This window comes from Streptomyces rubrogriseus (genome assembly GCF_027947575.1).
GTDB classification, from domain to species: Bacteria; Actinomycetota; Actinomycetes; order Streptomycetales; family Streptomycetaceae; genus Streptomyces; species Streptomyces rubrogriseus.
Map to the genome: position 1 here is coordinate 6,660,511 of NZ_CP116256.1, position 113,262 is coordinate 6,773,772.

The window sequence follows — 113,262 nt, forward strand, 5'->3', positions numbered from 1 at the left end:
GATCTTCAGTCCGCGGGCGACGATGGCGGCGACGGGGTAGGCGAAGAACAGCGCGAAGAACGCGACGGGCACGGCCATGAGGCCGAGCCGAGCCGCGCTCCCGCGGGCGGTCCGGGCCGGCCGCACCGCCTGCTTCACCGGCTGTGTCCCTTCGTGGCTCACTTCAGTACGAGCGAGGTCCACGACTTGACCCACTGGTCGCGGTTGTCGGCGATCTTCGCCGGGTCGAGGGTCTGCGGGTCCTTCGCCTGCGGCCCGAACTTCGAGAACACCTCGGGGACCTGCGCGCCCTTCAGGACCGGGTAGACGAACATGTTCAGCGGCATGTCCTCCTGGAAGGACTTGCTCAGCATGAAGTCGAGGAGCGCCTTGCCGCCCTCGGGGTTCTTCGCGTTGCTGAGCAGACCCGCGTACTCGACCTGCCGGAAGCAGGTGCCGTCGGCGACGCCCGTGGGGGCGCTGTCCGGCTGCGGGTCGGCGTAGACGACCTCGACGGGCGGAGAGGAGGCGTAGGACACGACGAGCGGACGGTCGCCCTTGGCCTTCTTGCCGCCGGCCGAGCCGGAGAACTCCTCGTTGTACGCCTGCTCCCAGCTGTCGACGACCTTGACGCCGTTCGACTTGAGCTTCTTCCAGTAGCCCTCCCAGCCCCCGTCGCCGTACTTGGCGGCGGTGCCGAGCAGGAAGCCGAGGCCGGGCGAGGAACTGCCCGCGTTCTCGGTGACGAGCAGGTCCTTGTACTCGGGCTTGACCAGGTCGTCGAGGGTCTTGGGCGGGGTCAGCCCGTGCTCGCCGAAGTACGCCTTGTCGTAGTTGACGCAGATGTCGCCGGTGTCGACGGGCGTGACCCGGTGCTTGTCCCGGTCGGCCCGGTACTCGGGCAGGACGAGATCGGAGCCCTTGGCCTCGTACGGCTGGAACAGGCCGTTGTCGAGGGCGCGGGAGAGCAGGGTGTTGTCGACGCCGAAGAAGACGTCGCCCTGCGGGTTGTCCTTGGTGAGGATGGCCTTGTTGACGGCCTGTCCGGCGTCGCCGTCCTCCAGGACCTTGACCTTGTAGCCGGAGTTCTTCTCGAAGGCGGCGATCACGTCCTTCGACACGGCCCACGAGTCGTGGCTGACCAGCGTCACGGTCTTGGAGCCGCCGGAGCCGCTGCCGTCGCCGTCGTCGGACGAGGACCCGCAGGCGGCCAGCGTGCCGACCATGCCGAGCCCGACGGCCAGGACACTGACCTTCCTGGTGATGCCCTTCTTGGTGATGCTCACTGAATTCCTCCTGGGTGACCAGGAGAAGACGCGGCCCCGCCCGGAACCCCTGGCGAGGGTCCCGGGCAGGGCGCAACAGCTCGAGTGGTGACCGATCTCCCTACCCAGAATGACCTGGGCCAGGTTCGGAGGGTCTGCGGCCGGTGCCGCACTCTCAGCGCTGTGGCGCTCCCCTGTCGGAATATGAAGATGTGACGACTATGACGACGTACTGGACGTACTGGATGTACTACTGATGCTTCCGCCGGTCAGGTTACCGCTCGCTCGCGGCGAGCTGACCACACGCCCCGTCGATCTCCTGCCCCCGGGTGTCCCGGATCGTCACCGGCACACCGTGCGCCGCGATCGCCTCCACGAACGCCTTCTCGTCCTCGGGCCGGGACGCGGTCCACTTGGAGCCGGGCGTCGGGTTGAGCGGGATCAGGTTGACGTGCACGGGCCTGCCCTTGAGCAGCCGCCCGAGCCGGTCGCCGCGCCAGGCCTGGTCGTTGATGTCGCGGATCAGGGCGTACTCGATGGACAGCCGGCGCCCGGACTTGGCCGCGTACTCGAACCCGGCGTCCAGCACCTCGCGCACCTTCCACCGCGTGTTGACGGGGACGAGGGTGTCGCGCAGCTCGTCGTCGGGGGCGTGCAGCGAGATGGCGAGGCGGCACTTGAAGCCCTCGCCGGTGAAGCGGTGGATCGCGGGGACGAGACCGACCGTGGAGACGGTGATGCCGCGCTGGGAGAGCCCCAGCCCGTCGGGCTCGGGGTCGGTGAGCCGGCGGATGGCGCCCACGACCCGGTTGTAGTTGGCGAGGGGCTCGCCCATGCCCATGAACACGATGTTGCTGAGCCGCGCGGGGCCTCCCGGGACCTCGCCGTCCCTGAGCGCCCGCATGCCGTCCACGATCTGGTGCACGATCTCGGCGGTCGACAGGTTGCGGTCCAGGCCGGCCTGGCCGGTGGCGCAGAACGGGCAGTTCATCCCGCAGCCCGCCTGGGAGCTGATGCACATGGTCACCCGGTCCGGGTAGCGCATGAGCACCGACTCGACGAGCGTCCCGTCGAACAGCTTCCACAGCGTCTTGCGCGTGGTCCCCTGGTCGGTCGACAGGTGCCGCACGACCGTCATCAGCTCGGGCAGCAACGCTTCCCGCAGCCCCTCGCGCGAACCGGCGGGGATGTCGGTCCACTGCTCGGGGGCGTGCGCGTACCGCGCGAAGTAGTGCTGCGAGAGCTGCTTCGCACGGAACGGCTTCTCACCGATCGCGGCGACAGCCTCCTTGCGCTCGGCAGGCGTGAGGTCGGCAAGGTGCCGCGGCGGCTTCTTGACTCCGCGCGGCGCGACGAATGTGAGTTCTCCGGGCTTAGGCATGGCCTTCCCAGTGTCGCAGATCCACGGGGGTGCCCCTGCGGGGCGCCGGTTTCCGCTCCGGGCGGCGATTTCGCCCTTTCTCTACCCGCCCCAGGTCATACGCGGAATCATGGTCCCGCATGGCACCTAGGGGACGGGGGCAAGGGTGACCGATCACGCCCAGCAGTTCTTCATCAGCTACGCGGGCACCGACCGGGCCTGGGCCGAGTGGGTCGGCTGGCACCTGGAGCAGGCCGGCCACCGGGTCATCCTGGACGTCTGGGACTGGCGCACGGGGGACAACCTGGTCCAGCGCATGGACGAGGCGCTCGAAGGCGCCGACGCGGTGATCGCCCTGTTCTCCACGTCCTACTTCGAGGACGAACGCTGGACCACCGAGGAGTGGACCGCCGCCGTCGCCCACCGCGACCGCCTCATCCCCCTCGCTCTGGAACCCCTCACCACGAGTGACCTTCCCCGCGTTCTGGCCGCCAAGCTGCGCAAGAACCTGCACGGTCTGGAGGAAGCCGCGGCCCTGACCGCCCTGCGCGAGGCCGTCAACAGCGGCAGCCGTCCCTCCGCTCCCCCGCCCTTTCCCGGCAGCGTCCCGTCAGCGGGCGCCCTCCCGACGGCGGGCACCGTCCCGACAGCGGGCACCGTCCCGACAGCGGGCACCGTCCCGGCCGCGGCTCCCGTCCCCGCAGCGGGCCGGAGCAAGCCACGCCTGCCCGGGAGCGCCGAGGAGCCCCGGGTGTGGGGCGTGCGACGGCGCAACCCCGACTTCGCCGGCCGCGAGACGGAGATCGCCCGCCTGCGGGAAAGCCTGCTGAAGGAGAGCAAGGCCGTACCGCAAGCCCTGCACGGTATGGGTGGGGTCGGCAAGACCCAGCTCGCCCTGGAATACGCCCACCGCTTCGCCGACCAGTACGACGTGGTGTGGTGGATCGACGCCGAACAGCCCGACGAGATCCCCGTCCACTACACGGAACTCGCCAACCGCCTGGGGCTCGCCAAGCCCGACGCCGGCGCCGAGGCCAACGCCCGCGCCCTGCTCTCCCACCTCGGCACCCGCGAGCGCTGGCTGCTCATCCTGGACAACGCCGAGGATCCCGCCCAGGTCGAGCCCTGGCTTGCCCAAGGCCCCGGCCACACCCTGATCACCTCACGCAACCCGAACTGGGCCGGCACCGCCCGCGCCACACCCCTGAACGTCTTCACCCGCACCGACTCCCTCACTTACCTCCAGGGTCGGGCCGGCAGCATGGACGACGAGCAGGCCGACACCCTCGCCGCGGACCTCGGCGACCTCCCGCTCGCCCTCGCCCAGGCCGCCGGCGTCATCGCCAACGGCGGCGTGAGCCTGGACCTCTACCACCAGCTCCTCGTCACCAACACGACCCAGATCCTGGAGAAGGGCGACGCTCCCGGATACCCCGCACCGGTGGCGGCCACCGTCACCATCGCCGTCGACCGGCTCACCGACCGGCACCCCGACTCGGTCGCGCTGCTCCGCCTCGTTGCCCTCCTCGGCCCCGAGCCCATCCGGAACACCTGGCTGGAGAGCGTTCGCCCCCGGCTGACCACGATCCCGGGCGCCCCGGACGACCCGATGTGGCTCCACGAGGCGCTGAGCCCCCTCAGCCGTTACGGCCTCGCCCGCACCGAGCCCCAGAGCTTCCAGATCCACCGCCTCACCCAGGCCGTCCTGCGCGACCAGTTCCTCCCGGACCAATCCGCGGCCATGCGCAAGGACGCCACCGCCCTCCTGTCCGCCGCCAACCCCGGCGACCCGCAAAGCCCGGACAACTGGCCCGGCTGGGCGGCTCTCACTCCGCACCTCACGGCGCACCACCTCGCCCCCACCGAGCAACCCGAACTGCGGCCGACTCTCCTCGACGCCGCCCACTACCTGATCAGAAGCGGCCAGACGCGCACCGCCCGCGACCTCGCCGCCACGGCCCACACCGCGTGGGCCACCACCATGGGAGAGGACCACCCCGACACCCTCACCAGCGCCCAGTTCCTCGGCCACGCCACGGCCGACCTCGGCGAGCACGCGGAAGCCCGTCGCATCATCGAGGACACCCTCACCCGCCGACGCCGCACCCTCGGCGACGACCACCCGGACACCCTCCAGTCCGCCAACGACCTCGCCAGCGCCCTGCACAACCTGAGCGAGCACGCCGAATCTCGCCGCATGGACGAGGACACCCTCGCCCGCCGACGCCGCACCCTCGGCGACAACCACCCCAACACCCTCCAATCCGCCCACAACCTCGCCGCCACCCTGCAAAGCCTCGGCGAGCACACCGAAGCCCGCCGCATGGACGAGGACACCCTCGCCCGCCGACGCCGCACCCTCGGCGACAACCACCCCCACACCCTCGCCTCCGCCCACAACCTCGCCGCCGTCCTGCACACCCTCGGCGAGCACACCGAAGCCCGCCGCATCAAGGGGGATACTCTCGCCCGAATGCGTCGCACCCTTGGCGACGACCACCCCCATACCCTCCGATCCGCCCACAGCCTCGCCGTCACCCTGCACGACTTGGGCGAGCACGCGGAATCCCGCCGCATCATCGAAGAGACCCTCATCCGTCGCCGCCGCACCCTCGGCCACGACCACCCCGACACCCTTCAATCCGCCAACGACCTCGGCAGCGCCCTGCACGACTTGGGCGAGCACGCGGAATCCCGCCGCATCATCGAAGAGACCCTCATCCGTCGCCGCCGCACCCTCGGCCACGACCACCCCGACACCCTCCGATCCGCCCACAACTACGCCATCACTCTGTGCAACCTGCGCCAGTACAGAGCAGCAGCAGAACTTCTCGAAGACGTGCGCAACCGCCAGCGCCGCACCCTCGGCGACAATCACCCCGACACGGCCAACGCCACCCAAAGCCTCGCCAACGCACTGACCGCACTGGGAAGGCCGTTCGAAGCCCAGCGATTGCTGGGCTCCCAGAAACACCAGAAGAAGTCGCGCTTCCGACGCAAGCGCAGGTGACCCGTTGCGGGAGCGTCGCGCAGACCTCGGAGCACATGCGAAGAGGGACCCGCCGCCCGGTGGGCAACGGGTCCCTCTTCGAAGAACGAGCAGGTCAGACCGACCCCGCGAGGATCGCCGACCGGATCACCCCGACCCCACGAAGATCACCAGCAGCAGCCACACCACCGGTGCCGTCGGGAGGAGGGAGTCGAGGCGGTCCATGATGCCGCCGTGGCCCGGCAGGAGGGTGCCCATGTCCTTGATGCCGAGGTCTCGCTTGATCATGGACTCGCCGAGGTCGCCCAGGGTGGCGCTGACGGCGACCACGAGGCCGAGCAGCAGGCCCTGCCACCAGGTGCCGTCGTCGATCAGGAACTGCATGCACAGTGCACCCGCCACCATCGCGAACGCGATCGCTCCCAGCAGGCCCTCGCGGGTCTTGCCGGGGCTGATGCGGGGGGCGAGCTTCTTCCTGCCGAAGCGCCAGCCGACGGCGTAGGCCCCGGTGTCGCTGACGACCGTCAGTATCAGGAAGACCAGGACGCGCCAGGCACCGTCGTCCGCCGCCAGCATCATGGCGACGAAGGTGGCCAGGAACGGCACGTAGAACGCGGCGAAGAGGCCTGCCGTGACGTCCTTGAGGTAACCCTCCGGCGGCTCCGTCATCCGCCAGACCAGGACCGCGAGCGCGGTGAGGGCCATGGCGACCCACGCACCCTCGGCGCCGCGCGCGTATCCGGCGACCACCATCGCGCCGCCGCCGATCGCGAGCGGTACGAGGGGCGCCTTGATGCCCTTGCGCTCCTGAAGCCGCGAGGTCAGCTCCCACAGGCCCACCACGACGGCGACCGCGATCACACCGACGAAGACGGCCTTGACGACGAACAACGACGCGATGATCACCACGCCGAGTCCGACGCCGACCCCTATCGCCGCACCCAGGTCACGCCCCGCGCTCTTCTTCTGCGGCGGCGGCTGGGACTGCGCCGGCTGCGGGGCGTCGGGCATGGGCTCCGGATTCTGCGGCACCGCCGCATACGGCTGCGCCGACGGGTTCTGATCGCGGTACGGCTCGTCGCGAAGGGGCTGGTCGTGGAACGGCTCGTCCCGGAACAAGGGACCGCTCAGCCGAGCGGTCCCCTGGTCGTCGTCCTGGTCTCCGCCGTGTTCGGGTACGTCGGGCACGATGGGCATGGGGCGAGTCTGCTGCGCGTAGTGCGCATCGTACGCGGGACCCGCCGGGCCGGCGCCCTGGACGGGTCCCTGGTCGGACGGCCCCCAGTACCCGGCTTGTGGCGGCGCTCCCCAGGAAGAGTCGTTCATCAGACCTCGAGCAGCTCCGCTTCCTTGTGCTTCAGGAGCTCGTCCACCTGTGCGACGTACTTGGCGGTGGTGTCGTCGAGCTCCTTCTCCGCACGGCGGCCCTCGTCCTCGCCGACCTCGCCGTCCTTGACCATCTTGTCGATGGCGTCCTTGGCCTTGCGGCGCACGGAGCGGATCGAGACCTTGGCGTCCTCGCCCTTGCTCTTGGCGACCTTGATGTACTCGCGGCGGCGCTCCTCGGTCAGCTCGGGGAACACCACCCGGATGATGTTGCCGTCGTTGCTCGGGTTGACGCCCAGGTCGGAGTCGCGGATCGCCTGCTCGATGTTGCGCAGGGCCGTCTTGTCGAAGGGGGTCACCACGGCCATGCGCGGCTCGGGCACGGAGAACGAGGCCAGCTGGTTGATCGGCGTCGGCGCGCCGTAGTAGTCGGCCACGATCTTGTTGAACATCGCCGGGTGCGCACGGCCGGTGCGGATCGCGGCGAAGTCCTCCTTGGCGACCACGACGGCCTTCTCCATCTTCTCCTCGGCCTCGAGGAGGGTCTCTTCGATCACCACTTGCTCCTGCGTGTCTTGAGTAGGCCCGGCTGCGGTTCCCTGCGGGCGGCGGCCGGCTGCGTCGCGTTCTTCCTGCACGGTTCCCGACCGGCGGAACATTGTCCATCCCCCGGTCCGGCCCCGTCCCGTCCGTCCCCCGGACAGGTGGCGTCCGCGGACGGGGGGTGTTCTCCGGTCAGTCCCGGCTGCCCTGGTCACCCACAAGCGTGCCGATCTTCTCACCCTTGACGGCGCGGGCGATATTGCCCTCCTTCAACAGCTCGAAGACCACGATCGGGAGGCTGTTGTCGCGGCAGAGCGTGACGGCCGTGGCATCGGCGACCTTCAGGTCGCGGGTGATGACATCGCCGTAGCCGAGCGCGTCGAACTTCACGGCGTCCGGGTTGGTCTTGGGGTCGGAGTCGTAGACCCCGTCCACGCCGTTCTTGCCCATGAGCAGCGCCTCGGCGTCGATCTCGAGGGCGCGCTGGGCGGCGGTGGTGTCGGTGGAGAAGTAGGGCATGCCCATACCGGCGCCGAAGATGACCACACGGCCCTTCTCCAGGTGGCGCACGGCGCGCAGCGGGATGTAGGGCTCGGCGACCTGGCCCATGGTGATGGCGGTCTGCACGCGGCAGTCGACGCCCTCCTTCTCCAGGAAGTCCTGGAGGGCCAGGCAGTTCATCACGGTGCCGAGCATGCCCATGTAGTCGGAGCGGGCCCGGTCCATGCCGCGCACCTGCAGCTCGGCGCCGCGGAAGAAGTTGCCGCCGCCGATGACGATCGCGATCTGCGCGCCGTCCCGGACGACGGCCGCGATCTCGCGGGCGATGGCGTGCACCACGTCGGGGTCGACGCCCAGGCCCCCACCGCCGGAGAACGCCTCTCCGGACAGCTTCAGCATGAAGCGGCCGCTTACTTTGCCGTCGTCACTCTTCTCGGCCTTGGTGCTGCTCATGGAGTCTCGCCTCTTCTACGTGGGTCACACACACGAAGAAGGCCACTGCCGGTGGGGGCGTGTTTCGCATCCCGTACGCGGCAATGGCCTCCTCGTCAGATCTGCTGTCGTCCGCCGCCGCGCGCGCGTGCGCCACGGCATGCGCGTACGGCGCCGACGACTTGCGTCGACCCTACCGGGGTCGCGCGTCCGTCGCGGTACGGACTCAGATGCCGACCTTGATGCGCGAGAAGCGCTTCAGGCTGACACCGGCCTCTTCCAGCACCTTCTGGACGGACTTCTTGTTGTCCAGGGCGTAGGGCTGGCCGAGCAGGGTGGCGTCCTTGAAGAAGCCGTTGAGGCGACCCTCGACGATCTTCGGCAGGGCGGCCTCGGGCTTGCCCTCGGCGCGGGTGGTCTCCTCGGCGACGCGGCGCTCGGACTCGACGACCTCGGCCGGGACGTCCTCCTTGGAGAGGTACTTCGGCGCGAAGGCGGCGATGTGCTGGGCGACGCCCTTGGCGATCTCGGCGTTGGGCTTGTCCAGCTCGACGAGGACACCGATCTGCGGGGGCAGGTCGGGCATCGTGCGGTGCATGTACGCGGTCACGAAGCCGCCGGAGAACTGCGCGAAGCGGTCCAGGACGATCTTCTCGCCGAGGTTGGCGTTGGCCTCGTCCACGTACGCCTGGACGGTCTTGCCGGGCTCGATCTCGGAGGCCAGCAGGGCCTCGAGGTCGGCCGGGGCGGCCTTGGCGACGTGCTCGGCGATGGCCGTGGCGACGTTCTGGAACTTCTCGCCCTTGGCGACGAAGTCCGTCTCGCACTTCAGCTCGACGAGGACACCCGAGGTGTTGTCGTCGGCGATGATCGAGACGACGGCGCCGTTCTCGGCAGAGCGGCCCTCGCGCTTGGCGACGCCCTTCTGACCCTTGATGCGGAGCGCCTCGACGGCCTTCTCGACGTTGCCCTCGGCCTCGTCCAGCGCCTTCTTGCAGTCCATCATGCCGGCGCCGGTGAGCTCGCGGAGCTTCTTGACGTCGGCGGCGGTGTAGTTCGCCATGATTCCGGAATCTCTCTCGAAGTCTGAAGATCTACGGGCCGGACGGCGGGGGCTGTGCGGCCCCCGCCGTCCGGCACCCGAAGGTGGTGAGGGGTCAGGCCTGCTCGGCGTCCGCGGCCGGGGCGTCGGCTGCCGGAGCCTCGGCGGCGGGGGCCTCGGCAGCGGGGGCCTCGTCGGCGGGGGCGGCCTCGGCAGCCGGAGCCTCGGCGGGCTTCTCGGCCTCGGCGTCGTCCGCCTTCTCGGCCTTCTCGCCCTCGAGCAGGTCGCGCTCCCACTCGGCGAGCGGCTCGCCTGCGGCCTTCTCGCCCTTGGCGCCACCGGCGGCACCGGAGCGGGCGATGAGGCCCTCGGCGACGGCGTCGGCGATCACGCGGGTGAGCAGGGTGACGGAGCGGATCGCGTCGTCGTTGCCCGGGATCTTGTAGTCGACCTCGTCGGGGTCGCAGTTGGTGTCGAGGATGGCGACGACCGGGATGTTGAGCTTCCGGGCCTCGCCGACCGCGATGTGCTCCTTCTTGGTGTCCACGATCCAGACGGCGCTGGGCACCTTGGACATCTCGCGGATACCGCCGAGGGTCTTCTCCAGCTTGGCCTTCTCGCGGGAGAGGACCAGCAGCTCCTTCTTGGTGAGGCCGGAGGCGGCCACGTCCTCGAAGTCGATCTGCTCGAGCTCCTTCAGGCGCTGCAGGCGCTTGTAGACGGTCGAGAAGTTGGTGAGCATGCCGCCCAGCCAGCGCTGGTTGACGTAGGGCATGCCGACGCGGGTGGCCTGCTCGGCGATGGCCTCCTGCGCCTGCTTCTTCGTGCCGACGAACATGACCGTGCCGCCGTGGGCGACGGTCTCCTTGACGAACTCGTAGGCGCGGTCGATGTACGACAGCGACTGGAGCAGGTCGATGATGTAGATGCCGTTGCGCTCGGTGAAGATGAAGCGCTTCATCTTCGGGTTCCAACGGCGGGTCTGGTGACCGAAGTGGACGCCGCTTTCCAGCAGCTCCCGCATCGTGACGACGGCCATGGCCGTATCTCCTTGGTTTTCTCGGTTGTGCCGCGCGAGCCGGACGGCTCCCGCGCCTGACGCCCGGATGCGCCTGCCCACTAGGGACCGAGGGGCGCTGACACGAACCTGGTGGAGCCTCGTGTCGGGGCGTGCGAAGTCGACCCGGTGACCCGGATCGCCACCAGAAGTGTACGGGACCCGCGGGGTACCGGGTGACGCGGCTGTCCACAACCGGGGCACGGTCCACAGGGCCGGGCGGCGGCCGCCCCTGGTGCGGGACGGTGCCCGTATGCGAACGAGGCGATGGGTGAGGGCGCGTGCCCGAGTGGTGGTGCTGCCGGCCGTCCTGGCCGTCCTGGCGGTTCTGGCTGTCCTGGCGGTTCTGGCTGTCCCGACCGCGCAGGCCGGCCAGGCCGCGGGGCCGCCGCGCCCGGCGGCGGTGAGGTGGGCCCTGCCGGACGCGGTGGACCCGGCGGTGCCGCCCGTGGCGCGGTACTGGCCGGTCGGCACACGGCCGGCGGTCCTGCGGGGCTGGGACCCCCCGGTGAACCCGTACGGACCGGGGCACCGGGGCGTGGACCTCGCCGCGGGCAGCGGGGCGCCGGTACGCGCGGTGGCCGCGGGGCGGGTGTCCTTCGCGGGGCCGGTCGGGGGCCGGGGCGTGGTCTCGGTGGAACTGACGGGAACGGGCGAACCACCCTTGCGGACGACGTTCGCCCCCGTAGAGGCGGCCGTGCGCAAGGGGGACGAGGTCGCGGCCGGGGAGCCGCTCGGCACGGTGCGGCCGGCCGGCTCGCACTGCACGGCCTGTCTGCACTGGGGCCTGCTGCGGGGCGAGGTCTATCTGAACCCGCTGTCCCTGCTGCCGCCGTGGCTGCTGGACGCGGGTCCGTCGCGGCTGCTGCCGGTGGCGGGGGTGCCGGTGCCCGGCCGCGGGGAGATCAGCCCCGAACGCCGCGCAACGCCATGGAGACCGCCGCCTCCGTGATCGCCCCGGGCTCCTCCGCCGCGCCCAGTTCGATCCGCCGTACGGCCGCGTCCACGACGCCCTGGAGGAGCATCGCCGCCAGCCGCGGCTGATCGTGCCCCATCTCGCCCAGTGCCTCGACGATCATCGCGACCAGCCCGCCGTGCGCCGCCCTGATCTTCTCGCGCGCACCGGCGTCCAGTTCGCTCGCGGAGATGGCCACGACGGCCCGGTGCCGCCGGTCCCCGACCAGGTCGAGCTGGGTGCGCACATACGCCTCGACCTTGGCGTCGGGGGCCGTCTCGCGCTCCATCGCGGCCTCGACCTCGGCGGCCCAGACGGGGAAGTCGACGGCGCACAGCTCCTCGACCACCGCCGCGCGCGACCGGAAGTACTCGTAGACGGACGAGCGGGCGAGACCCGTCCGTTCGGCGAGGGCGGGGAAGGTCAGCGCCTCCGTTCCGCCGTCGGACAGCAGGGCGCGTGCCGCGTCCAGCAGGGCGGCACGCTGCATCGACCGGTGCTCGGCCACAGAGGCCGCTCGAATCCTTGGCACGTCACCACTTTACGGACGCGGCACCCCGGACGGGAGTCACTCGGTCGGCCACCCGTGCGCCGACCGGGCCGGGAGCGGGGCAGGACTCTTGCCGTTGGCCCAGGTCAGCGGCCGAAACTCGCCAGCTTGGCGCGCAGTTGCAACACCGACTTGGTGTGGATCTGGCTGACCCTGCTCTCGGTCACACCCAGCACGTTCCCGATCTCGGCGAGCGTGAGGCCCTCGTAGTAGTACAGCGTGACGACGGTCTTCTCGCGCTCCGGCAGCGTGTTGATCGCCCGGGCCAGGAGCCGCCGCAGCTCACGGTCCTCGGCGACCTCCACCGGGTTGTCGGCGGCGGTGTCCTCCAGGGTGTCCATCAGGCTCAGCCGGTCACCGCCCTCGCTGCCCGCGTGCAGCAGTTCCTCCAGGGCCACCACGTTGGCCAGCGACAGCTGGCTGAAGACCGCATGGAGGTCCTCCACCGCGATCCCCATCTCCACGGCGACCTCGCTCTCCGAGGGGGTGCGGCGCAGGCGTGCCTCCAGCGTCGCGTACGCGCGCTCCACGTTGCGCGCCTTCTGCCGCACCGACCGCGGGATCCAGTCCAGCGCCCGCAGTTCGTCGATCATGGCGCCCCGGATCCGGGTGATCGCGTACGTCTCGAACTTGATCTCCCGGTCGACGTCGAACTTCTCGATGGCGTCGATCAGGCCGAACACCCCGGAGGAGACGAAGTCGGCCTGCTCGACATTGGGCGGCAGCCCCACGCTGACCCGGCCCGCCACGTACTTCACGAGGGGCGAGTAGTGCAGGATCAGCTGTTCCCGCAGCCGCTCGTCGCCGGTCGTCTTGTACGACCGCCACAGCTCGTCGAGCGTCGAGGGGGCGGACGGTCGCACGCTGCCACCGTCGCGGGCGGCTGGGGGGATCGCCGCCCGGTCGGACCCGGAGGTGTGCTGGGGCATTCGTCGCCTAGTGCCGTTCTGCCGTGATGTGGATCTGCCTGAGGCCGCCGGTCTGCTTTCTGGTTGTCGCCTGCTGTCGGCCGTCTGCGTGGGGGTCATCGTGAGCGTAGCGTGACTGGGCCGTCGCGGTGTGCGAAGGAGCGGGCGGGCACCCTACGCAGATACGTTCCGCCGAACGCTCTACAGGGGGGACGATGATCGCTCTGGGTGATCACTCGAATACCTCAACTGCCAGAAACCCAACGGGCGTCGGGGTTCCCCCGGACGGCCGAACACGGTGCGTCAGCACGGGCTGCGACCACCGCGAACCGAGATCATCGCCTGGCGTGTCAACTTCCAGCCGTCGCCGTGTCGTTCGACGTAACCGAGTGCTCGAAGCTCGTACAGCCTCGCGACCGCGTCGTCCTGGGTGGTCTGGGCGCGCAACGCCACCTCCCCCGCCGTCGCCCTTCCCCGCCCGGGGAGCCCGGCCAGCACCTGGCGGGTCCGGGACTCCAGCAGATCGGTGGGGAGGACGGGCCCGCGCCGCTCCGGCGGCAGCTCTCCCATGGCGCCGACCAGCTCGACCACCTCGGCGGCGTCGCCGACCAGCACCGCGTCGCCGCGCAGCATCTCGTGCACCCCCGCGGAGAGGGCACTGGTCGCCGGCCCCGGGACGCCCATCACGTGCCGGCCCAGCCGCCGGGCCGCCCGGGCCGTGACCAGCGAACCGCTGCGGTGGGCGGCCTCGACGACCACGGTGCCCCTGGTGAGCGCGGCGATGACCCGGTTGCGCAGGATGAATCTGCTGGGCGTCGGGTGGTCGCCCGGTGGCAGCTCGCCGACGACCAGGCCCTGTTCGGCGATCCTGGTGATCAGCGCGGTGTGCCCGGGTGGGTAGGGGCGGTCGACCCCGCAGGCGAGGACGGCCGCGGTGGCGCCGCCGGCGCCGAGGGCACCGCGGTGGGCGGCGCCGTCGATCCCGTAGGCGCCGCCCGAGACCACGACCCAGCCGCGCTCGGCCAGGCCGGCGGCGAGGGTGGCGGCCATGTGGGCGCCGTACTCGGTGCAGGCGCGGGCGCCGACGACGGCGACCGACCTGAGCGCCCACATGCGCAGACTGGGCCCGCCCCGGACCCACAGTCCGAGCGGCCGGGCGTCACCGAGGTCGTCGAGCTGCCCCGGCCACTCCGCGGTCCCGGGGACCACGAACCGCGCCCCCGCGGACCGGGCGACGGCCAGGTCGCGCCGGGGTCGGCCTGGCCCGCCCGGGCGCACAGCCCGGCCCACCGCTTCTCGCTCACCCCCGGCAGCGCCCGCCCGCCCTCGCGCAGGCGCCGCACCACCTCCGCGGCACCGCGTTCCCGCACCCACCGCCCGCCCGCCTCGTCGCCGGGCTCGAGCACCCGGGCGAGGAAGACCCTCCCGAGCAGCTCTCGGTCCTCCGGTCCCCCGTCCCGCGCGCCGCTCCCGTCGACGCCCGGTCCCCCGTCCCGCGCGCCGCTCCCGTCGATGCACGGGCCCGCGTCACCGGGCCCGGCGGCGGAACGGCCTCGCGCGGCGACGCCGTCCCCGGTCACGGCATCGCCCCCGCCCCCGCGGTCCGGGCCAGCCCGCCTCGCTGCTCCGCCGCCCGTGCCGCCCCCGCCGCCGGGAGGCGTCGCCGCCCCGCCCTCGGCCGGGCTTCCGCCGCCGAAGGACACGGCGGCGTCGGGGAAGAGGGTCCCGCTCGCCTTCGGCCCGGTGCCGCCGCTCGGGGCGGCGTCCTCCGGCGGCCTGGTGTCCCCGCTCATGCCAGTGCTCCCAGGGCCATCGGGACGCCCCGCGGCACCCCGGTGCGCAGTTGCAGTGCCAGGGTGACGTCCCGTGCGTCGGGGCGGTCGTGGCCGACGAGGTCCGCGACGGTCCAGGCGACGCGCAGGACCCGGTCGAGTCCGCGCGCGGTGAGCACGCCACGTTCCAGACTGCGCTCCGCCTCGTCCAGCGCACCGGCTGCGGCGCGCCAGCGGCTGCGCAGCTCCCGGCCGGGCACCTCGCTGTTCGACCGCCACGGGGTCCCCGCGAGGCGTGCGGCCGCCCGGTCCCGGGCCGCCCGCACCCGGTCGGCGACGGCCCGGGTGGAGTCGCCCCGTGGGCCGTCGCCAGCCAGCTGGCTGCGGGTGACCCGCTCCACCTCGACCCGCAGGTCGACCCGGTCGAGCAGCGGTCCGGACAGCCTGGCCTGGTAGCGGCGGATCGCCGAGGACGGGCATTCGCACAGCTCGTCGGTTCGCGAGAACCGCCCGCAGGGGCAGGGATTGGCGGCGAGCACCATCAGGAACCGCGCGGGGAAGCGCACCACGCCCGCACTGCGCGCGATGACGACGTGCCCGGCCTCCAGCGGTTGGCGCAGCGCGTCGAGCGCGTGGCTGCTGAACTCCGGGGTCTCGTCCAGGAACAGGACGCCCCGGTGCGCCAGCGACACCGCTCCGGGCCGCGCGATGCCGGGGCCGCCGCCTACGAGGGCCTGCATCGTGGCGGAGTGGTGGGGAGCGCAGTAGGGGGCCACGTCGATCAGGGGTTTGCCCGGTGGCAGCAGCCCCGCCACCGAGTGCACGGCGGTGACTTCGAGGGACTCCGCCCGGCAGAGCCGGGGCAGGATGGCGGGCAGCCGTTCGGCGAGCATGGTCTTGCCGGCGCCGGGCGGGCCTTCCAGGAACAGGTGGTGGCGACCGGCCGCGGCCACCTCCACCGCCGTGCGCGCCGACTCCTGGCCGACGACGTCGGCCAGGTCGTGCCCGTGGTCGTGCTGTGCCGCTCCCATGCTGTGCATTCCGGTGGCCGCGCCGGTTCCGGGCATGCGCAGACCGGCCATGAGCGGGTCGGGGCGGCCCTGGAGGTCCTGTTCCTCCTCCGGCACGGGTTCGTCGGCGAGGACGGCGATCAGCTGGCGCAGGCTGCGCACTCCGAGCACCGACACTCCCGGGACGAGGGACGCCTCGGCCGCGGCGCACTCCGGCACGACCACCTGTTCGTACCCGGCCTCGGCCGCGGCCAGGACCGCCGGCAGGATGCCGCGCACCGGCCGCACCCGGCCGTCGAGACCCAGCTCTCCGATCATCACGATGTCGGCCAGGACGCGCGGGTCGATCCGCTCCGCCGCGCCCAGGACGCTCGCGGCGACGGCCAGGTCGAAGCCGCTGCCGCTCTTGGGTACCGAGGCCGGGCTGAGACCGACCGTCAGCTTCTTCTGGGGCCACTCCGCACCCGAGTTCACCACGGCCGCCCGTACCCGGTCCCGGCTCTCCGTGAGGCTCTTGTCGGGCAGTCCCACCAGCGTGAAGGCGGCCACGCCCGGCTCCAGGTCGGCCTGGACCTCGACCACCACGCCCTCGACGCCGACGAGCGCCACCGAGCACGTACGTGCGAACCCCATCACGCCACCCCCCTGGCGTGCTCGACCACCGGTGCGCCGCGCTGCGGGAGGAGCACGCCGACCAGGTCGATCCGGACGCCGCCGGGCGGCGCTCCCCCGTGGGTCTGGATCCAGCGCTCCGCCAGCCGCCGCAGCCGCTGCGCCTTGTCCGGGGTCACGGCGGCCATCGGGTGCTCGAAGGAGCCGCCCCTGCGCGTCTTGACCTCGCAGACGACCAGGACGTCCCCGTCCCGGGCCACGATGTCGATCTCGCCGGTCCTGCCACAGCGCCAGTTGCGCTCCAGGACGGTCATGCCGGCTCCGGTCAGCCGGCGGGCGGCGAGTGTCTCGCCGTACCTGCCCATCGCACCTCGTGCGTTCATGTCGGCACCACCTCCGGCGCCAACGATCACGCAAACGGGCAGATCCCGTGACTCACGGTGAACTACTCACCGGTTGTGGAAAACTCCGTCACCCGCCGGGGAGCTCCAGGTCGCTCTTGTTCAGCTCCTCGATGTTCACGTCCTTGAACGTCAACACCCGCACCTGCTTGACGAACCGGGCCGGCCGGTACATGTCCCACACCCAGGCGTCAGCCATGGAGACCTCGAAGAACACCTCACCCTGGACCGAGTGCACCTGCATCTCGTAGTCGTTGGTGAGGTAGAAGCGCCGCTCGGTCTCGATCACGTATTTGAACAGACCGACGACATCGCGGTACTCCCGGTAGAGCTTGAGCTCCATCTCGGTCTCGTACTTCTCGAGGTCCTCGGCGCTCATGGCATGTTCCCCTTCAGCCGTGCGGTCCCACCATTGTGCGCCAGTCCCGTGCGGCCCTAGACGATTTCGGTGTCCAGGGTCACCGGCCCGGCCGGGGGACCTTCGTCGAGCAGCGTGGTCAGCAGCTCGGCGAGTCTGGTCGGATACACCGTCTCACGTGCCCGGGTCAGTTCCTCACACGTCCACCAGCGCGCTCCGGCGACGCTGCGCCGCTCCAGTTCGGTGAGGCCGGGGCCGACCGCCTCGGTGGCGGTCCGGGCGGTACGGGCCAGGTAGTACCACTCGTCCTGGTCCCAGCGGCGGCCCGCGAACGGGAAGGAGCACCTGCGCCGCCACAGCACCGGGCCGAGTTCGACGTCCGTGATGCCGGTCTCCTCCAGCAGTTCGCGCCGGGCGGCCTCCGCACGGGTCTCGTCGCCCTCCACACCGCCGCCGGGGGTGAACCACCAGTCGTCGGCCGGATCGTCCGGTTCGTGGCCGTGCAGCAGCAGGATGCGGTCCTCGGGGTCGAGCAGCACGACCCGGGCGACCCGGCGCAGCCCGCCCTCGTAGGTGTCCTGTCCCGCGGGCGTCACCTCAGCGCCCACCGGCCGGCTCCGCACCCTTTCGGGCCCGGGAGGCCGCGGCCCGTTTGGCGAGGGGGCCGTAGGCCGCGCCGCCCAGGATCAGCACGGCCCCGGCGATCACCAGGACGACCACGGTCCGCAGCGGACCCGGCGAGGAGAGGTCGCCCAGCGTCCGGAAGCCGGTGGGCCGCTCCAGCATGCCGTTCATGGGCCAGGCCACGGCGTCCACCCGGGCGTCCACGGCGCCGCGCGACACGGTGCCGGCGGCCGCGTCGGTCAGGTGGGCGGTGGAGTCCACGGAGTTGTGCCGCTCGTCGCCGAGCAGGAACAGGCGGCCCTCCGGGACGGTCACGGTCTGGAAGTCACTGATCTCGGCCGGGGTGCCGGCGGGCAGGTACGGCTCGTCGATCACCTTGCCGTTGACCTTCAGCTTGCCCTTCTGGCAGCAGGAGACGGTGTCCCCGCCGACGGCGACGACCCGCTTGACCATGGGGGCGTTGGCCCAGGTCGCGTCCTTGAACACGACGACGTCGCCACGGCGGACGTCGGCGCCGTCGATGCGCTGCGCCAGGACCCGGTCACCGGCGTCGATGGTCGGCGTCATCGAGCTGGTCGGCACGGTGTAGGGACGGTAGACCACCGCTCCCCAGGCGAAGCCGCCGAGGAACAGCACCAGGCCCAGCGCCACCGCGATGCCGGACAGCCGCTGTCCGGTCCGGCTGCCCACCGGGCCCTTGTTCGCTCCGCCGCCGCGCGGGGCCGTACGTGTCGTGCTCTCGCCACCCATGGAGCGGCACCTTACCCGGCGGTACGCCAACGGGGCAGCCCCCTCCCGGAGGCCGGAAGGGGGCTTGTCGGACCGCGGGGGACACGCGGCGGGATGCGCGGTGGCTCAGCGGGTCTCGGCCGGGGCGGTGCGACGACGGCGCCACCACACGAACGGGACAGCACCGGCGACGGCCAGCCCCTGGGGCGCGACCGACAGCGCGGCGGCGGCCGAGGACCGGGCCTGCAGGCCGTCCTGGTCGAAGGTGTCGGGGACCGGCAGGGTGCCCCAGCGGTTCATCGGCCAGGCGACCACGATGGCGCGGCCTACGACCTCGTCCACCGGGACCATGCCGCCGTTCTTGTCGGACTGGTTGTAGCGGGAGTCCCGGGAGTTCTGCCGGTGGTCGCCCATGACCCAGATTTTGCCCTCGGGCACCGTGACCTTGAACCGCCCGCCCTGGTCGTCGTCCGAGCACGGCGTGTTGCCGGGGTAGACGTAGGGCTCGTTCAGCGCCTTGCCGTTGACCTTGAGCGGGCCGGTCTTGTTGCACTCGACCGTGTCACCGGCGACTCCGATGACCCGCTTGATCAGGTCCTTCTCTTCCGCGGACGGCATCAGGCCGATCCAGCTGAGGACCGTCTGCAGCGCGTTCGGGTCGGGTGTCGGCTCGCCCGCCAGCCAGTCGGCCGGGTCGTGGAAGACCACGACCTCGCCGCGCTCGGGCTCCGAGCCGAACCAGGGGGTCAGCTTGTCGACCAGGACCCGGTCACCGATCTGAAGGGTGTTCTCCATCGAGGAGGACGGGATCGAGAACGCCTGCACCAGGAACGTCTTGATCAGCAGGGCGAGCACCAGCGCGATGCCGATCAGGATCGGCAGTTCCTTCCAGAAGGAGCGCTGCTTCTTGGCCGCGGGCGGGGTCGCGGGCGGCGTCCCGCCGACTCCCTCGTCCTCCGTCCCGCCGTTGTGTCCGTCCTGGCCGCGCTGTCCGTTCGTCACCCTGCCGTCCTCGGTTCCGGAGCCGTATCCGGAGTCGGGGGCGCCGACCGCGGCCGGACCGGACCTCTCCTCGGGGCGTCCGCGGTTCTCCTCGCCGTCGTGACCGGACCGTGCGCCAACCGCCACATCCCCCACGCCAACTCCTCACTCTCTGCCGCCGCCTGCCCCGGATACGGCGCAGGCCCACCACTCCCATAACGAGCGGGAGTTCCGCAGGGGTCGGGAGTTCCATCATCGCGTTCGGATCGTAGGGGGCAACCCTATGCGACAGCTCGGGAGCGGCGGTCGAACCGGAGGCCGCGTCGGACACGGACGCGTACGTTTTCGGCTCGTCCAGGGTGGTCCAGTGACCGAACGGCCAGGCGATGACCATGGCCCGCCCCACCACCTCGTCCTGGGACACGGTGCCGAAGTCGGTCTCCTGGTGGGCGCGGGAGTCGGCGGAGTTGGACCGGTGGTCGCCCATCACCCACAGCCGCCCCTCGGGGACGGTGACGTCGAACGGCGTCCGGGACGGGCTGTCCCCGGGGTACAGGTAGTCCTCGTTCAGGGGAACGCCGTTGACGGTGACGCGGCCCTGCTTGTCGCAGCACTTGACGTGGTCGCCGCCCACGCCGACGACCCGCTTGATGAGGTCCTTCTCGTCGTCGGACGGCAGCAGCCCGATGAAGGCGAGGCCCTCCTTGACCTGTTTGACGACGACGGGATCGTCCTTCTTGGTGGTCTGCTCGCCCTGGAGCCACCCGCCGGGGTCCCGGAAGACGACGACGTCCCCGCGCTGCGGCTCGGACCCGAACCAGGGGGTCAGCTTGTCCACCAGGACCCGGTCGCCGATCCGGATGGTCTGCTCCATGGAGCCCGACGGGATCACGAAGGCCTGGACGAGGAAGGTCTTCAGCACCAGCGCTATGAGGACCGCGACGCCGACGAGGAGCGGGATCTCCTTGACGGCGCCGCGTCTGCGCCGCCGTTTGACCTTGCGCTGGAGTTTGCGGCGCTCGGCGCGCGAGCGGCCGCCGGACGGCGCGGCGGTGCGCCTGGACCCGGTGGGCAGCAGGTTCTCCGCGGGGCTGCTGGGCGCTCCCCGCGGCTTGCCCCGGCTACCCATCGGCGTCCTCGCCGGGCGCCGCTCCGGGGTCGGGCGCCGCTCCGGCGCCGGACGCGGCCCCGGCGCCGGCCTCCGTGTCCGGCACGCGCGCGTAGGCGTCGGGGCGGTCGAGGCGGGTGGCATGGCCGAAGGGCCAGACAATCCAGTCGGCGCGGCCTATCACGTCGTCCAGCGGAACCATCCCGCCCCCCGGGGAGCCCAGGTGGTCGCGGGAGTCGCTGGAGTCGGCCCGGTGGTCGCCGAGGACGAAGAGGGTGCCGTCGGGGACGACGACGTCGAAGGGCACCGTGGACGGGCGGTCGCCGGGGTACAGGAACGCCGACTCGTCGACCGACTGACCGTTCACCCGGATCCACCCCTCCTCGTCGCAGCACACCACGTGGTCCCCGCCCACACCGACAACGCGTTTGATGTAGTCGCCGTGCCCGAAGCCCCCGGTGCCGTCGAAGACGACGACGTCTCCCCTGCGCGGCCGACCGTCGAAACGGTACGCCAACTTATTTACGAGAACCCGGTCGCCGATCCTCAATCCACGCTCCATCGATCCGCTGGGGATCTGGAACGGCTGCAGGACGAAGGTGCTGACCAGCAGCAGGAACAGCAGGAGGATCAGCAGGGTCACGGTGATCCGGCCGCCCGGCAGCCAGTCCCCGATCCGCCCCGCGAACGCGGAACGCGACCGTTCCTCCGGGCCCTCCGGATCCGAGGGCTGCTCGGAGTCGGAAGGGCGGGAGGAGCGGTCGCGCTCCGTGTGCTGTGTTTCGGTGTCCATCGGGGCCAGATGCTATCCGGCCCCGGCGCGGACCCCGGAGGGCGCTCAGCTCTCGCGCTTCTCCTTGATCTTCGCGGCCTTGCCGCGGAGCTCGCGCAGGTAGTACAGCTTGGCGCGGCGGACGTCACCGCGGGTGACGAGCTCGATCTTCTCCACGATCGGGGTGTGCACCGGGAAGGTGCGCTCGACGCCGACGGAGAAGGAGACCTTGCGGACCGTGAAGGTCTCGCGCACGCCGGCGCCCTGACGGCGGATGACGACGCCCTTGAACTGCTGCACACGGGAGCGGTTGCCCTCGATGACGCGCACGTGGACGTTGACGGTGTCGCCGGGGCGGAAGGCCGGGACGTCGCTGCGCAGCGACGCGGCGTCGACGGAGTCGAGCAGGTGAGACATTTCGTCTGCTTTCCTCGCCGATGCCACAGGTCATCGGCGGAAACTAGGTGTTTCGGAATCAGGGTCGTGCGGGTCGGGACGGGCGTCGTCTCCCCCTGTGGCAGGGGCGCGCTCCGGACGGACGCACAACAGCCGCCTATTCTTCCATGCCGGGGGTCCTGCGCCAAAATCGGCCGTACGGTTCCCCGTCCGGGTCGGGCTGCCAGCCCAGGATGGAGAGCATTTCGCGGTCCTTCTTGTCGAAGGCGGCGGGATCGCACCGTTCGATCAGGTCGGGCCGGTTGGCCGTGGTGCGGCGCAGGGCCTCGTCGCGCCGCCAGCGGGCGATCTTCCCGTGGTGGCCGCTGAGCAGCACGTCCGGGATGCCGCGCCCGCGCCACTGCGGCGGCTTGGTGTGGACGGGGCCCTCCAGCAGGTTGGCCATGGCGCCGGGGGCGAAGGAGTCGTCCTGGTGGGACTCGGCGTTGCCCAGCACCCCGGGCAGCAGCCGGGCCACGGCCTCGGTGACGACGAGTACGGCGGCCTCGCCGCCGGCCAGGACGTAGTCGCCGATGGACACCTCGTACACGGGCATCCGGGTCGCGTACTCGTCCACGACCCGGCGGTCGATGCCCTCGTAGCGGGCGGGGGTGAAGATCAGCCAGGGCCGCTCGGAGAGGTGGACGGCGAGTTCCTGGGTGAACGGGCGGCCGCTGGGCGTGGGCACGATGAGGGCGGGCTCGCCGGACCCCGTCTCGTAGCCGTCGGCCAGGACGGAGTCCAGGGCGTCACCCCACGGCTCGGTCTTCATGACCATGCCGGGGCCGCCGCCGTAGGGGGTGTCGTCGACCGTGTTGTGGCGGTCGTACGTCCAGTCGCGCAGGTCGTGCACGTGGACGCCGAGCTGTCCGCGCGCGCGTGCCTTGCCGACGAGGGAGACGTTCAGCGGTTCCAGGTACTCGGGGAAGATCGTGACGACGTCGAGCCGCATTACGCCTCGTCCCCGGCGGTGTCCTTGCCGGCCGCGTCCTCGGCGTCCCGCGCGGAGGCGATCTCGGCCCGGTCGTCGATCAGTCCGGGCGGCGGGTCGATGACCGCGCGCTGCGCGTCGAGGTCGATCGCGGTGACGATCTCGGAGACGAACGGCACGTAGACCTCGCTGCCGTCGGGGCGCTCCACCACGAAGAGGTCCTGGGTGGGCAGGTGGGAGATCTCGGTGATGCGGCCGACCTCGGTGCCGTCCTCGGTGACCACGTCGAGGTCGATCAGCTGGTGGTCGTAGTACTCGTCCTCGTCCTCGGGCCGCTCGGCGGGGTCGACGTCGGCGATCAGGAGGGTGTTGCGCAGCGCCTCGGCGCCGGTGCGGTCGTGGACGCCGGCGAAGCGCAGCAGGAGCCGGCCGCTGTGCACCCGGCCGGACTCGATGGTGAGCGGCCCGGTGGAGGCGGGGTCGGTGGCCAGTACGGCACCGGGCCCGAGCCTCAGCTCCGGCTCGTCCGTGCGGACCTCGACGGTCACCTCGCCCTTGATTCCGTGGGCGCGGCCGATGCGCGCGACTACCAGCTGCACTGTGCTTGCTCTCCTGTCGGTACTGCGAGGAGCCGGTCGGGCTCATACGACTGCGGGCCGGGGACGGCCCAGTGGCCTTCCCCGGCCCGAGCCGGTGCTGCAATTGGCGTCAGCGGACGTGGTCCACGTCGACGAGGTCGACACGGACACCGCGGCCGCCGATGGCGCCCACGACAGTGCGCAGCGCGCGTGCGGTGCGGCCGTTGCGGCCGATCACCTTGCCGAGGTCGTCGGGGTGGACCCGGACCTCGAGCACTCGCCCGCGGCGCAGGTTGCGCGAGGCGACCTGCACATCGTCGGGGTTGTCGACGATGCCCTTCACGAGGTGCTCGAGAGCCTCCTCGAGCATGCTCAGGCCTCGGACGCGGAGGACTCGGCGGCGGCCTCGTCCTTCTTGTCGGCCTTCTTCTTCTGGGTGATCGCCTCACCCTTGCCCTCGTCCTCGCCACCGATCGCCTCGAAGGACGGGCGGGCCGCCTTCTCGGCCGGCTGCAGCAGCGGAGCCGGGGCGGGCTCGCCCTTGAACTTCTGCCAGTCGCCGGTCTTCTTCAGGATGGCGAGCACGGGCTCGGTCGGCTGGGCGCCGACACCGAGCCAGTACGCGACACGCTCGGCGTCGACCTCCATCACCGACGGGTTGTACGTCGGGTGGTACTTGCCGATCTCCTCGATGGCCCGGCCGTCACGGCGGGTACGGGAGTCGGCGACGACGATGCGGTAGTGAGGCGAACGGATCTTGCCCAGACGCTTCAGCTTGATCTTGACTGCCACGGGAGTGGGTTCTCCTGGTTTTGACGTGGTTGGGCACGGCGAGAGAGCCGCGTGGGGTTGCGGTACCCGAGTGCCCGATGGACGCGTCAGCCGGAGGAGAGAGGGGTCCTGTGCGACTGTCGAGTACAGCTAGCCATTGTGCCACACGCGGGCAGGCCCGTCGGACGGCGGGCTCCGGGCCCGCCGTCGGGCGGACCACTCGCCCCCGGGCGACGGCACCCGGCACCGGTCGGGCTGCCACGAGCAGCCGGACCGTCAGCTCATTCCCGCGCCGACCACCTCCGGGATCCGGAACGGCTTGCCGCAGCCGCCGCACATGATCGGCGCCTGGGCCAGCACCGACGGGACGACGCGGACGTTGCGCCCGCAGTCGCAGACCGCCTTCACGCGCACCCCTCCCCCGGAGGAGCCGTGCCGGGCGGCCGGACCGCGGAAGCTGCGGGCCGTGTCGGTCGCGGTGGCGACGGTGTGGGCCTTCAGCGCGCGCTGGAGGCGTTCGATCGTCGGGCGGTACCGGCGCTTCGCCTCGGGGGTGAGCGTGACCAGCGAGAAGCCGCTGCTGGGATGCGGCTCCTCGGGGTGGTCCAGGCCCAGCTCCTCGGCGATCGCGAGGAATCGGCGGTTGTGGTAGCGCCCCGCGCGGGAGGTGTCGCGTACTCCGCGCGCTGCGGCGATGCCGTGGACTGCCTCGTGAAGCAGTCGCTCGAAGGAGAGCTCGTGCCCGCAGGCGGACGACGACTCTCCGATCAGGGACTCGGGCGCGGCAAGATCGGGCAGCTCGGTGTGGTGCCGCTGAATGTCGGCCCACGCCTGCGCCAGCTCTGCGGCGAGAACAGGTGGTGTCGTGCTCACGTAATGACAACGAGCCGGGGTGCCGCTGTGTTCCTATTCCGGGGCATCCCAAATAATTTGCACGTACCAGTCAGTTGCCGCTGATGCGTCCCGACGAGGGCGGGTGCGCTGATCTGCGGAGAAGCCTCACAGCTCGTACCAAGCTGGTGCGTAGTCCGACGTACGCACCGGCGCGTAACCGCCGTCCACACGCCGGAGTGCGAGGGGCCCGCGCGTGCGCAAGGGGCGTTTCGGCCGCTGTCGCCCCGGAGGGATGCCGTCCGAGCGGACGCGCCGACGGACGTGACGTTACCGGGTGCGCCACCGGCGTGCGGCACCGCCCCGCCTCCCGGCGCGTCCGGGCACCGCGCGGTGCCGGTCGGCCCGGCCGACCTTGGCCGGAACCGTGCCGTCGGTGCGGCGGCCACCCACGGTCATCGACCGGCGACACGATCCGGCCATCCGGGCCGGCGCACGGGACGGGGATGTCCCGGGTACCACGCGGCCAGGCCCGTGTTGCCGGGAAGTGAAATCTCGCCACGGTGCCGGGGATCGGGCAAACCGGGCCCCGCCACCACTGGACGCCACGGCGAGCCCGGAGTTACCTGGCATACGGGGGGAGTGCGAGCGCACTGCACGGGGGCCACGGAATCGGGCACGGCGGCAACACTCGGCGATTGGGGCACTTTCCTATGACACCTACGCTCGTGCGGCAGCACTCGTCCCACGCGGAGGCGGCGCCTCACGTGGACCCGCGTGCACGCGCGCGTGACTGGTCCGAGATACAGGAGCGGATGCTCGTACCGCTCTACGAGGCCGTCTACGAGCGACTGGACGTGGGCGGCGACACCCGGATGCTGGGTCTGGGCTGCGGTTCCGGACTCGCGCTGCTGATGGCCGCCTCGCGCGGTGCGGCGGTGACCGGGGTCGACTCCCGCTCCCCGGAACTCCTGGACCTGGCCCGTCGGCGCCTGCTGCCCGGGACCTCCGAGGAGTCCGGGGCGGACAGCACGGTGAGCACGCGCACGCGTGGCGGCGCACCACGGATCGTCCAGGGCACGCCCGGGGACGCGGCGGATCCCACGGCGCCCGCGTTCACGCTGGTGACCGCCTTCGAACCCAGCGGTTGCCGCGCCGGCGACTCCGAGCCGCTCGGTGACCTGCTCGCCCGGGCGGTGCCGCTCGCGGCGCGCGGCGCGGCCGTGGTGCTGGCCGGCTGGGGCCCGCCAGAGCGGTGCGCCACGACGTCGGTGCTGCGGGTGGCGGCCAAGCTCACCGACCCGACGCACGGCACGGGCGGCTGGCGCCCCGCCCTGCGCGACGACCTGGAGGAGGTGGCCCAGCGGGCCGGGCTCAGGCCGGACGGCTCGGGGCGGGTGGCGTGCCCGTTCGGCTACGCGGACACGGGCAGCGCGGTGCGCGGGCTGCTGTCGACCGGCATGTTCGACGCGGCGGTCGCGGCGACCGACCGGGAGCAGGTCGACAAGGAGCTGACGGAGGCGTTGCATCCGCACCGGCGGCCGGACGGGACCGTGTGGATGCCGAACGTCTTCCGTTATCTGATCGCCCGGGTCCCCTGACGACCGGTTCGGACTGGCTTCTTTCGATGCAGGTGTGAATGGTGTGAAGAAGGCGGTCGAGGGTTCCCGCCGTTTCCCCCGGTGGATCATGGACCCCTACGCTGATCCACCGTTCGGGGGAACAGACACATCTGCATACAGGAGCCTGTAGTGCCGCACCGCAAGACCGCACTGCGCCTCGCCGCGCCCGTCGCCGTCCTCGCCCTGGCCCTCACCGCGTGCGGGGGCGGGGACGACGACTCCGGCGCCGACGCGAAGGGCGGGGCGACCGCCGAGGCGACCACCCAGGCCTCGCCGTCGCCCTCCCGGCCCGCCTCGGGCGGCGACATGGCGCAGGGCGAGAGCGCCAGCGGGAAGGTGGCGGAGGACCCCGGCGAGGTCACCTACGACGTCCTGGCGCAGAAGGTCGAGGTGGGCACCGAGGCGGAGGCCGCGAAGGCGGTGGCGGACGCCGCGGACGCCAAGGGCAAGGTGCTGGCCACCGCGCACATCAAGTACACGCACAAGGGCGGACCCGCCCTGACCGAGGGCTCCGACGTGCACGACGGCACCACGGTCTTCGCGGACGGGCAGCGCGGCGGCGTCCTCATCGGCGCCGCCGAGGACGCGCCGGGCTGCGAGGACCCGTACGACGTCGAGAGCTGGAAGCAGGGCGAGAGCCATGTCTTCTGCGAGACCTACGTGATCCCCGCGGGCGCCACCAGCGTCGAGGTCCACTGGTCGGAGGAGGACGGCGAGCCCTACGTCTGGAAGTTCCCGCAGAAGTAGACAGCCCCGCCAGGGGTGCTCACGCCTCCGGGTCGTCCTTCGTCAGCCGGGTGATCCCGGCGATGCGGTACGCCTCCGCCTCGTCCAGCGTCTCGCTCGCCAGCAGCGACTCGGCGAGCGCGTCCAGCTGTCCCCGGTGGTCGCGCAGCTTGCGCACGGCCTCCTCGTAGCAGGAGTCCACGACCCGCCGCATCTCCCCGTCGATCGCGTCCAGCGTCTGGGGTGCGGCGGCGAGGCCGTACGCCTGCTGGGCGTCGCCGGGCAGGGCGGAGAGCCTGCCGACCCGCTCGCTCATGCCCCACCGCGCGACCATCCCGCGGGCGATGTTGGTGACCTGTTCGAGGTCGCTCTCCGAACCGGTCGTGATCACCCCGTACACGACGTGCTCGGCCGCCATGCCGCCGAGCGCCCCGATGATCCGCCCGCGCAGGTACTCCTCCGTGTACGCGTACTTGTCCGCGTCCGGCGTCGACAGCGTCACCCCGAGCGCCCGGCCGCGCGGCACGATCGTGATCTTGCGGACGGGGTCGGCGCCCGGCTGCAACATGCCCAGCAGGGCGTGACCGCTTTCGTGGTAGGCGGTGCGCCGGCGCTCCTCCTCGGGCATCACCAGCGGGCGCTCGGCCCCCAGCTGGACCTTCTCCAGCGCCTCGGAGAGGTTCGCCTGCGTCACCCGCTCCTGCTTCCGCTTCACCGCGAGCAACGCCGCCTCGTTGGCGAGGTTGGCGAGCTCGGCGCCGGTCATGCCCGGCGTCGTACGGGCCACCTGGGCGAGGTCGACGTCCGGGGCGAGCGGGATCTCACGGGTGTGGATCTCCAGGATCGCCTCCCGGCCACCGCGGTCCGGCGGCGAGACGCTGACCACCCGGTCGAAGCGGCCGGGCCGGGTCAGGGCCGCGTCCAGGATGTCCGCGCGGTTGGTGGCCGCGATGACGATCACGCCCTCCGAACCGGAGAAGCCGTCCATCTCGGTGAGGATCTGGTTCAGGGTCTGCTCGCGCTCGTCGTGGCCGCCCATGCCGGAGCCGCCGCCGCGGGCGCGGCCGATGGTGTCGATCTCGTCGATGAAGATGATCGACGGCGCCACCTTGCGCGCCTCCGCGAACAGCTCCCGCACCCGGGAGGCGCCCACGCCCACGATCATCTCGATGAACTCGGACGCCGACGCGGAGAAGAACGGCACCCCCGCCTCGCCGGCCACCGCGCGCGCGAGGAGCGTCTTTCCGGTACCGGGCGGGCCGGTCAGCAGCACGCCCCGGGGCATCTTGGCGCCCATGCGGCGATAGGCGTCCGGGTTCTTCAGGAAGTCGACGACGTCACTCAGCTCGCCCTCCACCTCGTCGATCCCCGCGACGTCGGCGAAGGTGGTGCGCGGCTTCCCGGCCTCCAGCTCGACCGGCTTCGGCGGCGCCTTGCGGCCCAGCATCCCGCCCGCCCCGCCGCCCAGGGCACCCCGCATGCGCCGGGCGATGAAGATCCACAGCACCACCAGGATCAGCATCGGGGCCAGCGCGATCAGCAGGTTGGCCAGGAAGCTGCGGTGCTGCACGACGGGCTCGGCGGTGACCGTGACCTTGTTCTTCGTCAGCTCGGCCCAGAGCTGGTCGTCCGCGAAGGTCGGCCGCTCGGTCGTGAACTTGGTGTACGTCCCGTCGCCCTCGGGATTGTCCCGGGCCTTCCTCAGCTGCCCCTGGATCGCGTCGCCCTTGGCGTAGATCTTGCTGACGTTGCCCTCGTCGACCTGCTTGCTGAACTCCGTGTAGGAGATGGTCGGCTCGTCGCCCTCGTTGAAGAAGGAGAGCACGAGGTTGGCGATGAGGTACACGATCAGCGCGGCCAGGATCAGGTTCCACCAGCCGCCGCGCATCCGCCGGCCACCGGGCGGCGGCTTGGGCGGCTCGTCGGGCGTGCCCTCGGTCCGCCAGGGCGGCTCCGGTGCCTTGCGCGGCGGGGACGGATTGGTCATATCCGGACGCTACGACAGGAAAGCCGCGCGGGCATGTGGGTGTACCGGATGTACGACGCCGGGGCACCCCCTGCGAAAGGAGACGCCCCGGCGACGCACTACGCCCGGACGGGCGGCGGTCAGCCCATGAACTTCTTGAACTCGTCCGGCAGCTCGAAGTCCTGCCCGCCCTGCTGCGGCAGCCCCAGCGCGCCCCCGCTCTGCGCGGCGGCGGCGCGACGGGCGGCCTCCTCCTGCTCCTGCTGCTTGCGCTTCATCGGGTTGCCCGAGCGCTGCTTGCCCTTGGCCTTCTTCTGCTGCTTCTTCTGCCGGCCGGGGCCGCCACCCATGCCGGGCATCCCCGGCATCCCGGGCATGCCGCCGCCCTGGGCCATGCGGGACATCATCTTGCGGGCCTCGAAGAACCGCTCGACCAGGTTCTTCACGGCGCTGACCTCGACGCCGGAGCCCTTGGCGATACGGGCCCGGCGCGAGCCGTTGATGATCGTCGGTTCCTGGCGCTCGGCCGGGGTCATCGACTTGATGATGGCGGCCGTGCGGTCGACGTCGCGCTCGTCGAGGTTGTTGATCTGGTCCTTCATCTGGCCCATGCCGGGCAGCATGCCGAGCAGCTTGCTGATGCTGCCCATCTTCCGGACCTGCTCCATCTGGGCCAGGAAGTCGTCCAGGGTGAAGTCCTGGCCCTTCTTGGACGCCAGCTTGGAGGCCATCTTCTCGGCCTCTTCCTGGCTGAACGTCTTCTCCGCCTGCTCGATCAGGGTGAGCAGGTCACCCATGTCGAGGATGCGGGAGGCCATCCGGTCCGGGTGGAAGGCGTCGAAGTCGTCGAGCTTCTCGCCGTTCGAGGCGAACATGATCGGCTTGCCGGTCACCGAGGCGATCGACAGGGCCGCACCACCGCGGGCGTCGCCGTCGAGCTTGGAGAGCACCACGCCGTCGAAGCCGACGCCGTCGCGGAAGGCCTCGGCGGTGTTGACCGCGTCCTGACCGATCATCGCGTCGACGACGAAGAGGATCTCGTCCGGCGAGACCGCGTCCCGGATGTCCGCGGCCTGCTGCATCAGCTCCTGGTCGATGCCCAGGCGGCCGGCGGTGTCGACGATGACCAGGTCGTGGACCTTGGCCTTGGCGAACTCGATGGAGTCCTTTGCGACCTTGACCGGGTCGCCCACGCCGTTGCCCGGCTCGGGGGCGTAGACCGCGACACCGGCGCGCTCGGCGACGACGCTCAGCTGGTTGACGGCGTTGGGGCGCTGGAGGTCGCAGGCCACGAGCAGCGGGGAGTGGCCCTGCTCCTTGAGCCAGTGGCCGAGCTTGCCCGCGAGGGTGGTCTTACCGGCACCCTGGAGACCGGCCAGCATGATCACGGTCGGCGGCTGCTTGGCGAAGCGCAGGCGGCGGGTCTCGCCGCCCAGGATGCCCACCAGCTCCTCATTGACGATCTTGAGGACCTGCTGGGCGGGATTGAGCGCCTTGGAGACCTCGGCGCCCAGGGAGCGCTCCTTGACCTTCTTGATGAAGGCGCGCACGACGGGCAGCGCCACGTCGGCCTCGAGGAGCGCGATGCGGATCTCGCGGGCCGTGGCGTCGATGTCCGCCTCGGTCAGCCTGCCTTTGCCCCGGAGGGATTTAAAGGTGGCTGACAGGCGGTCGGAGAGAGTATCGAACACGGCGGCGTAGGTCCTCGCGTCGGCGTTGGTGTGGGTCGCCCTCAAGGGTATCCGGCCCGGCAGGCAAAGTGTCCCTGCCCGCCGCAGAGAGCGGACGGTCACCCCCGCAGCGACTCCTCCAGCTCCCGGGCCAGCGACGCCGCCTCGTCCCCGGGCAACGGCACCCCCTCGCCCCGCGTCACATAGAACGCGTCCACCGCGTTCGCCCCCAGCGTCGACACGTGCGCGCTCCGTACCCGCACCCCCGCCGCCTCGAGTGCCCGCCCGAGCCGGAACAGCAGCCCCGGCGCGTCCTGGGCGCGGACCTCGATCACCGTGGCCAGCCGGGACGCGGCCGGGGCGACGGTGACGCGGGGCGGGGGCGGCTCCACGCCCCGGCGCCGGGGGTGGGCGGCGTCCCGTTCGGCGAGCCGTGCGGCGATGTCCAGGGTGCCGTCCAGGGCCCTGACCAGGTCGGCGCGGAGCCGGGCGGCCTGGGGCAGGGAGCCGTACTGGGCGGCGACCCGCCAGTCGAGGAGCAGGACGGAGCCCTCGACGCCGTCCGGCAGCGGCACGGACCGCAGCTCGGCGGTGCGGACGGTCAGCCGGTGCATGGCCAGGACGCCCGCCACGGCGGGGAGCACGCCCGCCTGGTCGGGCACGGCGATCAGCAGCTCCACGCCGAGGGGCTCGGGACCGTCGGCCGAGGAGGAAGGGGAGGGAGCCGGGGCGGACTCGGCGGGCGGCTCCGTCTGGGCCCGCAGCGCCAGTACCGGACCGCCGGTACGGAAGGCCTCGACCGCGAGCCGCTCCTGTTCGGCGGTGGGCGCGGCGGTCTCGGCCTCGGGCTGCGGCTCCCCGGCCAGCACTCCGGAGACCCGTTTCACCAGGTCGGCGACGAGGGAGCCGCGCCAGGACGACCAGGCGGCCGGCCCGGTGGCCAGCGCGTCCGCCTCGGTCAGCGCGTGCAGCAGCTCCAGCGTGTGCTCGGTGCCGACCGCCTGCGCGACCGCGCGCACGGTGGCCGGGTCGTCCAGGTCGCGCCGGGTGGCGGTCTCCACGAGCAGCAGGTGATGGCGTACGAGGGTGGCCAGGACGGCCGTGTCCGCGCCGTCGAAGCCGATGCGGGCGGCGACGTCCCGGGCGATGGTCTCGCCGGCCACGGAGTGGTCGCCGGGCCAGCCCTTGCCGATGTCGTGCAGCAGCGCGGCGACCAGGAGCAGGTCGGGGCGGTGCACCCGGCGGGTGAACCCGGCGGCGCGGACGGCGGTCTCGATCAGGTGCCGGTCCACGGTCCACAGGTGCACGGCATTGCGCTGCGGGCGGCAGCGGACCCGCTCCCAGTCGGGCAGCAGCCGGGTGACCAGTCCCTCGGCCTCCAGCGCCTCCCAGACCTGCACCGTGGGGCGGCCCGAGCCCAGCAGGGTCACCAACTGCTCACGCGCCTCAGCGGGCCAGGGCGTGGGCAGGGGGCGCGCGGTGGCCGCCAGGCGCCGTACGGCGTGCCGGGAGAGCGGGAGTCCGGCCTGCGCGGCGGCGGCCGCGGCACGCAGCGGGAGTACGGGGTCGCGTTCGGGGCGCGCGGTGCGGGCGAGCACCGCCTCGCCGTCCTGCTCCACGACACCCTCGGCGAGCGGGGAGCGCTCGCCGACCGGTTTCCCGCCGTTCCTTCCGTTCATCATGGCGCGCAGCCGTGGCCGTACGGACCGCGAGCGGAGCACGCGGCCCACCTCGCGCCAGGTGACGTCGCCCGCGTAGGAGATGACGCGGGCCGCCTCGTACACCTGTCGCAGCAGCGCGTCGGCGTCCAGCAGGCCCAGCTCGGCCGCCACCTGGTCCTGTTCCTGCAGGGCCAGCCGGTCGGTCGCCCGGCCCGTCGCCAGGTGGAGGGCGTCGCGCACGTCGAGCAGGCGCCGCCCGGCCTCGGCGAGTCCCTCGCGCGGGGCGTCGGCGAGCCAGGAGGCGGCGACGGCACGCAGCGCGGTGGCGTCGCGCAGGCCGCCCCGGGCCTCCTTGAGGTCGGGTTCGAGCAGGAACTGCAGCTCGCCCTGGCGTTCGGCGCGCTCGGCGCACAGGTCGCGGAGTTCGGGGAGGCGCTTGGGGGCCTGGTTGCGCCAGTCGGCGAGGACGGCGGTGCGCAGCGAGGCGGTCAGGCCGAGGTCTCCGGCCAGGTGGCGGGCGTCCAGGAGACCGAGGTGGACCTTGAGGTCCTCGCCCGCCGTCTTCCGGGCCTGTTGCGGGGTGCGTACGGAGTGGTCGAGGTCGATGCCGAGGTCCCACACCGGGTACCAGAGGCGGTCGGCTAGTGCGGCGACGGCCTTGTCGTCCCGGCCGTCGTGCAGCAGGAGCAGGTCCAGGTCGCTGCGCGGGGACAGCTCGCCGCGCCCGTAGCCGCCGACCGCGACGAGCGAGACCCCGGTGTGTCCCTCGGTGGCCGCGCCGAAGAGGCCCGCCAGCCAGTCGTCCGTCAGTTCGGCGAGCGCCCTGCGGCGCGGCGGCCCGGACCGCGCCCCCTCGGTGAGGAGGCGCAGCCGGGCCGCCGCGTAGCCGCCGGGTCCCGAGTCCTCTGCTTCGTCCGTCACGCCCGTACTCGTCACCCGGCGACTCCCGTTCCGTTGTCGTGCCTCGGAGCTGGCCCAGAGCTGCTCAGAGCGCGTCGGGTCCGCGCTCGCCGGTCCTGACCCGTACGGCCGTGTCGACCGGGACCGCCCAGACCTTGCCGTCGCCGATCTTGCCGGTGCGGGCCGCCTTGACGACGACGTCGATCAGCTGCTCGGCGTCGTCGTCCTCGACCAGGACCTCGATGCGGATCTTGGGCACCAGGTCGACGGTGTACTCGGCACCCCGGTAGACCTCGGTGTGTCCGCGCTGGCGGCCGTAGCCGCTGGCCTCGGTGACGGTCAGGCCGTGGACCCCGAAGGCCTGGAGGGCCTCCTTGATCTCGTCGAGCCGGTGCGGCTTGACGACGGCGGTGATGAGCTTCATGCGTCCACCTTCTTGCTCGGGGCCGACCCGGCCGTGGAGGCGGCCGGCGTGGCGGCCGTCCGGGCGGCACCGCCGCCGGCGCCGCTGAAGTCGTATGCGGTCTCGGCGTGCTCGGCCTGGTCGATGCCGGCCACCTCGACGTCCTCCGATACCCGCATGCCGATCGTCTTGTCCAGCAGGAAGGCGAGGACCGCGGAGACGACCAGGGAGTAGGCGAGGACGCCGAAGACGCCCGCGCACTGCTTCCAGAACTGGTCGAGGCCGCCGCCGTAGAAGAGGCCCTCGACGTCGGACTGGCCCTTGCCGCTGGCGAAGAAGCCGATGAGCAGCGAGCCGAGGATGCCGCCGACGAGGTGGACGCCGACCACGTCGAGGGAGTCGTCGTAGCCGAGCTTGTACTTCAGGCCGACGGCCATGGCGCAGACCACGCCGGCGATGAGCCCGACGGCGATCGCGCCGAGCGGGGAGACCGCGCCGCCCGCCGGGGTGATGGCGACCAGGCCGGAGACGGCGCCGGAGGCCGCGCCCAGGGTGGTGAAGGCGCCGTGCCGGATCTTCTCGTAGGCGAGCCAGCCGAGGACGGCGGCGCCGGTGGCGACCTGGGTGTTGACGAACATCAGCGCGCCGACGCCGTCGTCGTTGCCGAGCCACGACCCGGCGTTGAAGCCGAACCAGCCGAACCAGAGCAGACCGGCGCCGAGCATGACCAGCGGGAGGCTGTGCGGGCGCATCGGGTCCTTCTTGAAGCCGACCCGCTTGCCGATGACGAGGATCACGCCGAGGGCGGCGGCACCGGCGTTGATGTGCACGGCCGTGCCGCCGGCGAAGTCGATGACGCCCAGTTCGAAGGCCCAGCCGCCGGCGCCCCAGACCCAGTGGGCGACCGGGAAGTAGACGATCGTGGCCCACAGGGCGATGAAGAGTGCCCAGGCCGTGAACTTCACCCGGTCCGCGAGGGCGCCGCTGATCAGGGCGGGGGTGAGGACGGCGAACATGAGCTGGAAGACCAGGAAGACGAAGACGGGGATGGTGTAGCCGTCCCACAGCTCGGTCAGGCCGATGTTGCTGAGTCCGACCCAGTCCGAGTTCCAGCCGACGACGCTGCCGGAGTCGGTACCGAACGCCATGGAGAAGCCGTAGAGCACCCACAGGACGGTGACGATGCCGAGGCTGATGAAGCTCATCATCAGCATGTTCAGGGTGCTCTTGACGCGGACCATGCCTCCGTAGAAGAAGGCCAGGGCCGGGGTCATGAGCATCACCAGGGCGGAGCAGATGAGCATGAAGCCCGTGTTGGCGGCAGAGAGCTCCGTCTCTGCGGCGAGCGTGATGGCTGGAGCCATCGGCGTCTCCTCGTCGTTGGTGCGGCCCCGTGGGGGCGAAGCCTGGCGGTCGGGCGGTGAGGGGTGGGCCGGTTATGCGCCACGACATTGACGCAGCGCGGTTTCGGTGGAAGCCCCTCGTTGTTTCGCCGCCGTGACGAAGGCACGGTGCGTGTTACGCGTGGGTGAACGGCCGGGTGCGGGCCGGTGCGGTCGTGGTCGTGACCGAGCCGTCCGGCCCGGAACGCAGACCGGCCGCGGCGGCCTCCGAATGACCTGGCATGGGGGAGCCGAGTCGGGCAGTTCGGGAGGGCCGGCCGCGGCCGGGGCTGGTGGGGGTTCAGACCGCTTCCGCGGTCTCCGGCAGCTCGACGGCGAGCCGTTCGGTGAGGTCGACGACCTCACCGAGGTCGCCGAAATCGCGTACGGCCGTGTCGACGGTCTTGCGGATGCGGGTGTTGACGCGTTCGGAGCGGACCTTCTTGGCGATGCCCATGGCCTCCATGGCCAGGACGGTGCTCTCCTCGGGTTCGCGGCGCAGCAGGTGCACGGTGGCCATGCCGATCAGGTTCAGCGCGTAGGAGCGCTGGTGCTCCTCGTCCTTGGCGAACAGCTCCACGGCCCGGCGCATCAGGGGGTCGGCGAGGGAGGCGTAGGCGGGGCTGCGGCCGGCCACGTAGGCGAGGTCGCGGAAGGAGTGGCTGTTCTCCCCGTACAGCTCGGCCTCGGAGAAGAAGCGGATCCAGTCGGGGTCCGGCTCGTCCCACTCGTCGGCCTCGGCGAAGATGTCCTCCGCCATGCGCACCGCGCGCTTGGTGCGGCCGGGCTGGCCCATGTTGGCGTAGGCGCGGGCCTCCATCGCGTACAGCATCGACTGGGTGCGGGGGCTGGCGCAGTCCCGGCTGCCGTACTGGGCGAGGTGGATCAGCTCCAGGGCGTCGTCGGGCCGGCCGAGGTGGATCATCTGGCGGCTCATGCTGGAGAGGATGTACGAGCCGAGCGGCCGGTCCCCGGCCTCCTTGGCGGCGTGCAGGGCGAGCACGAAGTACTTCTGCGCGGTGGGCTGGAGCCCCACGTCGTACGACATCCAGCCGGCCAGCTCGGCCAGCTCGGCGGCGACCTTGAAGAGCTTGGCGCGGGTGGTCTCGGTCTGCGGTTCCTGGAGCAGGTCGGTGACCTCGTGCAGCTGGCCGACCACGGCCTTGCGGCGCAGGCCGCCGCCGCACTGGGCGTCCCAGCGGCGGAACATCACGGCCGTGGACTCCAGCAGGTCGAGCTCCGGCCTGGACAGGCGGCCGCGCGCGCGGGAGGCGGGCGCGGCGGACTCGCGGTCGGCCGACGGGCCGGCGGAGGGTGTGGGGACGAGCCAGCGCTGCATGGGTTCGATGAGGGACGGGCCCGCGGAGAGGGCCAGCGAGCTCCCGAGGAAGCCGCGCCGCGCCAGCATGAGGTCGCTGCGCGAGAACTCGCTGAGCAGGGCCACGGTCTGCGGGCCCGTCCAGGGGAGGTCGACGCCGGTCGCGGAGGGCGTGGGGCGGGTGGATCGCAGGCCCAGGTCCTCGACGGAGACGACGACGCCGAACCGCTCGGAGAACAGCTCGGACAGGATCCGCGGGATCGGCTCGCGCGGGTTCTCCCCGTCGAGCCAGCGGCGCACGCGTGAGGTGTCGGTGGAGATGTGGTTGGCGCCCAACTGGCGGGCCCGGCGGTTGACCTGGCGGGCCAGCTCGCCCTTGGACCAGCCGCTGCGGGCGAACCAGGAGGTGAGCAGCTCGTTCGGGCGCTTGTCGGCGTGCGACGCGCTCCCCGCGCTCGTACCGCTTCCGCCGTTGCCACTCACTGGAACGCCCCCATCCCTGAGACCACCTGTCGCCGAGTGCGCCAAGCCCTATCAGAATGCCGGTGGCCCGGGCCCTCCGTCCGGTGGTTGGCACCCTTCGAACGGAAAGCCGGGTTGCCTCCGGCATACCCACAAGTGCATGTGCCCCAAGGCTCCATGCACACAAAGTAGTCCTACGATCACTCGTCCAGCCATGGCGATTGCGGAATCGCCACCATTCGCCACCCCTTCGAATGAACTCGCGGTGGCCGGGACGCGATTCACTTGACATAGGCCAACCGGGAGTCGGTGCAACGGTGCACACCGGGGCGTGCGCCGTGGGACGCACCACCCCGGAGTGCCTCCGGACGCTGTCTGAACCGCGTCGGACTGGGGATTTGGAAGCAGAGAGTCACGTTTCACGTCCGCTGCGTAACCGCCGCTGCGTCGGACCCGTTGGAGGGGGCATGGGCTTCACGATCGGCATCGGCAGCAGTCGGGGCTTGCGCGAGATCCGACCCGGCGCGCGTCGCCGCGGCCGCCCCTCGGAGTGCACCGTCGTGGCCGAGTTCACCGGGCTGTGGGGCTGGGACGTGGTGCCGGGCGCCCGGACCGCCCAGGGCGCCTGCTCGTGCGGCCTGCCCGACTGCCCGGCGCCGGGCGCACACCCCCTGGACTTCGCGCCCCGGGTGCCCGCCGGGGCGACCCTGGACGAGGCGAGCGAGGCCTGGTCCCGGTTCCCCGGGGCTGCGGTGATGCTGGCGGTCGGGCGGACCTTCGACGTGATCGAGGTGGCCGAGCCCGCCGGGCTGCGGGCGCTGGCCCGGCTGGAGCGCATGGGCGTCCCGCTCGGGCCGGTCGCGGCGACCCCGCAGGGCCGCGCCCAGTTCTTCGTCGCTCCGGGCGCCGCGGCCGAGCTGCCCCGGCTGCTGTACCGGATGGGCTGGGACGACCCGTCCGCCCTCGACCTGCGTGGCCTCGGCCCCGGCACGTACCTCACGGCCCCGCCCTCCGACCGCGGCGGCCGGGGCCCGGTGCGCTGGCTGCGCCCTCCGGCCCTCGACTCGGCCACGAAGCCCCCGGCGGCCCGGCTGCTCCTGGGCACGCTGGCCTACGTGGCCCACCGGTCCCGGGCGTAGGCCTCCGCCAACGGCGAAGCGCCCGTCTCCCGGTCCGGGAGGCGGGCGCTTCTCGCCCGGTGCGGGCGCGGTGCGCCGGCAGTCGGCGTCACTCGCCGATGAGGGCGTCCACGAAGGCCGCGGGCTCGAACGGCGCCAGGTCGTCCGCGCCCTCTCCGAGTCCGATCAGCTTGACCGGCACGCCCAGCTCGCGCTGGACGGCGACCACGATGCCGCCCTTGGCCGTGCCGTCCAGCTTGGTGAGCACGATGCCGGTGATGTTGACGACCTCGGCGAAGACGCGGGCCTGGATCAGACCGTTCTGGCCGGTGGTGGCGTCGAGCACCAGCAGCACCTCGTCCAGCGGCGCGTGCTTCTCCACGACGCGCTTGACCTTGCCCAGCTCGTCCATCAGGCCGGTCTTGGTGTGCAGGCGGCCGGCGGTGTCGATGAGCACGACGTCCGACCCCATCTCCTTGCCCTCCTTGACCGCGTCGAAGGCGACGGAGGCGGGGTCGCCGCCCTCGGGTCCGCGCACGGTGTGGGCGCCGACCCGCTCGCCCCAGGTCTGGAGCTGGTCCGCGGCGGCGGCACGGAAGGTGTCGGCGGCGCCGAGCACGACGCTGCGGCCGTCGGCCACCAGGACGCGGGCGAGCTTGCCCGTGGTGGTGGTCTTGCCGGTGCCGTTCACACCGACGACCATCACGATGCCGGGCTTGCTCGTGGCCGGTTCGGTCTTGACCTCGCGGTCCATGTCGGGGCCGACCAGGGTGATCAGCTCCTCGCGCAGCAGGGTGCGCAGCTCCTCCGGCGTGCGGGTGCCGAGGACCTTCACCCGTTCGCGGAGCCGCTCGACCAGTTCCTGGGTGGGCTGCACGCCGACGTCGGCGGTGAGGAGCGTGTCCTCGATCTCCTCCCAGGTGTCGTCGTCGAGGTGCTCCCGGGACAGCAGGGTCAGCAGGCCCTTGCCGAGGGCGTTCTGCGAGCGGGAGAGGCGGGCACGGAGCCGGACCAGTCGGCCGGCGGTGGGCTCGGGAACCTCGATCTGCGGGATCTCGAGCTCTTCGACGACGGGCGGCTCCTCGACGGTGGCGGTGCCGCCGTCCGGGAGGTCGACCTCCTCTATCGTCCGGCGCGTTTCGTCGCGCGGCGTCTCGGCCTCGTCGCCGACGTGCGGCTCGGCCGGAGGGGCGGTGATGTCGGGCGCGGCGGAGGGCGGCTCGGGCAGCTGCTTCTTGCGGCGGCTGCCGACGACCAGCCCGCCGAGCGCGCCGATCACGACCACGGCGATGACTACAGCAAGGATGACGATTTCCATAACGGGACCAGTATGCGTGACCCCCGGCACGGCCCCCCGCTATCGGTCGCTTGTGGTTTCCACCAAAGGACAAAGGCCCCTGGAAGGAGCGAGTCGGAGCAAAGTACGATGGAGAAGGCCGCGTCAACGCGCGTAGAGTCCCGACCGGCCCCTCTTCCCCACGATCGAGGCACGGACCCCCCACATGAGCAAGACCGCCGAGAACGAAGGCGCCCTGGAGACCCGCGGCATCGAGCAGGTGCCTGACCACGAGCGCACCGCCCGGACCCGCGAGCTGTTCCCGACCTGGGTCGGCGCCAACATCAGCGTGCTGCTGCTCACGATGGGCGCCAGCCTCGTCGTGGCGTACCGGCTCAACTTCTGGCAGGCCCTGGTCGTCGCGGGGGCCGCGCCGGTCGTGTCGTACGGCCTGGTCGGGCTGATCGGCATCGCCGGCAAGCGGGGCGGCGCTCCCGGGATGGCGCTGTCCCGTGCCGTGTTCGGGCAGCGGGGCAATCTGCTGCCCGGTTCGCTGATCTGGGTCGCCCGCTGGGGCTGGGAGACGATCAACGCGGTGACCGGTGCCTACGCGCTGCTCACCGTGCTGGACATCGTCTTCGGCATACGCGCCAACAGCGTGCTGGACATGGTGACGCTGCTCGCCTTCGTGGTGGCGACGTTCGCGATCTCGGGGCTGGGCATCAACGCCGTGCAGAAGTGCAACAAGTACGCGGCGTACCTCTTCGGCGCCTTCTCGGTGCTGGTCCTCGGTTACCTGGTGGTCGACACCGACTGGTCCGCGGTGTTCGACCGGTCCGCCGGTTCGGTGGCCGCGATGATCACGGGTGTGGGTCTGATCGCGGCGGGCGGCGTCAGCTGGATCCCGTCCGCTCCGGACTTCACCCGGTACCTGCCGCGCACGGCGTCCTCGAAGGGGATCGTCGGGGTTACGGTCGGCGGCGCGGGCATCGTCGTCCTGCCGATGGTGCTGATGGGCGCGGTCATGGCGGTCTCCACGCCGGATCTGGCCTCGGCCGCCGACCCGGTCTCCTTCCTGGGCGAGATCCTGCCGACCTGGATCGCGGTGCCGTACCTGCTGATCGCGCTGATCGGCATGCTGCTGATCAACTCGATGTCGATGTACTCGGCCGGGTTCACCGCGCAGACCCTGGGCTTCAAGGTCCCGCGGCACTGGGCGGTCTCGGTCAACGCCGTGATCTCGCTGGTCTTCGGCGGCGTGCTGATGCTGGTGGCGACCAGCTTCATGGGGTCCTTCATCGCGTTCCTGTCGCTGCTCGCGGTCGCCTTCTCCGCCTGGGTCGGCGTGTTCGGCGCGGACATGCTGCGCGGCCGGGAGTACGACGGCGAGGCCCTGGCCGACACCGGCCGCACCAGCGCCTACTGGTACCGCGGCGGCTTCTCCCCCGCGGCGGTCGTCGCCTGGGCGGTGGGCCTGGCCGCCGGTCTGCTGTTCACCACGTCCGACTGGTTCACCGGGCCGCTCGCCGCGAACAACTTCGTCGGCGAGTACGGGCTGGGCTGGGTCGCCACGGTCGTGATCTCCGCCCTGCTGTACGCGGTGCTGCCGAAGCCGGCGCTGATCGTCCCGGGAGTTCGCCCGGACCGGGCCGAGCAGCCCGAGGCCGAGACCGTGGCCGTCTGACGTTCGCCGGGCCGCGGCACACCGCCGCCCCGCCCGGAAGTGACCGGGCGGGGCGGCGGACGGTACGGGGAGGGGGCGGCGGGGACTTGGCCCTCCTCCCCGGGCTCGGGGTGGGGTGGGGGTCAGCCCATTTCCTCCAGGGCCTTGCCCTTGGTCTCCTTCACGAACTTGAGCACGAAGGGGATGGAGAGGGCGGCGAAGATCGTGTAGATCACGTAGGTGCCGGAGAGGTTCCAGTCGGCCAGTGACGGGAAGCTCGCGGTGATGGCCCAGTTGGCGATCCACTGCGCGGAGGCGGCCACGCCCAGGGCGGCGGCACGGATCCGGTTGGGGAACATCTCGCCGAGGAAGACCCACACGACCACACCCCACGACAGGGCGAAGAAGAGGACGAAGAGGTGGGCGGCGATCAGCGCGACCCAGCCCTGGGTGGCCGGGAGCTTGCCGTCGACCAGGTCGAAGGAGAAGGCCCAGGCCTCCAGCGCCAGCCCGACCACCATGCCGACGGAGCCGATCAGGGCGAGCGGCTTGCGGCCGACACGGTCCACGAAGATCATCGCGATCACGGTGCCGATGATGTTGATGATCGACGTCGTGAACGAGTAGAAGAACGAGTCGGCGGGGTTGACGCCGACCGACTGCCACAGCGTCGAGGAGTAGTAGAACGCGACGTTGATGCCGACGAACTGCTGGAAGACCGACAGGCCGATACCGATCCAGACGATCGGTTTGAAGAAGAAGCTGCCGCCCAGCAGGTCCTTGAAGGAGGACTTCTCCTCGCGGTGCATGGCGTGCTCGATCTCGGTGACGCGGGCGTCGAAGTCCACGTCCTTGCCCTCGACCTCTTCGAGGATCTTCTTGGCGCGCTCGCGCTTGCCCACCGAGATCAGGAAGCGGGGGGACTCGGGGATGGCGAAGGACAGCAGGCCGTACAGGACGGCCGGGATCACCATGACGCCGAGCATGACCTGCCAGGCCTCCAGGCCCATCAGCTCGCCGCGCTGGTCGCCGCCGGCGGCGTTCAGCAGACCCCAGTTGACCAGCTGGGAGACGGCGATGCCGATGACGATCGCGGCCTGCTGGAAGGAGCCGAGCCGGCCGCGGTAGGCGGGCGGGGACACCTCGGCGATGTAGGCGGGACCGATCACCGAGGCCATGCCGATGGCGAAGCCGCCGATGACACGCCACATGGCGAGGTCCCACAGCGCGAAGGGCAGCGCGGAGCCCACGGCACTGACAGTGAACAGGACCGCCGCGATCTGCATGCACCGGATACGGCCGATGCGGTCGGCGATGCGGCCCGCGGTCGCGGCACCGATGGCGCAGCCGATCAGAGCCACGGCGATGACCTGGGCCAGCACCGCGGAACCGACGTCGTAACGGTCCCGGATGGCCTCGACCGCACCGTTGATCACGGAACTGTCGTAACCGAACAGGAAACCGCCCATCGCGGCCGCCGCCGCGATGAAGATGACGTGCCCGAGATGATCGGGATGAGCCGTCCCGGCTCCTGAACTACCTGCCTGTGTGCGGGACACGTGTACTCCTCGGGCTACCGGCAACGCTGCCGGGGCGGTTCACCCTTCGAGGCACCGACGAAGGAACCTGAAGGTAAAAGCAACGTTGCAGAGACTATGCCTTCAAGTATCGAAGTCAATAGGACGAGAGCTGTGAGTTTCAGGGAAGCCGAAGCGATTATGTGTTCAAGTCTTGAAGAATCGGTCCTCAGGACTGGCGCAGCCGCTGACTGATGACCTTCGACACACCGTCGCCCTGCATGGACACGCCGTAGAGCGCGTCGGCGACCTCCATCGTGCGCTTCTGGTGCGTGATGACGATCAGCTGCGAGGCCTCCTGGAGCTCCTGCATGATCCGGATCAGCCGTTGCAGGTTGGTGTCGTCCAGCGCCGCCTCGACCTCGTCCATCACGTAGAACGGACTCGGCCGGGCCTTGAAGATCGACACCAGCATCGCCACCGCGGTCAGCGAGCGCTCCCCGCCGGAGAGCAGCGACAGCCGCTTGACCTTCTTGCCCGGGGGCCGGGCCTCGACGTCCACGCCCGTGGTGAGCATGTTGTCAGGGTCGGTCAGGATCAGCCGCCCCTCACCGCCCGGGAACAGCCTGCTGAAGACGCCCTCGAACTCCCGGGCGGTGTCCCGGAAGGCCTCGGTGAAGACCTGCTCGACGCGCTCGTCGACCTCCTTGACGACCTGGAGCAGGTCGGCGCGGGTCTTCTTCAGGTCCTCCAGCTGCTCGCTGAGGAACTGGTGCCGCTCCTCCAGCGCCGCGAACTCCTCCAGCGCCAGCGGGTTGACCTTGCCGAGCTGCTGGTAGGCGCGCTCGGCGGCCTTCAGCCGTTTCTCCTGCTCGGCGCGGACGAAGGGGCGCGGGCGGTTACGCGGATGCTCCGGGTCTTCCGGGAGCTCCTCGCCGTCGGCGGGGGGCGAGGGCGGCACCTCTTGATGGGGGCCGTACTCGGCCGCGAGCCCCGCCGGTTCCACACCGAGTTCCTCCAGCGCCTTGGTCTCCAGCTGCTCGATGCGCAGCCGCTTCTCGGCGCCGAGTACCTCGCCCCGGTGAACTGAATCCGTCAACTTGTCCAGCTCCGCCTTGAGGTCGCGCCCGGCGGTGCGCGCGGTGGTCAGCTCCTGCTCACGCCGGGCCTTGGCCGCCTCGGCGAGGGTGCGCTCCTCGTCGGCGCGGGTGAGTGAGACCTCGACGTGGGCGAGCAGCTGCCGGGCGCCGGCGCCGACCGCCTCGGCGACGGCCGCCTCGTGCCGCAGCCTGGCCCGCCGCTGCTCGGCACGCGCGCGTGCCTCGCGTTCGGCGCGGGCGGCCCGGTCCAGGGAGTCGGCGCGTCCGGCCAGCCCTTTGACCCGCTCCTCGTGGGTACGGACCTGGAGGCGCGCCTCCATCTCGGTCTGGCGGGCGTTGGCACCGTCGGCGGCGAGCCGGTCGCGGGCGGCGGTGTCGGGCTCCTCGTCGACAGGCATCTCCTCGGCGACGGCGAGCCGTTCCGCCAGTTCCTCGACCTCCATGAGCGCCTTGTCCAGCGCCTGCTGCGCCCGGGCGGCCGCCGCGGCGGACCGTTCCGCCTCCCCGGCGGCGCCCCGCGCCTGGCCCGCGAGCCGGCCCAGCTGCTGGGCGACGGACGACTTCTCCCGGTCGGCCGCCCGGCGCCGCTCCCCCAGCTCCTCGACGAGCGCGGCGCACTCCCGCCGTCGCCCGACGGCTGCTTCCTGCTCCCCCGCCAGCTCCTCGCACCGCACGCCCAGCTCCGCCAGCTCGGCGGCGGCCTGGTCCACGGACGCCTGCACCTCCAGGAGGCTGGGCGCCCCGGCGGAACCGCCCTGCGCGAAGTGGGCGCCCAGCAGGTCGCCCTCGGCGGTGACGGCGGTCAGCGCGGGGCGGGCGTAGACCAGGTCCTCGGCGTCCTCCAGGGTGGCGACCACGACGATCCCGCGCAGCAGCCGCCGTACGGCGGGCATCAGGTCGGCGGGGCCGTGCACCAGGTCGGCGGCGTGCGGCGGTCCGTCGCCGCGCGTCTCGTGCGCTACGTCGTCGGGGGCGCCGGCGAGCAGCAGGGCGGCCCGGCCCGCGTCCTGCTTGCGCAGCAGGCGGATCGCGTCGGCGGCGGCCGCCGGGGAGGTCACCGCGAGGGCGTCGGCGGCGGCACCGAAGGCGGTGGCCAGGGCGGCCTCGTGGCCCGGCGTCACGGTGAGGAGTCCGGCGGCGGGGCCGAGCAGTCCGGTGAGGCGGTCCTTGGCGGCGAGCAGCGCTCCGGTGCCGTCCTTGCGACGCAGGCCCAGGGCAAGTGCCTCGTGCCGGGCCTGCGTGGCGGCGCGCCGGCGTTCCGCCGCGGTGGCCGCCTCACGCGCGGTGTTCAGCGCGGCCTCCGCCTCGGTCAGTGCCCGCCTGGCGGCCTCGTGCCGCTCGGCGAGTTCCTGGTCGCCGGCGTCGAGCCCGTCGACCTCGGCCTGGAGCGCCTCGTACTCCTCCTGCGCCGCGGCCGCGCGTTGTCCGGACTCGTCCCGCGCCTGGGCCAGCCGCTCGATCTCGGCCTGGGCGGCGGTGGCACGGGAGCGGGCGGCGCCGACCTGGCCGCCGAGCCGGGCGAGGTTCTCGCGGCGGTCGGCGATGGCGCGGGCGGCGTCCTTGAGGCGGCGTTCCTCCATGGCCAGTTCGCGTTCGAGATCGGCGCGGTGGGCGGCCGTGTCCTCCAGGGCGTGTTCGGCCGCCTCCAGGGCCGCTTCGAGTTCGGCCTCCTGCTCGCGGACGCGGGCGGCCTCGCGCTCCAGTTCCTCCGGGTCGCGGCCGCGGCGTTCCTCGGGCGGCGCGGAGGTGGCGCTCTTCACCCGCGCGTCGGCGAGCGAGATGGTGCCGCGCACCCGTTCGGCGAGCTGGGACAGCTCGTACCAGGTCTGCTGGGCGCGCTGGAGGCGCGGGGTGAGCCGGCGCACCTCGTCCTCCAGGTCCGCCTCGCGGCGCAGCGCCTTGCCCAGCTCCCGTTCGGCGGCCTCCTTGCGTTCCTTGAGCGCGGCCTCGTCGGCGACCTCGGCCTGGAGTGCCTCGCGCATCCGTACGAGGTCGTCGGCGAGGAGCCGGAGCCGGGCGTCCCGGAGGTCGGCCTGGATGACGGCGGCCCTGCGGGCGACGGCGGCCTGCCGGCCGAGGGGCTTGAGCTGGCGCCGCAGCTCGTCGGTGAGGTCCTGCACGCGCGCGAGGTTGGCCTGCATCGCGTCCAGTTTCCGGAGCGCCTTCTCCTTGCGCTTGCGGTGCTTGAGGACGCCGGCGGCCTCCTCGATGAAGGCGCGGCGGCCCATCGGGTCGGCGTGCAGGACGGAGTCGAGCTGGCCCTGGCCGACGATGACGTGCATCTCGCGGCCGATGCCGGAGTCGGAGAGGAGTTCCTGGATGTCGAGGAGGCGGCAGGTGTCGCCGTTGATCTGGTACTCGCTGCCGCCGTTGCGGAACATGATCCGCGTGATGGTGACCTCGGCGTACTCGATGGGCAGGGCCCCGTCGGAGTTGTCGATGGTCAGCGACACCTCGGCCCGGCCGAGGGGCGGGCGGCCGGTGGTGCCGGCGAAGATGACGTCCTCCATCTTGCCGCCGCGCAGCGACTTGGCACCCTGTTCGCCCATGACCCAGCTGAGCGCGTCGACGACGTTGGACTTGCCCGAGCCGTTCGGGCCGACGACACAGGTGATGCCGGGCTCGAACCGGAGCGTGGTCGCCGAGGCGAACGACTTGAACCCGCGGAGGGTCAGGGCCTTCAGGTGCACGCCGTCGGACTCTACCTTTCGGGTCTGTCTCACTCCACGAACCGGTGAACCGACGCGGTTTCACCGGTGAACGTGCAGGGCACATCAGACGTTGAAGAGGGTGAAAGGTTGCGCGGGGCAGGGACGGGGCGGGCCGAGGGCACGGACCGGACGGGGGCGGGCACCGAGACCGTACGAAACGGCTGGACCGGCGAGACGGCGCGAGACGGGGGGCTGGAAAGAAAGAAGGGACGCCGAAGCGTCCCTTGCGGACTCTGGCACCTGAGCGGTGGTACGGGCGGGCCCGACCACTGCCGTGCCGTGGTGGAGCGATGCAGTGATCAGGTGAGCGCAGGCTCCGCCTGGTGTGCGTCAACGCTCTCCATGCTCTCCATGATCCTGTCGTGAGAAGCGGCAGCCGCCAGCGCGTCGTTCTCCGCCTGGATTCGTCCGAGCTCGGATTCCAGGTCCTGGACGCGCTGCTGGAGCCGTCGCATCTCGGCGAGGAGTCGAGGGTCGGAGCCGCCGACGTAACCGAGAAGCGCCTTTGCCATGATGGATGGTCCTCCACAATGAGTGACCGACCGAAGCGGTGTGGGTCGTGAGGGAATCGCACCCGCGGTGCTTGGCACTTTGGAGTTTTTACTGCCGTTCAACCATGCCAAACAGCTAAGGTGCGCGGGGCTTTCAGCGTCTCACCAAAAAGTTTGACGGTCAACACGATCACGCCCCGTATTGGCGGGCGCCCGGGGGCATGCGGCCGGCGAACGGCGACGCTGCGACTCCTGCGGGCCCCTCGGGGCGTGGCGATCATTTCGCGTGCGGAGCCTCCCACGAGCGGCCGCCCTTGGCAACCACCTGCCCGTTTTCGCCCCGGCCACCCCTGCGGGGAGGGTCGCTCCCGGCGCCTGCGGCCCCTCGCGCGAAGGGTCGTCAGCGGATGGCGAAGCCCTCGTACCCCCCGCGGGGTGTGTCCCAGATCTCGGTGACTCCGTCCACGCGTCCGGGCGTGTCGTCACCGCGCAGCCACTCGAGCAGTCCCTCGCAGCGCTCGCGCGGGCCCTCCGCGACGACCTGCACGCGGCCGTCGCCCAAATTGAGAGCAAAACCACTCATCCCGCCGAGTTCCAGCGCCCTGGCCCGCGTGAACCAGCGGAATCCCACGCCCTGGACCTGTCCGCGCACCCACGCGACCAGCCGTACATCCTCGCTCATGACTGCAACCTAACCAGTCAATGTCTCGCGGGACACTTCACCCCCTGGCGCCATGCGGTACCGTCCCGACCCAATGAATCTCACTTGAAACTCACTCGATCGTGTGAGTTCCGTGTTGATCGTGAGCACAGTCCACCGCGAGGGCACGCCCAGGCGAGGACGAGTACGAGGAAGGCCAGGACATGGGACGCCACCGACGCTCCGCCGCCGGCCGCGCCGCGGAGGGCCACCAGCCGGACGGTACGGCGGGACGGCGCCGCGATCCGCTCGCTCCGGACGCGGGCGAGGCGCCCACGATGGGCATCGCTCCCTATCTGAACCCCGAGGCGTACGCCGAGGTCCGCGCCAAGAGCGACGCCTACCTCTTCGCCGACGCCCCGGACGGCGAGGGCCCGCAGGCCGGCCGCACCGTCGCCTTCCCCCGGGACGGATACACGCCCGCCGGCGGCTCGCAGCCCGGCGGAGGACGCCGTCGCCGCCGCAGGAAGGCCGCCACCCCGGTCCGCACGGGCCTGCTCGGCGTCTCCGCCGCGGTGGCCATCGGCACGGTGGCGGTGGCCACAGGCGTGGTGCCCGGCCTCGACAACTACCGGATCGGCGGCAACAGCAGCGGGGGCGACCGGGTGCAGGCCCACGACACCCCGACTAACAGCCCGTCCCAGCAGGGCGGCACCTCGGGCAGCGCCGACACCGGCCGGGGCGGCGACGCGGCCACGAGCCGCGGCACCGACCGCTCCCCCACGTCCGCCCCGTCCGCCCCCTCCGCCCAGTCACCGTCGAAGGACGAGTCCGCCGCGGACTCCCCGTCCTCCTCGCCGTCCTCGGCCTCCCCCTCCACCTCGGCACCGGCCTCGAAGCCCGCCGCCCCGGCACCGTCGAAGACCAAGAAGCCGAACACGCCTCCCAGCGCCGAGCCGAAGCCGACCACTCCCTCGCGCCCGGCCACCAAGGAGCCCGCGAGGCCCAGCGCGCCCGCCGCGGTCTCCGAGGAGGCCGTCGCCCAGGCACAGGTGCTCAAGCTGGTAAACGACGAACGGGCCAAGGTCGGCTGCAGCCCTGTGGCCGCGAACAGCGCGCTGCGCGAACTGGCCGAGGACTTCAGCCGGGCCATGGCGACCCAGGGCTTCTTCGACCACACCGACCCCAGCGGCGCCACCCCCTGGGACCGGGCGTCGGCAGCGGGCATATCGGGCCTCGGCGGCGAGAACATAGCCCGCGGCCAGGCCGACGCCCAGGCCGTGATGGACGCCTGGATGAACAGCCCCGACCACCGGGCCAACATCCTGAACTGCGACTTCCAGACCCTGGGCGTCGGCGTCCACTTCGGCTCCGGCGGGCCCTGGTGGACGCAGGACTTCGGCTACTGAGGGGACCGATGGCCGGCGAAGCGCGCACTGCGGGGCAGCGCTGTGCTCGCGTACGCTGGAGGTATGTCGACCACGCAGGAGCGCACGGCGGAGCAGGATCTGCCGTTTGACGTGTTCTCCCGGGCCTGTCCCTCGCGCGGCACCCTGGAGCACGTCACCGGGCGCTGGGGCGCGCTGACGCTCGGCGCGTTGTACGAGGGGTCCTTCCGGTTCAACGAGCTGCGGCGCCGGGTGGACGGTGTCAGCGAGAAGATGCTGGCCCAGACCCTGCACGCGCTGGAGCGCGACGGACTGGTGCACCGCGAGGCCCAGCCGACCAATCCGCCCCGGGTGGACTACGAGCTGACGCCGTTGGGCCACGAGGTGGCCGGGCGGCTGCTCGCGCTCATCGAGTGCGTCGAGGGACGGATGGACGAGGTGCTGGCCTCGCGCGAGCGGTACGACGAGCGCCGGATGCCTACGGCGTGACCCGTGGCGGGCGCTGGCACTTCGGGCAGAAGTAGCTGGAGCGGTTCATCCACGGCCGGCGGCGCATCGGTGTGGCACAGCGGTTGCAGGGCAGGCCCTCGCGGCCGTACGCGTCGAGCGAGCGGTCGAAGTAGCCGGAATCGCCGTTGACGTTGACGTAGAGGCTGTCGAAGCTGGTGCCGCCGACGGCGAGGGCGGCGTTCATCACGTCCCGGACGTGGCCGAGCAGTTCGGCGGTGCGGGGGCGGGTGAGGGTCGCGGTGGGGCGCTCGTAGTGGAGGCGGGCGCGCCAGAGGGCCTCGTCCGCGTAGATGTTGCCGACGCCGCTGATCAGGGACTGGTCGAGCAGGGCCCGTTTGATCGTGGTGCGCTTGCGGCGCAGGGCGTGGTGGAACGCCTCGTCGTCGAAGAGGGGGTCCAGCGGATCGCGGGCGATGTGTGCGATGACGTCGGGCAGTCCGTCGGCGGACGTGTCGTGCAGGGAGAGGCCGCCGAAGGTGCGCTGGTCGACGAAGCGGAGTTCGGTACCGAGGGCGTCGGCGAAGCGGACCCGGATGCGCAGGTGTTTCTCGGCGGGTGCCTCGTGCGGCTGGACCAGGAGCTGGCCGCTCATGCCGAGGTGGGCGAGGACCGCCTGGTCGGTGTCCTCAAGGGGCAGCCACAGGTACTTGCCGCGGCGGCTGGGCGTGCCGATGCGGTGGTCCTTCAGGCGGTGGGCGAAGTCGTCGGGGCCCGCGACGTGGCGGCGCACCGCGCGCGGGTGCAGAACCTCGGCGTCGGCGACCGTCCGGTGGGCGACCCAGCGCTCCAGGCCGCGCCGTACGACCTCTACCTCGGGCAACTCGGGCATGGCTTCCCCTCGGGCGGGCCGGCCCGGCGGTCTGGGCCGGTGGATGGGCGACGGTGCGAACGCCCGCCCCGGCAAAGGGGCGGGCGTTCGCACCGTGCGGTGGACGGGTCAGGCGGAGGCGGACGCCTCGTCGGGGTCCGCGTCGACGGCGTCGGCCGTCGCCTTGGCGCGCTCGTCCGCCGCGGCCCGGATGGACCGCCATGCGGATTCCGCGGCCTGCTGCTCCGCCTCCTTCTTGCTGCGGCCGGTGCCGGTGCCGTACGAGACGCCTCCGACGCGGGCGGCAGCAGTGAAGGTCTTCTCGTGGTCCGGGCCGGTCTCCGTGACCAGGTACTCGGGGACGCCGAGCCCTTCGGTCGCGGTGAGTTCCTGGAGGCTGGTCTTCCAGTCCAGGCCGGCACCGAGGTTGGAGGACTTCTCGATCAGCGGGTCGAACAGGCGGTGCACCAGTTCGGAGGCCGCGTCGAGGCCCTGGTCGAGATAGACCGCGCCGATCACCGCTTCGAGGGTGTCGGCGAGGATGGACGCCTTGTCCCGGCCGCCCGTGCCCTCTTCACCGCGGCCGAGCCGGATGAAGGAGCCGAGTTCGAGCCCGCGGCCCACCTCCGCCAGCGCACGCGAGTTGACCACCGCGGCCCGCAACTTGGCCAGCTGGCCTTCGGGCAGGTCGGGGTGGGTGCGGTACAGCGTGTCCGTGACGACGAGGCCGAGCACGGAGTCCCCGAGGAACTCCAGCCGCTCGTTCGTCGGCAGACCGCCGTTCTCGTACGCGTAGGAACGGTGGGTCAGCGCACGCACCAGAAGGGCGGACTCGAGCTGATAGCCGAGCCGCCCTTCCAGAAGCGTGTGGGACGAGGCCTGGGTGTCCGCCTTCTTCTTGGCGGGTGGGTCCGCCTTGGCGTCTTCCGCCTTCTTGGGGACTGACACAGTGCCTCTCACCAGCCGCTCAGACCTCGAGGACCTGGCGCTTGTTGTAAGTGCCGCAAGCCGGGCACGCGATGTGCTGCAGCTTGGGCTCGTGGCAGCGCTCGCACGCAACCAGGGTGGGGACCGCAGCCTTCCACTGCGACCGGCGGTGGCGCGTGTTGCTGCGCGACATCTTCCGCTTCGGAACAGCCACGGCTACTTCTCCTGCTTCTCGGCGGCGTCCGCGGAATCCGACCCGTCGCCGCTCATCTCGTCCTTCTCGCCGTCTCCGAGTGAACCGGCGAGTCCCTGCAATGCCGCCCAACGAATGTCGACGGCGTCATGGTGGTGGTCCGGGTCGTCCGACAGGCGCACTCCGCATTCGGAGCACAGACCCTGGCAGTCTTCCTGGCACACCGGCTGCATCGGCAGTGCGAGCACCACCGCGTCGCGCAGCACGGGTTCGAGGCCGATCAGGCCGTCCTCGACGAAGAACCTGTCCTCGTCGTCCTCGGCGTCGTCGCCCGGTTCCGCCACGGGGCGGCCACGGTCGTCGGCGTCAGGGTACGAGAACAGCTCCTGGAAGTCCGCTTCGAGCTGCTGCTCCAGCGGCTCCAGACACCTTACGCACTCCCCCTCGGCCCTGGCACGGGCGGTGCCTGTGACGAGCACCCCTTCCATGACCGACTCGAGCCGGAGATCGAGCTCCACCGGGGCGCCTTCCGGCACTCCGATGACTCCCTGGAGACCGAAGTCCTTGGGAGCGTCGACCGTGCGGGTCAGGCGCTGGAGCGCACCGGGCCGCCGTCCCAGCTCGTGCGTGTCGAACACGAGGGGGTCGCGGTGGTCGAGGCGCGCGTTCAGAACCATTCCTGCTTTCGGTCTTCGTGGGTTGGGGGTGCCGCCCTTCGGTGTTCCCGGGCAGCGGCGATCGCGGGCGTACACGCGACCGAAGAGCCAGGATACTGGACCATTCGCTCTCGGCCCAATCCGGCCCGGACGGCCCCCTCGCTCCTAGAGTCCGCGGCCCTGTTCGTACGCCCGCAGCTGTTCGGCGCTGATCATGCTGGTGTCGAAGAGGCTGGTCTCGTCGAGCGCCTGCGGATGGGCCTGCGGGGCGTGCGGGGGCTGCTGCGGCTGCGGGGGCTGGGCGTAGCCCTGCTGTGCGTCGTACGCCTGCTGGCCGCCGTCGTACTGGTAGGCGTACGGGTCGGCGCCCTGCTGCTGGTAGCCGTACGGGTCCGGTCCGCCGTCGTAGGGCTGCTGGTAGGCCGCGTAGGGATCGGGCTGCTGCTGGGGGGCGTAGCCGTACGCCGGCTCCTGGGACGGCATCTCGGGCACGGCCTGCGCCGGCATCCGGGCCGCCACGGGCTGCTGCTCGCCGTACTGGGGCTGCCCCTGCTGCTCGGCGGGGGCGGCGGCCGGGGCGTCGGCGAGGCCCGCGAGGTCGGCGAGGTAGTCGGCGTCGCTGGAGTGCTGGACGGTGGTCATGTCGTCCGCGAGGGCGCCGAGGTCGTCGGTGGCGATCCGGCCGTGCAGCTTCTGGCGGCCCCGGCCGACCGCGTCCAGGGTCTTGGCCAGCACGGCCTCGAAGGCACCGAGCTTGGTGTCGACGTAGGCGTCGGCGTCGCGGCGCAGGGTCTCCGGGTCGTGGCTGCGCTCGGGGGCGTCCTCGTCCTCGTAGCCGTTCTCGTCGAGGCCGGGTCCGGTGCCGAGGAGCTTCTCGCGGCCCCGGCCGACGGAGCCGAGGGTCTTGGTGAGCACGACCTCGAAGTTGGCGAGCTTGGAGTCGACGTAGTCGTCGGCCTCGGCGCGGACCTCCTCGGCCTCCTGACGGGCCTCGGCGAGGATCCGGTCGGCCTCGGCCTGGGAGCGGCGGGCGACCTCGGTGTCGGCGATCAGGGAGCCGCGCTCGGCGTGCGCGCCCTCGATGATCCGGTCGGCCTCCTGGCGGGCCTGCGCGACCATCTGCTCGCGGTCGCCGATCAGCTCCTGCGCCTGGGCGAGGGAACCGGGCAGCTCCGCGCGCAGCTCTTCCAGCATCGAGAGCAGTTCGGCGCGGTTGACCACGCACGAGGCCGACATGGGCATGGCGCGGGCGCCGGAGACCATCGCGGTGATCTCGTCGAGCTTGTTCTGCACGTCCACCGTGTGCTCGCCACTCTCTACAGCTGTGTTGGAGACGGACGGGACGACTGTACGACCCCGGGGTGTCCCGGGGACACCGGGTGACGGGTTGTCAGTCCCCGTGGGCTGCGGCGGTGGGCGGGCGACCGGGCGGTCAGCGGTTCCGCAGGCGCTCCGTGAGGGCTTCGAGGACCAGCGGCGGCACCAGGTGGGCGACGTCGCCGCCCCAGGTCGCGACCTCTTTGACCAGGGAGGAGGACAGGAAGCTGTAGGTGGGGTTGGTGGGGATGAAGAGGGTCTCCACACCGGAGAGGCCGTTGTTCATCTGGGCCATCTGCAACTCGTAGTCGAAGTCGCTGACCGCGCGCAGGCCCTTGACGATGGCCGGGATCTCGCGCTGCTTGCAGAAGTCGACGAGCAGGCCGTGGAAGGACTCCACGCGGACGTTCCCGTACTCGGCGGTGACCCGGCGGATGAGGTCGATCCGCTCCTCGATCTCGAACAGGCCCTTCTTCGCCTGGTTGATCATCACGGCGACGTAGACCTCGTCGTACAGGCTGGAGGCCCGGGCGATGATGTCGAGGTGTCCGTTGGTGATCGGGTCGAACGACCCGGGACAGACGGCACGGCGCACTTGAGTTCCCTCGCTCTCCGGTCCGGTCATCGTGCGTCTTCGCACGTAGAGGCGGCGCGACCGTACCAAAACGTTCCCTCGCCGTAGCGACGGGCCCGGATGGCTTCGAAGCCGTGCGGCCAGTGGAATTCGCCGCCCCTGGTGCTGCGCTCCACGGTGACGAGCGCTTCCGTCCCGAGCCACCCCTCCGTACGGAGTGTGAGCAGGATCTCGCGAAGATCGTCGTCCGAGACGGCGTACGGCGGGTCCAGGAAGACGACGTCGTACGGCTCGGCGGGGGCCGGGGTGCGGATGATCTGTTCCGCTCTGCCCGCCCGGACCTCGGCGCCGGGCAGACCGAGGGAGTCGACGTTCGCCCGGACCGTGCGGGCGGCGCGGGCGTCGGCCTCCACGAGCAGGACGTGCCCGGCGCCGCGGGAGAGCGCCTCCAGGCCGACGGCGCCGGAACCCGCGTACAGGTCGAGGACCCGCTCGCCGTCCAGCGGGCCCCCGAGCAGGGACTGCCAGGTGGAGAACAGGCCCTCGCGCGCACGGTCGGAGGTGGGGCGGGTGCCGGTTCCCGGCGGGACGGCCAGTCGACGTCCGCCGGCCTTGCCGGCGATCACGCGGGTCATTTCTGGGTCCTTGTCGGTGTGCTCGGGTGGACGGACGGTGTCCGTTGCCAGTCTCTCAGCCCTTCTCCAGGTACTGCTCCCGCTCCTCGTCCAGCAGCGCCTCGAGGGCCGTGCGCAACCCGGGCAGGCCGGTCAGCTCCGGGTCGGCGGCGACGACGGCCGCCGCCTCCTGCCTCGCCTCCGCGATGATCTCCTCGTCCTCGATGACGGCGAGGACGCGCAGGGAGGTGCGGGCGCCGGACTGCGCCTGGCCGAGGACGTCGCCCTCGCGGCGCTGTTCGAGGTCGATCCGGGAGAGCTCGAAGCCGTCGCGGGTGCTCGCGACCGCGTTCAGCCGCTGGCGGGCCGCGCTCGCCTCGGGCATCTCGCTGACCAGCAGGCACAGGCCGGGGGCGGAGCCGCGCCCGACCCGGCCGCGCAGCTGGTGCAGCTGGGAGACGCCGAAGCGGTCGGCGTCCATGATCACCATCGCGGTGGCGTTGGGCACGTTGACGCCGACCTCGATGACGGTGGTGGCGACCAGGACGTCGGTCTCCCCGGCGGCGAAGCGGCGCATGACCGCGTCCTTGTCGTCGGGCTGCATCCTGCCGTGCAGGACCTCCACCCCGAGCCCCTGGAGCGGGCCCCTGGCGAGCTGCTCGGCGACGTCGAGGACGGCGAGCGGGGGGCGCTTGTCGGCGTCGCCCTCCGGGGGCTGCTTGGACTGCTTGGCACCCTTCTTGGGGTCGTCGTCCTCGTCGCCGATGCGGGGACAGACGACGTAGGCCTGGTGGCCGTTCGAGACCTCCTCGCGGACCCGCTCCCAGGCCCGGGCGAGGAAGTGGGGTTTGTCCGCGGCCGGGACGACATGGCTGGCGATCGGGGACCGCCCGGCCGGGAGCTGGTCGAGGACGGAGGTCTCCAGGTCGCCGAAGACGGTCATGGCCACCGTGCGCGGGATGGGCGTGGCGGTCATGACGAGCAGGTGCGGGGGCTGCTTGCCCTTGCCGCGCAGGGCGTCGCGCTGCTCCACGCCGAAGCGGTGCTGCTCGTCCACGACGACCAGGCCGAGGTCGTGGAACTGCACCTTGTCCTCGATCAGCGCGTGGGTGCCGATGACGATGCCCGCCTCGCCGGTGGCCAGGTCGAGCAGGGCGTGGCGGCGGGCGGCGGCGCCCATGGAGCCGGTGAGCAGCACCACTTTGGTGGCGTGGTCGGCGCCGCCGAGCATCCCGCCCTCGGCCAGCTCGCCCATCATCTCGACGACCGACCGGTGGTGCTGCTGGGCGAGCACCTCGGTGGGCGCCAGCATCACGGCCTGCCCGCCCGAGTCGACGACGGCGAGCATGGCGCGCAGGGCGACCAGGGTCTTGCCGCTGCCCACCTCGCCCTGGAGCAGCCGGTGCATCGGGTGGTCGGTGGCGAGGTCGTCGAAGATCTCCCGGGAGACCTGCTGCTGGCCGTCGGTGAGGGTGAAGGGGAGACGGTCGTCGAAGGCGGTGAGCAGCCCGTCGGCGCCGGGCTTCCTGGGGACGGCGGGGAGCTGGGACTCGGCGTGCCGGCGGCGGGCGAGGGCGACCTGGAGGACGAAGGCCTCGTCCCACTTCAGGCGGGCGCGGGCGTCCTCGATGTCGGCCTTGGTGTGCGGGCGGTGGATCTTGAGGAGGGCCTCGGGCAGGGAGACCAGGCCCCGGCCCTCGCGCAGGGAGCCGGGGAGCGGGTCGACGGCCTCCTGGGCGCTGGGCAGTACCGTCTGGATCGCCTTGGCGAGCTTCCAGGACTCCAGCTTGGCGGTGGCCGGGTAGAGGGGGATGAGGGCGCCCGCCCACGACTCGACGCTCTCGGCCGCGTCGCCATCGTCGTCACCGCCGCGCAGCAACTCGTACGCCGGGTGGGCCAGTTGCAGTCGGCGGTTGAAGACGGAGACCTTGCCCGCGAACATCGCGCGGGTGCCCGGCAGGAGTTCCTTGTGGGGCTTGTGGACGCCGTTGCCGAAGAAGACCAGTTGGAGGCGGCCGCTGCCGTCCGTGATGGTCACCTCGAGCCGCTGCCCCTTGCCGCGCGGGGCCTTCGAGGAGGCGAAGGTGTGCAGGCGGGCGTCGGCGACCTGGGCGACCACGGTGACGTGCTCGTCCATGGGCAGGTCGGCGAGGTGGGTGAGCTGACCGCGCTCCTCGTATCTCCTCGGGTAGTGGTGGAGGAGGTCGCCGACGGTGTGCAGGCCGAGGTGCTCGGCCATCACCTTCGCGGTGGCGGGGCCGAGCACCTTCTTCAGGGGTTCTTGCAGTGCGGGCACGAGATCCATTGCACACCACGCCACTGACAACGGCCCAGGGGAGCGCCGTAACGGCCCCGTACTCGCCCGGCTACTCCACGCCGACCAGCAGCAGGGCGCCCTGCCGGCCGCCCCGGTAGACCACCGTGTCGACGGCGAGGTAGGCCTCCCGGACGCGGGCCTCCAGCCGGTCGGCGACGGCCTGCGGCGCCGCGTCGCCGAGGACCAGGGTGACCAGCTCGCCGCCGGCCGACAGCATGCGGTCCAGGACCGTCGCGGCGACCTGGGCGACGTCCGCGCCGATCACGGCCACGTCGCCGTCGATGAGGCCGAGCACGTCACCGGCCTGGCAGATGCCGGCCGTGGTCCAGGACTGGCGTTCGGCGACGGTGACCTCGGCGTGGCGGGTGGCGCCGGCCGCCGAGGTCATCGCCACCACGTCCTCGTCGAAGCGCCGCTCGGGCTCGTGCACGGCGAGCGCGGCGATGCCCTGCACCGCGGAACGGGTCGGGATGAGGGCGACACGGATGCCCTCGGTGCGGGCCTGCTCGGCCGCCGCGGCGGCGGTGTGGCGCAGTTCGGCGTCGTTGGGCAGCAGCACCACTTCGCGCGCGTGTGCCCGCCGGACGGCCTGGACCAGCTCGCCGCTCGCGGGCGGCTCCCCGGGGCGCGCGAGCAGGGTGGTCGCGCCGCCCTCGGTGTACAGCGCCGCCAGGCCCTCCCCCGGTACGACGGCCACCACGGCGCGCTGGGCCCGTTCCCGGGGCGGGCGCTCGGTCCCCGCGGTGTGCGCGTCTCCGTGCCCGAAGTGGGTGATGCGGATCCGGTACGGCCGGCCGGCCTCGACGCCGGCCTCCACGGCGGCGCCCGCGTCGTCGACGTGCACGTGGACGTTCCACAGCCCGTCGCCGCCGACCACGACGAGCGAGTCCCCGAGGGCGTCGAGCCGCTGCCGCAGCCGGGCCACGGCCGCGTCCTCGGCCTCCAGGAGGTAGATCACCTCGAAGGCGGGACCGTTCTCCTCGTCCGCCGTCTCCGTGGCGCACTCCCCGGCGGGGGTGCGCGCGTCCGCGAGCCCCTCTCCGTCACGCTCCACGCGCGCGTGCGGCACGGCGACCGGGCCGGGCACCCGGCCCGTGAACGTCTCCACCAGGGCCGCGAGGACCGTCACCAGGCCGTGGCCGCCCGCGTCGACCACTCCGGCGCGCTCCAGGGCGGGCAGCTGGCCCGGGGTGGCGGCGAGCGCCGCGCGGGCACCCTCGTAGGCGGCGCGGGCCACTTCGGCGCAGTCGTCCTCGGCCCCGTCGGCCGCGTCGGCGGCGGCCGAGGCGACGGTCAGGACGGTGCCCTCGACCGGGTGGGCGACGGCCTGCCGGGCGGACGCGGCGGCGTGCCGCAGGGCCCGTCGCAGACCGGAGCCCCCGGCGCGCTCGGAATCGCTCCCCGCGGTGAGCACCTGGGCCATGCCGCGCAGCAGCTGCGCGAGGATCGTGCCGGAGTTGCCCCGCGCGCCGATCAGCGCGCCGTGCGCCATGGCACCGACGGCGTCGGCCAGCGAGGGGCCTTCGCTCGCCTCGGGCGGCGTCTGGCTCGCCGCCCCCGGTGCCTCGCTCGCGCCCCTCGGCGACTCGCTCGCGCGCCGCGCACCCGCGTCCAGCTCGTGTGCCGCGAAGACGGCCTCCACGGCAGCGGCCGCCGACTCGACGGTCAGGTAGAGGTTCGTGCCGGTGTCCCCGTCGGCGACGGGATAGACGTTGATCGCGTCGATCTCCTCGCGCGCCCGGCCCAGCGCGCGCAGCGACAGACCGCACCAGGTACGCACCGCCAGAGCGTCGAAGAACCTCTGCGGCACCTGCGCCACCTGCGCCTCCCTGAGCTGCGGACGTGGCAGGCAGCGTAGACCTTGGCGGGCCGCCCACCGGAAGAGGGCCGGGACGGGGCCCTGAGCTGCCGTGGTAGTTTCGTTGTACGGGAGCAGCCGTTGTATGCTGCTCCGGTTGCCCGATCCCGATCGGGCCAATCCCCCTGGCACCGCCACTCAGATCCCGGACCGTTCGCGACTCCGAGAGCTTGATCCCGGCATGCCGGGATCAACCGTAAGTGCATCTGAAGTCTTTGGAGTGACCCGTGGCTGCCAACTGCGACGTCTGTGGCAAGGGGCCGGGCTTCGGCAACAACATCTCGCACTCGCACCGCCGTACGTCCCGTCGCTGGAACCCGAACATCCAGCGTGTGCGTACCGTGGTGGGCGGGACGCCGAAGCGCGTGAACGCTTGCACCTCGTGCATCAAGGCCGGCAAGGTCTCGCGCTGACGCGTCTCAGCTGAGCGCGCGGCCACTGCCTGGTCCGCTGTAGGGAGCCGGTCCACCTCGTGTGGACCGGCTTTTTGCCGTGTCCTCACTCCCCCAGCGCCCAGCGGTGGTCCACGGGTCCGATGCCGCCGCCGAGCGGGAACCCGGCGGTGATCGCCCCGGTGACGTACTCCTTGGCCGCCCTCACCGCCGCCGGCACCGACTGTCCCTTCGCCAGCCCGCAGGCCACGGCGGAGGCGAGGGTGCAGCCCGTGCCGTGCGTGTGCCGGTTGTCGAGGCGGGGGGCGCGCAGCCAGTGCTCCTCGGAGCCGTCGGTGAGCAGGTCGACGGCGTCACCGGCCAGATGACCGCCCTTGATCAGCACCCAGCGCGGTCCGAACGCGAGGACGGCCGCCGCGGCCCGGCGCAGATCCGCTTCGGCCTCGACGCGTACGCCGGTGAGCTGTGCGACCTCGTCGAGGTTGGGCGTGGCGACGGTGGCGACCGGCAGGAGCCTGGTGCGGACCGACTCCAGGGCCGAGGAGGCGAGCAGCGCGTCCCCGTGCTTGGAGACGCCGACCGGGTCCACGACGGCGGGCGCGTCGGTGCCGGCCAGCAATTCGGCGACCGTCTCGACGAGTTCGGCGGAGGAGAGCATCCCGGTCTTGACCGCCTGCACGCCGATGTCGTCCACGACGCTGCGGTACTGGGCGCGCACCGCCTCCACGGGCAGTTCCCAGGCGCCCTGCACGCCGCGGGAGTTCTGCGCGGTGACCGCGGTGAGGACGCTCATGCCGTGGGTGCCGAGGGCGAGCATCGTCTTCAGGTCGGCCTGGATCCCGGCGCCGCCGCCGGAGTCGGAGCCCGCCACGGTGAGCACCAGGGGCGGGGTCCCGGGTGGGGTCGGCGCGGTCACGACTCCACGTCCCCGCCGAAGTGGTCCCAGCCGCCCTTGCTGGTCCAGGGGGCACCGTCGACCGTCACCTGGGGCAGTGCGGAGGGGTTGAGGACCTCGCCGATGACCTTCCAGCGGGCGGGGAGCTTCACGTCCGGCGGGAAGGTCGCCACGATCGCGTGGTCCTCGCCCCCGGTGAGCACCCACTGCATGGGGTCGACGCCGACGGCCTGCCCGATGTCGTTCATCTGGGACGGGATGTCGATCTGCCCGGAGCGCACGTCGATCCGGACCTTGCTGGCCTCGGCGATGTGCCCCAGGTCGGCGATCAGTCCGTCGCTCACGTCGCACATGGCGGTGGCGCCCAGGCCCGCGGCGGCCGGGCCCGCGTGGTAGGGCGGTTCGGGGCGGCGGTGGGCCTCGACGAAGGCGCGCGGCGAGCGGAAGCCGCGGGACAGGACGGCGAACCCGGCGGCGGACCAGCCCAGCCAGCCGGTCACCGCGACGAGGTCGCCGGGCTGGGCGCCGGCCCGGGTGACGGGTTCCTGGTTGCGCAGGTCGCCGAGGGCGGTGATGGAGACGGTGATGGTGTCGCCGCGCACCACGTCGCCGCCGACCACGGAGGCGCCCGCGACCTGGCACTCGTCGCGCAGCCCGTCCATCAGCTCGGTCGGCCAGGTCACCGGCAGTTCGGCGGGCACGACCAGGCCGAGCAGCAGGGCGGTCGGCACGGCACCCATGGCCGCGATGTCGGCCAGGTTCTGCGCCGCCGCCTTGCGGCCCACGTCGTACGCGGTGGACCAGTCCCGGCGGAAGTGCCGCCCCTCGACGAGGATGTCGGTGCTGGCCACCACCCTGCGGTCGGGCGCGGCCACCACCGCGGCGTCGTCGCCCGGACCCACCCGTACCGCCGGGGTGGTGGTGAGACGGGAGGTGAGCTCCCTGATGAGCCCGAACTCCCCCAGCTCACCAACAGTGCCCTTCATCGCCTTGGCTCCCCTTCCGTCCCTGTCCGTGTCCGTGCCCGGTCGCGCGTCATCTGTGTCCTCGTTACGGTCGAAATGACCGTCGCCACGGTCGGCGTGATCGTCAACTCGTGTCCTACCGGCACCCCGACGCGCGAGGCCCGCGGCCCGCGGGTCTCCCCTCGGAGAGCGGCTACGCGATACCGTGGCGTTCCTTTTCCCCACATGATCCTCGTGGCCGCTCTGGAGGTTCCGTGGTACAGGCGTACATTCTGATCCAGACCGAGGTCGGCAAGGCGTCGACCGTCGCCGAGACGATCAGCAAGCTTCCCGGCGTGATCCAGGCCGAGGACGTGACAGGACCTTACGACGTCATCGTCCGCGCCCAGTCGGACACCGTCGACGAACTGGGTCGCATGGTGGTCGCCAAGGTCCAGCAAGTGGACGGCATCACCCGCACCCTGACCTGTCCGGTCGTCCATCTCTAGCTCCCGCCCCCTCACCGCCGCTCGGTCCCGTCCCGTTGATCGCCGCCGCGTGCTGTTCCTCGGCAGACGACGGCAAGTGGACGACGGTTCCCGGATCGGACAGGAAACCCGCTGATCATACTGCGAGAAGGCGACCCCCGAGGGAGTCGCCTTCTCTGTGGTCACGACGCGAAAAGCGTCAGCGCAGTCCCGTGGACCGCCGCAGCGCCGCCTGGACCAGCAGGTCCACCAGCTCCGGGTAGCTCACCCCGCTCGCCTGCCACATCTGCGGATACATGGAGATCGGCGTGAAGCCGGGCATGGTGTTGATCTCGTTGATCACGAACTCGTCGTCCTCGGTGAGGAAGAAGTCCGCGCGCACCAGCCCCTCGCAGGAGGCCGCGTCGAACGCCGCGACGGCCAGGCGCTGGACCTCGGCGGTCTCCTCGGCCGTGAGCGGGGCCGGCACGATGCCGGGAGTGGAGTCGATGTACTTGGCCTCGAAGTCGTAGTACGCGTGCTCCGAGGGCGGCGGGATCTCGGCCGGGACGGAGGCGCGCGGGCCGTCCTCGAACTCCAGCACCCCGCACTCGATCTCCCGGCCCCGCAGCGCCGCCTCGACCAGGATCTTCGGGTCGTGGCGGCGGGCCTCCTCGATCGCCTCGTCGAGGCCGGCGAGGTCGTCGACCTTGGTGATGCCGATCGAGGAGCCCGCGCGCGCGGGCTTCACGAACAGCGGCCAGCCGTGCTCGCCGGCGAAGTCGACGATCTTCTTGCGGGCGCCGGAGCGGTCCTGCTCCCACTCGCGGGGGCGGATCACCGCGTACGGGCCGACCTTCAGCCCGTAGGAGGAGAAGACCGCCTTCATGTACTCCTTGTCCTGGCCGACGGCGGAGGCGAGCACGCCCGCGCCGACGTAGGGCACACCGGACAGCTCCAGCAGGCCCTGGAGGGTGCCGTCCTCGCCGTACGGGCCGTGCAGCACGGGGAAGACGACGTCGACCTCGCCCAGCGCCTTGGGCACCGAGCCCGGTTCGCTGTAGACGACCTCGCGGTTGGCGGGGTCGACCGGCAGCAGCACTCCGCCCTCGGTCGACTCGGCCAGTTCCTCGACGTCGGGCGTACGGCGTTCGGTGATCGCCATGCGTTCCGGTTCGTCGGCGGTGAGGGCCCAGCGGCCGTCCCTGGTGATGCCGATCGGCAGGACGTCGTACCGCGTCCGGTCGATGGCCGCGAGGACGGCGCCGGCGGTGACCACGGAGATCCCGTGTTCGGAGCTGCGCCCCCCGAACACGACGGCCACACGCGGCTTGCGGGGCGGCCGCTGGGGGCTCTGCTCAGGGTTCTGGGGGAGGTTCTCGGTGCTCATATCGCGTTGAGAGTACCCGTCCGCAGGGCGGTGAGACAGCGTCGGCGGGGCCGCGTGGCGCGCGGGTTCCGGCGGGTTCCGCGGGGTGTCGCTCAGCGTCGTTCGGGCTTCGCGCTGCGCGACATCAGTTCCTTCACGGCGACCACCGGGGACTTGCCCTCGTGCACGATGGCGACGACCGTCTCGGTGATCGGCATGTCGACGCCGTGCCTGCGGGCCAGGTCCAGCACCGACTCGCAGGACTTGACGCCTTCGGCGGTCTGCCTGGTGACCGCGATGGTCTCCTCCAGGGTCATGCCCTTGCCGAGGTTGGTGCCGAAGGTGTGGTTGCGGGACAGCGGCGAGGAGCAGGTCGCCACCAGGTCGCCGAGTCCGGCCAGGCCGGAGAAGGTCAGCGGGTCGGCCCCGAGGGCGACTCCGAGGCGGGTGGTCTCGGCGAGGCCGCGGGTGATGAGGGAGCCCTTGGCGTTGTCGCCGAGGCCCATGCCGTCCGCGATGCCGACGGCGAGCCCGATCACGTTCTTCACGGCGCCGCCCAGTTCGCAGCCGACGACGTCGGTGTTGGTGTAGGGGCGGAAGTACGGCGTGTGGCAGGCGGCCTGGAGACGCTGGGCGACGGACTCGTCGGGGCAGGCTACGACGGCGGCGGCCGGCATGCGGGCGGCGATCTCGCGGGCCAGGTTGGGTCCGGTGACCACGGCGATGCGCTCGGCGCCGACCTTGGCGACGTCCCCGATCACCTCGCTCATCCGCATCGCGGAGCCGAGTTCGACGCCCTTCATCAGCGACACCAGGACGGTGCCGGGCGCCAGCAGGGGCGTCCAGTCGGCGAGTCCGGCGCGCAGTGTCTGGGACGGGACGGCGAGGACGGTGAAGTCGGCGTCCCGCGCGGCCTCGGCGGCGTCGGTGGTGGCCCGCAGGTTCTCGGGGAGTTCCACGCCGGGCAGGTAGTCCGGGTTGGTGCGGGTGGAGTTGACGGCGTCGGCGAGTGCGGCGCGGCGCCCCCAGAGGGTGACCTCGCAGCCCGCGTCGGCGAGGACCGTGCCGAAGGCGGTGCCCCAGGATCCGGTGCCGAAGACGGCCGCCTTGACCGGCTTGCTCACGTGCTCTGCCCTTCTGCCTGTGGTCCGTGGGTACGCGAGGGCGCCGCCTGCGACTTCGCCTGCTGGGTGCGGCGCCGCTGCTCGATCCGCTCGCGGCGCGGGTCGTAGGGGGTCTCGGGTGCCTTCTCGCCGCGGATCTCCTCCAGCTGGCGGGTGACGGCGGCCATGATGACCTCGGTGGCCTCCTTCAGCACCTCCGTGGTCATCTCCTTGTCGTAGAACCGCGACAGGTCGACCGGCGGGCCGGCCAGCACCTGGTGGGTCTTGCGCGGCAGGAGGCTGGGCTTCTTGGCGTACGGCGGCAGCAGTTCGTTGCAGCCCCACTGGGCGACCGGGATCACCGGGCACTTGGTCTGCAGGGCGACGCGCGCGGCACCGGTCTTGGCGGTCATCGGCCAGCCGTCCGGGTCGCGGGTGAGGGTGCCCTCGGGGTAGAACGCGACGCACTCGCCGCGCTCCACGGCGTCGATCGCGGCCCGGAAGGCGCTCAGCGCGTCCGTGCTCTCGCGGTAGACGGGAATCTGTCCGGTCCCCCGCATCGCGGCGCCGACGAAGCCCTTCTTGAAAAGGCCGCTCTTCGCCAGGAATCGCGGGACGCGTCCGGTGTTGTACTGGTAGTGCGCGTACGCGAAGGGGTCCACGTGCGAATTGTGGTTCACGGCGGTGATAAATCCACCCTCGGCCGGAATGTTCTCCATTCCCCGCCAGTCCCGCTTGATCAGAACCACCAGCGGCGGTTTGCAGATCACCGCGGCCAAGCGGTACCAGAAGCCGATTCTGCGGCGGGGCACGCTGACACCTTTCCTCCAGGGCCTGGGGCCGGACAAGTGTCGCCCCGGGCCGCCCGTCTGTCGAGAACACCGTACGCCCCGAAGAGTGAACCGCCAGGTCTCGCAGGTGACAATGACGGCGACGAGAGAAGGACGGAACGCTCGTGCAGTGGACCTTGGTCGTACCCGTGAAGGCCCTTGCCCGGGCCAAGAGCAGGCTGTCGGACACCGCGGACGACGGGCTGCGGCCGGGGCTCGCGCTGGCGTTCGCACAGGACACCGTGGCAGCCGCGCTGGCCTGCCCGGCGGTCGCGGATGTGGCAGTCGTCACGGACGACGCGCGGGCCGGACGGGAGCTGGCGGCGCTCGGCGCGGGTGTCGTCGCGGACGAGCCCGGCGGCGGCCTGAACGCCGCGCTGACGCACGGGGCGGCCATGGTACGGGCGGCCCGGCCGGAAAGCCCGGTGGCCGCGCTCAACGCCGATCTTCCCGCGCTGCGGCCGGCCGAATTGGCGCGGGTACTGGCCGCGGCCGCGCAATTCCCCCGCGCCTTTCTCCCGGACGCGGCCGGAATCGGCACCACCTTGCTGGCGGCGGCGCCGGGCCGGGAATTGGCGCCGGCATTCGGTGCGGATTCACGGGCCCGCCACCGGGCGTCCGGCGCGGTGGAACTGCGTCTCGACGCGGTGGATTCCGTACGGCAGGACGTCGACACCGGTGGTGATCTCCGCCTGGCGCTGGCGCTCGGGCTGGGTCCCCGTACGGCCGCGGTGGCGGCGCGGTTGCTGATCGCCGGGCAGTAGGCTGCCGGCATGCAGGCGACCGCGTACACGTACGACCCCGAAAGCCGCAGCGGGCAGGTGCTGCTCGACGACGGGACGCCCGTGCCCTTCGACGCGGCGGCGTTCGACGCGGGGGGCCTCAGGCTGCTGCGGCCCGGGCAGCGGGTGCGCATCGAGACCGAGGAGACGGGCGCGGAGTCGGGCTCGGGTGCGGGCGGGGACTCGGGCGCGGGGCGCCGGATCACGCTGGTGACCCTGCACACGTTCTGACCGGCGGGGCCCGTCCGACGGGTCCCGGACACGCCGCGGGCCGGACTCCGAGAGGGAGTCCGGCCCGGCGCGTGAGTGCCCTGTGCCCGTTCGCCCGCTGCCGCGGGGTGCCGCCTGCTACTTCTTGCGGGCGGTGGCCTTCTTGGCGGTGGTCTTGCGAGCCGTCGACTTCTTGGCCGGGGCCTTCTTGGCGGTCGCCTTCTTCGCGGGGGCCTTCTTGGCGGCGGTCTTCTTCGCCGCCGCCGTGGTGGTCTTGGCCGCGGACTTCTTGCCGGTGGTCTTCTTCGCCGTCGTCTTCGCCGCTCCGGTGGTCTTCTTCGCGGTGGTCTTCTTCGCCGCCGCCGACGTCTTCTTGGCCGCGCCCGTGGCCTTCTTCGCGGCGCCCGTGGCCTTCTTGGCGGCGGCCTTCTTGCCCGCGGCCTTGGAGATGGTGGGCGGCGGGCCGGACAGGCTGCCCTTGGGGGCCTTCTTGACCGCGATGTCGTTCTTCGGAAGCTTCTTCGAGCCGCTCACCAGGTCCTTGAAGCCCTGGCCCGCGCGGAAGCGCGGCACGGAGGTCTTCTTGACCCGAACCCGCTCGCCCGTCTGCGGGTTGCGGGCGTAGCGGGCCGGGCGGTCGACCTTCTCGAAGGAACCGAAGCCGGTGACCGAGACCCGGTCGCCCGCGACGACCGCACGGACGAGGGCGTCCAGGACCGCGTCGACAGCGTCGGCGGCCTGCTGCCGGCCGCCGAGCTTGTCGGCAATCGCTTCTACGAGCTGCGCCTTGTTCACGTCTTCCCCTTCGGAGACATCGCCAGAACGAATGTGTTCAAGCTTTTTCGCACGTTAGGCAGATATATACCGCAAATCAAACACGAAACGGGCTAATCACCCTTGTGCCGCAACGGACTCGGGCTGTCCCGGCCGGTTCAGCCTTCCTCTTCGGGGAATCGACCCGCGTCGAGGTCGGCGGTGAACCGATCCAGGCGCCTTGCCGCACCGGCGAGATCGTGTTTGGCCGCGGCCGTAATGACCAGCAGCTTCCGGGTCAGCGCCATCCGTACGCCCTCCGGGACTTGCAGTGCGCGCACTCTTGTGTGCGCTTCCTTGAGCCGGGACGCGACCGCCGTATAGAGCTCGAGTTGGCCGTCGTGTTCCATGCACAGATTGTGCCATCTGGGGCGAGTTGTCGCCTGCGCAGGGGGCAACTGCCGCCTCGAACGGCCTTCCTGGCACCATCGGGAGCCGGTCCTCAGGACCTTGCGTACCCCGGCAACCACGCCTCTAACGTGGGAAGTTGTGCGTCACGCCCGTCACGGACGGCCGCGGACGGATCCGGAAACGGCCGTACCCCCGATCGGGCCGATCGGGGGTACGGCGGGTGTGTTGGGTGGCCGAAACTCGACCTTGTGGAGCCCCCGGGGGGCTCGTGGGGGCTCCGGGTGCTCAGACCTGGACGGTCTGCGGCTTGAACGACGGGCGCTTCGCCTCGTACGCGGCGATGTCCGCCTCGTTCTGGAGGGTGATCGAGATGTCGTCCAGCCCGTTCAGCAGGCGCCAGCGGGAGTTCTCGTCCAGCTCGAAGGAGGCGGTGACGCCCTCGGCGCGGACCTCGCGGGCCTCCAGGTCGACGGTGATCTCGGCCTGCGGGTCCCGTTCCACCAGCTCCCACAGCGCGTCCACGGTCTTCTGGTCGAGGACCACCGTGAGCAGGCCGTTCTTCAGCGAGTTGCCGCGGAAGATGTCGGCGAAGCGGGAGGAGATAACGGTCTTGAAGCCGTAGTTCTGCAGGGCCCAGACGGCGTGCTCGCGGGAGGAGCCGGTGCCGAAGTCGGGACCCGCGACCAGGACGGTGGCGCCCTCGCGCTCGGGCCGGTTGAGCACGAACTCGGGGTCCTTGCGCCAGGCCTCGAAGAGCCCGTCCTCGAACCCGTCCCGCGTCACCTTCTTGAGCCAGTGGGCGGGGATGATCTGGTCGGTGTCGACGTTGCTGCGGCGCAGCGGGACGGCCCGGCCGGTGTGCTTGGTGAACGCTTCCATGACTCTCAGACTCCAGCGGGCGTGGGGACGTCGGCGGCGGACAGGTCCGCCGGGGAGGCGAGGTGGCCCAGGACCGCCGTCGCGGCCGCGACCTGCGGCGACACCAGGTGGGTGCGGCCGCCCTTGCCCTGGCGGCCCTCGAAGTTGCGGTTGGACGTGGACGCGGAGCGCTCACCGGGGGCGAGCTGGTCCGGGTTCATGCCCAGGCACATCGAGCAGCCCGCGTGCCGCCATTCGGCGCCGGCCTCCTTGAAGACCACGTCCAGGCCCTCGGAGACGGCCTGGAGGCCGACCCGCGCGGAGCCGGGGACGACCAGCATGCGTACGCCGTCGGCGACTTTGCGGTCCCGGACGATCTCGGCGGCGGCGCGCAGGTCCTCGATGCGGCCGTTGGTGCAGGAGCCCACGAAGACGGTGTCCACCTGGATGGAGCGCAGCGGCTGCCCGGCCTCCAAGCCCATGTACTCCAGGGCCTTTTCGGCGGCGAAGCGCTCCGAGGCGTCCTCGTACGAAGCGGGGTCGGGGACGGCCGCGGAAAGCGGTGCGCCCTGGCCGGGGTTGGTGCCCCAGGTGACGAACGGCGCCAGCTCGGCGGCCTCGATGACCACCTCGGCGTCGAACTCGGCGTCGTCGTCCGTACGCAGCGTCTTCCAGTACTCCACCGCCGCGTCCCAGTCGGCGCCCTCGGGGGCGTGCGGGCGGCCCTGGAGGTAGTCGAAGGTGGTCTCGTCGGGGGCGATCATGCCCGCGCGGGCGCCGGCCTCGATCGACATGTTGCAGATGGTCATGCGGGCCTCCATCGAGAGCTTCTCGATGGCCTCGCCGCGGTACTCCAGGATGTAGCCCTGGCCGCCGCCGGTGCCGATCTTCGCGATGATCGCCAGGATCAGGTCCTTGGCGGTGACGCTGTCGGGCAGCTCGCCGTTGACCGTGATCGCCATGGTCTTCGGGCGGGCCATGGGCAGCGTCTGGGTGGCCAGCACGTGCTCGACCTGGGAGGTGCCGATGCCGAACGCCAGCGCGCCGAAGGCGCCGTGCGTCGAGGTGTGCGAGTCGCCGCAGACCACGGTGGTGCCGGGCTGGGTCAGACCGAGCTGCGGGCCGACGACGTGCACGACGCCCTGCTCGACGTCGCCCAGCGGGTGCAGCCGGACGCCGAACTCCGCGCAGTTCTTGCGCAGCGTCTCCAGCTGGGCCCGGGAGACCGGGTCCGCGATGGGCTTGTCGATGTCGAGCGTGGGGGTGTTGTGGTCCTCGGTGGCGATGGTCAGGTCGAGCCGCCGCACCGGGCGGCCGCTCTTGCGGAGGCCGTCGAAGGCCTGCGGGCTGGTCACCTCGTGCAGCAGGTGCAGATCGATGAAGAGGAGGTCGGGCTCGCCCTCGGCGCGCCGGACGACGTGGTCGTCCCAGACCTTCTCCGCGAGTGTCCTACCCATCGCTTTCCCTTCGGTCGGCGACGAAGCGCCGACCCAACTAGAGATCTTGGGGAAGCGGTGCCCGCACCCCTGTGTTTCCGGGCAGCCGCCACCAGGCCCCTTCGTCACGGGCCGTTGTGACTTCCTGCCGTCCAGGGTGGCGCGTTCCATGGAAAATTGAACTTGCGTTTCACAGAGTGAGACGGGAGTATCGTGTCATGGACAACAGTAGCGGCGTCGGCGTTCTGGACAAGGCGGCCCTCGTCCTGAGCGCTCTGGAGTCCGGCCCGGCCACCCTCGCGGGGTTGGTCGGTGCGACCGGACTGGCACGACCCACGGCCCACCGCCTGGCCGTGGCGCTGGAGCACCACCGTATGGTGGCGCGCGACATGCAGGGCCGTTTCATCCTCGGCCCGCGCCTGGCCGAACTGGCCGCGGCGGCCGGTGAGGACCGCCTGCTCGCCACGGCGGGCCCGGTCCTCACCCACCTGCGCGACGTCACGGGCGAGAGCGCGCAGCTCTACCGCCGCCAGGGCGACATGCGCATCTGCGTGGCCGCGGCCGAGCGTCTGTCGGGCCTCAGGGACACGGTCCCGGTCGGCTCCACGCTCACCATGAAGGCCGGCTCCTCTGCCCAGATCCTGATGGCCTGGGAGGAGCCGGAGCGCCTCCACCGCGGCCTCCAGGGCGCCCGCTTCACGGCGACGGCGCTGTCCGGTGTGCGCCGCCGCGGCTGGGCGCAGTCCATCGGCGAGCGGGAGCCCGGCGTCGCGTCCGTCTCCGCGCCGGTGCGCGGCCCGTCCAACCGCGTGGTGGCCGCCGTGTCCGTCTCCGGGCCCATCGAGCGCCTCACCCGCCACCCCGGCCGCATGCACGCGCAGGCCATCATCGACGCCGCCGGCCGCCTCTCCGAGGCGCTGCGCCGCAACGGTTGACCGCCGTCCCCCGACACTTTCGACCGGTCACGGGCCCGCCTCAACGCCGCGGCGGGCCCGGCGCCGTTCTCAGACCCCGTCGGGGGCCTTCCCCGGGGCGGCGACCCGCTTCTCCGCCCGTTCCCCGGCGGCCTTGTCCGACCGGTACGCGAAGCGGTCCCGCGCGCGCTTGCCGCGCCGCTCCAGAGGCACCTGTCCGTGTGCCGCCGCGAGCCCGAACACGGGCATGTCGGCGTAGATCGACTCGTACGACCCCTCGGGCACGACGTACGCCTCGTGCCACAGCCCCACGTGCCCGCGCACCCGCCCCTTGCGCTCCTTGCGGTTGATGATCGCCCAGGCCCGGTGGTGGAACATGTCGGGCGAGTGCGCGTACTTGTAGAGCTTCTCCTCGGACTCCCAGTACTGGACGACGTAGTACGTCCGCGGCGAGGCCGTCAGCAGGACGTGGTTCAGGAGTCCGCGCTCCGGGTCCTTCGCCAGCTCGCGGAGCATGCGCGGCATGGCGAGGAAGACCGGCAGCCAGTGGTGCACGGCCCAGAAGTGGTTGATCCGCATGCCGATGAGCAGGACGGTCACGTCCCCCTCGGCGGCGGCGGTGGTGCGGGTCGCGGTCGCGTTCCTGCCCGGCATGACGCCTCCCCCTGTTGGCGAGCTGCACTGTCCAAGTGTTGCTGCTTAGATAGTGGCGCTATCCGAGAAAGGGCGCAAGGGATGCGACTGGCCGACCTGAGCAAGCGCAGCGGGGTGTCCACCGCGACGATCAAGTACTACCTGCGGGAAGGGCTGTTGCCCCCGGGCCGGCAGGTCAACGCGACCACGGCCGAGTACGACGACGGTCATCTGCGCCGACTGCGGCTGGTACGGGCGCTGATCCAGGTCGGCAAGGTGCCGGTGGCCACGGCCCGGGAGGTACTGGGGCACGTCGACGACGACTCGCTGGGCCGCACCGTCCGGCTGGGGGCGGCCCTGTGGGCGCTGCCGCAGGAGGCCGAGCCGGACGGGGCGGACCCGGCGGTGGCCGCCGCGCGCGTGGAGGTGGACCGGCTGCTGGAACTGCTGGGCTGGGAGACCTCCCGGGAGTTGGCCCCGCTCTCCCCCGTGCACCGCTCCCTGGTGGTGGCGGTGGCCGCCCTGCGCCGCCTCGACTATCCCTGGGACGCGGAACTGATGGCGCCCTACGGCGAGTTGATGATGGAGGTGGCCCGGCGGGACCTCGACTTCATGGAGACCCACGCCTCGGAGGCGGAGAAGGTCGAGATGGCGGTCGCGGCGGCGGTGCTCTTCCAGCCGGTGCTGCGGGCCCTGCACCGGCTGGCGCAGGAGGAGGAGTCGGCGCGGCGGTACGGCATCGAGTGAGCGCCGGAGGAACGCCGAAGGGGGCTCCCGCCTCGGCGGAAGCCCCCTTCGGACCTTCGAGTACCCCCGACCGGATTCGAACCGGCGCTACCGCCTTGAGAGGGCGGCGTGCTAGGCCGCTACACAACGGGGGCGTGGATCTTGCAGGCGTTCAATACCGCGTCGCCGCAGATCCGAGCTGGTCTACCAGGACTCGAACCTAGACTAACTGAACCAGAATCAGTCGTGCTGCCAATTACACCATAGACCAATGTGGTTTAGACCAGTTCGTACCCCCGACCGGATTCGAACCGGCGCTACCGCCTTGAGAGGGCGGCGTGCTAGGCCGCTACACAACGGGGGCCCTAGCGATCCTGCATCGAGAGCAGCGGGAGCGACCCGAGCTGTCCTCGCGGGAAGGATCTGTACCCCCGACCGGATTCGAACCGGCGCTACCGCCTTGAGAGGGCGGCGTGCTAGGCCGCTACACAACGGGGGCCTTGCGGATGTGCTCCGCGGCGCAGATAAGCTCTGCGAGCTGGCCTACCAGGACTCGAACCTAGACTAACTGAACCAGAATCAGTCGTGCTGCCAATTACACCATAGGCCACTGGAACGCAAGCCCCGTAGGGGTTCTTGTTCTAGCGTTGCGCTTCCGGTTCCCGGCCCTTCGGCCCGCTCTCCGGCGGCGCAGGAAGAACATTACCCGAAGGTCGACGGGGCTCCAAAACGGGTATCGGCGCCGAGGAGCGCGGGAAGTTCGGAGAGCGAGGCGATCCGGCGCGGACCGGCCGGCGGGTCGACGGTCGCGTAGACGCCGCCGCGGTCGATCCACACGGAGAGCAGCCCGGCGTCGGCGGCGCCGCGTCCGTCGATCTCCGGGTGGTCGCCGACGTAGGCGACCTCGGCCGGACCGAGGGCGAGGGCGTCGCAGGCCGCGAGGAAGGCCCCGGCCTCCGGCTTGGAGACGCCCAGCTCGGCGGCGCACAGGATGGCCTCGAAGCGGTCGTGCACGCCGAGGACGCGCAGTTTGCGGTCCTGGACGGTGAGGCTGGAGTTGGAGAGCACGGCGTGCCGGTGACTGCCGGCGAGCGCGTCCAGGACGGGCATCACGTCGGGGAAGAGGGACCAGGCGGCCTCGTAGTGCGTGACGTACCGCTGGAACCAGTCGTCGGCCTCGGCGTCCGTCAGCTCCGGCCGGCCCAGGAAGACCCGGGTCCGGTCGCGGCGCTGTGTGACGAAGTCCACCTCGCCCGCCGAGAAGCGCGCCCACTGCTGGTCGGTGATCTCCCGCCAGCGAACGAGAGCCTGCTCGGCCGACCCGTACCCGGCGAGCAGTCCCTCGGCGACCAGATGGGCACGCATGCCCTCGCGGTCGGCGGTGGTGTAGTCGAAGAGGGTGTCGTCGACGTCCCAGACCACGGCTTTGATCGGCATGCGGCCCAGCCTAGGCCGCGTCGGCGTCGCGCGGGAGCGGACGGCCGGGAGAGCCCCCGGGGGTCTGTGCCTACTGCGCGGCCAGGCCCTCGATCTCGACCAGCATCCGCGGGTCGGACAGGGCCCGGACCTCGGCCAGCAGGCTGGCGGGGCGGCAGTCGGCGGCGGCCAGTTCGTCCAGTACGGCGTCGTAGTGGGCCGTGACCGCTTCGATGTCGACGGTGAAGATCCGGATCTGGACGAGGTCGCGCAGGGCGAACCCGGCCTTGTCCAGGGTCTCCGCCAGGCGCCGGAAGGTCAGCCGGAGCTGACCGCGGACGTCGCCCACGGCGGCGATGCCGCCCTCGTCGTCCCGGGCCTCGTGACCGGCGACCACGAGCCAGCGCCGGGGCTGTTCGACCAGTACGGCCCGGTTGTAGGCCGGCCGGTCCCCGAAGAAACGTGGGTCGATGTCCTCGCGGCGCATGCGGTCAGTCTGCGGGGGCCGGGGCGGCGGCGCCGCTCGGAGAGGACCGGGCGGGGTACGGGAAGGGCGGCGCCCGTGCGGACGCCGCCCCTCACACGTGCTGCCGGTTACGCCGCCAGTCGCCCCAGCGCCGCGTCGATCCGGGCCAGCGCCTTCTCCTTGCCCAGGACCTCCAGGGACTCGAAGAGGGGCAGGCCGACCGTGCGGCCGGTGACGGCGACGCGGACGGGGGCCTGGGCCTTGCCGAGCTTGAGGCCGTGGGCCTCGCCGGCGGCCAGGACGGCCTCCTTGAGGGCCTCCGGGGAGGTCCAGTCGGCGGCGTCCAGCTTCTCGCGGACCGTGGTCAGGAGCGCGTCCGAGCCCTCCTTCATGGCCTTGCTCCAGCTCGCCTCGTCGAGGACCGGCTCCGGCAGGAACAGGAAGTCGACGTTGTCGGTGATCTCGGAGAGGACCTTGAGGCGGGTCTGCGCGTGCGGCGCGATCGCCTGCCACTTGGCCTCGTCGAAGTCCTCGGGGGCCCAGGGGGCCGCGGGGGCCTTCAGCCAGGGGCGGCAGCGCTCGGTGAAGTCCTTGACCTCGAGGAGGCGGATGTGGTCGGCGTTGATCGCCTCGCACTTCTTCAGGTCGAAGCGGGCCGGGTTGGGCTGGACGTCGCTGACGTCGAAGGCCGCGACCATCTCCTCGATCGTGAAGATGTCCTGGTCCGCCGAGAGCGACCAGCCGAGCAGGGAGAGGTAGTTGAGCAGTCCCTCGGGGAGGAAGCCGCGCTCGCGGTAGAGGTTGAGGCTCGACTGCGGGTCGCGCTTGGAGAGCTTCTTGTTGCCCTCGCCCATGACGTAGGGCAGGTGGCCGAAGGCGGGGATCTCCTTGGCGACGCCCAGCTCGATCAGCGCCTTGTACAGGGCGATCTGGCGCGGGGTGGAGGAGAGCAGGTCCTCGCCGCGCAGGACGTGGGTGATCTCCATCAGCGCGTCGTCGACGGGGTTGACCAGCGTGTAGAGGGGTGCCCCGTTGGCGCGGACGATGCCGTAGTCCGGGACGTTCTCCGGCAGGTAGGTGATCTCGCCGCGGACCAGGTCCGTGAAGGTGATCGCCTCGTCGGGCATCCGGAAGCGGACGATGGGCTCGCGGCCCTGGGAGGTGTACTCCTCGACCTGTGCGTCGGTCAGGTCCCGGCAGTGGCCGTCGTAGCCGGAGGGCTTGCCGGCGGCGCGGGCGGCCTCGCGGCGGGTGTCCAGCTCCTCCTGGGAGCAGTAGCAGCGGTAGGCGTGGCCGGCGTCCAGGAGCTTGGCGGCGACGTCCTTGTAGAGGTCCATGCGCTGCGACTGGCGGTACGGCGCGTGCGGGCCGCCGACCTCGGGGCCCTCGTCCCAGTCGAAGCCCAGCCAGCGCATCGAGTCCAGGAGCTGGTTGTACGACTCCTCGGAGTCGCGGGCCGCGTCGGTGTCCTCGATGCGGAAGACCAGGGTGCCCTGGTGGTGGCGCGCGAAGGCCCAGTTGAACAGGGCGGTGCGGACCAGGCCCACGTGGGGGTTACCGGTGGGGGACGGACAGAAACGGACGCGTACGGGGGAGCCGGATGCGCTAGCCACGCTTGACAACCTTGTTGGTGAGAGTGCCGATGCCTTCGATGGTGACGGCGACCTCGTCGCCGACGTTGAGGGGGCCGACGCCGGCCGGGGTGCCCGTGAGGATCACGTCGCCGGGGAGCAGTGTCATCGCCTCGGAGATGTTGACGATCAGGTCCTCGATGGAGTGGATCATCTCGCTGGTACGGCCGAGCTGGCGCTGGGCGCCGTTGACCGTGAGCTGGACGGTGAGGTCGCCCGCGGTCGCGAGGTCGAGGCCCGTCTCCACCCAGGGGCCGAGCGGGCAGGATGAGTCGAAGCCCTTGGCCCTGGCCCACTGCTTCTCGCGGCGCTGCACGTCGCGGGCGGTGACGTCGTTGGCGCAGGTGTAGCCGAAGATCACGTCCTGGACGCGCTCGCGCGGGACCTCGCGGCACATGCGGCCGATGACGACGGCCAGTTCGGCCTCGTGGTGCAGTTCCTCGGTGAAGGAGGGGTACTGGATGGCGTCGCCGGGGCCGATCACGGAGGTGGACGGCTTGAAGAAGGCGAACGGCGCGTCGGGCACCTCGTTGCCGAGTTCGCGGGCGTGCTCGGCGTAGTTGCGGCCGAAGGCGACGACCTTGTTGGGGAGTACCGGCGGCAGGAGCCGCACCTTGCTCAGGGGCACCTTGGTGCCGGAGAGCTCGTAGTCCGCGAACGGGATGCCCTTGATGATGTCGAGGACGAGCTGGTCCGGCTGGTCGCCCTCGACCGCGCCGAAGGCGACGTTCCCGTCGATGGAGAACCTGGCGATGCGCACGGGTTGCTTGGCCCCTTGACTGAGCTGGCTGAAGTCTGACGCTCCAGGCTAACGCGGCAAGGGGCGGGCGCCTCGCGCATTACCCCTCGAGGACCGGTGGTGCGGCGCGCGGTGCTCGCAGGGCCGGCTGAACGCGGGCCGGCCCGGTGTCGTACTACTCTGCGACCGACGCCGCGACCGGGGCCTCCATGAGGATCGTGCGGCGGGGGTTGGCGGTCTGGGTGGGGAGCTCGACGGCGTGCTCCGGCTGCTCCGGCGTCCGCAGTTCGTCGGCGTCCTGGAGGTGCGCCAGCGTCGTGCGCCGCGGGTTGGCGATCTTGTGGAACATCATCGTCGTCTTCACGGTTGTACGTGGCCCTGTCGTGTCCGGGCGCCCGAGGGGCGGCGAAAGCCCCTGCGAGGGCGCGGGTTGTCGGTTTTGCCTTCTCTGTAAAGCGTCAGGCTAAACACGCGATTCCCCGTGAACCGCGGAGGAGTCCATGATCCGGATGTGAGTTTGCTCACTTATCAAGGGTCAAACCGGTCAATTGCGACGCCGAGAGCACTCCGACTAAACCGACATTGCACACCTGAAGGCATCATTCCGCTGCTGATCATGTCGACTGGGACACCCTCCGTGCCTCGGCGACTCGCGGGCATACGCCCGGTTTGCGGGTGATCACCTTCTACGTTCGGTGACTCGGCCCTCACGTGCTGTCACGTATCTCACGGCCTGCCCCACGGGCCTTGTTGGAGATCCTGCACTGTGCTGGAATTCCACGGACCGCCGCGGGATCGAGCCGGCGCACAGGGGGCGCACACCAGCGCCGAGCGGCGGCGAGAAGGGGGAACCAGCGCCGGTCACTCACGACCAACACAGGGGCGTATTCAGGGCGCCCCTTTGACGCCGACACCGTGCCCAGCCGTTCACGCGGAGGGGCGCCTGGTCCAGAGGTTGCGACGCTAGTGCAGGGACGTTTCAAGAGGGATGGCAGCGCTTCGGCGGAGCCGGAGCCGCAGGGCGGGACTGGCCCCAAGGCCGTCAGCTCCTCGCCCCAGCACGCCCAGAACCCGGGCCAGACCCAGCCCGGCGACAGCGGGGAGCGCGCCGGTCAGGCGACGGGCCCGTCCGCTCCCGGCCAGCAGTCGCCCACCAAGCCGGCCAAGGGCTCGACCGGCCCCGGCCCGCGAATAGCCCTGCGCAACTGGCGGATCTCCACCCGTCTGGTGTCGCTGCTGGCGCTTCCGGTGGTCGCGGCGACCTCGCTGGGCGCGCTGCGCATCAACCAGTCGATGGACGACATCCAGCAGCTCGAGAACATGAAGCTGCTGACCGAGATGACCAAGCAGGCCACGGAGCTGGCCGCCGCGCTCCAGGAGGAGCGCGACCAGTCCGCCGGCCCGCTGGCCCACGGCTCGAAGTCCAGCGCGATCGCCGTCAAGGGCGACCGCGAGCAGACCGACCGGGCCCTGAAGAACTTCCTCGACAAGTCCGAGCAGATCGACGCGGCGAGCAAGGACGGCAAGCTCGTCGGTGTCCGCGACAGCCTCGTCGGCATCGCGAGCGACCTGAACGACCTGACCAAGATCCGCAGCACGGCGTACACGGCGACGGACAACTCGACGCAGACGGTCGAGGCCTACCACCGCCTGATCACCCACCTGCTCGACCTCTCGCAGGACATGGCGGAGGCGACCAGCAACCCCGACATGATCCAGCGCACCCGCGCCCTGTCGGCCTTCTCCTCGGCCAAGGAGTACGCGTCCATCCAGCGCGCGGTCCTCGCCGCGGCCCTCCCCGCGAACAACACCGACAAGGGCGATCTCGCCGAGAACGACCGGCTGTACGCCCAGTCCGCGCTGCAGAGCCAGACCTCCGAGATCCGCAGCTTCACCAGCATCTACGGCGAGGGCGCGGAGGACCTGCTCAAGCCGATCTCCGAGGGCAACCCGGTGATCGAGGCGTCCGACCAGTACGCCGGCCGCGCCGTCGGCAAGAAGGACGGTCTGGCCAGCCTGAAGGCCCGGTCCTACCAGGACTGGCTGGACGACAGCTCCACCAAGATCCAGCAGATGAAGAACATCGAGCTGAAGCTGCTGGAGGACATGGAGCAGCAGGCCCGCGAGCTGCGCAACGAGTCCGAGCAAGAGGCCATCATCTCCGGTGTCCTCATCCTGCTCGTGCTCGGCGTCTCCCTGGTCGGCGCGTTCGTCGTGGCCCGGTCCATGATCCGCTCGCTGCGCCGCCTGGAGGACACCGCGACCAAGGTCGCCCAGGACCGGCTGCCCGAGCTGGTCAAGCAGCTCTCCGAGACCGACCCGCAGGACGTCGACACCTCGGTGGAGTCGGTCGGTGTGCACTCCCGGGACGAGATCGGCCGAGTGGCCGCGGCCTTCGACGACGTGCACCGCGAGGCGGTCCGCCTCGCCGCCGAGCAGGCCCTGCTGCGGGGCAACGTCAACGCGATGTTCACCAACCTCTCGCGCCGCTCCCAGGGCCTCATCCAGCGTCAGCTCTCGCTCATCTCCGAACTGGAGTCCCGCGAGGCCGACCCGGACCAGCTCTCCTCGCTGTTCAAGCTCGACCACCTCGCCACGCGTATGCGCCGTAACGGTGAGAACCTCCTCGTCCTCGCGGGTGAGGAGCCCGGCCGCCGCTGGACCCGTCCGGTGCCGCTGGTCGACGTGCTCCGTGCCGCCGCCTCCGAGGTGGAGCAGTACGAGCGCATCGAGCTGGCCTCCGTGCCGAGCACCGAGGTCGCCGGCCGCGTGGTCAACGACCTCGTGCACCTGCTCGCCGAGCTGCTGGAGAACGCGACCTCGTTCTCCTCGCCGCAGACCAAGGTCAAGGTCACCGGTCACGCGCTGCCCGACGGCCGGGTGCTGATCGAGATCCACGACACCGGCATCGGCCTCTCGCCGGAGGACCTGGCCGCGATCAACGAGCGGCTCGCCTCGCCGCCCACCGTGGACGTCTCCGTCTCCCGCCGCATGGGTCTGTTCGTGGTCGGCCGCCTCTCGCAGCGCCACGGCATCCGGATCCAGCTGCGCCCGTCCGACTCCGGCGGCACGACCGCGCTGGTCATGCTGCCTGTCGACGTCGCCCAGGGCGGCCGCAAGCCGCAGCCCAAGCCCGGTCAGCCCGGCTCGGGCACCGGCGGCCCGGCCGCCGCGCAGGCGGCCGCCGGTGTCGCCGCGGCCCGCCGTGGCGGCCAGGGCGGCGGTGCTCTCGCGGGCGGCGGCGCCTTCGGCGGTGGAAGTGGCGGCGGTGCCCTCGGCGCGGGTGCGCCGGGCGGTCGGCTCGGTGCTAGGCCAGGGGCCGCGGGCCGCACTGCCCGGGCGCGACGCGGGCGGCCGTCCGGGTGCGCCGGGTGGCGCGCGCGGACCCCAGTCCCCGCGGTGCCGGGCCAGCAGAACCGTCCGGCTCCGGCTAGCGCGGGTGCCGGTGCCGGTCAGCAGGCGCCCGGTGCTCCGCAGGGTCTGCAGGCCGCGGGCATGAACGCGCCGCAGGGCAACGCGCCGGCGAACAACGCCTCGCAGGGCCAGGACATGTTCGGCGGCAACCGCACCCCGGGCGCGCCCCCGCAGCGCAAGCGGGGCGGCAACGGCGACGCCGAGCAGGGCCGTCGTCCGCAGCTGCCGCCGCGCGGCGGTCCGCGGGCCGAGCTGCCCGGCGGCAACCCGCAGCCGCGGGTGCCCAGCTGGAGCGACGAGAACGCGCAGCCGCCGGTGGAGCGGGCCTCGCTGGACGCCCCGCGCGGCCACGACGAGCCGGACAGCTCCCGCACCGACCGGACGCCGCGCCTCGACGAGCGTCAGGGCCCGGGCTCGACCGCCGAGATGCCGGCCGTGCCCCGGTTCGGGGAGCCCCAGTCCCCCGCCGCCACGGCCGAGTTCGCCCGCCCCGACTTCGACGCCCCGGCGCCCCGTCGGGACGCGTCGCAGGACACGGGCCAGTTCGCCCAGCCCGGCCAGAACCAGTACGACGCGCCGAACGGGTACGAGGACCAGTACGGGCAGCAGGGCCAGTACGGGCAGGACCAGTACGCGCCGGGCCAGTACGGTCAGGCCGGCCCCGGCCAGGACCAGTACGACCGGCCTCGGTTCGGCCAGGACGCCCCGCAGAACGACCAGTTCGCACGGCCGGAGCCGGCCGCCCCGCAGCAGGACGGCGGAGCCTTCGTCCGCTCGGACGTCTTCGGCGGTCAGCCGGCCCCGAACGGCCAGGCCCCGGCCGACCGGTTCGCCGCCTCCCAGGGCTACGACAACGGCTCGACCGGTCAGCACGGCCTGCCGGGCCGTCAGAACCCGGCCGTCACCGGCCAGTTCGAGCGTCCGCAGGCGGGCGGCACGCAGGGCGGGAACGACTTCGGCGCCCCGCGTCCGCCGGCCCCGCAGCGACCGGTTGCGCAGGAGCCCGCGGGCCAGAACACCAACGGAACTCCCGCGCAGCGACCCGGAGACGGCTGGGCCCTGCCCCCGGCCTCCGGTCCCGGTGACGGACGTACGCCGCTGTACGACACGCTGGAGACCAACTGGTTCCACGGTGACCGCGAGTCGAGGGCGCCGCAGGCCGCCCCGGCCGCGTCCCCGGAGCCGCAGGCCGCCCAGCCCCAGACCCCGGCGGCCCCCCAGCGGCCGGCCACCTCGGCCTGGCGCAGCTCGCCGAACGACGATCTCGTCCGGCAGGCGGAGCGCGTCAGGCAGCCGGCCGCGGGCGGGGTCACCACCTCCGGCCTTCCGCGCCGGGTACCCCGGGCCAACCTCGTCCCGGGGACGGCTCAGCAGCAGTCGCACCAGAGCGGTCCGGCGGTTTCGCGTGCGCCCGACGACGTGCGCGGCCGGCTGACCAATCTCCGTCGGGGAATCGCACAGGGCCGTCAGGCCGGTACCAACCAGACCGGCAGCTACCCGCGGCCCACTCACCAGCAGGAGCGTTAGTTGAGCCCGATGAGCCAGGCGGCACAGAACCTCAACTGGTTGATCACGAATTTCGTGGACAACACCCCGGGGGTGTCCCACACCGTCGTCGTGTCCGCCGACGGACTCCTCCTGGCGATGTCCGAGGGCTTCCCTCGCGACCGCGCCGACCAGCTCGCGGCCGTCGCCTCGGGACTGACCTCGCTGACCGCCGGGGCGTCCCGGATCTTCGAGGGCGGCAACGTGGCGCAGACGGTCGTGGAGATGGAGCGGGGATTCCTCTTCCTCATGTCCGTCTCGGACGGCTCGTCCCTGGCCGTCCTCGCGCACCCGGAGTGCGACATCGGCCTCGTCGGCTACGAGATGGCGCTCCTGGTCGACCGCGCGGGTGCGGTCCTCACACCCGACCTGCGCGCCGAACTACAAGGCAGTCTGCTCCACTGATCGGCCCCGGCACCACCCGTGTTACCAAATCACCGTCCGGCCGCCACAATCCCCCCACCGGCCTCGTCAGACGGCTTGACTGACCGACTTGCTGTCCCGCCCGGAGGATTCATGACCCCGCCCACCGCCTCTCATGATCCGTACGCGGAGCCGTACGAGGACGAGGGCGACCAGCCGCTGGTCCGTCCCTACGCGATGACCGGTGGCCGGACCAGGCCGCGCTACCAGCTCGCCATCGAGGCGCTGATCAGTACGACGGCCGACCCGGCAGCGCTCATGGGGCTGCTTCCCGAGCACCAGCGGATCTGCCACCTGTGCCGCGAGGTGAAATCGGTGGCCGAGGTGTCGGCCCTGCTGGCGATGCCGCTCGGTGTGGCGCGAATCCTGGTCGCGGACCTCGCGGAGGCAGGGCTCGTCGCCATTCACCAGCCTGGCGGAGACGAGAACAACGGCGGTGCGCCTGACGTGACACTGCTCGAAAGGGTGCTCAGTGGACTTCGAAAGCTCTGACGGAGGGCGGGCGACCACCTCCGCGAAGATCGTGGTGGCCGGCGGCTTCGGCGTCGGCAAGACCACGTTCGTGGGCGCCGTCTCCGAGATCAACCCCCTGCGCACCGAGGCCGTGATGACCTCGGCCAGCGCGGGGATCGACGACCTCACGCACGCCGGGGACAAGACGACCACGACGGTCGCCATGGACTTCGGTCGCATCACGCTCGACCAGGACCTGATCCTGTACCTGTTCGGTACGCCCGGCCAGGACCGGTTCTGGTTCATGTGGGACGACCTGGTGCGCGGCGCCATCGGCGCGGTCGTGCTGTGCGACACCCGCCGGCTGGCCGACTGCTTCCCGGCCGTCGACTACTTCGAGAACAGCGGTCTGCCGTTCGTCGTCGCGCTCAACGGCTTCGACGGCCAGCAGCCCTACTCGCCGGACGAGGTGCGCGAGGCGCTGCAGATCGGCCCGGACACCCCGATCATCACGACCGACGCCCGGCACCGCGCCGACGCGAAGTCGGCCCTGATCACACTGGTCGAGCACGCGCTGATGGCCCGTCTGCGGTAGGTCCACCGGCCGCCGCAGCCAAGTCGGCAGGGGTCTACGGCACTTGTCGTAGACGGTTCGGAGCCGGCTGTGTCCTTTGACACGGTCGGCTCCGCTGTTCATAACGTTTCGGCAGAGGAATCGGGTGGTACCGACACGCGACGCGGTCAACTGGTCTCGCTGCGCGCACGAACGCCCCGTCTTTTGACGGACCTCGCTCTTTATGACCGTTTTACGTGGGGCTTACATCACGTGTAACCCCCTCGTTCCACTGTTTGGAAGAGCGCTGGTCGCCGTGCTGGAATGCCAGAACTGCCCCATGGTCTAAGACGTACTCAGCAGTAGCGCGTACTCGATGACTGACGGAGTGGGTTCTGAGACACAGCGGCACGACACAGGTGCCGACCGCCGAGAGGTTGTTGGTCGAGTGAGGCGAAGCAAGAACAGTCCCGAGCCATCGGCCCGGGGCAACTTCACCCCGCCGCCGCGCACAGCGGCGCCCGCCCCCGCCCCTGCCGCGGAACCCCAGGCCGAGCCGCCCGCGCCGAGCGGTGGCCGTTTCACGCCGCGCAACTGGCGGGTGACCACCCGGCTGAACGCGATCCTGCTCATACCCGTGCTGGTCGGCCTCGTCATGGGCGGCTTCCAGGTGAAGAGCTCGATCGACACCTGGCAGGACGCCGAGGACGCCGAGAGCACCGCGCGCCTCGTACGCGCCTCCCTCGGCTACGCCAACGCCCTCTACAACGAGCGCGACATCACCGCGGCCCCCCTGCTGCAGGGCAAGGGTGAGAAGGACTCCACCGTCGCCGCGGCCCGCCAGGCCACCGACGAGGCGGCCGACACCTTCGACGCGGCGGCCCAGGGCATGCCCGGCAAGCCCGGCCTGGAGCGCCGGCTGAAGGTGTTCCGCGAGCAGGAGCCCAAGCTCCAGACGCTGCGGGCGGCCGCGTACACCTCCAAGCTCAAGGGCGTGGAGACCGAGGAGGGCTACACCGGTGTCGCCCACCCCCTCATGGAGTTCGCCAACGAGCTGGGCCTGGGCACCGGCAACATCACCTCCTACGGCCGTACCGTCTACGCGATCTCCCTGACCAAGGCCGCGCTCTCCCTGGAGCGCTCCATCGGCATGCACATGCTGGTCAAGCCGGGTCCGGAGCCCGGCCACCTCGCCAGCCAGCGCGTCGCGCTCTCCTCGTACGCCTACCTGGAGCGCATCGCGATCGAGGAGTACATCGGCGGCGGCACCGAGGCGGACGCGCAGAAGCTCGAGGACGCCGAGGCGAAGCTCAAGGAGGACGGCGCGGCCATGGCCAAGGAGGCCAAGGCCAAGGACCCGGACTACGTTCCGCCGCCGTCCAACCCGACGACGATGATCTCGGAGCTGGCCGGACTCGAGTCCACCGACACCAGTGATCGCGCGGAGCTGGCCCAGCAGGGCATCACGCCGGAAAACTGGTGGGCGGTCAACACCCTCAAGTTCGACGCGTACCAGAAGATCGAGTCGGACCTGGCCGACAAGGCGGTGTCCGAGGCGTCCACGATCGCCGACGACGCCGAGCGGGACGCCTACATCACGGGTGCCGCGGTCGTGATCGCGCTGCTCGCCGCGTTCGTCCTGGCCGGCATGGTGGCCCGTGGGATGAGCCGCTCGATGCGCCGGCTGCGCAACGCGGCCTTCGGCATCGCCGAGCAGCGCCTGCCGATGCTGGTCGACCAGCTCTCCCGCACCGACCCCGGCCGGGTCGACACCCGGGTGCAGCCGATCCCGATCACCTCGACCGACGAGATCGGCGAGGTCGCCCGCGCCTTCGACCAGGTGCACCGCGAGGCGGTCCGGCTCGCCGCCGAGCAGGCGCTGCTGCGGGGCAACATCAACGCGATCTTCACCAACCTGTCGCGCCGCAACCAGTCGCTGATCGAGGGCCAGCTGAGCCTGATCACCGACCTGGAGAACAACGAGGCCGACCCGGACCAGCTGGAGAACCTCTTCCGACTGGACCACCTGGCCACCCGTATGCGCCGCAACGGCGAGAACCTCCTGGTCCTCGCCGGCGAGGAGCCCGGCCGCCGCTGGGACCAGCCGGTCCCGCTGGTCGACGTGCTGCGCGCCGCCTCCTCCGAGGTGGAGCAGTACGAGCGCATCGAGCTGTCCGGCGTGCCGGAGGCCGAGATCCACGGCCGCGCCGTGACCGACCTCGTGCACCTGCTCGCCGAGCTGCTGGAGAACGCCACGACGTTCTCCTCGCCGCAGACCAAGGTCCGCGTCACCGCGACCCGGCTGCCCGACGGCCGCGTGATGGTCGAGATCCACGACAAGGGCATCGGCCTGACCGCCGAGGACTTCGCGGACATCAACCACAAGCTGGCCAACCCGCCGACCGTGGACGCCGCGATCTCGCAGCGCATGGGTCTGTTCGTGGTCGGCCGGCTGTCCGACCGGCACGGCATCCGCGTGCAGCTGCGCCCCTCCGGTGAGCAGGCGGGCACCACCTCGCTGGTCATGCTCCCGGACGCCATCACCCACGGTGGCGGCGGCGAGCAGCAGCAGCAACGCGACGAGTTCACCGTGTCGCAGATCATCCCGGAGCAGAACTTCCAGGGCGGCGGCGAGAGCTTCGGCCAAGTCGGCCAGCCCATGCGGACCGCCGCGGAGCTGGGCTTCGACGACAGCCGGTACGCCGAGATCCCCGACGACATACGCGAGCTGGACCCGGTGGGCCGCTCGCTGATGCGCGAGGAGCGCCGCGCGGCCCTGGAGGCCCAGTCGCACCCCGAGCTGCCCGGTCCCGCGGACCGGGGCGGCGCCGGGAACGACGGGGCCGCCGGCTTCCAGGACCAGTTCACCGGACAGCAGCCGGGCTACGACGGACAGCAGCCGGGTTACGGCCAGTCCCCCGACGGCTACCAGCAGCAGCCGAACGGCGCGTACCAGGAGTCGCCGAACGGCGCGTACGACCAGCAGTCGGCGTACGCCGACCCGCAGCAGGCGTACCAGGAACCGCGGCAGGCGTCGTACGACGAGCAGTACTACGCGCCGAACGGCGGTCTGCCGGAGGCCGGGAACCACTCGCCCTTCGAGCAGCGGCGCCACCAGGACGACTGGCCGCAGCAGGACGGATACCAGAACGGATATCCGGACCAGTACCCGACCGGTGCCCCCCAGGCGCAATCCGCCGAGGCCGCTGACGTGACCGAGGCGGACCGCGTAGGCTTCGACCGTCCGGGGCCGGCCCCCTCCGCCGCCCACGAGCTGACCGACGCCGGTCTTCCCCGCCGCGGATCCACCGCGGGCGGCGCGGGCGATGCGGGGCACGTGGGCCAGGAGACGCCGGCCGCCGCACCGGGGGCGGGCGGCGAGGACACCTGGCGGTCGGCCAACGACGACCGCTGGCAGCAGGCCTCCTCGCTGCGCAAGCCCAAGGCGGGCGGGGTGACCTCCTCGGGCCTCCCGCGCCGGGTGCCCAAGGCCAACCTGGTCGAGGGCGCGGCCGAGACCACTCCACAGGGAGGCCCCCAGGTCTCCCGCGCTCCGGAGGACGTCCGGGGCAGGCTGAGCAACCTGCGGCGCGGCGTCGAGCGAGGCCGCAACGCAGGCAGTGAAACGAACGGCCAGGACACGAGGAACGAACACCGTGGTCCTGACAGCACCTACAACCAGGAGCGTTAGTGTGAGCCCGATGAGCCAGGCGGCGCAGAACCTGAACTGGTTGATCACCAACTTCGTGGACAACACCCCGGGGGTGTCCCACACGGTGGTGGTCTCCGCCGACGGACTCCTTCTGGCGATGTCCGAAGGGTTCCCTCGCGACCGAGCCGATCAGCTCGCGGCCGTCGCCTCCGGCCTGACCTCGCTGACCGCCGGTGCCTCGCGCATCTTCGAGGGCGGCAGCGTGAACCAGACGGTTGTGGAGATGGAGCGCGGATTCCTCTTCATCATGTCCATCTCCGACGGCTCGTCCCTCGCGGTTCTCGCACACCCCGAGGCGGACATCGGTCTCATTGGGTACGAGATGGCCCTTCTGGTGGACCGTGCCGGCACGGTTTTGACCCCCGATCTGCGGGCGGAGCTCCAAGGGAGCCTTCTCAACTAAAGGACAGACGGTGCGTTTTGGCGTCCCGTGGCCGTAAAGTTTCGGGACGCGGCTCCACAGCGATGGGTGCCAGGCACAGTCGGAGGAGGAAAAAGTGGGAACACCCCCAGGCGGTCCGTCATCGGGCAACTGGTCGTACGGCCCTGGTCAGGGCCAAGGCGACGGCTCGGCGAACGGGTACGGCTACCCCTCCGTGCCGAGCCACCGGCAGCCGTACGCGCCGCAGGGCCCCGGCCCTTCGCCGTACGACCAGCCGCATGCTCCGCGCATCCAGCCCGTGCAGCCGCAGCGCCGCACCCCTGAGCCGGCGCCCGCCGGGGCGTCGAACAACCCCCTGGTGCGCCCGTACGCCATGACGGGCGGCCGCACCAGGCCCCGGTACCAGCTCGCCATCGAGGCGCTGGTGCACACCACCGCGCAGCCGCATCAGATGCAGGGCCAGCTGCCCGAGCATCAGCGGATCTGCAACCTCTGCCGGGAGATCAAGTCGGTGGCCGAGGTCTCGGCCCTGCTGACGATCCCTCTCGGCGTGGCCAGGATCCTCGTCGCCGACTTGGCGGAGGCGGGACTGGTCGCCATCCATCAGCCCGGCGGCGACGAGAGCGCCGGCGGCCAGCCAGACGTGACACTGCTCGAAAGGGTGCTCAGTGGACTTCGCAAGCTCTAGCGGCGGTCCTTCCCGCTCCACCACTTCCGCGAAGATCGTGGTGGCGGGCGGCTTCGGCGTGGGCAAGACCACGTTCGTCGGCGCTGTCTCGGAGATCAACCCGCTGCGCACCGAGGCCGTGATGACATCCGCTTCGGCGGGCATCGACGACCTCACCCACACGGGGGACAAGACGACCACGACGGTCGCCATGGACTTCGGCCGCATCACGCTCGACCAGGACCTGATCCTGTACCTCTTCGGTACGCCCGGCCAGGACCGGTTCTGGTTCATGTGGGACGACCTGGTGCGCGGCGCCATCGGCGCGATCGTCCTGGTCGACACGAGGCGGCTCGCCGACTGCTTCCCGGCCGTCGACTACTTCGAGAACAGCGGTCTGCCGTTCGTCATCGCGCTGAACGGCTTCGACGGGCAGCAGCCGTACCAGCCGGACGAGGTCCGGGAGGCGCTGCAGATCGGCCCGGACACGCCGATCATCACGACGGACGCGCGGCATCGGGCCGACGCGAAGTCTGCGCTCATCACTCTCGTGGAGCACGCGCTGATGGCGCGGTTGCGCTGAGGGCAGCGCCGGGTCGCGCGACGCCCCCTGCGGCCACTGGGCTGCCGGGGGCGGTTTCGTTGCCGGGTGCGGGTAGTACGTGGCTGGTCGCGCCCACGCGGCGGAGCCGCATATCGACACAGCCCCGCGCCCCTGGGGCGTCCACCGAGCCCGGCGTAACAAGAGAGGCCCCTCCGAGTGGAGGGGCCTCTCTTGTTGCTCGGGTCAGCGCCAGCTGTGCGGCGCCCTGAAGCCCGGCTCGCGTTCCAGGCGGCGCCAGCCCGCGCGGGCGCGGCCGCCGCCGTGGGGCGGGGCGATCTCGGCGGGGCGGGCGGCGGCGCGGGCCAGGAGGAGGGCCGTGATGGCGGCGACTTCCTCGGGCTCGGCGTGGCCCTTCTCGACGCGGATGTCGGCAGGGGACATGGAGGTGGCTCCTCGGGTCACTGCGGCGGGTTGCCGTGCTTGCGGGAGGGCAGGTCGGCGTGCTTGGTGTGGAGCATCGCCAGGGACTTGATCAGCACCTCGCGGGTTTCGGCAGGGTCGATGACGTCGTCGACCAGGCCGCGTTCGGCCGCGTAGTAGGGGTGCATCAGCTCGGACTTGTACTCCTTGACCATGCGCGCCCGCATGGCCTCGGGGTCCTCGGCGTCGGCGATCTGCCGGCGGAAGATGACGTTCGCGGCACCTTCCGCGCCCATGACGGCGATCTCGTTGGTCGGCCAGGCGTAGGTGAGGTCGGCGCCGATGGACTGGCTGTCCATGACGATGTAAGCACCTCCGTACGCCTTGCGCAGGATCAGCGAGATCCGGGGCACGGTCGCGTTGCAGTACGCGTAGAGGAGCTTGGCCCCGTGGCGGATGATCCCGCCGTGCTCCTGGTCGACGCCGGGCAGGAAGCCGGGTACGTCCAGAAGGGTGATGATCGGGATGTTGAAGGCGTCGCACATCTGGACGAAGCGGGCCGCCTTCTCCGACGCCTCGATGTCCAGGACACCGGCCAGGGCCTGCGGCTGGTTGGCGACGATGCCGACGACCTGCCCGTCGAGACGGGCCAGCGCGCAGATGATGTTGCGGGCCCAGCGCTCGTGGACCTCCAGGTACTCGCCCTCGTCGACGAGTTCCTCGATGACCTTGGTCATGTCGTACGGGCGGTTGCCGTCCGCCGGGACCAGGTCGAGGAGGGTGTCCGAGCGGCGGTCCACCGGGTCGGAGGACTCGGCGCGGGGCGGGTTCTCCCGGTTGTTCTGCGGCAGCAGGGAGAGGAGGTAGCGGACCTCGGCGAGGCAGGTCTCCTCGTCGTCGTAGGCGAAGTGGCACACGCCGGACGTCTCGGCGTGCACGTCGGCGCCGCCCAGGCCGTTCTGCGTGATCTCCTCGCCGGTGACCGCCTTGACGACGTCCGGGCCCGTGATGAACATCTGCGAGGTGTCGCGGACCATGAAGACGAAGTCGGTGAGGGCGGGGCTGTAGGCCGCGCCGCCCGCGCAGGGGCCGAGCATCACGCTGATCTGCGGGATGACGCCGGACGCCTTGGTGTTGCGCTGGAAGATGCCGCCGTACCCGGCGAGCGCGCTGACGCCCTCCTGGATACGGGCGCCGGCGCCGTCGTTCAGCGACACCAGCGGGGCACCGGCCGCGATGGCCATGTCCATGATCTTGTGGATCTTCGTGGCGTGGGCCTCGCCCAGCGCGCCGCCGAAGATCCGGAAGTCGTGGGCGTAGACGAAGACCGTGCGGCCCTCGACCGTGCCCCAGCCGGTGATGACACCGTCGGTGTACGGCTTCTTGGCCTCCAGGCCGAACCCGGTCGCCCGGTGCCGGCGCAGCTGCTCGACCTCGCGGAAGGAGCCGGTGTCCAGGAGCAGCTCGATGCGCTCACGTGCCGTCAGCTTGCCCTTGGCGTGCTGCGCCGCCGTCGCCTTCTCACTCGGCCCGGCGAGCGCCTGCGCACGGATCCCGTGCAGCTCGGCCACCCGCCCGCGCGCGTCCGTCGGCTCGCCCGGCGCCTCATCCAAAACGGTCATGTAGCGACTCTACGAAGCCGAGCAAGGATTGCGAGCCGTCGACTCCGTACAGTCTCCGGCCCGTTTTCCTGGTAGCACCGAACAGAACTCCCACCCCGTGCAGCGCTTCCGACTGCTCAGAGGGCCTCTGGCTTGTAGGGGTCACACAAAGCCGTCAGCTGAGAGTCACCTCACATTCATGGGTGGTACATACCACCCCTGGAGTGACGCGGAGGTGCAGTCGGCGGCCCGTCGCGAGGATCTCGACCGTCTCGTCGGCCCGCAGCACCGCTCCCACCGGGTGGTCCCAGACGATCTCCAGGGCCTCTCCCGTGCGCGGCGGTTCGCTCACGCAGAGGGTAGCGGTACGGCCCCGGCGGCGGACCAGCACGCTCCCCGCGGCCGTGGTGGTGAGCGGGCCCGCGGTGCCGGCCTGCCAGAAGTTGGCGGCCGTCAGACCGAGGGAGGGGACGGTCACCGCCTGGCGGCGGTCGTCGTTGGCGAGGACCTTGAGCCAGTGGCGGTCCGCGGCGCGACGGACGAGGGCCGCCCGGGAGGCGCCCGGCATGACGGTGTAGACGTAGTCGGCGCCGGCCGGATCGGTGCCGTGGTCGAGCCAGAGGGTCTGCCAGCGGCGGGTGCGGCGCTCGGTGGTGCTGGTGGTGTTGATGTCGGACCAGGCGCCGGTGCGGTCCTCGCGCAGGGTCCGCAGGGCGCCCCCGGGCACGATCCAGCCGCCGTGTCCCTCCAGGTGGGCCCAGTGCCGGCCGCGTACGAGGGCCTGGGTGCCGTCCTCCCCCAGGTTGCGGTTGTCCACGACCGTCTCGACCGGTACGCCGTCCGCGCACGTGATGCCGGCGCCCAGGCAGACCACGGCGTCGTCGAGGAAGAACCAGGACTTGCGGGCCTCCAGTGTGGAGCCGAGCCCCTTGAGGTGCTGGCCCACGGCCGCGTACTCGCCGTCGGTCGCGCCGCCGACCCATCGCACGTCCGGTTTGGGTTCGCCCCACTCGCCGCCCGCCCGGTCGGCCAGGCGCTTGGTGGAGACGGTGGTGCCGGGCAGCCGGTACCAGTCGACGGTGGGCCAGAACCAGTCGGTGTACTGATCCGCCCGCGTCCCGTTCGCCCACCAGGTGAGCATGCCCGCGCCGGTGTGCCAGCCGCGCGGGTTCTCGCCGTTGCCGCACTCGTAGTGGGCGATGCGGTCACTGGCCATGGCGAGGCCCGCGGTGAAGGCGGGGCGGCGGTGGACGGCGCGGTCCATGGCCGCGAAGAGGTGGTGTCCGACGGGTTCGGGGGCGGCCTCTCCGGGGGCGTCGGCGATCGCGTGCAGCCGGGCCAGGTCGGCGACCGGGAACTGGGGCGCGGTCAGGATCGGGGTGACGGTGTCCCGCTCCGTCCAGCCCTTGATCCGGGCGTGCCAGCGCTCGCGCTCGGCGTCGCTCGCCCCGCCCGCGAGGACGGCCATGGCGGCGACGAGCTGCTGGCCGTGGAAGTGGTCGCTGCGCATGACGTGCAGGTCGTCGCTCTTGAGGTAACCCCGGCTGATGGCCCGCCCGTTGACGACGTCCATGACGAGGCCGTCGTGGATCAGGGGTGCGTAGGCGTGTTCGACGCTGTCCAGGACGAGCTGCCTGCCCGGGTCGGTCACCTCCCACTCGGAGCCGGCCAGCAGGGTGAACAGACGGCCGAGACCGTCCAGCATGACCTGGCCGTACGTGCCCGAGTAGGCGACCCAGGTGTGCTGGACGAAGGAGCCGTCGGCATAGAGCCCGTCGCCCTTCGTGACGTACGGGAAGACCGGCGAGAGGGCGTCGCGGGCCAGGGCGATCTTCGCAGGGGCCCGGCCCAGGACGCCGCGCAGTGCGACGGAGCGGCACAGGTCGACGCGGTTGGCGCCGGTGGAGGTGCCGGTGTAGTCGCCGAGCATCGCGTCGGGGACGAAGTGGTCGACGGCGGCGCAGGCGGCGGCCACGCGGTCGGCGCCCAGGTGGTCGTACAGGGCCGCCGTGATGTCCATCAGGAGCCGGGGGCTGCCGATCTGCCACTCCCACCAGTTGCCGTAGCGGGTGGTGGCCGGGTTGTAGACGGTGACCGAGAGGTGGTCGAGGCCGCGCAGGATGTCGGCGAGGAGGGCGGGGTCGCCGGTGGAGCCGGTGCCCTCCTGGACGTACGCCTCGGTCATCGTCCACAGGCGGCCGTAGGCGAAGGTGATGCCGGCCGGCGGGTCGAAGGGGTGGCCCGGCCACAGGGAGGTGGGGGTGGGGGCCATGGTGGCGCGGTGCTCGCGGGCCCGCTCGCCGGTCTCGGCGAGGCGGGAGGCGTACGGCTCGGCTGCCGGGTCGTAGCCGGTGCCGAGGGTGATGCCCAGCCATCGGTGGCGGAGGGCGTCGTAGGGGTCGGCGGTGGCGGCCGCGGCACGGGGGACGGTGGTGAGGGCGGCGGCGGTCGCCGCGGCGAGCAGGACCGCGCGGCGGGTGGGGGCGGTGGGGCGCTGTGGGGTCATGCTCATGCCGTCTATCACGCCGGGAGGCGGGAGGGGAACGGTGCCGCAACACGTGCGGCGCGGGTGGTTGATGGCGGCGCGGAATAGCTCTAGAGTCGAAGCCGTTGGACTGGTTGAACATTCAACTTCAACGCCTTCTTTGGAGGACACCATGACCGCCACTCCCGACCTCGCGACGCTGACCGGCGACTACACCGTCGACCCGGCCCACACGACGATCGGCTTCACGGCGCGCCACGCCATGGTCACCAACGTCAAGGGCAAGTTCCTCGACTTCACCGGCACGCTGCACCTGGACGGCACCGACCCGTCCCGTTCCACGGCGTCCCTGGACATCACGATGGACAGCATCGACACCGGCTCCCCCGACCGTGACGGGCACCTGAAGAGCTCGGACTTCTTCAACACGGGCGAGTACCCGACGATGACCTTCCGCTCCACCAAGGCGGAGTCCCTGGGCGGCGACGACTACCGCATCACCGGTGACCTGTCGATCCTCGGCACGACCAAGCCGCTCACCATCGACCTGGAGTTCAACGGCGCCGCCAAGGACCCGTTCGGCAACGAGCGCGTCGGCTTCGAGGGCAAGGCGGAGATCAAGCGCTCGGAGTGGGGGCTCACCTGGAACGCGGCGCTGGAGACGGGCGGCGTACTGGTCTCCGACAAGATCAAGCTGAACTTCGACATCTCGGCGATCAGGCAGGCCTGACCTCCCGCGACCGTCGACGACGAGAAGCGCGGCGGCGGACGGCATGCGCTCATCGCAGCGCCGCCCGCCCGCCGCCCGGTTCACCCGTCCAGCAACTCCCGCACCTGGTCGAGGGCGGCGCCGAAGGGGTCGGGGAGGACGCCCACCCCGTGGGAGACCAGCGCCCCCTCGTGCAGCAGCACGAGCGTCCGCGCCAGCCGGTCCGCACCGGCCGCGTCGATGTCCCGGGCCAGGCCGGTGAACAGGTCGAGCATCCACCGCTTCTGCCCGGTGATGACCGGGTACGCCGGATGGTCCGGATCACTGATCTCCGCGTGTGCGTTGATCATGCTGCACCCCTTGGACCCGTACCGCTGCGACCACGCGCGCGACGCCTCGAAGACGGCCGCCACCCGGGCGGCGGGCCCCTCCCCCGCCGCCGCCAGCCGCCCGGCGAGCAGTTCCCGCCAGCGCTCGTCGCGTCCGGCCAGGTACTCGACGACGATCTGCTCCTTCGAACCGAAGCGGTCGTACAGCGTCTTCTTGGTCACCCCGGCCTCGGCGGCGATGGTGTCCACGCCGACGGCGTGGATGCCGTGCTCGTAGAACAGCCGCTCGGCGGCCGCCAGCACCCGTCGCGCGCCGGGCGTCATCCGTACCCGGCGGGGTTCCGCTTCCGAACCCATGACCTCTGCACCCATGCCGACGAGTATACCGGTCTGTATAGTGGGCACCCTGGATGAGTAAACAGATCTGTCTACTCTGGATGGGGTCGACGTGAACGTCCTGCTCTCGGCCGCCTTCGTTCTGTGCTGGAGCTCCGGCTTCATCGGCGCCAAGCTCGGTGCTCAGACCGCGGCCACACCCACTCTCCTGATGTGGCGCTTCCTGCCGCTCGCCGTGGCCCTGGTCGCCGCGGCGGCCGTCTCCCGGGCCGCCTGGCGGGGCCTGACACGGCGGGACGCCGGTCGGCAGATCGCCATCGGCGCGCTGTCGCAGAGCGGCTATCTGCTCAGCGTCTACTACGCCATCGAGCTGGGCGTCTCCAGCGGCACCACCGCCCTGATCGACGGCGTCCAGCCACTCGTCGCCGGCGCGCTCGCCGGTCCCCTGCTGCGCCAGTACGTCTCGCGCGGGCAGTGGCTCGGACTGTGGCTGGGGCTGTCGGGCGTGGCCACCGTGACGGTCGCCGACGCCGGGGCGGCGGGCGCGGAGGTGGCCTGGTGGGCGTATCTCGTCCCGTTCCTCGGCATGCTGTCGCTGGTGGCGGCCACGTTTCTGGAGGGCCGCACACGCGTGCCGGTCGCGCCCCGCGTCGCCCTGACGATCCACTGTGCGACCAGCGCCGTCCTCTTCTCCGGCCTGGCCCTGGGCCTCGGGGCGGCGACACCGCCGGCCGGTTCCTCGTTCTGGCTGGCGACCGCCTGGCTGGTGGTCCTGCCGACCTTCGGCGGCTACGGCCTGTACTGGCTGATCCTGCGCCGGTCCGGCATCACCGAGGTCAACACCCTCATGTTCCTCATGGCGCCGGTCACGGCGGTGTGGGGCGCCCTCATGTTCGGTGAGCCGTTCGGCGTCCAGACCGCCCTCGGCCTGGCGGTCGGCCTCGCGGCCGTGGTCGTCGTCCGGCGCGGGGGCGGCGCGCACCGGGGGCGGCCGGTGCGGTCCGGCGCGGACCGTCCGGCGGCCGGAGGGCCGACGGCCGACAAGTCCACGGACAGGACGACGGCAGACAGGACGACGGCGGCCAGGCGCTGAGACCCGTCGCGGGCGCCTCAGAAGCCGCCGCCGAAGTCCCCTCCGCCGCCGAAGCCGCCGCCACCGCCGAAGTCCCCTCCGCCGAAGCCGCCCCCGAAGTCACCGGGATCGAAGTCGCCGCCCGAGACGTCGCCGCCCTCGTAGCCGCCGAAGTCTCCGTACCCGGTGCCGTAACCGGCTCCGTAGGCGGGGCCCGCCATCATGCCGCCGAGCATGGTGCCGACCAGGAGGCCGGGCAGGATGCCGCCGCCGAAGTAGCCGCCCGCCCAGGGGCCGTAGGCCGGGCCCGCGTCCCAGTAGGGGCGGCGGCCGTACTCGGTGTCCACCTCGCGGATCATCGGGTCCCGCCCGTCGGACAACCGGGCCTGGTCGGCGGCACAGACCGGGACCTGGCGGGTGGTGCCGCCCGGCGGGGTCCAAGTGGCGTCGGCGACCGACGGGCCGTGGCGCGGGTCGAAGAAGCAGGGCGGGCGGCGTTCGCGCAGCGGCCTGCCCTCGCGGCGGGCGGCGAGCTGCGCGAGCGAGAAGCGGCCGTCCTCCACCGCCTGGGTGACGGCACGCACGTCCTCGGGTTTGCGGGCGTCGGCCATGTACGTCTTGGCCTGCTCGTAGGCGTCCAGGGCACGTTCGTAGTCGGCCCGCATGGCGTCGTCGGCGCCCGGTTCCGCCGGGTGGAAGTCCAGGCGGTCCAGCTCCTCGCCGAAGGCCGTGATGTCCTCGTCGACCACCACCCGCAGCCGTTCCAGCGCCGCCCGCTGCTCCGCCTCGCGGCGGTGGCGGCTGCGCCGGGAGACCGCGTAGACGCCCGCGCCGCCGAGGACCACCACCGCGCCCGCGGTGATCAGGGCGCCCGTGGGCGCGGAGCCGCCGCCGGAGTCCCAGGACGAGGGGGCGGAGCCGCGCACACTGCGCAGCGCGTCGTCGACGAAGTCGTTCAGCTGGGCCTTGGGGTCGCCCGCGCCCTGGACGGCGGTGACCAGGTTGTGCACGCCCTGGCGGCTCAGCACGCTGCTGTCGGCGCGGGCGTCGAAGCGGTCGCCGAGGCGGACGCCGTACAGACCGGTGATGCCGGTCTCGGTCCGGAGGTTCTGGAAGAGGTTCTCGGTCGGGTAGCCGGCCGGGAGGACCGCCACGAAGACCGGTTCGCCCGCGTCCTCGATCTTGTCGGCGAGCGCGTCCGCGTCCGACTTGGACAGCAGGTCGGAGGCGGCCGGGTCCACGTACACCGGACTCTCGCGCAGGGCCGCGCCGATCTCGGAGACACCGGTCTCCGCCTGCGCGCCGGGCGCACCGGCGAGCAGCACCGCCAGCGCGGCGACGACCGGCGCGACCAGGAGGCGTACGAAGGCACCCATCCACGTGACCCTCATAGTCTCAAAGCTACAGGAAGCATCTGAAGAGGGACATCACTCAGACCGACCGCCCGGGGGCGCCCGCGCCGCCGGTTGTCAGAACCGCTCGATCCGCTTCGTGTCGTCGTCCCCGCCGCGCTGCATGAACCGAAGACGCCGATTGCGCAGCGCCTGGACGAATTGGTTGCGCTGGTAGTCGCGGGCCCGCGTCGGCCCCTGGGTCGGGAGTTCCTTGTGCTGGACTGCGATGTCGACGAGGAGGGACTCGTACGACCCAAGCTCGTCCCGGCCGAGGTCCGTCCCGACGTAGCTGGTGAGGGCGAAGAGCCGCATGATTTCGCTGATCACCTCGCGCTCGCCGTGCAGCCGTGTGACGTCCGCCGCATGACGGACCCAGTCCCGGTCGCCCATGCGCCGCATCAGCAGCACCGCCATCAGCGCCTGCCCCGGCTGCTCGATGAACTCCGCCTCCCTCAGTGCCTCGTCGGTCAGCCGGGAGAGCTTGCTGCTCGTCAGCACCTGGGACAACGACCCGTACGAGGCGAGGACGGGGGAGAAGAGCTCGATCCGGCCCAGGAACTCCTCGAACTCGGCATCCGAGACCTCGGTGCCGTTCACCAGGGACTCCCGGAGCTCCGGCCGCTCCAAAGCCTCCGACAGGGCCGCGCGCATGCTCCGCCCGACGTCCCGCGTCTTCCACTCGTCGGCCATGAGCGCGGCCCGCACGCCGTAACCGTTCAGGGTCAGCCGCAGGGCCCGCCGTTTGAGATCCAGGTCCCGCACGAGTTCGCTGCTGCGCAGCACGTCGGCGAGGAGGTCGAGCCACTCGACGAACACCTCGAAGTCGGAGCGGACGAGCACGCCGTCCCGGCGCTTGTCCTGGGCTATGGTCCGCATGGCGTCGGCCTGGTCGTACAGCCCGTCCATCAGCACGTTGAGCTCACCCTGGACCTCAGCGGGTGGGGCGGGCGGCTCGTACGCCAGGTCCGTGGGCCAGAAGTCGTCCAGCAGCGACTCCGTGTCGTCCCGGCCCCGCCAGCCGTCCTTCGAGGCCAGCACCGAGAAGGGGTCGTTGGCGCCGTCCCCGAGGCCCTCCCGCACCTGGCGGAAGCCGTCCATGACGCAGGCCAGCAGCGAGGTGTCGTTGCGGCGCAGCGCGGCCGCGTGGCGGATCACCTGTGCGTAGTCCAGCGGGTTGGCCAGCACCAGGGCCTTGAGGCCCTCGGAGTCCTCCATGCGGTACGCCGCCAGCAGGGGCCGGACCATGGGCTGGCAGAAGTAGATCTGGCCGTCGCGCTGACCGAGTATCCGCTTGGCGATGAGGGCGTCCAGGACGGCGCCCGAGGGCTCGGACCAGCCCAGCCCCTTGAAGTAGTCCAGGAGGAACTGTTCGGCCTCCATGCGGGGCAGGGCATCCCTGCCGCCGAGGGTGAGGTGCTCGTTCAGGCAGGACAGGATGTCCTGCAGCTCCCGGAAGTCCAGCTCGTAACGGCGGTCGACGCTCGGGTCGTCACGACCCAGCAGCAGGCCGAGGTACGACTCGAGGATCGCGGTGCTGTTGACCCCGCTCGTCCAGTCGCCGTGTCCGGCGGTGGCGACCAGCGCGGCCAGCATGGCGGGCGTGTGGGGCAGCCTTCCGCGGCTGAGCAGGTCGAGCATCGCGGTCACGTCGGAGTCCGCTTCTTCCGGGCGCAGCAGGCGCACCAGGGCCCGCAGCTCGCGGCGGCCGAAGGGGCCGAGGTAGCGGACGCGCGAGACCCAGCCCTCGCGTCCCAGCTCGTCGTTGAGCCGGTGACTCACCGCGGTCCGGGACCCGAGGAGATACATGTTCTGCGGGTATTGCGCCATGAACTTCAGCAGGTTCCTCAGCCGCTTCTCGGACCGCGGGTCGACATTGTCGACGGCCAGGACGAGACGCGGCAGGACGTCCCGCTTGCCCGCGGGTATTCCGGCGCGGGCGAGCTGGGTGCGCACCTCCCGCTCCACGCCGTTCCCGCCGCTCCCCACCGCCGTGAAGTCGATGACCACGGGGGCGTACTGGGAGTCCAGACCATAGGCGGTGTGCGTCAGCCACTGGAGCGTGCTCGTCAGCCCGCTGTACTCGTCGCCGACGATGACGAAGTGCCGGTACTCGGACAGGCTGGCCCGCAGGTCGTCGGGGGTGATCCTGCCGTCCTCGAGATCCGTCAGTGCCAGGTACTGGTCGACCGGCAGGTGCAGCAGGACGGGGGGCACCAGCAGGCCGTCCATGTCCAGCTGCCACCGGTCCGGGCCCGCCATGAGCAGGCTGCGTTCGCGCACCGCGTCCAGAAGGAACTCGGCGGCCAGGTCCGCGGCGGTACGGGTGACGGCCACCTCCTCCGACGCCGGGGAGCGGACGGGTCGGCCGCCGGGTGCGTCGAAGTCGATGACCTGCTTGCCCCCGGGCATCATGTCGACGCCCTGGTCGAAGGCGTCCCTGGCGTCGAAGTAGCTCCGCACGTGCACGGTGTAGGCGTGCGGGGCGCGGGGACGGTCGACGTCCACGACGCTGTAGGCGTTGAAGTAGTCACGCGTCTGGTAGAGCGAACCGGCCGCGCTGTGCATGAGCGTGCCGGTCCTGCTCACGAGACCGAGCGGATCGACGACGTGGACATGACCTGTACACAGCATGTCGAACCGGCTCGTCTCCCTGCGTACGTCGTGGCGGTCGAACTCCGCGAGCCAGTCCAGCGGGTGGTGCATCACGCAGATCTTCAGGTCGGCGTCGCCGAGCCGGTCGGCGGCGTGGACCACCTGCCGGTCTCCCACGATGAGGTGGGCCCGGTCGGCGTCGTCGCCCGCCCCGGTCGCCCGCCAGGCCGACGTCAGGGTGGCCACGGCGACCTCACTGTCGCGCAGCGTGAAGCGGTGGAGGGTGACCAGCGGGGAGGACAGGTCGACGTCCGTGCCCGCGTAGTAGTCGTTCCTGAACTCCAGCCACGGGGCCATCCGGCCCAGGTAGGCCGTCAGGTTCGGCGCGTCGAGGAGTCTGTTGACCGCGTCCCGGTTGTTCAGCCCCGACCGGAGGCCGTCTTCCTGGAACTGGTCGATCCTGCTGATGTCGACGTCGTGGTTCCCCGGCGCGAGGAGCATGCGGCCCCGGTCGAGGCCCAGCATGTCCTGCAGCGGATCGAGCAGCGCCTCACGGGCGAACGCGAACTGGTCCGGCTGCGCGCTGAAGGCCAGATCGCCGCTGAAGACCACCGCATCGACCGGTGCCTGCTCGTGGAACCCGCGCACGTCCGTCAGGAAGGCCTTGAGCACCTTGCTCTGATCGGGTTTCCAGTCCGCCCTGGCATGCAAGTCGCTGATGTGAACGATCCGCACGAAACACCCCCGCCTCCCGGACAACGCGTCTGCCAGCTTACGCGCGGCCCGCAGGGAAGATCCCCGTCGCGGAACCCATGTCCTGTGTTCCGACGAGGAGTTGACCCCGTGACGACAGGCGGGCGGAGCCCGCATAGCATGCCCTCCTGCCGCCGTGCGCCGCACGGCCGGCCAGTCACACGGGCACACAGGGGGCGGGCATGATCGGCAAACGCAGGGCTGCGGACATGACAGTCGCAGAACTGACCGAACTGGACCGTTCGCGCCCGCGGGCCGATGTGCTGCGGGAGTTGTTCCGGCACGCGGAGGGCGAGGTGGTCACGGCCATCGGCTGGTACCTGGCGCGGCGTCGCGGTCCCTCCCGGTGGTCCCGCTCGCTGCGCGCCCTCGCCGCGCTGCTGGGCATCGTCGGTACGATCACCCCGCTGGTGCACGCGGCCGACCCGACGGCCGTCCCGGCCGAATGGGGCTTCGTCTTCCTGGCCGGGGCCGCGGGCTGCGTGCTCTTCGACCGGATCTTCGGCTTCTCCGCGTCCTGGACCCGCTACATACGCACCGAACTGGCCCTGCAGCAAGTCCTGAAGCGGGCGCAGGCCGAGTGGACCCAGCACTTCCTCAAGAGCACGGACTCGCCCAGTGACAAGGAGACGGCCGCTCTCCTCGGGGTGATCGAGCGGCTGCGCGCGGACGCCCAGCGCCTCCTGGAGGAGGAGAGCGCGGCCTGGATCGGCTATCTGGCGGACGGGATGGAGGAGCTCACCCGCTCCACCGCGCACGCCGCCGGGCAGCGGCCGGGCCCCACCGGCGTGTTCCGGCTGGACCGGCTGCCCGGGCGCGAGCGGACGGTCGACCCGGCGCAGCGCACCCGCGACCCGGCCCTGTGACGCTTGCCGCGCACCAGCTGGTCGCCTCGCCGGGTCGGCGGGCGTCCGCTCTACTTCGCGGGCGCGACCCCGGCCCGCAGCAGCCCGTACGTGTACGCGTCCTCCAGCGCCTGCCAGGAGGCGGCGATGACGTTCTCCGCGACACCCACCGTGGCCCACTCCCCCGTGCCGTCGGACGTGGAGATGAGCACCCTGGTGGTGGACTGGGTGCCGTGCACGCCCTCCAGGATGCGGACCTTGTAGTCGACCAGGTCGAGCTTGGCCAGCTCCGGGTAGATCTTCTCCAGGGCGACGCGCAGCGACCGGTCCAGGGCGTTGACCGGGCCGTTGCCCTCGGCGGTGGCGACGATGCGCTCGCCCTTGGCCCAGAGCTTGACCGTGGCCTCGTTGGCGTGGCTGCCGTCGGGGCGGTCCTCGGTGATCGCACGCCAGGACTCGACCTCGAAGTACTTCAGCGGCCTGCCCTCGGCCTCGGCGCGCAGCAGCAGCTCGAAGCTGGCGTCGGCGGCCTCGTAGGTGTAGCCCGCCAGCTCGCGCTCCTTGACCCGCTCCACGACCCGGCCGACCAGCTCGCGGTCGCCGCCGAGGTCGATGCCGAGCTCCTTGCCCTTCAGCTCGATGGAGGCCCGTCCCGCCATGTCGGAGACCAGCATCCGCATGGTGTTGCCGACCAGCTCGGGGTCGATGTGCTGGTAGAGGTCCGGGTCGACCTTGATCGCGGAGGCGTGCAGGCCGGCCTTGTGCGCGAAGGCGGAGACGCCCACGTAGGGCTGGTGGGTGGAGGGGGTGAGGTTGACGACCTCGGCGATGGCGTGCGAGATGCGGGTCATCTCGCGCAGCCGGCCCTCGGGCAGCACCCGCTTGCCGTACTTCAGCTCCAGGGCGGCCACGACCGGGAACAGGTTGGCGTTGCCGACCCGCTCGCCGTAGCCGTTGGCCGTGCACTGGACGTGGGTCGCGCCCGCGTCGACGGCGGCGAGCGTGTTGGCGACGGCGCAGCCGGTGTCGTCCTGGGCGTGGATGCCGAGCCGGGCGCCGGTGTCGGCCAGCACCGTGGCGACCACCGCCTGGATCTGCGCCGGGAGCATGCCGCCGTTGGTGTCGCACAGGACGACGACGTCGGCACCGGCCTCGGAGGCGGTGCGCACGACGGACTTCGCGTACTCGGGGTTGGCGCGGTAGCCGTCGAAGAAGTGCTCGCAGTCGACGAAGACCCGGCGGCCCTGTGCCTTCAGGTGGGAGACCGTGTCGGCCACCATCGCCAGGTTCTCGTCCAGCGTGGTGCGCAGGGCCAGTTCGACGTGCCGGTCGTGCGACTTGGCGACCAGGGTGATCACCTGGGCGCCGGACTCGAGCAGCGCCTTGACCTGGTGGTCCTCGGCGGCGTTCGCGCCCGCGCGGCGGGTGGAGCCGAAGGCGACCAGCTGGGCGTGCCGGAAGTCGATCTCCTGCTGGGCGCGGGCGAAGAACTCGGTGTCGCGCGGGTTGGCGCCGGGCCAGCCGCCCTCGATGAAGCCCACCCCGAAGTCGTCCAGGTGCCGTGCGATGGCCAGCTTGTCCGCGACCGTGAGGTTGATGCCCTCGCGCTGCGCGCCGTCCCGCAGGGTGGTGTCGAAGACGTGGAACGAATCGTCGAGTTCGCTGGTTGCGGTCATGATCTGAAGGCTCCTGTTGGGGATCTCGGTCTACCGGAATGACCGGTTCCACCGTCCGTCTATGATCCCTCGCGCTCTCTTCCCGGCTCGGGTGGGGCCAGGAAAGCGAAAAACCCCTCGCGGGTGCGAGAGGTCTGCGCGCGGGTCGAGGACGACGGTGTCCACCCGTACCTGGTCGTACGTGGTGGTCACTGCGGACCGGCGCGCCTGCTGCCAATAATCATGGCGAACGAGAGCACGGTGGCAGTCTGGCACACTCCGTCCGCCTGTCCATCGCCCGTCTCAGGATGCGAACGGCGGCCGTCCGCGGGCGCGGACTCAGTCCCGCCCGTAGAGGCCCTCGGCCAGGAAGTCCCGTACGTGACCGAGCACCTGCGCCCGGTCCGTCCCGCGCAGGCCGATCGCCACGTGGATGGCGAAGCCGTCGAGGAGGGCCCGCAGCCGGGACGCGAAGCGGTCCGGGTCCACGGCGCGGAACTCGCCGCGCGAGATGCCCTCGGCGAGCAGGGCGGCCAGGTCGCGGTGCCAGGCGCCCTCGATGGCGGCCTGCCGGTCGCGGGCCTCGTCGGGGGCGTTCTGCGAGCGGTTCCACACCTCCAGCCACAGCGTCCAGTGCGGGTCGCGGTGGCCGTCGGGGACGTACAGGTCGACGTAGGCGCCGAGGCGTTCCCGGGCGGTGCCGGGCCGGGTGAGCAGGCGGCCGCGCTCGGCGCCGAGGCGGCCCTCGCTCCACTCCAGGGTGCGCAGCAGCAGCTCGTCCTTGGAGCCGAAGTAGTACAGGAGGTGGCCGCTGCTCATGCCGACCTCGCGGCCGAGCGCCGCCATGGTGAGCTTCTCCAGCCCGCGCTCGGCGATCATCTCCATGGCGGCGGCGAGCACGTCCTCGCGCGGCGGGGCCTGCCTGCGCCCACCACCGGCCATGTCCACTCCCGGGTCTTCTAGGTCCTGCAGGTCCTCGGCTGCTGCTGGGTGATGCAGTGGATGCCCCCGCCACCCGCGAAGATCGTACGCGCGTCCACCAGGGACACCGTCCGCTCCGGGAACAGGCGGCGGAAGATGCCCGCGGCGAGTTCGTCGTTCGGGTCGCCGAAGGCGCACAGGACGACGCCGCCGTTGCACACGTAGTGGTTGATGTACGAGTAGTCGACCCACTCGCCCTCCTCGTCCTTCAGGACGGTCGGGGCGGGAACCTCGACGACCTCCAGGCGGCGGCCCCTGGCGTCGGTTCGGCCGCGCAGGATCTCCAGGTACAGCCGTGAGCGCTCGTGGTCGGGGTGCCGGGGGTCGCGCTGGCTGTGCACGACGACGGTGCCCGGCCGCGCGAAGGCCGCGACGATGTCGACGTGGCCCTGGGTGCCGTACCTGCCGTAGTCGCCGGCCAGGCCGTGCGGGAGCCAGATCGCCGTGGTGGTGCCGAGCTTGGCGTGGATCTCCGCCTCGACCTCCTCGCGGCTCCAGCCGGGGTTGCGGCCGGAGCCGAGCTGGACGGTGTCGGTCAGCAGGACCGTGCCCTCGCCGTCGACGTGGATCGCGCCGCCCTCGTTGACGAGCGGGCTGCTCAGCACGGGGGCGGCGGCGAGGTCCGCGACGTGCCGGGCGATCTCGGCGTCGTGCTCCCAGCGGGCCCAGTCCTGGGCGCCCCAGCCGTTGAACACCCAGTCCACGGCGGCGAGCCCGCCCTGCCCGTCCGTCACGAAGGTCGGGCCGATGTCCCGCATCCAGGCGTCGTCCAGCTCGCGCTCCACCAGGTCGACGTCCGGTCCGAGCAGCTCGCGCGCGGTGGCGGCCTGACCCGGCCCGTGCACCATCGTCACCGGCTCGAAACGGCGCACCGCGCGGGCGACGGAGGCCCAGGCAGCACGAGCCCCGGCCAGCTCCTCGTGGTCGGTGAACGTCGCGTTGGGGCCCGGCCAGGCCATCCAGGTGCGTTCGTGCGGGGCCCACTCGGGCGGCATGCGGAAGGTCATGGAGGTGTCCAGGGGGTCGGGAGAGAGGTCGGAGAGGTCGGAGAGGTCAGAGACGTCGAAGAAGGGCCGAAGAGGGGTCAGAGGAAGTAGAGGCGGTTGAGGGAGACCGACTCGGCGGGCTCGGAGCGCAGCGGGTCGCCGTCGAGGGTGACCAGGCCGGTGCGCTGGTCGACGTCGACCGCGCCGGTGCGGGAGTTCAGCCGCAGGTCGGCCGGCCCGATGCCGCGGGTGCCGCGCACCGCGACCCGGCGGCGGCGGGTCGGCATGGTGTCGCCGCCCTGGTCGAGGGCGGCCTGTGCGACGAAGGCCACCGATATCTCGGCGGGCGTGGCGCCGTGCGCGCCGAACTGGGGCCCGAGGACCAGGGGTTCGCAGGTGTCGGTGGCCGCGTTGGGGTCGCCGACCACGCCGTACGCCGGGAAGCCCGACTTGAGGACCAGCTGCGGCTTGGCGCCGAAGTGGTCCGGGCGCCACAGCACGATGTCGGCGAGCTTGCCGACCTCGATGGAGCCGACCTCGTGCGCGAGGCCGTGGGCGATGGCGGGGTTGATGGTCAGCTTGGCGATGTAGCGCAGGACGCGTGCGTTGTCGTCGTCGCCCTCGGCGCCGAACTGTGCCTTCATCTTCCCGGCCATGGCGAAGGTACGGCGGACGGTCTCGCCGGCCCGGCCCATGCCCTGCGCGTCGGAGGAGGTGATGCCGATGGCGCCCAGGTCGTGCAGCACGTCCTCGGCGCCCATGGTCCCGGCGCGGATGCGGTCGCGGGCCATCGCGGCGTCGCCCGGCAGGTCGGTCTTGAGGTCGTGGACGGAGACGATCATGCCGTAGTGCTCGGCGACCGCGTCCCGGCCGAAGGGCAGGGTGGGGTTGGTGGAGGACCCGATGACGTTGGGGACACCGGCCATCTTCAGCACGTTGGGGACGTGCCCCCCGCCGCAGCCCTCGATGTGGAAGGCGTGGATGGTGCGGCCCTCCAGCACCCGCAGGGTGTCCTCCACGGAGAGGCATTCGTTGAGGCCGTCGCTGTGCAGGGCGACCTGGACGTCGTACTCCTCGGCGACGCGCAGCGCGGTGTCGAGGGCGCGGGTGTGGGCGCCCATGTCCTCGTGCACCTTGAAGCCGGACGCCCCGCCCTCGGCCAGCGCCTCGACCAGCGGGGCGTCGTGGGAGGAGGAACCCCGGCCCAGGAAACCGATGTTGACCGGCCAGGCGTCGAAGGCGCCGAACGCGTGCTTCAGCGCCCAGGGCGAGTTGACGCCGACGCCCCAGACCGGGCCGAACTCCTGCCCGATGACCGTCGTCACGCCGGACGCGAGCGAGGCCTCCATGATGCGCGGGGAGAGCAGGTGGACGTGGGTGTCCACGGCCCCGGCGGTGGCGATGAGGCCCTCGCCGGACACGATGGAGGTGCCGGTGCCGACCACGACGTCGACGCCGTCGAGGGTGTCCGGGTTCCCGGCCCGGCCGATGGCGTGGACGCGCCCCTCGCGGATGCCGATCGACACCTTCCGGATGCCCTGCACGGCGTCGATCACGACCACGTTGCTGATCACGACGTCGCAGGTGTCGCGGACGGCGGCGGCCTTGAGGTGCAGTCCGTCGCGGGCGGTCTTGCCGAAGCCGGCGAGGAACTCGTCGCCGTAGCGCTGCGCGTCGGACTCGACGCGGATCACCAGCCCCGAGTCCCCGAGGCGGAGCCGGTCGCCGGCGCGCGGTCCGTGGGTGGCGGCGTAGGCGTACGGGTCGATGCTCATCGGTCTGCTCCCAGATATCCGCAGGCGGCGGCCCGGCGCAGGGCCTCATCCCTGGCTCCCGGCGCGTCCAGCGGGCCGTCGACGAGCCCGGCGAACCCGATGGCGACGCGCGCCCCGCCGATCGGCACGAGCCCCACCTCGACGCGCTCGCCGGGGCCGAAACGGACCGAGGACCCGGCCGGGACGGCCAGGCGCATGCCGTAGGCCCGCTCACGGTCGAAGTCCAGGCGCGGATTGGCCTCGAAGAAGTGGAAGTGGGAGGTGACGGAGACCGGCACGGTCGCGGTGTTGGTGACCGGGAGCCGCAGCGCCGCCTCGGGCTCGGGACGGTCGCGTCCCGGCAACAGTGCCCCGGGGGCGTCGTCGCCGAGCCCGCCGCCTCCGACGGGGTCGGCGACGACCGCGAGGCGGGAGCCGTCGTCGAAGACGGCCTCCACGTGCACCTCGGTGACCACGTCCGCGACGCCGGGCAGGACGTCGTCCGGGCCGAGCACGGACCGGGCGCGCTCGACGGCCTCCGCGAGGCGCGCTCCGTCGCGGGCGGCCTCGCACACGGTGTCCGCGATCAGCGCGGTCGCCTCCGGCACGTTCAGCCTGAGCCCGCGGGCCCGGCGGGCACGGGCCAGCTCGGCCGCCCCGAACAGCAGCAGCCGGTCACGTTCCGTGGGGGTCAGTCTCACGTCGCGGCACCTCCTTGCCATACCGAGATTAGAACATCACTCTAAACACCGATTCCATGCCACGGAACCGTTGACGAGTACGCAGGGCAGACGTCACATTGAACGTCGCTCTAAACCTCGGGCGGCCGTCGAAGGAGACCAGCCATGCCGATAGAACAGCGCGGAGTCGACACCATCCCGGAGGCGGAACGCACCAGCGGGCCCCGGGACCTGGTCTCGATCCTGCTGGGGTCCAACCTCTGCCTGGGCGTGATCGTCTTCGGCTGGCTGCCGCCGTCCTTCGGCCTCGGCTGGTGGGCGTCGGTGAGCTCGGTGGTGGCGGGGACGGTCGTCGGCACGGTGTTCACGGCCCCGCTGGCCCTGATCTCCCTGCGTACCGGCACCAACCTGTCCACGTCCTCCGGCGCCCAGTTCGGGGTGCGCGGGCGGCTGGTCGGCTCGGTGGTCGGCCTGCTCCTCGCGCTCGGCTACACCGCGCTGACCGTGTGGATCGGCGGGGACGTGATGGCGGGCGTGCTCGGGCGGCTGTTCGGCCTGCCGCAGGGCGGTGCGACGTACGCCGTCGTCTACGGTCTGCTCGCCGCCGCGACCGTCGCGGGCGCGGTGTACGGGTACCGGGTGCTGCTCGCCATGTCGCGGGTGCTGGCCTACGGCATGACCGCCCTGCTGGTCCTCGGCGTGATCGCCTACGCCCCCGACTTCACCACCGCCGCGCTGCCGGAGGCGGGCGGGTACCTGCTGGGCGGGTTCTGGCCGACGTGGCTGCTGGCCGCCGTGGCCGCGGGCCTTTCCGGGCCGATCGCCTTCATCACGCTGCTCGGCGACTACACCCGCTACATCTCGCCGGCCCGCCACTCCTCCCGCCGGGTGCTGCGCGCGACCTGGCTGGGGCTGACGCTGGGCCTGCTGGTCCCGCAGCTCTTCGGCACCTTCACGGCGTACGCCGCCGGCGCCGCCGTGGACTACGCGGGGCCGCTGGTCGACGCCTCCCCCACCTGGTACCTGGTCCCGCTGCTGCTCGCCGCCTCGGCCGGCTCGGTCGGCAACGCGGGGCTGATGCTGTACTCGATGGGCCTGGACCTGGACGCCATCCTGCCGCGCGCCTCCCGCGCCCGTGCCACCTGCGCGGTCGCCGTCGTCGCCACGGCCTGCGTCTTCGCCGGGCACTACGCCTGGCAGGCGCAGTCGGCGATGACGTCCTTCGTGCTGCTGCTGACCGCGATCGGCACCCCGTGGGCGGTCATCACGATGATCGGCTCGGTGCGCTGCGGCGGGGTGTACGACGCCGACGCCCTCCAGGTCTTCAACCGCCGGGCACGGGGCGGGATCTACTGGTACCGCTCCGGCTGGAACGTCCCCGCGACGGCCGCCTGGGCGGTGGGCGCGCTGGTCGGCGTGCTGGCGGTGTCCCTGCCGTCGTACGAGGGTCCGCTGCTGTCCGTCACCGGCGGGGTGGACTGCAGCTTCCTGCTGTCGGGGCTGGTGGGCGGGGTGGTGTACGTGCTGTTGCCGCAGCCCCGGGCTGCCTCGCCGAAGGAGCCCGGGGTCGGGAATCTCAGCCCGTCTGGGGGTACCTCCCACACCCTCTAGGCAGTGGGGGAGTTTGAGGACGAGGCCGTTCAGGCCGAAGCGGGGGTCTGGGGGCGGCAGCCCCCAGCGGCCCGCACCCACGCCGGGATCGCGTCAGGCCAGCGTGTGCATCCACCCATGCGTGTCCTCGGCCGTCCCCCGCTGGATGTCCAGCAGCGCGTCCCGCAGCCGCTGCGTCACCTCACCCGTCTCGCCCCCGCTCTGCTGCCACTCGGCGCCGCTCCGCTTGACCGTGCCGACGGGCGTGATCACGGCCGCGGTGCCGCAGGCGAAGACCTCGGTGAGGGTGCCGTTCTCCGAGTCGCGCTGCCACTGGTCGACCGAGACGCGACCCTCCTGAGCCTCGTAGCCGAGGTCGCGGGCGACGGTGAGGAGGGAGTCACGGGTGACGCCCTCCAGGATGGAGCCGGTGAGCGACGGCGTGACGATCTTGTTGCCGTACACGAAGTACAGGTTCATGCCGCCCAGTTCCTCGACCCACTTGCGCTCGATGGCGTCGAGGTAGCAGACCTGGTCGCAGCCCTTGGTGGCGGCCTCGGCCTGGGCGAGCAGGGAGGCCGCGTAGTTGCCGCCGGTCTTGGCGTCGCCCATGCCGCCGGGGACGGCGCGGACGCGGTCCTCGGAGACCCAGATGGAGACCGGCTTGACCCCGCCCGGGAAGTAGGCGCCGGCCGGGGAGGCGATGACGATGAAGAGGTACTCGTTGGCCGGCCTGACGCCCAGGCCGACCTCGGTCGCGATCATGAAGGGGCGCAGGTACAGGGATTCCTCGCCGCCGTGCGCCGGGACCCACTTCTCGTCCTGCCCGACCAGCGCGTCGCAGGCCTCGATGAAGGTGTCCACGGGAAGCTCGGGCATGCCCAGGCGGCGCGAGGACGCCTGGAAGCGGGCGCCGTTCTTCTCCGGGCGGAAGGTGGCGACGGAGCCGTCGGGCCGCCGGTAGGCCTTCAGTCCCTCGAAGATCTCCTGCGCGTAGTGCAGGACCATGGTGGCCGGGTCGAGGGAGAGCGGGGCGTACGGCACCAGCTGGCCGTCGTGCCAGCCGCGGCCCTCGGTCCACTTGATCGTCACCATGTGGTCGGTGAAGTGGCGGCCGAACCCGGGGTTGGCCAGAATCGCCGCGCGCTCGGAGTCCGAGAGCGGGTTGGCAGAGGGCTTGAGCTCGATCGTGGGCGTCGTCATGGATGGCTGTCCTTCACCGGTATGAGTTGTGACGGACCGCGGTCACGCCCGTACGGCCGGTGGCCGGTGCTAGGACGTCCGAGCATTCCCTGGGGTCGCCGCTTCGCGTTCGATTATCGCGCGCGGCCGACGACGGATGAAACGGGGTGAATGCGGCCCAGGATTCGATGGTCGCACCTGGCGGACGCAGGAGAAAGCCGCCGGGTGCCTTGTTTTGCGACCCGGCGGCTTCGAAAGGGTTTCGATCGAGTGGCGCGGCGGGCGTCAGCCGGCTACTCGTGCGGCGAGAGTGTCGCCGATCTCGGAGGTGCTGCGGGCGGGCAGGTCGCCGCGCTCGCCGAGGTCGGCGGAGACGGCTTCCTCGATCCGGGCGGCCTCGTCCTCGTACCCGAGGTGGCGCAGCAGCAGGGCGACGGACAGGACCGTGGCGGTGGGGTCGGCCTTGCCCTGGCCGGCGATGTCCGGCGCGGAGCCGTGCACCGGCTCGAACATCGAGGGGAAGTCGCCGGACGGGTTGATGTTCCCGCTGGCGGCGACGCCGATGCCGCCGGAGACGGCCGCGGCGAGGTCGGTGATGATGTCGCCGAAGAGGTTGTCGGTGACGATCACGTCGAACCGGGCCGGGTCGGTGACCAGGAAGATGGTCGCGGCGTCGACGTGGATGTAGTCGGTGGTGACCTCGGGGTACTCCGCCGCGACCTTGTTGAAGATGTTGGTCCACAGGTGGCCCGCGAAGGTCAGCACGTTGTTCTTGTGGACCAGCGTGAGCTTCTTGCGGGGGCGGGCCTGGGCGCGGGCGAAGGCGTCGCGGACGACGCGCTCGACGCCGTAGGCCGTGTTGACGGAGACCTCGGTGGCGACCTCGTGCTCGGTGCCCTTGCGGATGGTGCCGCCGTTGCCCGTGTACGGACCCTCGGTGCCCTCGCGGACGACGACGAAGTCGATCTCGGGCTGGCCGGCGAGCGGGGTGGCGACGCCGGGCAGGAGCTTGCTCGGCCGCAGGTTGACGTGGTGGTCGAAGGCGAAGCGGAGCTTGAGCAGGAAGCCGCGCTCCAGCACGCCGGACGGCACCGAGGGGTCGCCGATGGCGCCGAGCAGGACGGCGTCGTGCGTCTTGAGGGCGTCGAGGTCGGCGTCGGTGAGGGTCTCACCGGTGGCGTGGTAGCGCCGGGCGCCGAAGTCGAATTCCTTGGTCTCCAGCTTCACATCCTGCGGAAGGACGGCGGAGAGGACCTTGAGACCCTCGGCCACGACCTCCTGGCCGATGCCGTCACCGGGAATCACTGCGAGATTGAGGCTGCGAGACATGACGGCACCCTATCGCTCGTCCCACGGGATGACATGAGGCGTCCGCCATGCGGACGCCTCTGCCGTCCGCGCGACTCAGTGGCCGGTGGCGCCGCCGTTGTCCCGGCGGTCGAGGGAGCGCTGGAGGGCGGCCGCGGCGTTCTTGCGGTCGGAGTCGCTCGTACGGGAGAGGTGGCGGACTCGGCGGCGGACGGTCGTCTCGGCCATGGGAATCGACTCCTTCGGCACAAAGGGAGCGCGGAAAGCGAGGGTGGTGTCAGACGCCGGAAGGGGCGGGGAGCGCGGTGCCGCAGGGGTTGCCTGCACGGGCACGGGCTCACGACCGCCATTCGCTCGATCGAGCGGGACGTTCGGCTCCTACAAAGCTAAGGGAGCGCGGAGCGTCTGTCTCCACAATTACTCGGACTTCCTACTATCTGAGACGGTGCCTTGGCTCCCACCGCTCCGACCTGCGGAAAAGCCCGGCGGGGCCAGGTCGGTCGACCTGGCCCCGCCGGGCGATTCGCGCGCGGGCGTCAGCCCATGTGCGGGTAGGTGTAGTCGGTCGGCGCGACCAGCGTCTCCTTGATGGCGCGGGTCAGCGTCCAGCGCATCAGGTTCTGCGGGGCGCCGGCCTTGTCGTTGGTGCCGGAGGCGCGGCCGCCGCCGAAGGGCTGCTGGCCGACCACGGCGCCGGTCGACTTGTCGTTGATGTAGAAGTTGCCGGCCGCGTAGCGCAGCTTCTCCATCGTGTACGCCGCCGCCGCGCGGTCGTTGGAGATCACCGAGCCGGTGAGCGCGTAGTCCGAGACCGACTCCATCTGGGTCAGCATCGCGTCGTACGCGTCGTCGGCGCTGTCGTCGTACACGTGCACGGCGAGGAAGGGGCCGAAGTACTCGGTGCGGAAGACCTCGTTCTCCGGGTCGGTGCACTCGACGACGGTCGGGCGGACGAAGTAGCCGACCGAGTCGTCGTAGGAGCCGCCCGCGACGATCGTGCAGGTCTCGTCCTCCTTGGCCCGGTCGATGGCGGCCTTGTTCTTGGCGAAGGACCGCTCGTCGATGACCGCGCCGATGAAGTTCGACAGGTCGGTGACGTCACCCATGGTGAGGTAGTCGACCTCGGCGGCGAACTCCTCCTTGAACCCGTCGTTCCAGATGGACGCCGGGATGTAGGCGCGGGAGGTGGCGCTGCACTTCTGGCCCTGGTACTCGAAGGCACCGCGGGTCAGGGCCGTCTTGAGCACGGCGCGGTCGGCGCTCGGGTGGGCGACCAGGAAGTCCTTGCCGCCGGTCTCGCCGACCAGGCGCGGGTAGGTGCGGTACTTCTCGATGTTGTTGCCGACCGTCTTCCACAGGTGCTGGAAGGTCTTGGTCGAGCCGGTGAAGTGGATGCCCGCGAGGTCCCGGTGCTCCAGAGCGACCTCGGAGACCGCGATGCCGTCGCCGGTGACCAGGTTGATGACGCCCTTGGGCAGCCCGGCCTCCTCCAGCAGCTGCATCAGCAGCACGGCGGCGTGGGTCTGCGTCGGGGACGGCTTCCAGACCACCACGTTGCCCATCAGGGCGGGGGCGGTGGGCAGGTTGGCCGCGATCGCGCTGAAGTTGAACGGGGTGATCGCGTAGACGAAGCCCTCCAGCGGGCGGTGGTCCATGCGGTTCCACACGCCCTGGGAGTTGGCCGGGGGCTGCTCCGCGAGGATGTTGCGCGCGTAGTGGACGTTGAAGCGCCAGAAGTCGATCAGCTCGCAGGGGCTGTCGATCTCGGCCTGCTGGGCGGTCTTGGACTGGCCGAGCATGGTGGAGGCGGCGATGGTCTCGCGCCACGGGCCGGACAGCAGCTCGGCGGCGCGCAGGATGATCGCCGCGCGGTCGTCGAAGGACATCGCGCGCCACGCGGGGGCGGCGGCCAGGGCGGCGTCGATCGCGTCCTGGGCGTCCTGCTGCGTGGCGTTGGCGTACGTGCCCAGGCGGGACTTGTGGTTGTGCGGCTGCACGACGTCGAAGCGCTCACCGCCGCCCATCCGCTTCACACCACCGATGGTGCAGGGAAGGTCGACCGGGTTGTCGGCCAGCTCCTTGAGCTTGGCCTCCAGGCGGGCACGCTCGGGCGAACCGGGCGCGTAGCCGTGCACCGGCTCGTTGACGGGGGTGGGGACCTGGGTCACAGCGTCCATGGGTTCCGTAACTCCTTTAACTGAGCGGTCTTGCGAGCGGGTGGGCTCAGCCCTTGCTGACCATCGAGCGGGCGAAGAACCGGAGGTTGGCCGGCTTCTCCGCCAGACGGCGCATGAAGTAGCCGTACCAGTCGGTGCCGTACGCGGTGTAGACCCGCATGCGGTGACCCTCGGCGGCCAGCCGCAGGTGCTCGTCGCCGCGGATGCCGTACAGCATCTGGAACTCGTACTCGTCGAGCTTGCGTCCGGCCGTGCGGGCCAGCTCCTGTCCGATGGAGATCAGGCGCGGGTCGTGCGACCCGATCATCGGGTAGCCCTCGCCCTCCATCAGCGTGCGCAGGATGCGGACGTACGCCTTGTCGATCTCGTGGCGCTGCTGGTACGCGACCTCTGCGGGCTCCTTGTAGGCGCCCTTCACCAACCGTACGCGAGAGCCGCTGTCGGCGAGGCGGCGCGCGTCGGCCTCGGTGCGGAAGAGGTAGGCCTGGATGACGCAGCCGGTCTGCGGGAAGTCCTCCCGCAGTTCCTCGTGGATGGCGAACATCGAGTCGAGGGTGGTGTGGTCCTCGGCGTCGAGGGTGACGGTGGTGCCGATCTCGGCGGCGGCCTCGACGACCGGGCGGACGTTCGCGAGGGCCAGCTCGTGGCCGCCCTCCAGCGCCTGGCCGAACATCGAGAGCTTCACCGACATCTCGGCGCGGGTGCCGAGGTCGAGCGGCTTGAGCCGGTCGATCAGCTCCAGGTAGGCGTCGCGGGCGGCCTCGGCCTGCGCGGGGGTGGTGATGTCCTCGCCGACGACGTCCATCGTCAGCTCCAGGCCCTGATCGGTGAGGTCCCGGACGATCGGCACGATCTGGTCGACCGTCTCGCCGGGGATGAACCGGTCGACGACCGGCTTGGTCACGGGCGCGGCCGAGACGAGACGACGCATCCGGTCGCTGCGCGACGCGGCGAGAATCACGGGACCCAGCACGGGGCACCTCCACTTACCAACCAACACAGGGGCCGCTGCCCGACGAAGGGGGAACGGCACGGAGAACCACCGTGAAATCTAAGGATCCACCCGATCGTCGGCCATCGACAGCTGTCACGCATCCGTGCCGCGGATCTCAGACAGATGTATGAAGGGCGCTCGCA

99 protein-coding genes, 5 tRNA genes, 3 pseudogenes and 1 riboswitch (1 of these 108 only partly in view) are annotated in these 113,262 nt (G+C 71.5%); of the genes and pseudogenes, 26 read left to right on the plus strand and 81 right to left on the minus strand.

Translation table 11 applies throughout. The annotated features are described in order from the left end of the window. The 3 genes from Sru02f_RS29820 to rlmN all read right to left on the minus strand — a co-directional run. On the minus strand, positions 1 to 183 hold the start of the coding sequence (locus Sru02f_RS29820) for an ABC transporter permease (protein WP_373103610.1). 1,524 nt of this gene lie to the left of the window's left edge; the window shows 183 of its 1,707 coding nt (coding positions 1-183); the start codon lies at positions 181 to 183; the stop codon falls past the left edge of the window. Continuing rightward, entirely contained in the window at positions 159 to 1,205 is a 1,047-nt protein-coding gene (locus Sru02f_RS29825) for a thiamine ABC transporter substrate-binding protein (RefSeq protein WP_167469832.1), read from the minus strand. The genes Sru02f_RS29820 and Sru02f_RS29825 overlap by 25 nt, the downstream gene beginning before the upstream one ends. Positions 1,206 to 1,344: 139 nt before the next feature. Beyond that, positions 1,345 to 1,450, minus strand: a riboswitch (TPP riboswitch). A gap of 68 nt (positions 1,451 to 1,518) precedes the next feature. After that, positions 1,519 to 2,625, minus strand: a complete 1,107-nt coding sequence (gene rlmN / locus Sru02f_RS29830) for a 23S rRNA (adenine(2503)-C(2))-methyltransferase RlmN (RefSeq protein ID WP_104632532.1) — start codon at positions 2,623 to 2,625, stop codon at positions 1,519 to 1,521. Between the two features lie 145 nt (positions 2,626 to 2,770). Between rlmN and fxsT the strand changes: the two genes are divergently transcribed. Continuing rightward, positions 2,771 to 5,614 (plus strand): FxSxx-COOH system tetratricopeptide repeat protein, encoded by a 2,844-nt coding sequence (gene fxsT, locus Sru02f_RS29835; protein ID WP_109036038.1) that lies wholly within the window; start codon positions 2,771 to 2,773, stop codon positions 5,612 to 5,614. A gap of 126 nt (positions 5,615 to 5,740) precedes the next feature. Here the strand turns inward: fxsT and Sru02f_RS29840 are convergent, their stop codons facing one another. From Sru02f_RS29840 to rpsB, 5 genes are all read right to left on the minus strand, one after another. Further along, complete coding sequence (locus Sru02f_RS29840; protein ID WP_373103613.1) at positions 5,741 to 6,919, minus strand: phosphatidate cytidylyltransferase; 1,179 nt, start codon at positions 6,917 to 6,919, stop codon at positions 5,741 to 5,743. Then, positions 6,919 to 7,476: a ribosome recycling factor gene (frr, locus tag Sru02f_RS29845; protein ID WP_059300879.1), complete on the minus strand. Its 558-nt coding sequence runs from the start codon at positions 7,474 to 7,476 to the stop codon at positions 6,919 to 6,921. The genes Sru02f_RS29840 and frr overlap by 1 nt, the downstream gene beginning before the upstream one ends. A gap of 178 nt (positions 7,477 to 7,654) precedes the next feature. Beyond that, complete coding sequence (gene pyrH / locus Sru02f_RS29850) at positions 7,655 to 8,416, minus strand: UMP kinase (RefSeq protein WP_109036042.1); 762 nt, start codon at positions 8,414 to 8,416, stop codon at positions 7,655 to 7,657. Positions 8,417 to 8,621: 205 nt separating this feature from the next. Further along, on the minus strand, positions 8,622 to 9,458 hold the full coding sequence (gene tsf, locus Sru02f_RS29855; protein ID WP_003973385.1) for a translation elongation factor Ts: 837 nt from the start codon (positions 9,456 to 9,458) through the stop codon (positions 8,622 to 8,624). A 94-nt stretch (positions 9,459 to 9,552) separates the two neighbouring features. Then, positions 9,553 to 10,476 (minus strand): 30S ribosomal protein S2, encoded by a 924-nt coding sequence (gene rpsB / locus Sru02f_RS29860; RefSeq protein ID WP_109036044.1) that lies wholly within the window; start codon positions 10,474 to 10,476, stop codon positions 9,553 to 9,555. A 271-nt stretch (positions 10,477 to 10,747) separates the two neighbouring features. Here rpsB and Sru02f_RS29865 point away from each other — a divergent pair, with 271 nt between their 5' ends. After that, the gene (locus Sru02f_RS29865; RefSeq protein ID WP_244941946.1) at positions 10,748 to 11,446 is read left to right on the plus strand and encodes a murein hydrolase activator EnvC family protein; all 699 of its coding nucleotides are present in this window, start codon (positions 10,748 to 10,750) and stop codon (positions 11,444 to 11,446) included. Here Sru02f_RS29865 and Sru02f_RS29870 read toward each other — a convergent pair. The 17 genes and pseudogenes from Sru02f_RS29870 to Sru02f_RS29950 all read right to left on the minus strand — a co-directional run bounded on the left by Sru02f_RS29870 (position 11,400) and on the right by Sru02f_RS29950 (position 24,862). After that, positions 11,400 to 11,957: a TetR/AcrR family transcriptional regulator gene (locus Sru02f_RS29870; RefSeq protein ID WP_109036048.1), complete on the minus strand. Its 558-nt coding sequence runs from the start codon at positions 11,955 to 11,957 to the stop codon at positions 11,400 to 11,402. The genes Sru02f_RS29865 and Sru02f_RS29870 overlap by 47 nt on opposite strands. A 128-nt stretch (positions 11,958 to 12,085) precedes the next feature. Next, complete coding sequence (gene whiG / locus Sru02f_RS29875; protein WP_109036050.1) at positions 12,086 to 12,928, minus strand: RNA polymerase sigma factor WhiG; 843 nt, start codon at positions 12,926 to 12,928, stop codon at positions 12,086 to 12,088. A gap of 282 nt (positions 12,929 to 13,210) precedes the next feature. Next, positions 13,211 to 14,340, minus strand: a pseudogene (gene dprA / locus Sru02f_RS29880) (DNA-processing protein DprA). Positions 14,341 to 14,696: 356 nt separating this feature from the next. Next, positions 14,697 to 16,322 carry a YifB family Mg chelatase-like AAA ATPase gene (locus Sru02f_RS29885; RefSeq protein ID WP_109036054.1) on the minus strand — a complete coding sequence of 542 codons (1,626 nt, stop codon included), beginning with the start codon at positions 16,320 to 16,322 and terminating at the stop codon, positions 14,697 to 14,699. Beyond that, complete coding sequence (locus tag Sru02f_RS29890) at positions 16,322 to 16,684, minus strand: YraN family protein (RefSeq protein WP_164279303.1); 363 nt, start codon at positions 16,682 to 16,684, stop codon at positions 16,322 to 16,324. Before Sru02f_RS29890 ends, Sru02f_RS29885 begins: the two co-directional genes overlap by 1 nt. An 88-nt stretch (positions 16,685 to 16,772) precedes the next feature. After that, the gene (locus tag Sru02f_RS29895) at positions 16,773 to 17,081 is read right to left on the minus strand and encodes a DUF2469 domain-containing protein (RefSeq protein WP_003965949.1); all 309 of its coding nucleotides are present in this window, start codon (positions 17,079 to 17,081) and stop codon (positions 16,773 to 16,775) included. A gap of 56 nt (positions 17,082 to 17,137) precedes the next feature. Then, a complete protein-coding gene (locus Sru02f_RS29900; protein ID WP_016327363.1) occupies positions 17,138 to 17,668 on the minus strand; it encodes an NUDIX hydrolase in 531 nt (176 codons plus the stop codon). Continuing rightward, positions 17,658 to 18,434: a signal peptidase I gene (gene lepB / locus Sru02f_RS29905; RefSeq protein WP_109036058.1), complete on the minus strand. Its 777-nt coding sequence runs from the start codon at positions 18,432 to 18,434 to the stop codon at positions 17,658 to 17,660. Before lepB (Sru02f_RS29905) ends, Sru02f_RS29900 begins: the two co-directional genes overlap by 11 nt. Positions 18,435 to 18,539: 105 nt before the next feature. Continuing rightward, positions 18,540 to 19,550, minus strand: a complete 1,011-nt coding sequence (gene lepB / locus Sru02f_RS29910; RefSeq protein ID WP_244941947.1) for a signal peptidase I — start codon at positions 19,548 to 19,550, stop codon at positions 18,540 to 18,542. Next, a pseudogene (gene lepB, locus Sru02f_RS29915) lies at positions 19,441 to 20,523 on the minus strand (signal peptidase I); the annotation flags it as partial. The gene lepB (Sru02f_RS29910) and the pseudogene lepB (Sru02f_RS29915), both read right to left, overlap by 110 nt. Next, positions 20,516 to 21,295, minus strand: a complete 780-nt coding sequence (gene lepB / locus Sru02f_RS29920; RefSeq protein WP_109036063.1) for a signal peptidase I — start codon at positions 21,293 to 21,295, stop codon at positions 20,516 to 20,518. The gene lepB (Sru02f_RS29920) and the pseudogene lepB (Sru02f_RS29915), both read right to left, overlap by 8 nt. Before the next feature lie 45 nt (positions 21,296 to 21,340). Beyond that, a complete protein-coding gene (gene rplS / locus Sru02f_RS29925) occupies positions 21,341 to 21,691 on the minus strand; it encodes a 50S ribosomal protein L19 (RefSeq protein WP_016432403.1) in 351 nt (116 codons plus the stop codon). Positions 21,692 to 21,827: 136 nt separating this feature from the next. After that, positions 21,828 to 22,661, minus strand: coding sequence for a tRNA (guanosine(37)-N1)-methyltransferase TrmD (trmD, locus tag Sru02f_RS29930; protein WP_109036065.1), 834 nt, complete (start codon positions 22,659 to 22,661; stop codon positions 21,828 to 21,830). Further along, a complete protein-coding gene (rimM, locus tag Sru02f_RS29935) occupies positions 22,661 to 23,239 on the minus strand; it encodes a ribosome maturation factor RimM (protein WP_109036067.1) in 579 nt (192 codons plus the stop codon). The genes trmD and rimM overlap by 1 nt, the downstream gene beginning before the upstream one ends. A gap of 109 nt (positions 23,240 to 23,348) precedes the next feature. Continuing rightward, entirely contained in the window at positions 23,349 to 23,588 is a 240-nt protein-coding gene (locus Sru02f_RS29940) for an RNA-binding protein (protein WP_003973401.1), read from the minus strand. Positions 23,589 to 23,590: 2 nt separating this feature from the next. Then, on the minus strand, positions 23,591 to 24,010 hold the full coding sequence (gene rpsP, locus Sru02f_RS29945; RefSeq protein ID WP_007444852.1) for a 30S ribosomal protein S16: 420 nt from the start codon (positions 24,008 to 24,010) through the stop codon (positions 23,591 to 23,593). 255 nt (positions 24,011 to 24,265) lie between these two features. Further along, complete coding sequence (locus Sru02f_RS29950) at positions 24,266 to 24,862, minus strand: hypothetical protein (RefSeq protein WP_003973403.1); 597 nt, start codon at positions 24,860 to 24,862, stop codon at positions 24,266 to 24,268. A gap of 671 nt (positions 24,863 to 25,533) precedes the next feature. On the opposite strand from Sru02f_RS29950, the gene Sru02f_RS29955 reads away from it, so the two are divergent. Together Sru02f_RS29955 and Sru02f_RS29960 are read left to right on the plus strand one after the other, a co-directional pair. Then, complete coding sequence (locus tag Sru02f_RS29955) at positions 25,534 to 26,421, plus strand: class I SAM-dependent methyltransferase (RefSeq protein ID WP_109036069.1); 888 nt, start codon at positions 25,534 to 25,536, stop codon at positions 26,419 to 26,421. Positions 26,422 to 26,571: 150 nt separating this feature from the next. Continuing rightward, positions 26,572 to 27,189 carry a hypothetical protein gene (locus tag Sru02f_RS29960; protein WP_109036071.1) on the plus strand — a complete coding sequence of 206 codons (618 nt, stop codon included), beginning with the start codon at positions 26,572 to 26,574 and terminating at the stop codon, positions 27,187 to 27,189. 19 nt (positions 27,190 to 27,208) lie between these two features. On the opposite strand, the gene ftsH is transcribed toward Sru02f_RS29960, so the two are convergent. From ftsH to nsdA, 6 genes are all read right to left on the minus strand, one after another. Beyond that, a complete protein-coding gene (gene ftsH, locus Sru02f_RS29965; RefSeq protein WP_109036073.1) occupies positions 27,209 to 29,155 on the minus strand; it encodes an ATP-dependent zinc metalloprotease FtsH in 1,947 nt (648 codons plus the stop codon). 119 nt (positions 29,156 to 29,274) lie between these two features. Beyond that, positions 29,275 to 30,825: a signal recognition particle protein gene (ffh, locus tag Sru02f_RS29970; protein ID WP_109036330.1), complete on the minus strand. Its 1,551-nt coding sequence runs from the start codon at positions 30,823 to 30,825 to the stop codon at positions 29,275 to 29,277. A gap of 98 nt (positions 30,826 to 30,923) precedes the next feature. Next, positions 30,924 to 33,401: a [protein-PII] uridylyltransferase gene (locus Sru02f_RS29975; protein ID WP_167469823.1), complete on the minus strand. Its 2,478-nt coding sequence runs from the start codon at positions 33,399 to 33,401 to the stop codon at positions 30,924 to 30,926. Between the two features lie 49 nt (positions 33,402 to 33,450). After that, positions 33,451 to 33,789 carry a P-II family nitrogen regulator gene (locus Sru02f_RS29980; protein WP_003973409.1) on the minus strand — a complete coding sequence of 113 codons (339 nt, stop codon included), beginning with the start codon at positions 33,787 to 33,789 and terminating at the stop codon, positions 33,451 to 33,453. Then, positions 33,786 to 35,132, minus strand: a complete 1,347-nt coding sequence (locus Sru02f_RS29985; protein ID WP_109036077.1) for an ammonium transporter — start codon at positions 35,130 to 35,132, stop codon at positions 33,786 to 33,788. The genes Sru02f_RS29980 and Sru02f_RS29985 overlap by 4 nt, the downstream gene beginning before the upstream one ends. 319 nt (positions 35,133 to 35,451) lie before the next feature. Continuing rightward, complete coding sequence (nsdA, locus tag Sru02f_RS29990; protein ID WP_109036079.1) at positions 35,452 to 36,951, minus strand: transcriptional repressor NsdA; 1,500 nt, start codon at positions 36,949 to 36,951, stop codon at positions 35,452 to 35,454. Positions 36,952 to 37,397: 446 nt separating this feature from the next. Here nsdA and Sru02f_RS29995 point away from each other — a divergent pair, with 446 nt between their 5' ends. Beyond that, positions 37,398 to 38,069, plus strand: a complete 672-nt coding sequence (locus Sru02f_RS29995; RefSeq protein WP_109036081.1) for a bifunctional DNA primase/polymerase — start codon at positions 37,398 to 37,400, stop codon at positions 38,067 to 38,069. An 88-nt stretch (positions 38,070 to 38,157) separates the two neighbouring features. Here the strand turns inward: Sru02f_RS29995 and ftsY are convergent, their stop codons facing one another. Continuing rightward, positions 38,158 to 39,366, minus strand: a complete 1,209-nt coding sequence (gene ftsY / locus Sru02f_RS30000) for a signal recognition particle-docking protein FtsY (protein WP_109036083.1) — start codon at positions 39,364 to 39,366, stop codon at positions 38,158 to 38,160. Positions 39,367 to 39,550: 184 nt separating this feature from the next. Here ftsY and Sru02f_RS30005 point away from each other — a divergent pair, with 184 nt between their 5' ends. Continuing rightward, positions 39,551 to 41,008: a cytosine permease gene (locus Sru02f_RS30005; RefSeq protein ID WP_109036085.1), complete on the plus strand. Its 1,458-nt coding sequence runs from the start codon at positions 39,551 to 39,553 to the stop codon at positions 41,006 to 41,008. 122 nt (positions 41,009 to 41,130) lie between these two features. Here Sru02f_RS30005 and Sru02f_RS30010 read toward each other — a convergent pair whose 3' ends face one another. The 4 genes from Sru02f_RS30010 to Sru02f_RS30025 form a co-directional block, all read right to left on the minus strand. Next, the gene (locus Sru02f_RS30010) at positions 41,131 to 42,546 is read right to left on the minus strand and encodes a sugar porter family MFS transporter (RefSeq protein WP_109030533.1); all 1,416 of its coding nucleotides are present in this window, start codon (positions 42,544 to 42,546) and stop codon (positions 41,131 to 41,133) included. 187 nt (positions 42,547 to 42,733) lie between these two features. Next, positions 42,734 to 46,294, minus strand: coding sequence for a chromosome segregation protein SMC (gene smc / locus Sru02f_RS30015; RefSeq protein WP_109036087.1), 3,561 nt, complete (start codon positions 46,292 to 46,294; stop codon positions 42,734 to 42,736). Positions 46,295 to 46,614: 320 nt separating this feature from the next. Next, positions 46,615 to 46,827 carry a hypothetical protein gene (locus tag Sru02f_RS30020; RefSeq protein ID WP_003973418.1) on the minus strand — a complete coding sequence of 71 codons (213 nt, stop codon included), beginning with the start codon at positions 46,825 to 46,827 and terminating at the stop codon, positions 46,615 to 46,617. Between the two features lie 379 nt (positions 46,828 to 47,206). Next, positions 47,207 to 47,488 (minus strand): acylphosphatase, encoded by a 282-nt coding sequence (locus Sru02f_RS30025; protein ID WP_003973419.1) that lies wholly within the window; start codon positions 47,486 to 47,488, stop codon positions 47,207 to 47,209. A 182-nt stretch (positions 47,489 to 47,670) separates the two neighbouring features. On the opposite strand from Sru02f_RS30025, the gene Sru02f_RS30030 reads away from it, so the two are divergent. Then, entirely contained in the window at positions 47,671 to 48,855 is a 1,185-nt protein-coding gene (locus Sru02f_RS30030; protein WP_109036089.1) for a CAP domain-containing protein, read from the plus strand. Between the two features lie 63 nt (positions 48,856 to 48,918). Continuing rightward, positions 48,919 to 49,323, plus strand: coding sequence for a winged helix-turn-helix transcriptional regulator (locus tag Sru02f_RS30035; RefSeq protein ID WP_164278722.1), 405 nt, complete (start codon positions 48,919 to 48,921; stop codon positions 49,321 to 49,323). Here the strand turns inward: Sru02f_RS30035 and mutM are convergent. The 9 genes from mutM to Sru02f_RS30080 all read right to left on the minus strand — a co-directional run bounded on the left by mutM (position 49,313) and on the right by Sru02f_RS30080 (position 58,569). Continuing rightward, positions 49,313 to 50,173, minus strand: coding sequence for a bifunctional DNA-formamidopyrimidine glycosylase/DNA-(apurinic or apyrimidinic site) lyase (gene mutM / locus Sru02f_RS30040; RefSeq protein WP_109036093.1), 861 nt, complete (start codon positions 50,171 to 50,173; stop codon positions 49,313 to 49,315). The genes Sru02f_RS30035 and mutM overlap by 11 nt on opposite strands. A gap of 108 nt (positions 50,174 to 50,281) precedes the next feature. Beyond that, positions 50,282 to 51,112, minus strand: coding sequence for a ribonuclease III (gene rnc, locus Sru02f_RS30045; RefSeq protein ID WP_003973423.1), 831 nt, complete (start codon positions 51,110 to 51,112; stop codon positions 50,282 to 50,284). A 7-nt stretch (positions 51,113 to 51,119) separates the two neighbouring features. After that, positions 51,120 to 51,293, minus strand: a complete 174-nt coding sequence (gene rpmF, locus Sru02f_RS30050) for a 50S ribosomal protein L32 (RefSeq protein WP_006139588.1) — start codon at positions 51,291 to 51,293, stop codon at positions 51,120 to 51,122. 2 nt (positions 51,294 to 51,295) lie between these two features. Further along, positions 51,296 to 51,949: a YceD family protein gene (locus tag Sru02f_RS30055; protein ID WP_109036095.1), complete on the minus strand. Its 654-nt coding sequence runs from the start codon at positions 51,947 to 51,949 to the stop codon at positions 51,296 to 51,298. Positions 51,950 to 52,093: 144 nt separating this feature from the next. Further along, entirely contained in the window at positions 52,094 to 53,227 is a 1,134-nt protein-coding gene (locus Sru02f_RS30060) for a cell division initiation protein (protein ID WP_109036097.1), read from the minus strand. A 133-nt stretch (positions 53,228 to 53,360) separates the two neighbouring features. Beyond that, on the minus strand, positions 53,361 to 53,840 hold the full coding sequence (coaD, locus tag Sru02f_RS30065) for a pantetheine-phosphate adenylyltransferase (RefSeq protein WP_003973426.1): 480 nt from the start codon (positions 53,838 to 53,840) through the stop codon (positions 53,361 to 53,363). A gap of 26 nt (positions 53,841 to 53,866) precedes the next feature. Then, positions 53,867 to 54,454 carry a 16S rRNA (guanine(966)-N(2))-methyltransferase RsmD gene (rsmD, locus tag Sru02f_RS30070; protein WP_109036099.1) on the minus strand — a complete coding sequence of 196 codons (588 nt, stop codon included), beginning with the start codon at positions 54,452 to 54,454 and terminating at the stop codon, positions 53,867 to 53,869. Between the two features lie 55 nt (positions 54,455 to 54,509). Beyond that, positions 54,510 to 56,738 (minus strand): ATP-dependent DNA helicase RecG, encoded by a 2,229-nt coding sequence (gene recG, locus Sru02f_RS30075; RefSeq protein WP_109036101.1) that lies wholly within the window; start codon positions 56,736 to 56,738, stop codon positions 54,510 to 54,512. A gap of 61 nt (positions 56,739 to 56,799) precedes the next feature. Beyond that, the gene (locus Sru02f_RS30080) at positions 56,800 to 58,569 is read right to left on the minus strand and encodes a DAK2 domain-containing protein (RefSeq protein WP_109036103.1); all 1,770 of its coding nucleotides are present in this window, start codon (positions 58,567 to 58,569) and stop codon (positions 56,800 to 56,802) included. 266 nt (positions 58,570 to 58,835) lie between these two features. Between Sru02f_RS30080 and rpmB the strand changes: the two genes are divergently transcribed. Further along, entirely contained in the window at positions 58,836 to 59,021 is a 186-nt protein-coding gene (gene rpmB, locus Sru02f_RS30085; protein ID WP_003993230.1) for a 50S ribosomal protein L28, read from the plus strand. Between the two features lie 85 nt (positions 59,022 to 59,106). Here the strand turns inward: rpmB and thiD are convergent, their stop codons facing one another. Continuing rightward, positions 59,107 to 59,916, minus strand: a complete 810-nt coding sequence (gene thiD / locus Sru02f_RS30090; protein ID WP_109036105.1) for a bifunctional hydroxymethylpyrimidine kinase/phosphomethylpyrimidine kinase — start codon at positions 59,914 to 59,916, stop codon at positions 59,107 to 59,109. Continuing rightward, positions 59,913 to 60,881: a thiamine-phosphate kinase gene (locus Sru02f_RS30095; RefSeq protein WP_003973432.1), complete on the minus strand. Its 969-nt coding sequence runs from the start codon at positions 60,879 to 60,881 to the stop codon at positions 59,913 to 59,915. The genes thiD and Sru02f_RS30095 overlap by 4 nt, the downstream gene beginning before the upstream one ends. Positions 60,882 to 61,114: 233 nt before the next feature. On the opposite strand from Sru02f_RS30095, the gene Sru02f_RS30100 reads away from it, so the two are divergent. Further along, positions 61,115 to 61,348 carry an Lrp/AsnC family transcriptional regulator gene (locus Sru02f_RS30100; RefSeq protein WP_003973433.1) on the plus strand — a complete coding sequence of 78 codons (234 nt, stop codon included), beginning with the start codon at positions 61,115 to 61,117 and terminating at the stop codon, positions 61,346 to 61,348. A 178-nt stretch (positions 61,349 to 61,526) separates the two neighbouring features. Here the strand turns inward: Sru02f_RS30100 and Sru02f_RS30105 are convergent, their stop codons facing one another. The 3 genes from Sru02f_RS30105 to Sru02f_RS30115 form a co-directional block, all read right to left on the minus strand. Next, entirely contained in the window at positions 61,527 to 62,696 is a 1,170-nt protein-coding gene (locus Sru02f_RS30105) for a D-alanine--D-alanine ligase family protein (protein WP_109036107.1), read from the minus strand. Between the two features lie 92 nt (positions 62,697 to 62,788). Then, positions 62,789 to 63,799 (minus strand): NAD(P)H-dependent glycerol-3-phosphate dehydrogenase, encoded by a 1,011-nt coding sequence (locus tag Sru02f_RS30110; RefSeq protein WP_109036109.1) that lies wholly within the window; start codon positions 63,797 to 63,799, stop codon positions 62,789 to 62,791. After that, positions 63,796 to 64,590, minus strand: coding sequence for a lysophospholipid acyltransferase family protein (locus Sru02f_RS30115; protein ID WP_109036111.1), 795 nt, complete (start codon positions 64,588 to 64,590; stop codon positions 63,796 to 63,798). Before Sru02f_RS30115 ends, Sru02f_RS30110 begins: the two co-directional genes overlap by 4 nt. 143 nt (positions 64,591 to 64,733) lie before the next feature. Here Sru02f_RS30115 and cofC point away from each other — a divergent pair, with 143 nt between their 5' ends. Continuing rightward, a complete protein-coding gene (gene cofC / locus Sru02f_RS30120; protein WP_109036113.1) occupies positions 64,734 to 65,372 on the plus strand; it encodes a 2-phospho-L-lactate guanylyltransferase in 639 nt (212 codons plus the stop codon). Positions 65,373 to 65,381: 9 nt separating this feature from the next. Further along, on the plus strand, positions 65,382 to 65,621 hold the full coding sequence (locus tag Sru02f_RS30125) for a hypothetical protein (protein WP_109036115.1): 240 nt from the start codon (positions 65,382 to 65,384) through the stop codon (positions 65,619 to 65,621). Between the two features lie 117 nt (positions 65,622 to 65,738). On the opposite strand, the gene Sru02f_RS30130 is transcribed toward Sru02f_RS30125, so the two are convergent. The 4 genes from Sru02f_RS30130 to leuC all read right to left on the minus strand — a co-directional run bounded on the left by Sru02f_RS30130 (position 65,739) and on the right by leuC (position 69,079). Further along, positions 65,739 to 66,395: an HU family DNA-binding protein gene (locus Sru02f_RS30130; RefSeq protein WP_109036117.1), complete on the minus strand. Its 657-nt coding sequence runs from the start codon at positions 66,393 to 66,395 to the stop codon at positions 65,739 to 65,741. Between the two features lie 137 nt (positions 66,396 to 66,532). Then, positions 66,533 to 66,763 (minus strand): SCO5555 family protein, encoded by a 231-nt coding sequence (locus Sru02f_RS30135; protein ID WP_109036119.1) that lies wholly within the window; start codon positions 66,761 to 66,763, stop codon positions 66,533 to 66,535. Positions 66,764 to 67,049: 286 nt separating this feature from the next. Further along, complete coding sequence (leuD, locus tag Sru02f_RS30140) at positions 67,050 to 67,643, minus strand: 3-isopropylmalate dehydratase small subunit (RefSeq protein WP_109036121.1); 594 nt, start codon at positions 67,641 to 67,643, stop codon at positions 67,050 to 67,052. A 5-nt stretch (positions 67,644 to 67,648) separates the two neighbouring features. Then, entirely contained in the window at positions 67,649 to 69,079 is a 1,431-nt protein-coding gene (gene leuC, locus Sru02f_RS30145) for a 3-isopropylmalate dehydratase large subunit (protein WP_109036123.1), read from the minus strand. A gap of 197 nt (positions 69,080 to 69,276) precedes the next feature. Here leuC and ndgR point away from each other — a divergent pair, with 197 nt between their 5' ends. Continuing rightward, positions 69,277 to 69,993, plus strand: a complete 717-nt coding sequence (gene ndgR, locus Sru02f_RS30150) for an IclR family transcriptional regulator NdgR (RefSeq protein WP_011030305.1) — start codon at positions 69,277 to 69,279, stop codon at positions 69,991 to 69,993. 69 nt (positions 69,994 to 70,062) lie between these two features. Here the strand turns inward: ndgR and Sru02f_RS30155 are convergent, their stop codons facing one another. Continuing rightward, positions 70,063 to 70,626 (minus strand): DUF4188 domain-containing protein, encoded by a 564-nt coding sequence (locus tag Sru02f_RS30155; protein WP_109036125.1) that lies wholly within the window; start codon positions 70,624 to 70,626, stop codon positions 70,063 to 70,065. 81 nt (positions 70,627 to 70,707) lie between these two features. On the opposite strand from Sru02f_RS30155, the gene Sru02f_RS30160 reads away from it, so the two are divergent. Further along, entirely contained in the window at positions 70,708 to 71,352 is a 645-nt protein-coding gene (locus Sru02f_RS30160; protein WP_109036127.1) for a MerR family transcriptional regulator, read from the plus strand. A gap of 61 nt (positions 71,353 to 71,413) precedes the next feature. On the opposite strand, the gene Sru02f_RS30165 is transcribed toward Sru02f_RS30160, so the two are convergent. From Sru02f_RS30165 to Sru02f_RS30210, 10 genes are all read right to left on the minus strand, one after another. After that, positions 71,414 to 71,486, minus strand: a tRNA-Glu gene (locus Sru02f_RS30165). Positions 71,487 to 71,530: 44 nt separating this feature from the next. Further along, positions 71,531 to 71,602 (minus strand) — tRNA-Gln (locus Sru02f_RS30170). 20 nt (positions 71,603 to 71,622) lie between these two features. Continuing rightward, a tRNA-Glu gene (locus tag Sru02f_RS30175) sits at positions 71,623 to 71,695 on the minus strand. A 62-nt stretch (positions 71,696 to 71,757) separates the two neighbouring features. Further along, positions 71,758 to 71,830 (minus strand) — tRNA-Glu (locus Sru02f_RS30180). A gap of 39 nt (positions 71,831 to 71,869) precedes the next feature. Beyond that, positions 71,870 to 71,941, minus strand: a tRNA-Gln gene (locus tag Sru02f_RS30185). Positions 71,942 to 72,033: 92 nt separating this feature from the next. Continuing rightward, positions 72,034 to 72,768, minus strand: a complete 735-nt coding sequence (locus tag Sru02f_RS30190) for an HAD family hydrolase (RefSeq protein WP_109036129.1) — start codon at positions 72,766 to 72,768, stop codon at positions 72,034 to 72,036. Positions 72,769 to 72,838: 70 nt separating this feature from the next. Continuing rightward, positions 72,839 to 73,234: a RidA family protein gene (locus tag Sru02f_RS30195; RefSeq protein WP_109036131.1), complete on the minus strand. Its 396-nt coding sequence runs from the start codon at positions 73,232 to 73,234 to the stop codon at positions 72,839 to 72,841. Between the two features lie 107 nt (positions 73,235 to 73,341). Then, positions 73,342 to 74,826 carry a glutamate--tRNA ligase gene (gene gltX / locus Sru02f_RS30200; protein WP_109036133.1) on the minus strand — a complete coding sequence of 495 codons (1,485 nt, stop codon included), beginning with the start codon at positions 74,824 to 74,826 and terminating at the stop codon, positions 73,342 to 73,344. Beyond that, positions 74,819 to 75,604: a fumarylacetoacetate hydrolase family protein gene (locus tag Sru02f_RS30205; protein WP_109036135.1), complete on the minus strand. Its 786-nt coding sequence runs from the start codon at positions 75,602 to 75,604 to the stop codon at positions 74,819 to 74,821. Before Sru02f_RS30205 ends, gltX begins: the two co-directional genes overlap by 8 nt. Before the next feature lie 154 nt (positions 75,605 to 75,758). Continuing rightward, a complete protein-coding gene (locus Sru02f_RS30210) occupies positions 75,759 to 75,947 on the minus strand; it encodes a hypothetical protein (protein ID WP_164279156.1) in 189 nt (62 codons plus the stop codon). Positions 75,948 to 76,549: 602 nt separating this feature from the next. Here Sru02f_RS30210 and Sru02f_RS30215 point away from each other — a divergent pair. The 8 genes and pseudogenes from Sru02f_RS30215 (at position 76,550) to Sru02f_RS30250 (ending at position 87,315) form a co-directional block, all read left to right on the plus strand. Continuing rightward, positions 76,550 to 80,524 (plus strand): annotated as a pseudogene (locus Sru02f_RS30215) (nitrate- and nitrite sensing domain-containing protein). Between the two features lie 9 nt (positions 80,525 to 80,533). Then, positions 80,534 to 80,947 carry a roadblock/LC7 domain-containing protein gene (locus Sru02f_RS30220; RefSeq protein WP_003973453.1) on the plus strand — a complete coding sequence of 138 codons (414 nt, stop codon included), beginning with the start codon at positions 80,534 to 80,536 and terminating at the stop codon, positions 80,945 to 80,947. A gap of 111 nt (positions 80,948 to 81,058) precedes the next feature. Next, positions 81,059 to 81,457, plus strand: a complete 399-nt coding sequence (locus Sru02f_RS30225) for a DUF742 domain-containing protein (RefSeq protein WP_003973454.1) — start codon at positions 81,059 to 81,061, stop codon at positions 81,455 to 81,457. After that, on the plus strand, positions 81,438 to 82,013 hold the full coding sequence (locus Sru02f_RS30230) for a GTP-binding protein (RefSeq protein ID WP_003973455.1): 576 nt from the start codon (positions 81,438 to 81,440) through the stop codon (positions 82,011 to 82,013). Before Sru02f_RS30225 ends, Sru02f_RS30230 begins: the two co-directional genes overlap by 20 nt. Before the next feature lie 406 nt (positions 82,014 to 82,419). Then, positions 82,420 to 85,662, plus strand: a complete 3,243-nt coding sequence (locus Sru02f_RS30235; RefSeq protein ID WP_167469824.1) for a nitrate- and nitrite sensing domain-containing protein — start codon at positions 82,420 to 82,422, stop codon at positions 85,660 to 85,662. Between the two features lie 10 nt (positions 85,663 to 85,672). Next, complete coding sequence (locus tag Sru02f_RS30240; protein ID WP_004983065.1) at positions 85,673 to 86,086, plus strand: roadblock/LC7 domain-containing protein; 414 nt, start codon at positions 85,673 to 85,675, stop codon at positions 86,084 to 86,086. A 94-nt stretch (positions 86,087 to 86,180) separates the two neighbouring features. Then, positions 86,181 to 86,753 (plus strand): DUF742 domain-containing protein, encoded by a 573-nt coding sequence (locus tag Sru02f_RS30245; protein WP_109036142.1) that lies wholly within the window; start codon positions 86,181 to 86,183, stop codon positions 86,751 to 86,753. After that, positions 86,734 to 87,315 (plus strand): GTP-binding protein, encoded by a 582-nt coding sequence (locus tag Sru02f_RS30250; RefSeq protein WP_030216560.1) that lies wholly within the window; start codon positions 86,734 to 86,736, stop codon positions 87,313 to 87,315. Before Sru02f_RS30245 ends, Sru02f_RS30250 begins: the two co-directional genes overlap by 20 nt. A gap of 204 nt (positions 87,316 to 87,519) precedes the next feature. Here the strand turns inward: Sru02f_RS30250 and Sru02f_RS30255 are convergent, their stop codons facing one another. The 3 genes from Sru02f_RS30255 to Sru02f_RS30265 all read right to left on the minus strand — a co-directional run bounded on the left by Sru02f_RS30255 (position 87,520) and on the right by Sru02f_RS30265 (position 91,803). Then, on the minus strand, positions 87,520 to 87,717 hold the full coding sequence (locus Sru02f_RS30255; RefSeq protein ID WP_109036144.1) for an acyl-CoA carboxylase epsilon subunit: 198 nt from the start codon (positions 87,715 to 87,717) through the stop codon (positions 87,520 to 87,522). A 17-nt stretch (positions 87,718 to 87,734) separates the two neighbouring features. Beyond that, positions 87,735 to 89,318 carry an acyl-CoA carboxylase subunit beta gene (locus tag Sru02f_RS30260; RefSeq protein WP_109036146.1) on the minus strand — a complete coding sequence of 528 codons (1,584 nt, stop codon included), beginning with the start codon at positions 89,316 to 89,318 and terminating at the stop codon, positions 87,735 to 87,737. A 154-nt stretch (positions 89,319 to 89,472) separates the two neighbouring features. Then, entirely contained in the window at positions 89,473 to 91,803 is a 2,331-nt protein-coding gene (locus Sru02f_RS30265) for a polysaccharide lyase 8 family protein (RefSeq protein ID WP_109036148.1), read from the minus strand. Positions 91,804 to 91,954: 151 nt separating this feature from the next. Here Sru02f_RS30265 and Sru02f_RS30270 point away from each other — a divergent pair, with 151 nt between their 5' ends. Further along, on the plus strand, positions 91,955 to 92,512 hold the full coding sequence (locus tag Sru02f_RS30270) for a YceI family protein (protein ID WP_109036151.1): 558 nt from the start codon (positions 91,955 to 91,957) through the stop codon (positions 92,510 to 92,512). An 80-nt stretch (positions 92,513 to 92,592) separates the two neighbouring features. Here the strand turns inward: Sru02f_RS30270 and Sru02f_RS30275 are convergent, their stop codons facing one another. Beyond that, the gene (locus tag Sru02f_RS30275) at positions 92,593 to 93,192 is read right to left on the minus strand and encodes a TetR/AcrR family transcriptional regulator (protein WP_167469825.1); all 600 of its coding nucleotides are present in this window, start codon (positions 93,190 to 93,192) and stop codon (positions 92,593 to 92,595) included. 76 nt (positions 93,193 to 93,268) lie between these two features. On the opposite strand from Sru02f_RS30275, the gene Sru02f_RS30280 reads away from it, so the two are divergent. After that, a complete protein-coding gene (locus Sru02f_RS30280; protein ID WP_109036155.1) occupies positions 93,269 to 94,249 on the plus strand; it encodes a DMT family transporter in 981 nt (326 codons plus the stop codon). A gap of 17 nt (positions 94,250 to 94,266) precedes the next feature. Here Sru02f_RS30280 and Sru02f_RS30285 read toward each other — a convergent pair whose 3' ends face one another. Then, complete coding sequence (locus Sru02f_RS30285) at positions 94,267 to 95,619, minus strand: hypothetical protein (protein ID WP_109036157.1); 1,353 nt, start codon at positions 95,617 to 95,619, stop codon at positions 94,267 to 94,269. Positions 95,620 to 95,697: 78 nt separating this feature from the next. Continuing rightward, positions 95,698 to 99,084 (minus strand): metallophosphoesterase, encoded by a 3,387-nt coding sequence (locus Sru02f_RS30290; protein ID WP_109036159.1) that lies wholly within the window; start codon positions 99,082 to 99,084, stop codon positions 95,698 to 95,700. A 92-nt stretch (positions 99,085 to 99,176) separates the two neighbouring features. Between Sru02f_RS30290 and Sru02f_RS30295 the strand changes: the two genes are divergently transcribed. After that, positions 99,177 to 99,833, plus strand: coding sequence for an SLATT domain-containing protein (locus Sru02f_RS30295; protein ID WP_109036161.1), 657 nt, complete (start codon positions 99,177 to 99,179; stop codon positions 99,831 to 99,833). 50 nt (positions 99,834 to 99,883) lie between these two features. On the opposite strand, the gene cimA is transcribed toward Sru02f_RS30295, so the two are convergent. The 5 genes from cimA to ureA form a co-directional block, all read right to left on the minus strand. Further along, entirely contained in the window at positions 99,884 to 101,488 is a 1,605-nt protein-coding gene (gene cimA, locus Sru02f_RS30300; RefSeq protein ID WP_109036163.1) for a citramalate synthase, read from the minus strand. A 318-nt stretch (positions 101,489 to 101,806) separates the two neighbouring features. After that, positions 101,807 to 102,409, minus strand: a complete 603-nt coding sequence (locus Sru02f_RS30305; RefSeq protein ID WP_109036165.1) for a TetR/AcrR family transcriptional regulator — start codon at positions 102,407 to 102,409, stop codon at positions 101,807 to 101,809. Positions 102,410 to 102,426: 17 nt separating this feature from the next. After that, a complete protein-coding gene (locus tag Sru02f_RS30310; RefSeq protein ID WP_109036167.1) occupies positions 102,427 to 103,455 on the minus strand; it encodes an agmatine deiminase family protein in 1,029 nt (342 codons plus the stop codon). Positions 103,456 to 103,532: 77 nt separating this feature from the next. Next, complete coding sequence (locus Sru02f_RS30315; RefSeq protein ID WP_109036169.1) at positions 103,533 to 105,209, minus strand: urease subunit alpha; 1,677 nt, start codon at positions 105,207 to 105,209, stop codon at positions 103,533 to 103,535. Beyond that, the gene (ureA, locus tag Sru02f_RS30320) at positions 105,206 to 105,889 is read right to left on the minus strand and encodes an urease subunit gamma (RefSeq protein WP_109036171.1); all 684 of its coding nucleotides are present in this window, start codon (positions 105,887 to 105,889) and stop codon (positions 105,206 to 105,208) included. The genes Sru02f_RS30315 and ureA overlap by 4 nt, the downstream gene beginning before the upstream one ends. A gap of 144 nt (positions 105,890 to 106,033) precedes the next feature. On the opposite strand from ureA, the gene Sru02f_RS30325 reads away from it, so the two are divergent. Then, positions 106,034 to 107,479 carry a cytosine permease gene (locus Sru02f_RS30325; RefSeq protein WP_109036173.1) on the plus strand — a complete coding sequence of 482 codons (1,446 nt, stop codon included), beginning with the start codon at positions 106,034 to 106,036 and terminating at the stop codon, positions 107,477 to 107,479. Between the two features lie 93 nt (positions 107,480 to 107,572). Here Sru02f_RS30325 and Sru02f_RS30330 read toward each other — a convergent pair whose 3' ends face one another. The 5 genes from Sru02f_RS30330 to Sru02f_RS30350 form a co-directional block, all read right to left on the minus strand. After that, positions 107,573 to 108,661, minus strand: a complete 1,089-nt coding sequence (locus Sru02f_RS30330; protein ID WP_109036175.1) for a branched-chain amino acid aminotransferase — start codon at positions 108,659 to 108,661, stop codon at positions 107,573 to 107,575. Between the two features lie 264 nt (positions 108,662 to 108,925). Further along, complete coding sequence (locus Sru02f_RS30335; protein ID WP_109036177.1) at positions 108,926 to 109,969, minus strand: 3-isopropylmalate dehydrogenase; 1,044 nt, start codon at positions 109,967 to 109,969, stop codon at positions 108,926 to 108,928. Between the two features lie 75 nt (positions 109,970 to 110,044). Next, positions 110,045 to 110,176 carry a hypothetical protein gene (locus tag Sru02f_RS30340; protein WP_011030289.1) on the minus strand — a complete coding sequence of 44 codons (132 nt, stop codon included), beginning with the start codon at positions 110,174 to 110,176 and terminating at the stop codon, positions 110,045 to 110,047. Positions 110,177 to 110,484: 308 nt separating this feature from the next. Further along, positions 110,485 to 112,125 carry an L-glutamate gamma-semialdehyde dehydrogenase gene (gene pruA / locus Sru02f_RS30345; RefSeq protein ID WP_109036179.1) on the minus strand — a complete coding sequence of 547 codons (1,641 nt, stop codon included), beginning with the start codon at positions 112,123 to 112,125 and terminating at the stop codon, positions 110,485 to 110,487. Positions 112,126 to 112,171: 46 nt separating this feature from the next. Further along, positions 112,172 to 113,098: a proline dehydrogenase family protein gene (locus tag Sru02f_RS30350; protein ID WP_109036181.1), complete on the minus strand. Its 927-nt coding sequence runs from the start codon at positions 113,096 to 113,098 to the stop codon at positions 112,172 to 112,174. Positions 113,099 to 113,262 lie beyond the last annotated feature (164 nt).

Coding starts and splice junctions, on each gene's coding strand:
- Sru02f_RS30290 (WP_109036159.1), bottom strand. CDS start 99,084: ATGCGGGCTCCGCCCGCCTGTCGTCACGGGGTCAACTCCTCGTCGGAA.
- lepB (WP_109036063.1), bottom strand. CDS start 21,295: ATGGACACCGAAACACAGCACACGGAGCGCGACCGCTCCTCCCGCCCT.
- Sru02f_RS30005 (WP_109036085.1), top strand. CDS start 39,551: ATGAGCAAGACCGCCGAGAACGAAGGCGCCCTGGAGACCCGCGGCATC.
- Sru02f_RS30035 (WP_164278722.1), top strand. CDS start 48,919: ATGTCGACCACGCAGGAGCGCACGGCGGAGCAGGATCTGCCGTTTGAC.
- Sru02f_RS30295 (WP_109036161.1), top strand. CDS start 99,177: ATGACAGTCGCAGAACTGACCGAACTGGACCGTTCGCGCCCGCGGGCC.
- Sru02f_RS30240 (WP_004983065.1), top strand. CDS start 85,673: ATGAGCCAGGCGGCGCAGAACCTGAACTGGTTGATCACCAACTTCGTG.
- Sru02f_RS30155 (WP_109036125.1), bottom strand. CDS start 70,626: ATGCCGGGCAGGAACGCGACCGCGACCCGCACCACCGCCGCCGCCGAG.
- Sru02f_RS30315 (WP_109036169.1), bottom strand. CDS start 105,209: ATGAGCATCGACCCGTACGCCTACGCCGCCACCCACGGACCGCGCGCC.
- trmD (WP_109036065.1), bottom strand. CDS start 22,661: ATGCGGCTCGACGTCGTCACGATCTTCCCCGAGTACCTGGAACCGCTG.
- Sru02f_RS29955 (WP_109036069.1), top strand. CDS start 25,534: ATGACACCTACGCTCGTGCGGCAGCACTCGTCCCACGCGGAGGCGGCG.
- Sru02f_RS30095 (WP_003973432.1), bottom strand. CDS start 60,881: ATGAAGGGCACTGTTGGTGAGCTGGGGGAGTTCGGGCTCATCAGGGAG.
- Sru02f_RS30225 (WP_003973454.1), top strand. CDS start 81,059: ATGACCCCGCCCACCGCCTCTCATGATCCGTACGCGGAGCCGTACGAG.
- Sru02f_RS30020 (WP_003973418.1), bottom strand. CDS start 46,827: ATGGCAAAGGCGCTTCTCGGTTACGTCGGCGGCTCCGACCCTCGACTC.
- Sru02f_RS30135 (WP_109036119.1), bottom strand. CDS start 66,763: ATGGAACACGACGGCCAACTCGAGCTCTATACGGCGGTCGCGTCCCGG.
- Sru02f_RS30030 (WP_109036089.1), top strand. CDS start 47,671: ATGGGACGCCACCGACGCTCCGCCGCCGGCCGCGCCGCGGAGGGCCAC.
- Sru02f_RS30330 (WP_109036175.1), bottom strand. CDS start 108,661: ATGACGACGCCCACGATCGAGCTCAAGCCCTCTGCCAACCCGCTCTCG.
- Sru02f_RS29985 (WP_109036077.1), bottom strand. CDS start 35,132: ATGGCTCCAGCCATCACGCTCGCCGCAGAGACGGAGCTCTCTGCCGCC.
- lepB (WP_109036058.1), bottom strand. CDS start 18,434: ATGGGTGGCGAGAGCACGACACGTACGGCCCCGCGCGGCGGCGGAGCG.
- ndgR (WP_011030305.1), top strand. CDS start 69,277: ATGGACAACAGTAGCGGCGTCGGCGTTCTGGACAAGGCGGCCCTCGTC.
- Sru02f_RS30025 (WP_003973419.1), bottom strand. CDS start 47,488: ATGAGCGAGGATGTACGGCTGGTCGCGTGGGTGCGCGGACAGGTCCAG.
- Sru02f_RS29980 (WP_003973409.1), bottom strand. CDS start 33,789: ATGAAGCTCATCACCGCCGTCGTCAAGCCGCACCGGCTCGACGAGATC.
- Sru02f_RS30160 (WP_109036127.1), top strand. CDS start 70,708: ATGCGACTGGCCGACCTGAGCAAGCGCAGCGGGGTGTCCACCGCGACG.
- Sru02f_RS30260 (WP_109036146.1), bottom strand. CDS start 89,318: ATGACCGTTTTGGATGAGGCGCCGGGCGAGCCGACGGACGCGCGCGGG.
- Sru02f_RS29995 (WP_109036081.1), top strand. CDS start 37,398: ATGGGCTTCACGATCGGCATCGGCAGCAGTCGGGGCTTGCGCGAGATC.
- Sru02f_RS30275 (WP_167469825.1), bottom strand. CDS start 93,192: ATGGGTGCAGAGGTCATGGGTTCGGAAGCGGAACCCCGCCGGGTACGG.
- Sru02f_RS30285 (WP_109036157.1), bottom strand. CDS start 95,619: ATGAGGGTCACGTGGATGGGTGCCTTCGTACGCCTCCTGGTCGCGCCG.
- Sru02f_RS30125 (WP_109036115.1), top strand. CDS start 65,382: ATGCAGGCGACCGCGTACACGTACGACCCCGAAAGCCGCAGCGGGCAG.
- Sru02f_RS30340 (WP_011030289.1), bottom strand. CDS start 110,176: ATGGCCGAGACGACCGTCCGCCGCCGAGTCCGCCACCTCTCCCGTACG.
- ftsH (WP_109036073.1), bottom strand. CDS start 29,155: ATGACCAATCCGTCCCCGCCGCGCAAGGCACCGGAGCCGCCCTGGCGG.
- Sru02f_RS29865 (WP_244941946.1), top strand. CDS start 10,748: ATGCGAACGAGGCGATGGGTGAGGGCGCGTGCCCGAGTGGTGGTGCTG.
- Sru02f_RS30305 (WP_109036165.1), bottom strand. CDS start 102,409: ATGGCCGGTGGTGGGCGCAGGCAGGCCCCGCCGCGCGAGGACGTGCTC.
- tsf (WP_003973385.1), bottom strand. CDS start 9,458: ATGGCGAACTACACCGCCGCCGACGTCAAGAAGCTCCGCGAGCTCACC.
- Sru02f_RS29825 (WP_167469832.1), bottom strand. CDS start 1,205: ATGGTCGGCACGCTGGCCGCCTGCGGGTCCTCGTCCGACGACGGCGAC.
- Sru02f_RS30220 (WP_003973453.1), top strand. CDS start 80,534: ATGAGCCAGGCGGCACAGAACCTCAACTGGTTGATCACGAATTTCGTG.
- rplS (WP_016432403.1), bottom strand. CDS start 21,691: ATGTCTCACCTGCTCGACTCCGTCGACGCCGCGTCGCTGCGCAGCGAC.
- Sru02f_RS29940 (WP_003973401.1), bottom strand. CDS start 23,588: ATGCTCGAGGAGGCTCTCGAGCACCTCGTGAAGGGCATCGTCGACAAC.
- Sru02f_RS29895 (WP_003965949.1), bottom strand. CDS start 17,081: ATGAGCGCCGAGGACCTCGAGAAGTACGAGACCGAGATGGAGCTCAAG.
- recG (WP_109036101.1), bottom strand. CDS start 56,738: ATGGATCTCGTGCCCGCACTGCAAGAACCCCTGAAGAAGGTGCTCGGC.
- Sru02f_RS30255 (WP_109036144.1), bottom strand. CDS start 87,717: ATGTCCCCTGCCGACATCCGCGTCGAGAAGGGCCACGCCGAGCCCGAG.
- Sru02f_RS29885 (WP_109036054.1), bottom strand. CDS start 16,322: ATGGGGTTCGCACGTACGTGCTCGGTGGCGCTCGTCGGCGTCGAGGGC.
- Sru02f_RS30190 (WP_109036129.1), bottom strand. CDS start 72,768: ATGCCGATCAAAGCCGTGGTCTGGGACGTCGACGACACCCTCTTCGAC.
- whiG (WP_109036050.1), bottom strand. CDS start 12,928: ATGCCCCAGCACACCTCCGGGTCCGACCGGGCGGCGATCCCCCCAGCC.
- Sru02f_RS30265 (WP_109036148.1), bottom strand. CDS start 91,803: ATGACCCCACAGCGCCCCACCGCCCCCACCCGCCGCGCGGTCCTGCTC.
- Sru02f_RS29840 (WP_373103613.1), bottom strand. CDS start 6,919: ATGAACGACTCTTCCTGGGGAGCGCCGCCACAAGCCGGGTACTGGGGG.
- rlmN (WP_104632532.1), bottom strand. CDS start 2,625: ATGCCTAAGCCCGGAGAACTCACATTCGTCGCGCCGCGCGGAGTCAAG.
- rpsB (WP_109036044.1), bottom strand. CDS start 10,476: ATGGCCGTCGTCACGATGCGGGAGCTGCTGGAAAGCGGCGTCCACTTC.
- leuC (WP_109036123.1), bottom strand. CDS start 69,079: ATGGGTAGGACACTCGCGGAGAAGGTCTGGGACGACCACGTCGTCCGG.
- Sru02f_RS30270 (WP_109036151.1), top strand. CDS start 91,955: ATGACCGCCACTCCCGACCTCGCGACGCTGACCGGCGACTACACCGTC.
- Sru02f_RS30055 (WP_109036095.1), bottom strand. CDS start 51,949: ATGGTTCTGAACGCGCGCCTCGACCACCGCGACCCCCTCGTGTTCGAC.
- Sru02f_RS30310 (WP_109036167.1), bottom strand. CDS start 103,455: ATGACCTTCCGCATGCCGCCCGAGTGGGCCCCGCACGAACGCACCTGG.
- pruA (WP_109036179.1), bottom strand. CDS start 112,125: ATGGACGCTGTGACCCAGGTCCCCACCCCCGTCAACGAGCCGGTGCAC.
- Sru02f_RS29890 (WP_164279303.1), bottom strand. CDS start 16,684: ATGAACGCACGAGGTGCGATGGGCAGGTACGGCGAGACACTCGCCGCC.
- Sru02f_RS30195 (WP_109036131.1), bottom strand. CDS start 73,234: ATGCGCCGCGAGGACATCGACCCACGTTTCTTCGGGGACCGGCCGGCC.
- leuD (WP_109036121.1), bottom strand. CDS start 67,643: ATGGAAGCGTTCACCAAGCACACCGGCCGGGCCGTCCCGCTGCGCCGC.
- pyrH (WP_109036042.1), bottom strand. CDS start 8,416: ATGAGCAGCACCAAGGCCGAGAAGAGTGACGACGGCAAAGTAAGCGGC.
- Sru02f_RS30335 (WP_109036177.1), bottom strand. CDS start 109,969: ATGTCTCGCAGCCTCAATCTCGCAGTGATTCCCGGTGACGGCATCGGC.
- ftsY (WP_109036083.1), bottom strand. CDS start 39,366: ATGGAAATCGTCATCCTTGCTGTAGTCATCGCCGTGGTCGTGATCGGC.
- mutM (WP_109036093.1), bottom strand. CDS start 50,173: ATGCCCGAGTTGCCCGAGGTAGAGGTCGTACGGCGCGGCCTGGAGCGC.
- cimA (WP_109036163.1), bottom strand. CDS start 101,488: ATGACCGCAACCAGCGAACTCGACGATTCGTTCCACGTCTTCGACACC.
- Sru02f_RS30105 (WP_109036107.1), bottom strand. CDS start 62,696: ATGAGCACCGAGAACCTCCCCCAGAACCCTGAGCAGAGCCCCCAGCGG.
- Sru02f_RS30325 (WP_109036173.1), top strand. CDS start 106,034: ATGCCGATAGAACAGCGCGGAGTCGACACCATCCCGGAGGCGGAACGC.
- rsmD (WP_109036099.1), bottom strand. CDS start 54,454: ATGACCCGCGTGATCGCCGGCAAGGCCGGCGGACGTCGACTGGCCGTC.